At 68.8% G+C, this 112,936-nt stretch carries 103 protein-coding genes, 1 tRNA gene and 5 pseudogenes (2 of these 109 cut by a window edge); 54 read left to right on the top strand and 55 right to left on the bottom strand.

Going from position 1 to position 112,936, the window contains the following annotated elements:
- Positions 1-499 carry the 5' portion of an SdiA-regulated domain-containing protein gene (locus tag INQ48_14860; protein ID QRF60411.1) on the bottom strand. The gene continues 425 nt to the left of window position 1, outside the view, so the window shows 499 of its 924 coding nt (coding positions 1-499); it begins with the start codon at positions 497-499; its stop codon lies beyond the left edge, outside the window.
- Between the two features lie 18 nt (positions 500-517).
- The gene (locus INQ48_14865) at positions 518-1,438 is read right to left on the bottom strand and encodes a LysR family transcriptional regulator (GenBank protein ID QRF60412.1); all 921 of its coding nucleotides are present in this window, start codon (positions 1,436-1,438) and stop codon (positions 518-520) included.
- A 127-nt stretch (positions 1,439-1,565) separates the two neighbouring features.
- Here INQ48_14865 and pdxA point away from each other — a divergent pair, with 127 nt between their 5' ends.
- A complete protein-coding gene (gene pdxA / locus INQ48_14870; protein QRF60738.1) occupies positions 1,566-2,543 on the top strand; it encodes a 4-hydroxythreonine-4-phosphate dehydrogenase PdxA in 978 nt (325 codons plus the stop codon).
- Entirely contained in the window at positions 2,540-3,211 is a 672-nt protein-coding gene (locus INQ48_14875; protein QRF60413.1) for a 4-hydroxythreonine-4-phosphate dehydrogenase, read from the top strand. The genes pdxA and INQ48_14875 overlap by 4 nt, the downstream gene beginning before the upstream one ends.
- 32 nt (positions 3,212-3,243) lie before the next feature.
- Here INQ48_14875 and INQ48_14880 read toward each other — a convergent pair whose 3' ends face one another.
- From INQ48_14880 to flhD, 8 genes are all read right to left on the bottom strand, one after another.
- Positions 3,244-3,966 (bottom strand): RNA polymerase sigma factor FliA, encoded by a 723-nt coding sequence (locus tag INQ48_14880; protein QRF60739.1) that lies wholly within the window; start codon positions 3,964-3,966, stop codon positions 3,244-3,246.
- 52 nt (positions 3,967-4,018) lie between these two features.
- The gene (gene flhF / locus INQ48_14885) at positions 4,019-5,491 is read right to left on the bottom strand and encodes a flagellar biosynthesis protein FlhF (protein QRF60414.1); all 1,473 of its coding nucleotides are present in this window, start codon (positions 5,489-5,491) and stop codon (positions 4,019-4,021) included.
- Complete coding sequence (flhA, locus tag INQ48_14890) at positions 5,488-7,560, bottom strand: flagellar biosynthesis protein FlhA (GenBank protein QRF60415.1); 2,073 nt, start codon at positions 7,558-7,560, stop codon at positions 5,488-5,490. Before flhA ends, flhF begins: the two co-directional genes overlap by 4 nt.
- Complete coding sequence (locus INQ48_14895) at positions 7,557-8,735, bottom strand: EscU/YscU/HrcU family type III secretion system export apparatus switch protein (GenBank protein ID QRF60416.1); 1,179 nt, start codon at positions 8,733-8,735, stop codon at positions 7,557-7,559. The genes flhA and INQ48_14895 overlap by 4 nt, the downstream gene beginning before the upstream one ends.
- A gap of 15 nt (positions 8,736-8,750) precedes the next feature.
- Positions 8,751-9,770, bottom strand: a complete 1,020-nt coding sequence (motB, locus tag INQ48_14900) for a flagellar motor protein MotB (GenBank protein ID QRF60417.1) — start codon at positions 9,768-9,770, stop codon at positions 8,751-8,753.
- Between the two features lie 25 nt (positions 9,771-9,795).
- On the bottom strand, positions 9,796-10,653 hold the full coding sequence (motA, locus tag INQ48_14905; GenBank protein QRF60418.1) for a flagellar motor stator protein MotA: 858 nt from the start codon (positions 10,651-10,653) through the stop codon (positions 9,796-9,798).
- A 124-nt stretch (positions 10,654-10,777) separates the two neighbouring features.
- Positions 10,778-11,317: a flagellar transcriptional regulator FlhC gene (flhC, locus tag INQ48_14910; protein QRF60419.1), complete on the bottom strand. Its 540-nt coding sequence runs from the start codon at positions 11,315-11,317 to the stop codon at positions 10,778-10,780.
- Between the two features lie 30 nt (positions 11,318-11,347).
- On the bottom strand, positions 11,348-11,680 hold the full coding sequence (gene flhD, locus INQ48_14915; GenBank protein ID QRF60420.1) for a flagellar transcriptional regulator FlhD: 333 nt from the start codon (positions 11,678-11,680) through the stop codon (positions 11,348-11,350).
- Between the two features lie 623 nt (positions 11,681-12,303).
- On the opposite strand from flhD, the gene INQ48_14920 reads away from it, so the two are divergent.
- The 4 genes from INQ48_14920 (at position 12,304) to INQ48_14935 (ending at position 15,880) form a co-directional block, all read left to right on the top strand.
- A complete protein-coding gene (locus INQ48_14920) occupies positions 12,304-13,470 on the top strand; it encodes a flagellin (GenBank protein QRF60421.1) in 1,167 nt (388 codons plus the stop codon).
- Positions 13,471-13,597: 127 nt separating this feature from the next.
- Positions 13,598-15,046 carry a flagellar filament capping protein FliD gene (gene fliD / locus INQ48_14925; GenBank protein ID QRF60422.1) on the top strand — a complete coding sequence of 483 codons (1,449 nt, stop codon included), beginning with the start codon at positions 13,598-13,600 and terminating at the stop codon, positions 15,044-15,046.
- Between the two features lie 98 nt (positions 15,047-15,144).
- Positions 15,145-15,561: a flagellar export chaperone FliS gene (gene fliS, locus INQ48_14930; GenBank protein QRF60423.1), complete on the top strand. Its 417-nt coding sequence runs from the start codon at positions 15,145-15,147 to the stop codon at positions 15,559-15,561.
- 19 nt (positions 15,562-15,580) lie between these two features.
- On the top strand, positions 15,581-15,880 hold the full coding sequence (locus INQ48_14935) for a flagellar protein FliT (protein ID QRF60424.1): 300 nt from the start codon (positions 15,581-15,583) through the stop codon (positions 15,878-15,880).
- Positions 15,881-16,069: 189 nt separating this feature from the next.
- Here the strand turns inward: INQ48_14935 and fliE are convergent, their stop codons facing one another.
- The gene (gene fliE, locus INQ48_14940) at positions 16,070-16,387 is read right to left on the bottom strand and encodes a flagellar hook-basal body complex protein FliE (protein ID QRF60425.1); all 318 of its coding nucleotides are present in this window, start codon (positions 16,385-16,387) and stop codon (positions 16,070-16,072) included.
- 160 nt (positions 16,388-16,547) lie between these two features.
- On the opposite strand from fliE, the pseudogene fliF reads away from it, so the two are divergent.
- The 13 genes and pseudogenes from fliF (at position 16,548) to fliR (ending at position 27,264) form a co-directional block, all read left to right on the top strand.
- A pseudogene (fliF, locus tag INQ48_14945) lies at positions 16,548-18,300 on the top strand (flagellar M-ring protein FliF).
- Positions 18,301-18,315: 15 nt separating this feature from the next.
- Complete coding sequence (fliG, locus tag INQ48_14950; GenBank protein QRF60426.1) at positions 18,316-19,308, top strand: flagellar motor switch protein FliG; 993 nt, start codon at positions 18,316-18,318, stop codon at positions 19,306-19,308.
- Between the two features lie 43 nt (positions 19,309-19,351).
- Entirely contained in the window at positions 19,352-20,029 is a 678-nt protein-coding gene (locus tag INQ48_14955) for a flagellar assembly protein FliH (protein QRF60427.1), read from the top strand.
- Positions 20,030-20,051: 22 nt separating this feature from the next.
- A complete protein-coding gene (fliI, locus tag INQ48_14960) occupies positions 20,052-21,422 on the top strand; it encodes a flagellar protein export ATPase FliI (GenBank protein ID QRF60740.1) in 1,371 nt (456 codons plus the stop codon).
- Complete coding sequence (locus INQ48_14965) at positions 21,419-21,868, top strand: flagellar FliJ family protein (protein QRF60428.1); 450 nt, start codon at positions 21,419-21,421, stop codon at positions 21,866-21,868. The genes fliI and INQ48_14965 overlap by 4 nt, the downstream gene beginning before the upstream one ends.
- Positions 21,865-23,124, top strand: a complete 1,260-nt coding sequence (locus INQ48_14970) for a flagellar hook-length control protein FliK (GenBank protein ID QRF60429.1) — start codon at positions 21,865-21,867, stop codon at positions 23,122-23,124. Before INQ48_14965 ends, INQ48_14970 begins: the two co-directional genes overlap by 4 nt.
- A 134-nt stretch (positions 23,125-23,258) precedes the next feature.
- The gene (locus INQ48_14975) at positions 23,259-23,798 is read left to right on the top strand and encodes a flagellar basal body-associated FliL family protein (protein ID QRF60741.1); all 540 of its coding nucleotides are present in this window, start codon (positions 23,259-23,261) and stop codon (positions 23,796-23,798) included.
- A gap of 13 nt (positions 23,799-23,811) precedes the next feature.
- Positions 23,812-24,798, top strand: coding sequence for a flagellar motor switch protein FliM (fliM, locus tag INQ48_14980; protein ID QRF60430.1), 987 nt, complete (start codon positions 23,812-23,814; stop codon positions 24,796-24,798).
- Positions 24,788-25,153 carry a flagellar motor switch protein FliN gene (fliN, locus tag INQ48_14985; protein QRF60431.1) on the top strand — a complete coding sequence of 122 codons (366 nt, stop codon included), beginning with the start codon at positions 24,788-24,790 and terminating at the stop codon, positions 25,151-25,153. Before fliM ends, fliN begins: the two co-directional genes overlap by 11 nt.
- Before the next feature lie 25 nt (positions 25,154-25,178).
- On the top strand, positions 25,179-25,475 hold the full coding sequence (locus INQ48_14990; GenBank protein QRF60432.1) for a flagellar biosynthetic protein FliO: 297 nt from the start codon (positions 25,179-25,181) through the stop codon (positions 25,473-25,475).
- On the top strand, positions 25,456-26,208 hold the full coding sequence (fliP, locus tag INQ48_14995) for a flagellar type III secretion system pore protein FliP (protein ID QRF60433.1): 753 nt from the start codon (positions 25,456-25,458) through the stop codon (positions 26,206-26,208). Before INQ48_14990 ends, fliP begins: the two co-directional genes overlap by 20 nt.
- Entirely contained in the window at positions 26,205-26,474 is a 270-nt protein-coding gene (fliQ, locus tag INQ48_15000) for a flagellar biosynthesis protein FliQ (protein QRF60434.1), read from the top strand. The genes fliP and fliQ overlap by 4 nt, the downstream gene beginning before the upstream one ends.
- Positions 26,475-26,493: 19 nt before the next feature.
- The gene (fliR, locus tag INQ48_15005; GenBank protein ID QRF60435.1) at positions 26,494-27,264 is read left to right on the top strand and encodes a flagellar biosynthetic protein FliR; all 771 of its coding nucleotides are present in this window, start codon (positions 26,494-26,496) and stop codon (positions 27,262-27,264) included.
- Between the two features lies 1 nt (position 27,265).
- Here the strand turns inward: fliR and INQ48_15010 are convergent, their stop codons facing one another.
- From INQ48_15010 to INQ48_15020, 3 genes are all read right to left on the bottom strand, one after another.
- Positions 27,266-27,793, bottom strand: a complete 528-nt coding sequence (locus INQ48_15010; protein ID QRF60436.1) for a nucleoside 2-deoxyribosyltransferase — start codon at positions 27,791-27,793, stop codon at positions 27,266-27,268.
- A gap of 128 nt (positions 27,794-27,921) precedes the next feature.
- The gene (locus tag INQ48_15015) at positions 27,922-29,322 is read right to left on the bottom strand and encodes a DUF839 domain-containing protein (protein QRF60437.1); all 1,401 of its coding nucleotides are present in this window, start codon (positions 29,320-29,322) and stop codon (positions 27,922-27,924) included.
- Positions 29,323-29,610: 288 nt separating this feature from the next.
- Positions 29,611-30,414: a helix-turn-helix domain-containing protein gene (locus tag INQ48_15020; protein QRF60438.1), complete on the bottom strand. Its 804-nt coding sequence runs from the start codon at positions 30,412-30,414 to the stop codon at positions 29,611-29,613.
- Positions 30,415-30,480: 66 nt separating this feature from the next.
- On the opposite strand from INQ48_15020, the pseudogene INQ48_15025 reads away from it, so the two are divergent.
- A pseudogene (locus INQ48_15025) lies at positions 30,481-30,660 on the top strand (XRE family transcriptional regulator).
- 409 nt (positions 30,661-31,069) lie between these two features.
- Here INQ48_15025 and INQ48_15030 read toward each other — a convergent pair.
- From INQ48_15030 to INQ48_15075, 10 genes and pseudogenes are all read right to left on the bottom strand, one after another.
- A complete protein-coding gene (locus tag INQ48_15030) occupies positions 31,070-31,573 on the bottom strand; it encodes a hypothetical protein (GenBank protein QRF60439.1) in 504 nt (167 codons plus the stop codon).
- Positions 31,574-31,687: 114 nt separating this feature from the next.
- Positions 31,688-33,705, bottom strand: a pseudogene (locus INQ48_15035) (ATP-binding cassette domain-containing protein).
- 160 nt (positions 33,706-33,865) lie between these two features.
- A complete protein-coding gene (prmB, locus tag INQ48_15040; protein QRF60440.1) occupies positions 33,866-34,738 on the bottom strand; it encodes a 50S ribosomal protein L3 N(5)-glutamine methyltransferase in 873 nt (290 codons plus the stop codon).
- Complete coding sequence (gene dapE / locus INQ48_15045) at positions 34,735-35,913, bottom strand: succinyl-diaminopimelate desuccinylase (GenBank protein QRF60441.1); 1,179 nt, start codon at positions 35,911-35,913, stop codon at positions 34,735-34,737. Before dapE ends, prmB begins: the two co-directional genes overlap by 4 nt.
- 14 nt (positions 35,914-35,927) lie before the next feature.
- Positions 35,928-37,076, bottom strand: coding sequence for a PilT/PilU family type 4a pilus ATPase (locus tag INQ48_15050; protein QRF60442.1), 1,149 nt, complete (start codon positions 37,074-37,076; stop codon positions 35,928-35,930).
- A 102-nt stretch (positions 37,077-37,178) separates the two neighbouring features.
- On the bottom strand, positions 37,179-38,012 hold the full coding sequence (gene dapD, locus INQ48_15055) for a 2,3,4,5-tetrahydropyridine-2,6-dicarboxylate N-succinyltransferase (protein QRF60443.1): 834 nt from the start codon (positions 38,010-38,012) through the stop codon (positions 37,179-37,181).
- A 50-nt stretch (positions 38,013-38,062) separates the two neighbouring features.
- Complete coding sequence (locus INQ48_15060) at positions 38,063-39,289, bottom strand: succinyldiaminopimelate transaminase (GenBank protein ID QRF60444.1); 1,227 nt, start codon at positions 39,287-39,289, stop codon at positions 38,063-38,065.
- 47 nt (positions 39,290-39,336) lie between these two features.
- Positions 39,337-39,972, bottom strand: a complete 636-nt coding sequence (locus tag INQ48_15065) for a LysE family translocator (GenBank protein ID QRF60445.1) — start codon at positions 39,970-39,972, stop codon at positions 39,337-39,339.
- A 31-nt stretch (positions 39,973-40,003) separates the two neighbouring features.
- Complete coding sequence (argA, locus tag INQ48_15070) at positions 40,004-41,350, bottom strand: amino-acid N-acetyltransferase (protein ID QRF60446.1); 1,347 nt, start codon at positions 41,348-41,350, stop codon at positions 40,004-40,006.
- 43 nt (positions 41,351-41,393) lie between these two features.
- The gene (locus INQ48_15075; protein ID QRF60447.1) at positions 41,394-43,409 is read right to left on the bottom strand and encodes an AAA family ATPase; all 2,016 of its coding nucleotides are present in this window, start codon (positions 43,407-43,409) and stop codon (positions 41,394-41,396) included.
- A 413-nt stretch (positions 43,410-43,822) separates the two neighbouring features.
- On the opposite strand from INQ48_15075, the gene hrpA reads away from it, so the two are divergent.
- Positions 43,823-47,686: an ATP-dependent RNA helicase HrpA gene (gene hrpA / locus INQ48_15080; GenBank protein ID QRF60448.1), complete on the top strand. Its 3,864-nt coding sequence runs from the start codon at positions 43,823-43,825 to the stop codon at positions 47,684-47,686.
- Between the two features lie 106 nt (positions 47,687-47,792).
- Here hrpA and INQ48_15085 read toward each other — a convergent pair whose 3' ends face one another.
- From INQ48_15085 to lptF, 8 genes are all read right to left on the bottom strand, one after another.
- The gene (locus INQ48_15085; GenBank protein ID QRF60449.1) at positions 47,793-47,951 is read right to left on the bottom strand and encodes a DUF3309 domain-containing protein; all 159 of its coding nucleotides are present in this window, start codon (positions 47,949-47,951) and stop codon (positions 47,793-47,795) included.
- A gap of 95 nt (positions 47,952-48,046) precedes the next feature.
- On the bottom strand, positions 48,047-48,514 hold the full coding sequence (locus tag INQ48_15090) for a DUF3592 domain-containing protein (GenBank protein QRF60450.1): 468 nt from the start codon (positions 48,512-48,514) through the stop codon (positions 48,047-48,049).
- A 13-nt stretch (positions 48,515-48,527) separates the two neighbouring features.
- The gene (locus tag INQ48_15095) at positions 48,528-48,914 is read right to left on the bottom strand and encodes a rard protein (protein ID QRF60451.1); all 387 of its coding nucleotides are present in this window, start codon (positions 48,912-48,914) and stop codon (positions 48,528-48,530) included.
- A gap of 38 nt (positions 48,915-48,952) precedes the next feature.
- Complete coding sequence (locus INQ48_15100) at positions 48,953-50,122, bottom strand: pyridoxal phosphate-dependent aminotransferase (GenBank protein ID QRF60452.1); 1,170 nt, start codon at positions 50,120-50,122, stop codon at positions 48,953-48,955.
- Positions 50,123-50,174: 52 nt separating this feature from the next.
- Positions 50,175-51,116, bottom strand: coding sequence for a CysB family HTH-type transcriptional regulator (locus INQ48_15105; protein QRF60453.1), 942 nt, complete (start codon positions 51,114-51,116; stop codon positions 50,175-50,177).
- Positions 51,117-51,179: 63 nt separating this feature from the next.
- Entirely contained in the window at positions 51,180-51,554 is a 375-nt protein-coding gene (locus INQ48_15110; GenBank protein QRF60454.1) for a CbiX/SirB N-terminal domain-containing protein, read from the bottom strand.
- Positions 51,554-52,663: an LPS export ABC transporter permease LptG gene (lptG, locus tag INQ48_15115; GenBank protein ID QRF60455.1), complete on the bottom strand. Its 1,110-nt coding sequence runs from the start codon at positions 52,661-52,663 to the stop codon at positions 51,554-51,556. The genes INQ48_15110 and lptG overlap by 1 nt, the downstream gene beginning before the upstream one ends.
- A complete protein-coding gene (lptF, locus tag INQ48_15120) occupies positions 52,660-53,802 on the bottom strand; it encodes an LPS export ABC transporter permease LptF (GenBank protein QRF60456.1) in 1,143 nt (380 codons plus the stop codon). Before lptF ends, lptG begins: the two co-directional genes overlap by 4 nt.
- A gap of 21 nt (positions 53,803-53,823) precedes the next feature.
- Between lptF and INQ48_15125 the strand changes: the two genes are divergently transcribed.
- The 4 genes from INQ48_15125 to INQ48_15140 all read left to right on the top strand — a co-directional run bounded on the left by INQ48_15125 (position 53,824) and on the right by INQ48_15140 (position 57,576).
- Positions 53,824-55,359, top strand: a complete 1,536-nt coding sequence (locus INQ48_15125; protein ID QRF60457.1) for a leucyl aminopeptidase — start codon at positions 53,824-53,826, stop codon at positions 55,357-55,359.
- Positions 55,356-55,799, top strand: a complete 444-nt coding sequence (locus INQ48_15130; protein ID QRF60458.1) for a DNA polymerase III subunit chi — start codon at positions 55,356-55,358, stop codon at positions 55,797-55,799. The genes INQ48_15125 and INQ48_15130 overlap by 4 nt, the downstream gene beginning before the upstream one ends.
- Positions 55,799-56,218 carry a hypothetical protein gene (locus tag INQ48_15135; protein ID QRF60459.1) on the top strand — a complete coding sequence of 140 codons (420 nt, stop codon included), beginning with the start codon at positions 55,799-55,801 and terminating at the stop codon, positions 56,216-56,218. Before INQ48_15130 ends, INQ48_15135 begins: the two co-directional genes overlap by 1 nt.
- 149 nt (positions 56,219-56,367) lie before the next feature.
- Entirely contained in the window at positions 56,368-57,576 is a 1,209-nt protein-coding gene (locus INQ48_15140; GenBank protein QRF60460.1) for a branched-chain amino acid ABC transporter substrate-binding protein, read from the top strand.
- Positions 57,577-57,680: 104 nt separating this feature from the next.
- Here INQ48_15140 and INQ48_15145 read toward each other — a convergent pair whose 3' ends face one another.
- From INQ48_15145 to INQ48_15165, 5 genes are all read right to left on the bottom strand, one after another.
- Positions 57,681-58,070 carry a response regulator transcription factor gene (locus INQ48_15145; GenBank protein ID QRF60461.1) on the bottom strand — a complete coding sequence of 130 codons (390 nt, stop codon included), beginning with the start codon at positions 58,068-58,070 and terminating at the stop codon, positions 57,681-57,683.
- Between the two features lie 138 nt (positions 58,071-58,208).
- The gene (locus INQ48_15150) at positions 58,209-58,571 is read right to left on the bottom strand and encodes a hypothetical protein (GenBank protein ID QRF60462.1); all 363 of its coding nucleotides are present in this window, start codon (positions 58,569-58,571) and stop codon (positions 58,209-58,211) included.
- 139 nt (positions 58,572-58,710) lie between these two features.
- Positions 58,711-58,801: transfer RNA gene (locus tag INQ48_15155), tRNA-Ser, on the bottom strand.
- A 45-nt stretch (positions 58,802-58,846) separates the two neighbouring features.
- A complete protein-coding gene (locus INQ48_15160) occupies positions 58,847-59,779 on the bottom strand; it encodes a paraslipin (protein QRF60463.1) in 933 nt (310 codons plus the stop codon).
- Positions 59,780-59,816: 37 nt separating this feature from the next.
- A complete protein-coding gene (locus INQ48_15165; GenBank protein QRF60464.1) occupies positions 59,817-60,242 on the bottom strand; it encodes an NfeD family protein in 426 nt (141 codons plus the stop codon).
- A gap of 220 nt (positions 60,243-60,462) precedes the next feature.
- Between INQ48_15165 and INQ48_15170 the strand changes: the two genes are divergently transcribed.
- Entirely contained in the window at positions 60,463-62,760 is a 2,298-nt protein-coding gene (locus tag INQ48_15170; GenBank protein QRF60465.1) for an arginine/lysine/ornithine decarboxylase, read from the top strand.
- A gap of 56 nt (positions 62,761-62,816) precedes the next feature.
- Here the strand turns inward: INQ48_15170 and INQ48_15175 are convergent, their stop codons facing one another.
- Positions 62,817-63,656, bottom strand: a complete 840-nt coding sequence (locus INQ48_15175) for a DNA ligase (GenBank protein ID QRF60466.1) — start codon at positions 63,654-63,656, stop codon at positions 62,817-62,819.
- Positions 63,657-63,797: 141 nt separating this feature from the next.
- On the bottom strand, positions 63,798-64,580 hold the full coding sequence (fabI, locus tag INQ48_15180; GenBank protein ID QRF60467.1) for an enoyl-ACP reductase FabI: 783 nt from the start codon (positions 64,578-64,580) through the stop codon (positions 63,798-63,800).
- A gap of 38 nt (positions 64,581-64,618) precedes the next feature.
- Here fabI and INQ48_15185 point away from each other — a divergent pair, with 38 nt between their 5' ends.
- The 11 genes and pseudogenes from INQ48_15185 to typA all read left to right on the top strand — a co-directional run bounded on the left by INQ48_15185 (position 64,619) and on the right by typA (position 80,162).
- Positions 64,619-66,418 (top strand): ABC transporter substrate-binding protein, encoded by a 1,800-nt coding sequence (locus INQ48_15185; GenBank protein ID QRF60468.1) that lies wholly within the window; start codon positions 64,619-64,621, stop codon positions 66,416-66,418.
- A 40-nt stretch (positions 66,419-66,458) separates the two neighbouring features.
- A complete protein-coding gene (gene yejB / locus INQ48_15190) occupies positions 66,459-67,493 on the top strand; it encodes a microcin C ABC transporter permease YejB (protein QRF60469.1) in 1,035 nt (344 codons plus the stop codon).
- A gap of 4 nt (positions 67,494-67,497) precedes the next feature.
- Positions 67,498-68,556 carry an ABC transporter permease gene (locus INQ48_15195; GenBank protein QRF60470.1) on the top strand — a complete coding sequence of 353 codons (1,059 nt, stop codon included), beginning with the start codon at positions 67,498-67,500 and terminating at the stop codon, positions 68,554-68,556.
- A 35-nt stretch (positions 68,557-68,591) separates the two neighbouring features.
- The gene (locus INQ48_15200) at positions 68,592-70,199 is read left to right on the top strand and encodes an ABC transporter ATP-binding protein (protein ID QRF60742.1); all 1,608 of its coding nucleotides are present in this window, start codon (positions 68,592-68,594) and stop codon (positions 70,197-70,199) included.
- 40 nt (positions 70,200-70,239) lie between these two features.
- Positions 70,240-71,460, top strand: a complete 1,221-nt coding sequence (locus tag INQ48_15205) for a YbfB/YjiJ family MFS transporter (GenBank protein QRF60471.1) — start codon at positions 70,240-70,242, stop codon at positions 71,458-71,460.
- A gap of 236 nt (positions 71,461-71,696) precedes the next feature.
- Positions 71,697-72,341, top strand: coding sequence for a ribosome maturation factor RimP (gene rimP / locus INQ48_15210; protein ID QRF60472.1), 645 nt, complete (start codon positions 71,697-71,699; stop codon positions 72,339-72,341).
- Positions 72,342-72,357: 16 nt separating this feature from the next.
- Positions 72,358-73,842, top strand: a complete 1,485-nt coding sequence (gene nusA, locus INQ48_15215) for a transcription termination/antitermination protein NusA (GenBank protein QRF60473.1) — start codon at positions 72,358-72,360, stop codon at positions 73,840-73,842.
- A gap of 24 nt (positions 73,843-73,866) precedes the next feature.
- Positions 73,867-76,885, top strand: a pseudogene (gene infB, locus INQ48_15220) (translation initiation factor IF-2).
- A gap of 117 nt (positions 76,886-77,002) precedes the next feature.
- Positions 77,003-77,374, top strand: a complete 372-nt coding sequence (gene rbfA, locus INQ48_15225) for a 30S ribosome-binding factor RbfA (GenBank protein ID QRF60474.1) — start codon at positions 77,003-77,005, stop codon at positions 77,372-77,374.
- A 2-nt stretch (positions 77,375-77,376) separates the two neighbouring features.
- Positions 77,377-78,333 carry a tRNA pseudouridine(55) synthase TruB gene (gene truB / locus INQ48_15230; GenBank protein QRF60475.1) on the top strand — a complete coding sequence of 319 codons (957 nt, stop codon included), beginning with the start codon at positions 77,377-77,379 and terminating at the stop codon, positions 78,331-78,333.
- The gene (gene typA, locus INQ48_15235; GenBank protein ID QRF60476.1) at positions 78,330-80,162 is read left to right on the top strand and encodes a translational GTPase TypA; all 1,833 of its coding nucleotides are present in this window, start codon (positions 78,330-78,332) and stop codon (positions 80,160-80,162) included. Before truB ends, typA begins: the two co-directional genes overlap by 4 nt.
- Positions 80,163-80,216: 54 nt before the next feature.
- Here the strand turns inward: typA and INQ48_15240 are convergent, their stop codons facing one another.
- The 7 genes from INQ48_15240 to INQ48_15270 form a co-directional block, all read right to left on the bottom strand.
- Positions 80,217-82,148 carry a hypothetical protein gene (locus tag INQ48_15240; GenBank protein QRF60477.1) on the bottom strand — a complete coding sequence of 644 codons (1,932 nt, stop codon included), beginning with the start codon at positions 82,146-82,148 and terminating at the stop codon, positions 80,217-80,219.
- Between the two features lie 116 nt (positions 82,149-82,264).
- Positions 82,265-82,660 carry an ATP-binding protein gene (locus tag INQ48_15245; GenBank protein QRF60478.1) on the bottom strand — a complete coding sequence of 132 codons (396 nt, stop codon included), beginning with the start codon at positions 82,658-82,660 and terminating at the stop codon, positions 82,265-82,267.
- 79 nt (positions 82,661-82,739) lie between these two features.
- Positions 82,740-83,558, bottom strand: coding sequence for an anti-sigma factor (locus INQ48_15250; protein QRF60479.1), 819 nt, complete (start codon positions 83,556-83,558; stop codon positions 82,740-82,742).
- Between the two features lie 4 nt (positions 83,559-83,562).
- Entirely contained in the window at positions 83,563-84,126 is a 564-nt protein-coding gene (locus tag INQ48_15255; GenBank protein QRF60480.1) for a sigma-70 family RNA polymerase sigma factor, read from the bottom strand.
- Between the two features lie 21 nt (positions 84,127-84,147).
- Positions 84,148-84,531: a hypothetical protein gene (locus tag INQ48_15260; GenBank protein QRF60481.1), complete on the bottom strand. Its 384-nt coding sequence runs from the start codon at positions 84,529-84,531 to the stop codon at positions 84,148-84,150.
- A gap of 108 nt (positions 84,532-84,639) precedes the next feature.
- Positions 84,640-85,116 (bottom strand): SsrA-binding protein SmpB, encoded by a 477-nt coding sequence (smpB, locus tag INQ48_15265; protein QRF60482.1) that lies wholly within the window; start codon positions 85,114-85,116, stop codon positions 84,640-84,642.
- A gap of 85 nt (positions 85,117-85,201) precedes the next feature.
- On the bottom strand, positions 85,202-86,200 hold the full coding sequence (locus INQ48_15270; GenBank protein QRF60483.1) for an AraC family transcriptional regulator: 999 nt from the start codon (positions 86,198-86,200) through the stop codon (positions 85,202-85,204).
- 133 nt (positions 86,201-86,333) lie between these two features.
- Between INQ48_15270 and INQ48_15275 the strand changes: the two genes are divergently transcribed.
- From INQ48_15275 to INQ48_15300, 6 genes are all read left to right on the top strand, one after another.
- A complete protein-coding gene (locus INQ48_15275; GenBank protein QRF60484.1) occupies positions 86,334-87,122 on the top strand; it encodes an SDR family oxidoreductase in 789 nt (262 codons plus the stop codon).
- Between the two features lie 51 nt (positions 87,123-87,173).
- Entirely contained in the window at positions 87,174-88,448 is a 1,275-nt protein-coding gene (locus tag INQ48_15280) for an FAD-binding oxidoreductase (GenBank protein ID QRF60485.1), read from the top strand.
- A gap of 2 nt (positions 88,449-88,450) precedes the next feature.
- Entirely contained in the window at positions 88,451-88,993 is a 543-nt protein-coding gene (locus INQ48_15285) for a flavin reductase (protein ID QRF60486.1), read from the top strand.
- Positions 88,994-89,048: 55 nt separating this feature from the next.
- Positions 89,049-90,287, top strand: a complete 1,239-nt coding sequence (locus INQ48_15290; GenBank protein QRF60487.1) for a dienelactone hydrolase family protein — start codon at positions 89,049-89,051, stop codon at positions 90,285-90,287.
- 77 nt (positions 90,288-90,364) lie between these two features.
- Positions 90,365-90,811 (top strand): type II toxin-antitoxin system RatA family toxin, encoded by a 447-nt coding sequence (locus tag INQ48_15295; protein ID QRF60488.1) that lies wholly within the window; start codon positions 90,365-90,367, stop codon positions 90,809-90,811.
- A gap of 7 nt (positions 90,812-90,818) precedes the next feature.
- Positions 90,819-91,154, top strand: a complete 336-nt coding sequence (locus INQ48_15300; protein QRF60489.1) for an RnfH family protein — start codon at positions 90,819-90,821, stop codon at positions 91,152-91,154.
- 15 nt (positions 91,155-91,169) lie between these two features.
- Here the strand turns inward: INQ48_15300 and INQ48_15305 are convergent, their stop codons facing one another.
- Positions 91,170-91,688 carry a DUF4124 domain-containing protein gene (locus tag INQ48_15305; protein QRF60490.1) on the bottom strand — a complete coding sequence of 173 codons (519 nt, stop codon included), beginning with the start codon at positions 91,686-91,688 and terminating at the stop codon, positions 91,170-91,172.
- A gap of 202 nt (positions 91,689-91,890) precedes the next feature.
- Between INQ48_15305 and guaB the strand changes: the two genes are divergently transcribed.
- From guaB to INQ48_15330, 5 genes and pseudogenes are all read left to right on the top strand, one after another.
- Entirely contained in the window at positions 91,891-93,360 is a 1,470-nt protein-coding gene (guaB, locus tag INQ48_15310; protein ID QRF60491.1) for an IMP dehydrogenase, read from the top strand.
- Positions 93,361-93,450: 90 nt separating this feature from the next.
- Entirely contained in the window at positions 93,451-93,699 is a 249-nt protein-coding gene (locus tag INQ48_15315; protein ID QRF60492.1) for a type II toxin-antitoxin system Phd/YefM family antitoxin, read from the top strand.
- A gap of 11 nt (positions 93,700-93,710) precedes the next feature.
- Positions 93,711-94,130 (top strand): type II toxin-antitoxin system VapC family toxin, encoded by a 420-nt coding sequence (locus INQ48_15320; GenBank protein QRF60743.1) that lies wholly within the window; start codon positions 93,711-93,713, stop codon positions 94,128-94,130.
- 10 nt (positions 94,131-94,140) lie between these two features.
- Positions 94,141-95,760 (top strand): glutamine-hydrolyzing GMP synthase, encoded by a 1,620-nt coding sequence (gene guaA, locus INQ48_15325; protein QRF60493.1) that lies wholly within the window; start codon positions 94,141-94,143, stop codon positions 95,758-95,760.
- 23 nt (positions 95,761-95,783) lie between these two features.
- Positions 95,784-98,490 (top strand): annotated as a pseudogene (locus INQ48_15330) (DUF2726 domain-containing protein).
- 184 nt (positions 98,491-98,674) lie between these two features.
- Here the strand turns inward: INQ48_15330 and INQ48_15335 are convergent.
- The 7 genes from INQ48_15335 to INQ48_15365 form a co-directional block, all read right to left on the bottom strand.
- Positions 98,675-99,646, bottom strand: a complete 972-nt coding sequence (locus INQ48_15335; protein ID QRF60494.1) for a zinc-dependent alcohol dehydrogenase family protein — start codon at positions 99,644-99,646, stop codon at positions 98,675-98,677.
- Between the two features lie 66 nt (positions 99,647-99,712).
- Complete coding sequence (locus INQ48_15340; GenBank protein ID QRF60495.1) at positions 99,713-100,015, bottom strand: winged helix-turn-helix transcriptional regulator; 303 nt, start codon at positions 100,013-100,015, stop codon at positions 99,713-99,715.
- 54 nt (positions 100,016-100,069) lie between these two features.
- A complete protein-coding gene (locus INQ48_15345; GenBank protein ID QRF60496.1) occupies positions 100,070-101,107 on the bottom strand; it encodes an MBL fold metallo-hydrolase in 1,038 nt (345 codons plus the stop codon).
- 35 nt (positions 101,108-101,142) lie between these two features.
- Entirely contained in the window at positions 101,143-101,733 is a 591-nt protein-coding gene (locus INQ48_15350) for a TetR/AcrR family transcriptional regulator (GenBank protein QRF60497.1), read from the bottom strand.
- Between the two features lie 197 nt (positions 101,734-101,930).
- Positions 101,931-102,875 (bottom strand): ornithine cyclodeaminase family protein, encoded by a 945-nt coding sequence (locus INQ48_15355; protein QRF60744.1) that lies wholly within the window; start codon positions 102,873-102,875, stop codon positions 101,931-101,933.
- 31 nt (positions 102,876-102,906) lie between these two features.
- Positions 102,907-106,365: a molybdopterin-dependent oxidoreductase gene (locus INQ48_15360; protein QRF60498.1), complete on the bottom strand. Its 3,459-nt coding sequence runs from the start codon at positions 106,363-106,365 to the stop codon at positions 102,907-102,909.
- 17 nt (positions 106,366-106,382) lie between these two features.
- Positions 106,383-107,867 (bottom strand): short-chain fatty acid transporter, encoded by a 1,485-nt coding sequence (locus INQ48_15365; GenBank protein ID QRF60499.1) that lies wholly within the window; start codon positions 107,865-107,867, stop codon positions 106,383-106,385.
- Positions 107,868-107,990: 123 nt separating this feature from the next.
- Between INQ48_15365 and INQ48_15370 the strand changes: the two genes are divergently transcribed.
- The gene (locus INQ48_15370; GenBank protein ID QRF60500.1) at positions 107,991-108,929 is read left to right on the top strand and encodes a LysR family transcriptional regulator; all 939 of its coding nucleotides are present in this window, start codon (positions 107,991-107,993) and stop codon (positions 108,927-108,929) included.
- A gap of 46 nt (positions 108,930-108,975) precedes the next feature.
- Here the strand turns inward: INQ48_15370 and INQ48_15375 are convergent, their stop codons facing one another.
- Positions 108,976-109,842 (bottom strand): pirin family protein, encoded by an 867-nt coding sequence (locus tag INQ48_15375; GenBank protein ID QRF60501.1) that lies wholly within the window; start codon positions 109,840-109,842, stop codon positions 108,976-108,978.
- 131 nt (positions 109,843-109,973) lie between these two features.
- Here INQ48_15375 and INQ48_15380 point away from each other — a divergent pair, with 131 nt between their 5' ends.
- From INQ48_15380 to INQ48_15400, 5 genes are all read left to right on the top strand, one after another.
- On the top strand, positions 109,974-110,876 hold the full coding sequence (locus INQ48_15380; GenBank protein QRF60502.1) for a LysR family transcriptional regulator: 903 nt from the start codon (positions 109,974-109,976) through the stop codon (positions 110,874-110,876).
- Between the two features lie 199 nt (positions 110,877-111,075).
- On the top strand, positions 111,076-111,696 hold the full coding sequence (locus INQ48_15385) for a hypothetical protein (GenBank protein QRF60503.1): 621 nt from the start codon (positions 111,076-111,078) through the stop codon (positions 111,694-111,696).
- 13 nt (positions 111,697-111,709) lie between these two features.
- The gene (locus INQ48_15390; GenBank protein ID QRF60504.1) at positions 111,710-112,252 is read left to right on the top strand and encodes an ATP/GTP-binding protein; all 543 of its coding nucleotides are present in this window, start codon (positions 111,710-111,712) and stop codon (positions 112,250-112,252) included.
- On the top strand, positions 112,249-112,632 hold the full coding sequence (locus INQ48_15395) for a roadblock/LC7 domain-containing protein (protein ID QRF60505.1): 384 nt from the start codon (positions 112,249-112,251) through the stop codon (positions 112,630-112,632). Before INQ48_15390 ends, INQ48_15395 begins: the two co-directional genes overlap by 4 nt.
- Positions 112,633-112,725: 93 nt before the next feature.
- Positions 112,726-112,936 carry the 5' portion of a hypothetical protein gene (locus INQ48_15400; GenBank protein ID QRF60506.1) on the top strand. It continues 149 nt past the right edge of the window, so the window shows 211 of its 360 coding nt (coding positions 1-211); its start codon is at positions 112,726-112,728; its stop codon lies beyond the right edge, outside the window.

Below are 112,936 nucleotides of genomic sequence, written 5' to 3' on the forward strand. Positions count from 1 at the left end.
AGCTGCTGTTGTGCAGCCGGTCGATGCCGATGCCCAGGCTCGGCCGGCCGGCCACCGACACCCGCTGGGTGTCGCGCCCGATCCGCACCCAGTACATGCGGTGGCTGTCCTCGTCGGAGATCACGTAGCTCTCGCCCTGCACGTAGGTGATGCCCTCGGGGTCCTTCACGCCCTCGAGCCCGATCACGCGCAGCAGCCGGCCCTCGGTGTCGAGCTCGGCAATCTGCGGCGGGCGGTTGATGACCGTGAAGAGGGTGCCGGTCTCGGTGTTGAAGGTCAGGCCCGAGGCGTTGCGCGTCAGGCCCTGGATCGGCAGGCCCTCGACCGCCACCCGGTAGTCCGGCAGCCACAGCGACTTGCCGGCCCATTGCGCGGCGCCCAGCGTGGTGCCGAGCCAGTAGTAGCCGAGCGCGAGCACCTTGAAGTACCAGGCGAAGGCCACGGCGAATGCGAGCACGAGGGCCAGGAACAGGGTCTTGCGGGAGCGGGCGCGGATCATGCGGGCGCAGTCTAGCGTTCAGACCACCGAGAGCAGCCACTCGAGCAACTGGCGCTGCCGGCCCGAGGCCGGCGTCTGCGGCGACAGCAGGAAGTAGCCCGAGCCGTCCGCGACGAAACCCAGCGGCGCCGCCAGCACGCCGCTCGCGAGGTCGTCGCAGACCAGGTGCCAGGGCCCGATCGCCACCCCGAGCCCGGCGACCGCCGCCTGCAGGCTGAAATAGAAATGCTCGAAGACCTGTTCCCTGCCGCCGGTGTCGGTCGAGGCGCCCCGCAGCTGCGTCCACGACGGCCAGGCCTGCGGCCGCGTGCGCGTGTGCAGCCGCACCGCGTCGCTGCGCAGCGACGGACTCGCGCCGGCGTTGTCGAAGAAATCGCCGATCCGGTGCGGGCTGCACACGGGCCCGATCTTCTCCTCGAACAGCGGCTGCGCCTGCACGCTCGCGGGCCATTCGAAGTCGTTGCGGCGGATCGCGAGGTCGATGCCGCCGTCGAAGGAGAGTGGCCCGCCGCCCGCCACCAGGTGCACCGCGGCCTCGGGATGGCGCGCCTGGAAATCGGGCCAGCGCGGAATCAGCCAGCGCATCAGCAGGGTCGGCTCGCACGACAGCACCAGCGGTGCCTCGCGCGCCGAGCGCCGCAGCGCGCGCGTCGCGTCCTCGATCAGGCCGAAGCCCTCGTCCACCGCGCGCTGCAGCCGGCGCCCGGCCTCGGTGAGGAAGACGCCGCGGTTGCGCCGTTCGAACAGCGCCAGGCCCAGGTCGTCCTCGAGCATGCGTACGGCGCGACTGACCGCGCCATGGGTCAGGTGCAGGTTGTCGGCCGCCTGGCTGAAGTTCTGGGTCCGGGCCGCGGCCGCGAAGCAGCGCAGCGCCATCAGCGAGGGCAGGCGCGAGGGGTTCTTCTGTGAGCCAGGCTCACCGTTGGTGTCAGCAATCATCGTTTGTCCGGGGGCGGGCATCTGCATAGATTAGAGCGTCCGGCCCCGCCGTCCTCGATATTCCCTCATGCAAGAACTGTCAGCCCAACTCACCCAGTCCGTGCCGCCCGAGCGGCTCGCGCTGACGATGGGCGATCCCTCGGGCATCGGCCCCGAGATCGTTGCGCGCACCTTGCTGAATGCCGAGTGGGCCCGGCGCTGCGTGCTGATCGGCGATCCGCGCGTGATGCGCCGGGCCTTCGAGGCGCTGGGCGCGGGCGCGAGGCTGCGCGTGGCGGCGTCGATCGACGACCTGGCGCACGCGCCCGGCACGGTGAACCTGCTGGCCGCGTCGCGGCTCGAGGCGCTGCCGCCCGTGGGCGCCGTGCATGCGGCCAGCGGTCGGGCCGCCTTCGAGGCGATCTCGGCCGCGATAGCCCTCGCGCAGGCGGGTCGCGTGGCGGGCATCGTCACCGCGCCGATCCACAAGGAAGCGCTGGCCGCCGCCGGCCTGCGCTATCCGGGCCACACCGAGATCCTGGCCGAGCGCACCGGCTGCAGGGTCGCGATGATGCTGGCCAACGACGAACTGCGCACCGTGCTCGTGACGGTCCATTGCGCGCTGCGCGAGGCCATCGAGCGCGCGGACTTCGCGGCGCAGATGTCGGCGATCCGGCTCGCGCACCAGGGCGCCCGGGCCTTCGGCATCGCGGCGCCGCGCATCGCGGTGGCCGGCCTCAATCCGCACGCGGGCGAGGGCGGGCTGTTCGGCGACGAGGAGCAGCGCACCATCGCGCCCGCGATCGCCGCCGCGCGGCGCGAGGGCATCGATGCCAGCGGACCCTGGCCCGGCGACACGGTGTTCATGCAGGCGCGCCAGGGCCGCTTCGACGTGGTGGTGGCGCAGTACCACGACCAGGGGCTGATCCCGGTCAAGTACCTCGGGCTCGACCGAGGCGTGAACATCACGCTCGGCCTGCCGTTCGTGCGCACCAGCCCCGATCACGGCACCGCCTTCGACATCGCGGGGCGCGGCAGCGCCGACGCCGCCAGCCTCGACGCCGCGCTCGACATGGCCGCGCGCCTGGCGGCCGCCAACCGAACCACGAGAAAGGCCCGACCATGAGCGGCTTCGAATTCATCTTCATGCTCACGCGGCACGACCGCACCGTGGCCGACGCCGCGCGCCATGTGGCGACGGCGCTCGCGGCCGGCGTGCGCCACATCGGCTTCAAGGACATCGGGCTGCCGATGGCCGCGCTCGAGGGCCTGCACCGAAGCATCCGCGACCACGGCGCTTCGAGTTACCTCGAGGTGGTCTCGCTCGACCGCGACAGCGAGATCGCCTCGGTCGAGATGGCGTGCCGGCTCGGTGTCGACCACCTGCTCGGCGGCACGCATGTCGACGAGGTGCTGCCGCTGCTCGAGGGCACGGGCATCCGCTACTACCCGTTCGCGGGCCGGGTCTCGGGGCATCCGAGCGTGCTCGGCGGATCCATCGAGCAGATCGTGGCCAGCGCCCGCGCGATCGCGAGCCGGCCCGGTGTGGCGGGGCTGGACCTGCTCGCCTACCGCGCCGCGCTCGACGTGCCGCGGCTGATGCGCGCGGTCTGCGAGGCCGCGGGCAAGCCGGTGATCGTGGCGGGGTCGATCGACACGCCGGAGCGCATCGCGGCGATCCGCGCCAGCGGCGCCGCGGGCTTCACGGTGGGCACGGCGGCGCTCGACGGGCGCTTTCCGGCGGCCGGCCCAAGCCTCGAAAGCCAGCTCGCGGCGATCCTCGGCGCGCGATGAAGAAAGCACCGCGGCGCGGTGCTTCGTGAGCGTCAGTGCGAACGCATCTTCGCGCGCAACCGCGCGATCGACTGGCTGTGCAGTTGCGAGACGCGCGACTCGGTCACGCCGAGCACGGCCGCGATCTCCTTGAGATTCATGTCCTGCTCGTAGTACATGCCCATGATGTGGCGCTCGCGTTCGGGCAGGCTGTCGATGGCGCCCACCAGCGCCTGGCGCAGCCGCTGGTCCTTGAGCAGGCTCATCGGGTCGGCGTCGGCATCGGCCAGGTGGCGGTCGAGGAAGCCCGACTCGCCCTCGGCATCGGTGCCGCCACCCATGTCCTCCAGGTACACGAGCTGGGTGCCGCGCACGCGGCCCAGCAGGCTCTGGTAGTCGGCCAGCGGCATCTCGAGCGCGTCGGCGATCTCGGACTCGGCCGGCGCGCGGCCCAGCTTCTGCTCGAGCGCGCGCACCGCCTGCTCGATCTGCTTCTGGCTCTTGCGCGAGCCGCGCGAGAGCCAGTCGCCGTCGCGCAGCTCGTCGAGCATGGCGCCGCGGATGCGCTGGGTGGCGAAGGTCTCGAACTGCACGCCCTGGCTGGCCTCGTAGCGCGACAGCGCATCGGCCAGGCCGATCATGCCGACCTGGATCAGGTCGTCGAGCTCGACGTTGGGCGGCAGCTTGGCGATCATGTGATGCGCCAGCCGGCGCACCAGCGGCACGTGCTGGCGGATCAGCGCATCGCGGTCGAGCCGGCCCTTGGGCGTGTACATCTGGGAGAGCGGGGAAGCGGCCTGCATGTCGTGTCGGGGGCGGGTGCGCTCCTCAGAGTTCGCCCGCGCCGGGCGAGAAGAACAGCTCGAGGTCGGCCGGCTGCGGATCGAAGGGCGAGCGCTGGGCCGCGCGCATCGAGTCGCGCACCAGCTCGGCGGCCAGCGCCGGCTTCCAGTCCTGCGAGGTGCGCGGGCCATGGGCCACGCCGCGCAGCACCAGCTGGTGGCGGATCAGCGTGTCGAGCGCCGGGCCCAGCTTCACGGCCTCGTCGGTCTTGCTCAGCACGGCCTGGCGCGCGCCGCCGATCTTGAAGCTGGCGGCCATCTCGTCGAGCGTGTCGCCGTGCGCGCCGGCATTGAGCACCATCAGGCGCGAGATGCCGCGCAGGTCGAGCAGGTCCAGCAGGTCGCGCCGGCGCGGATCGCGCGGCGCCAGGCCGGCGGTGTCGATCAGCACCATGCGCTTGCCGTGGAACAGCGCGAGCAGCTCCTGCAGCGCGGCGCGGTCGTGCGCGAGATGCGCCACCACGCCCATGGCGCGGCCGTGGGCGCGCAACTGTTCGTGCGCGCCCGCGCGGTGCATGTCGAGCGTGATCAGGCCGACGCTGGCCGGGCCATGCAGCCGCGCGCACTGGGCCGCGATCTTGGCGGCGGTGGTGGTCTTGCCGACGCCGGTGGCGCCGACCAGCGCGTAGACGCCGCCTTCCTCGGCCAGCGTGGGCGCGGCGGGGTCGATGCCGAGCATGGTTTCGAGCGCGGCCATCATGCGGCGCACCGCGCCGGCCGCGTCGTTGTCGAGCGCGATCGATTCGAGCACGCTGCGCGCGAGCGCGGGCGAGTAGCCGGCGCGCAGCAGCTTGAGCATCAGGTTCGAATGCACCGGGTTCTGCCGTGCCGGGCCGAGCCAGGCGAGGGCGTTGAAGCGGCTCTCCATCAGCGTGCGCATGGCCTGCAGCTCGGCCATCAGCGCCTGCTGGGTTTCGCTCGCGGTGTCGATCGCGGGAGCGGGCGCGGCGATGGGGGCGGGGCGGGGCGTTTCGACGGCGGCGGGCGCGGCGGTGGGCACGAAGGCCGCGCGGACCGGCGCGGCCGACGACGCGGCGGGCGCGGGCGCCGGTGACGCGGCCTCCTGCTGGCGCCGCAGCATGCGTTCGCGCACGTAGTCCTGGAACGACAGCGTGCTCATGCCGAGCTCGGCCACGTCGGCCTCGACGATGGCGCGCGATTCGGCGCTCGCGAGCGGGGCCGGGGCCGGTGCCGGTACGGCGGGTTGCGGTTGCGCGACGGCGGGCGCGGGCACCGGCTTCGGCGGCGTCCACGCGGGCGCCGAGAGCGTGCCTTGCGTGCCCTGCAGGATCGCGCGGCCGGCCTCGAGCGCGCTCAGGCTGTCCTCGGCCGCGGCCACCACTTCCACGCCGTCGTCGAGCTGGCGGTTCGAGAGGATCAGCGTGCCGTCGCCGAAGACATTGCGCGCCAGCGCCATCGCTTCGCGTGCGGTCGGTGCGGTGAAACGTTGGATGTTCATGCGGAGGCTCCTCGCAGGATCGGGCCGATGCGGATGGTGTGGGTTTCAGGGATTTCGCTGTGGCCGAGCACCTGCATGCGCGGCGCGGCGCGGCGCACCATGCGCGCGATGGCGTTGCGGATCGCGTCGGGCACCAGCAGGCAGGCCGGCACGCCTTGCTCTTCCTGCTTGAGCGCGACCTCGGCGGCGGTGCGCGTGAAGATCTCGACCACGCCCGGATCGAGCGCGGGCGCCTGGGCATTGCCCAGGGCCTGCATCAGCAGGCGCTCGAAGGCGGGCTCGATGGCGATCACGTCGAGTTCCTTCACCGGGCCGTAGATCTGCTGCACGATGGCCGGCGCCAGCGCCACGCGCACGCGGCGCGCGAGCTCGCCCGGGTCGGTGGTGCTGCCGGCATGCTCGGCCAGCGTCTCGACGATGGTGCGGATGTCGCGGATGTGCACCGACTCTTCCAGCAGCAGTTGCAGCACCTTCTGGAACGTGGACAGCGGCACCAGCTTGGGCACGACTTCCTCGATCAGCTTGGGCGCCAGTTTGTTCACGTGTTCGACCAGTTGTTGGGTTTCGGTGCGGCTGAGCAGGCGCGCCGCCTGCACCTGCATCAAATGTGACAGGTGGGTGGCCATCACGGTCTCCGAATCAACGACGGTGAAACCGCTCATTTGCGCGGCTTCCCGCTGCCGCTCCTCGATCCAGTGCGCGGGCAGGCCGAAGGCCGGGTCGGTGGTGGGCGTGCCGATCAGCGGGGTGGTGATGCCGCCCGGATTGATCGCCAGGTACATGCCCGGATGGGCCTCGCCCTCGGCCACCACCACGCCGCGCAGGGTGACGCGGTAGCTGCTGGGCTTGAGCTCGAGGTTGTCGCGCACGTGCACCGCGGGCGGCAGGAAGCCCACCTCCTGCGCGAACTTGCGGCGCACGCCCTTGATGCGCGTGAGCAGGTCGCCCTGGCGGCTCTTGTCGACCAGCGCGATCAGTCGGTAGCCGAGCTCCAGGCCCAGCAGGTCCACCGGCTGCAGGTCGTCCCAGCTGGCCTCGGCATCGGGCGCGGGCGGTGCCGGCGGCGCGGGCGCGGCCGGCGGCGGACGGCGCGACAGCCGCCAGGCGCCCCAGGCCAGCAGCGAGGCGATCGAGAGGAACACCACGTGCGGCATGCCCGGGATCACGCCCAGCAAGCCCAGGATGCCGGCCGTGAGGCCGAGCACGCGCGGCGAGGTCAGCAACTGGTCGACGATCTGGCGGCCCACGTCCTCCTCGCGGCCCACGCGCGAGATCACCATCGCCGCGGCGACCGAGATCAGCAGGCCCGGCACCTGCGCCACCAGCGCGTCGCCGACCGCGAGCAGCACGTAGGTGTCGGCCGCCTTGCCGGCCGACAGGCCGTGCTGCAGCACGCCGATGGCGAAGCCGCCGACGATGCTGATCACCAGGATCAGGATGCCGGCGATGGCATCGCCGCGCACGAACTTGGAGGCGCCGTCCATCGAGCCGAAGAAGTTCGCTTCCTCGGCCACCTCGGCGCGGCGGCGGCGGGCTTCCTTCTCGTCGATCACGCCCGCGTTGAGGTCGGCATCGACCGCCATCTGCTTGCCGGGCATGGCGTCGAGCGTGAAGCGCGCCGACACCTCGGCGATGCGCTCGGCGCCCTTGGTGACCACCACGAAGTTGATCACCACCAGGATCGCGAACACGATCAGGCCGACCGCGAAGTTGCCGCCGATCAGGAAGTGGCCGAAGGACTCGATCACCGCGCCCGCGGCGCCGGGGCCGGTGTGGCCCTCGAGCAGCACCACGCGCGTGGAGGCCACGTTGAGCGACAGCCGCATCAGCGTGGTCAAGAGCAGCACCGAGGGAAAGGCCGCGAAGTCGAGCGGGCGCACCATGTAGGCCGCCACCATCATCACCATCAGCGCGACCGCGATGTTGAGCGTGAAGAAGCCATCGAGCAGCCAGGGCGGGATCGGCAGCACCATCAACGCGAGGATGGCCACCACCAGCAGCGGCGCTGCCGCGCGCTGGAACATGCCGCCACGGGCTCCGAGCCACTGGCGCAGGGCGAGCGGGTTCATGGGCGCACTCCTGCCACGGGTTCAGCGGCTGCCGTTGCAGGCAACTTGCGGTGCGGGTCGAGCTCGGGCGCCACGTAGGGATCGGGCACGCCCTGCGGCATCGGGCCCTCGCCGCGCAGCGCGGCCTTCATGCGGTAGACATAGGCCAGCACCTGGGCCACGGCGGTGAACAGGCTCGAGGGAATGGGCTGGTCGATCTCGGCATGGGCGAACAGCGCGCGCGCGAGCATGGGCGACTGCACCACCGGGATGCCGTTGGCGTTGGCGATCTCGCGGATCTTCATCGCGAGCAGGTCGGCGCCCTTGGCCACCACCTGCGGCGCGTTCATGGTCGCCTCGTCGTAGCGCAGCGCCACCGCGTAGTGGGTCGGGTTCATCAGCACGAAGTCGGCGCGCGGCACCGCGGTGATGCTGGCGCGCTGCGAGATCGCGCGCGCCGCGCTGCGCTGCCGGCCCTTGGTATGCGGGTCGCCGTCGGATTCCTTGTGCTCCTGCTTGAGCTCCTGGTGCGACATCTTGAGCTTCGACAGGTGGAAGAAGCGTTGCAGCGGCACGTCGATCACCGCGGTGGCGAACACCACCAGCAGCAGCAGGCCCACGCCGGTGGCGAGCCAGTCGCCGAGCGCGCGCAGCGCCGAGGGGGAGGGCTGCAGCACCACGCGCACCACCTCGCCGATCGAGCCGGCGACGTAGTACCAGCCGATGGTGCCGAGGATGGCCGACAGCAGCACCAGCTTGGCGACCTGCGCCACCTGCTGGCGGGTGAACAGGTTGCCCAGGCCCTTGAACGGGCTCAGGCGCGAAAGGTCGGGCGTGATCGCCTTGGTGCTCGAGACCCAGCCGCCGACCGCGAGGCTGCCCGCGACCGCCGCGCTCAGCACGATGGCTGCGAACACCACGCAGGCCACCAGGCCCAGGCCGGCGAAGGTCGACAGCCGCGACAGCATGTCGGCCGGGTCCTGCACGCTGGCCGCGTTGAAGACCAGCGCCTGCGCGAGCGTGCCGCGCATCTGCTCGAAGGCGGTGGGCGCGAGCAGCAGCAGCGCGACCGCGCCGGTGCCCATCACCGCGAGATGCGACAGGTCCTTCGAGCGCGGCACCTGGCCGTCGCGGCGCGCCTGGTCGATCTTGCGCTGCGAGGCGGGGAGCTGGCGGTCCTGGCTGTTCGATTCCATGGCGGTGGCGCTCGCTCAGGGCTGGGCGCGGCCCGGGGTGGCGGCGGGCGCCGCGCCGGCGGGAGCGGCCGGCGCATCGGCGCCCTCGGGCTTCTTCTGCTCCCTGGCGAGCTCGGTGGCGATGGCCTTCACCGCGTCGTTGCCCTCCAGGCGCGCGTTGCCGAACAGGCGCGACTCGGCGTCGCGCGTGAGCACCACGATGCTGATGCGGCGGTTCAGCGGCGCCAGCGCGTTCTTCTTGTCGAGCAGGTCGCTCGCGGCCAGGCCGACCACGCGCACCAGCTTGTCGTCGGGCATGCCGGCGGCCACCAGCTCGCGGCGCGAGGCATTGGCGCGGTCGGCCGACAGCTCCCAGTTGCCGTAGCCGCGGTCGCCGTTGCCGTAGGGCGCGGCATCGGTGTGGCCGGCCAGGCTCACGCGGTTCTCGATGCCGTTGAGCGCGCCGCCCACCGCGCGCAGGATGTCGTGCATGTAGGGCTTCACGATCGCGCTGCCGGTGTCGAACATCGGGCGGTTCTGCGCGTCGACGATCTGGATCTCGAGGCCGTCGGAGGTCACCTCGAGCTTGATCTGCGAGCGGAATTCGCGCAGCTTGGGGTTGCTCTCGATCATCTCCTCGATGCGCGCGCGCAGGGCCGCCATGCGGCGCGCGTCCTGGCGCGCCTGCTCGAGCTTGAGGCTGTTGTCCTGGCCGATCTTCTTCGGGTCCATGGTGCTCCCGTCGGTGCGGCGCACCTCGCCGGTGGTGCGCGTGAGGTCGCGCCCGCCGCCGGGCACCACGCTCGAGGCGCTGCCCGCGCCCGAGCCGCCGGCCATCTCGACCTTCATCGGCGAGTTGAAGTAGGAGGCGATGCCCTGCAGGTCGCCCTTGGCGGTCGAGCCCAGCAGCCACATCAGGAGGAAGAAGGCCATCATGGCCGTCACGAAGTCGGCGTAGGCGATCTTCCAGGCGCCGCCGTGGTGCGCATGCGTGGTCTTCTTGACCCGCTTGATGATGATCGGCTGGAGCTTGCGGGTCCCGGGCGTGGTGGCCATGGCGTTGCCTCTTGCGCTGGGCGCTCTACTTCTTCTTCACGTGGGTCTCGAGCTCGGTGAAGCTCGGCCGGTCGGTCGAGAACAGCACCTTGCGGCCGAACTCGATCGCGGTCGTGGGGTTGTAGCCCTGCATGCTCGCCAGCAGGGTGGTCTTGATGCACTGCAGTTCCTTGGTGCCTTCCTCGGCCTTCTGCTCGAGCAGGCCGCCCAGCGGCTCGACGATGGCGTAGGCCAGCAGGATGCCCAGGAAGGTGCCGACCAGCGCCGAGCCGATCATGGCGCCGAGCACCGCCGGCGGCTGGCCGACCGAGCCCATGGTGTTCACCACGCCGAGCACGGCGGCCACGATGCCGAAGGCCGGCAGGCCGCCGGCCAGCCGCGCGATGGCGGCCACGGGCGCATGCGATTCCTGGTGGTGGGTCTCGATCTCGCTGTCCATCAGCGACTCGATCTCGTGGCTGTTGAGGTTGCCCGAGGCCATCATGCGCAGGTAGTCGGTGGTGAACTCGACCACGTGGTGGTCCTTGGCCACGTTCGGGTGCTTCTGGAACAGCGGCGAATCCTGCGGCGCCTCGATGTCCTTCTCGATCGACATCAGGCCTTCCTTGCGCGCCTTCTGCAGGATGTCGTAGAGCAGCGCCATCAGCTCGAGGTAGCGCGCCTTGGTGTACTTGGAACCCTTGAGCGCCGTCGGCAGCGCCTTCAGCGTGGCCATCAGCACCTTGCGCTGGTTGTTCACCACGAAGGCGCCGAGCGCGCCGCCGCCGATCACCATCAGCTCGATCGGCAGCGCATGCAGCACCACCCCGATGTTGCCGCCATGGATGATGTAGCCGCCGAAGATGCAGCCCAGCGCGACGAGGTAACCGAGGATGACGGACATGGGGCGATACGAGTTCCTGGAACCCCTATTGGGCCTCGGAGCCGCCCCGCGCATTCCATGAAAAAAGGGCCCTGCGGGGGCCCTTATCTTCTGTTTGCCGGCTGGCTCGCGGCATTCGCCGCGCTCACTGCAGCTGGATGCCGCCCGCGCCCGAGCCCTTGCCGGCGCGCGCCGGCGGTTCGCACAGGCCGCAGACGAAGTGCTGCGCGTTCTCGTAGGGCTCGGTCACGAAGTGGCCGCCGCAGCGCGAGCAGGGCGTCATGGCGAGCATCTGGTTCTCCATGAAGCGCACCAGCCGCCAGGCGCGCGTGATCGACAGCTGCGGCTCGAGGCCGCAGGCACCGGTCTGCTCGGTGTACAGGCCGTAGGCCTTGATCAGCGCGTCGACCGGCTCGAGCTCGCTGGTCTTGTTGAGGTAGGTGTAGATGTTGTGGAACAGCGAAGCGTGGATGTTCGGCTGCCAGGTCAGGAACCAGTCGGTCGAGAAGGGCAACTGGCCCTTCGACGGCGACTTGCCCGCCACTTCCTTGTAGAGGCGCAGCAGCCGTTCGTACGACAGCTCGGTCTCGCTCTCCAGCACCTGCAGGCGGGCGCCCATCTCGATCAGATGGACCGCGCGCTCGATCTGCCGGGACTCGCCCAGCACGCTCTTCGGATTGGCCATGCCTTGTCAGCTCGCGGAATGCGCGGCGCCTCAGTACGAGGTTTCCGCGAAACGGCTCGACATGACGATGTTGGCGTGCAGCTTCAGCGTCTCGTCGTTGGCCGTGCGGGTGCGCACGTTGTGGCTGGTGAGCAGGCCCCAGACCATGTCGTCGGTGGCACGGAAGCGGCACAGCAGCATGTTGCTGGAGGCCAGCTTCATGATCTGCGCCGGCGACAGCGTGTCGATGAGGTCCGCGGATTCCTCGGAAATGCCGAGCCGGAACAGGGCCTGCGCCTTGTCTTCCCGGATGAGGCTCTGCGCCAGCATCAGGTAGGTGAGGTTGGCTTCCTTGATCTCGGCGAGCAGCTGTTCATTGGTCATGAGTGCCTCCTCCTAGGCGGGCAAAAGCGCCCTTGGCGACCGTGTACTTTCAGTTTAATCACAAATGTCAGACTCAGTAAACATTTGTTAAAAATGTACCGCAGTAGGCGGATTCCTACAAAAAAACTTTGACCCGAGATGCCTCGATGGTGAGTGCTTGCAACCATCGCGCCCCAGAACCGTGACTTGGTTATCTGAAATGAATACTAAGGCACTCCGAGTGAAAGTCTAATTTCGATAGTGATAGATAAATCTATCGAAAGTCGGACATCCATGGCTTCCGTTTCGCGGTTTACAAGCTGTTAACGAGTGTGACCTGATGTGGTGCACAGACCACGAAATCCCGTGGGGACGAAGTTGTCTTGCGTGGTGGGGAAACTACGGGTTTCCGTGGGGGTAACACGCGGAGCATGGTGGCGCCCGCGGCGCAATCGCCGGCACACCCGTCTGCATCCGGTCGGAAATCTTGAGGGTGCGATCGCAAAAATAAATCGCTAAAGAGCCGGCCGGGACCCACCGAAAACCAGTGCAACGGGCCTTGCACCAGGGTTCGTCAGGCAGCCAGCGCTTCGCTGGCGCGACTTTGGCAGCGATGCCCGACTTATCAGTTTGAAGGAGCTCTCATGGCCTCGATCATCAACACCAACATCAGTTCGCTCACCGCGCAGCGCAACCTCTCGGGCAGCCAATCCTCGCTGGCGACCTCGATGCAGCGCCTGTCCTCGGGCCTGCGCATCAACAGCGCCAAGGACGACGCCGCCGGCCTCGCGATCTCCGAGCGCATGACGGCCCAGATCCGCGGCCTGACGCAAGCCGGCCGCAACGCCAACGACGGCATCTCGCTGGCGCAGACGGCCGAAGGCGCGCTGAGCACCATCGGCAACAACCTGCAGCGCATCCGCGAACTGGCCGTGCAGTCGCGCAACGCCACCAACTCGACCGAGGACCGCGCCTCGCTGCAGAAGGAAGTCACGCAGCTCAAGAGCGAAATCGACCGCGTCGCCAAGCAGACCTCGTTCAACGGCACCAAGCTGCTCGACGGCAGCTTCAGCGCCCAGTCGTTCCAGGTCGGCGCCAACCAGGGCGAGACGATCTCGATCGCCTCGATCGCCAATGCCAGCATCAACTCGCTGGGCAGCTGGACCAGCGTCGACACCTACTCGGCCACGGTGACCGGCGCGGCGCCCGCGGGCTTCGGCGGCATCACGGCCAACGCCTTCACGATCAACGGCGTGGGCATCGGCGCGGTCAATGCCGGCACCAACGCGATCACGCAGGGCGCCAACGTGGCGGCCGCCATCAACAAGAAGTCCAGCGAGACCGGCGTGGTCGCGACGGCGGACGCCGCTACGGGCGCTGTCACCCTGACCTCGAGCGGCAGCACGGCCATCACGGTCGGCGGCACGCTGACCAACACCGGCCTGACCGCCGGCCCGACCGCCGCGACGATGACCACTGCCGGTACCGCCGAGACCGGTTTCTCCGGCCTGACGGTGGACACGGTGGACGGCGCCGACAACGCGATCCTCGCGATGGACGCCGCGCTGAAGGCCGTGAACTCCTCGCGCGCCGACCTCGGCGCGATCCAGAACCGCTTCGAATCGGTGGTCTCGAACCTCTCGACCTCGGCCGAGAACCTGACCGCTTCGCGCAGCCGCATCCAGGACGCGGACTTCGCGGCCGAAACCGCCAACCTGTCGCGCGCCCAGGTGCTGCAGCAGGCCGGCACGGCGATGGTGGCCCAGGCCAACCAGCTGCCGCAGACGGTGCTGTCGCTGCTGCGCGGCTAAGGCAGGAACAGGGGGCCGAAGGCCGGCCTCCTGCACGCTTCATCGCGGGGCGGCGAACGGACAATTCCGTTCGCCGCCCCGTGTTTTTTCCGTGGGCGCGAGGCGATTCCAGCATCGGAGAAAAGACATGGCCAGCATCACATCGACGGGCATCGGCAGCCAGCTCGACGTCGAATCCATCATCACGCAGCTGATGGCGATCGAGAAGAAGCCGCTGACCGCGCTGCAGACCACGGCGAGCACGCTCGACAACAAGATCTCGGCCTTCGGCACGCTCAAGTCGCAGCTCTCGGCGCTGTCCGACGCGGCCACCAAGCTGGCGGCCGCCGCGACCTGGAACGCCAAGACCGCCTCGAGCTCGAACGCGACCGCGCTGAGCGCCAGCGTCACCAACGCCGGCGACGCGGTGGCCAGCAGCTTCACCATGCAGGTGTCGCAGCTCGCGCGCGCCCAGGCCGTGTCCTCGAACGCGGTGGCCACGGGCACCGGCTTCGGCCTCGGCACCCTGAGCATCCAGCTCGGCGACTGGAACGACACCGACACCGGCGGCCCGAACTTCCAGGCCGGCGACAAGGCCGCCATCGACATCGGCGTGAACGAGGGCGACAGCCTCTCGACCATCGCTTCCAAGATCAACGCGGCCGGCGCGGGCGTGAGCGCCACCGTGCTCAAGGACCTCTCGGGCGAACGGCTGATGCTGCGCTCCAGCAGCACCGGCGAGGCCGCGGGCTTTCGCGTCACGGCCACGCCGCTGGGCTCGGGCGACGGCGCCGACCTCGGCCTGCTCGCCTTCGATGGCGCGGGGCAGGGCATGGGCGCCAACCCGGTGCAGTACGCGCGCAATGCCGAGGCCACCATCAACGGCGTGACGATCCGCTCGGCCACCAACGTGCTGGCCGACACCGTGCCGGGCGTGAGCCTCACGCTGTCGCAGGTGACGACCTCGCCGGTCGAGGTCGCCGTGACCACCGACACCTCGGGCCTGCGCGGCACCATCCAGGCCTTCGTGACCGCCTACAACACGATGAACCAGACGCTGAACTCGGCCACCGCCTACGACGCGGCGAGCAAGACGGCGGCGCTGCTGCAGGGCGACTCCACGGCCGTGAGCCTGCAGAACGCGCTGCGCAGCCTGGTCGGCTCGCCCTCGGGCGGCGGCGCGATCCAGCGCCTGAGCGACCTCGGCATCACGGTCGCCAAGGACGGCGCCGGCAACCTCGCGGTCGACACCGTCAAGCTCGACGCGGCGCTCAAGAACCCGGCCGCGGTGCAGCAGTTCTTCGCCGCGGCGCAGAACACCATGGATTCCAGCGCCACCGGCTTCGCCACCCGGCTGTCGGCCTTCACCCAGGCCGCGATCGCCACCGACGGCACGCTCGACACCCGCACCCAGTCGCTCAAGGACCAGCGCAAGGACAACGACAAGAGCCAGGACAACCTCAGCGACCGGCTGACCCTGACCGAGAAGCGGCTGCGCGCGCAGTACACGGCGCTGGACACGAAGATGGCCTCGCTGACCGCGCTCAACACGTACATCACCCAGCAGGTGGCGCAGTGGAACAAGTCCACCAGCTGAGGCGCCGGTTTTCGGGCCCGCGCCGGGCTCGCGGGCCTCAACTTCCGCACCGGAATGCCGATAAAGAAGGCATAGACACCGGAACAGGAAGCCGCACCATGTACACCTCGCCCGCAGCCCGCGCCGCCCAGGCCTACTCCAGAGTGGGCGCCGAATCGGGCGTGGACGCCTCGACCTCCCCGCACCGGCTCATCGAGCTGCTGTTCGACGGCCTGCTGCAGGCCATCCATGCCGCCAGCGGCGCGCTGGCGCGCGGCGACATCGCGGCCAAGGGCCAGCAGATCATGCGGGCGGTGCGATTCCTCGAAGAAGGCCTCAAGGGTGGGCTCGACGAGGCCCGGGGTGGAGAACTCGCGGTTACACTCCGCGCGTTGTACGACTATTGCATCAATCGGCTGACGGTCGCCAACCTCCGCAACGACGGGGCGGCCCTGGCGGAAGTGGCTTCGCTGATCGCACCGGTCGCACAGAGCTGGAAACAGATCGGGCCCTCCCAGCCCGCGCAGGCCGCCTGAGGCGTCCTTGGAGTCCTTCATGCAAGAGCGACTGCTCGACTACTACAAAGCGATCGAAGCCGCGAGCAAGCAGATGCTCGAGGCCGCCCGCATGGAAGACTGGGAAGGCGTGGTGCGCTGCGAAGGCGCCTGCGCCGTGCTGATCGAGCAGCTGCGCTTCAAGGCCACCTCGCTCGAGCTGCCGCGCACCGACCGCGCCGAGAAGACCCGCGTGATGCAGCGCATCCTGCGCAACGACGCCGAGATCCGGCTCCTGGCCGAGCCGTGGATCGCCGACCTCGACCATCTGTTCGATTCGCGGCTGCAGCTGATCCACTGAGGCTGGGGCGCGAAGGCGCCGGCCGGCGGACGACGGTGGAAGAACAGAAAGACCGTTCACGCTGAGCTTGTCGAAGCGCCGCGCAAGGCTTCGACAAGCTCAGCCCGAACGGTGGACGAAGACCCGGAGGCCGAGCGGTTGTCGAAGATCGGGGAGCCGAACGGTTCTCGCGGATCGAAGCGATCCGCCTCACACCTGCATGTTCATGATGTCGCTGTAGGCCTGCACCATGCGGTTGCGCACGTGCATCGTGGCCTGGAAGCCGATCTGCGCCTTCTGGATCGCGACCATGGTCTGCTCCAGGCTGACGTTCGGGTTCTCGAGCTGAACCTCGCGCTGCAGCGCGCCGGCCTGGTTCTGGGCCGCGCTCACCGACTGCAGCGCACCCGAGAGCGCCCCGGCGAAGCCGCCGCCGCTGCCCTCGGCGGCCGAGGGCGCGGTGCGCGCCGTGCGCGCGAAAGCCTGCGCCGAGGTGGGCGAAGTCAGCGGTGCGAGTCGGAGGTCCATGGGCACCGATGCTACGGGCGGTCGGCCGAGCGCGATCGCGGGGAAATGGGCAGGAAAGCAGCCCTTTATCGGGCTTATGTGGGACGGGGTCGGCCCGAATAATCGCAGCGAGCACGAAGCGCCTTCCGCGCCGTGCGAACCGACCCGCACCGCCGAGCCCATGTCCACCGCCGTCGCCGAACTTCCCGCCGCCCAGCCCGCGTCCCTTGCCGCCCCGGCCTGGCAGGGCCGCCTCGCGTCGCTCGACCGGCGCCAGCGCCTGCGGCTGGCGATCGGCGCCGCGCTGCTGGTGGCGCTGGCCGTGGCCGCCATCGTGATGGGCCGCCAGGCCGACTGGCGCGTGCTCTACGCCAACCTCGGCGACAAGGACGGCGGCGCGATCGTCGCCCAGCTCGCCCAGATGAACGTGCCCTACAAGTACACCGAGGGCGGCGGCGCCGTGATGGTGCCGGCCGACAAGGTGCACGACGTGCGCCTGCGCCTGGCCTCGCTGGGCCTGCCCAAGGGCTCGGTGGCCGGCTTCGAGCTGATGGAGAACAACCGCTTCGGCATGACGCAGTTCCAGGAGAAGCTGAGCTTCCAGCGCGGCCTCGAGGGCGAGCTCACGCGCTCGATCCAGGGCCTGGCCTCGGTGCAGAGCGCGCGCGTGCACCTGGCGCTGCCGAACCAGAACGGCTTCTTCCGCGAGCAGCAGAAGCCCTCGGCCTCGGTGCTGCTGACCTTGCACCCGGGTCGCACGCTCGAGCGCAACCAGATCGCGGGCATCGTGCACCTGGTGGCCTCCAGCGTGCCCGAGCTCGCGCCCTCGGCCGTGAGCGTGGTCGACGACAGCGGCAAGCTGCTGTCGCAGACCGGCGACGGCGCCACCGGCGGCGCGGGTGCCGGCGAGGGCCAGCAGCTGCAGTACGTGCAGCAGATCGAGCAGCAGTACATGCGCCGCATCCTCGACATCCTCGAGCCGGTGGTGGGGCGCCAGAACGTGAAGGCGCAGGTCACGGCCGACGTGGACTTCTCGCAGAGCGAGGCGACCATGGAGGAGCACCGCCCGAACCAGGCGGCCGAGGCCGGCGCCGTGCGCAGCCAGCAGACGGTGGAGACCACCGGTCCCGGCGCGGCCGGTGCCACGCCGCCCGCGGGCGTGCCGGGCGCCACCTCGAACCAGCCGCCCGGCGCCTCGTCGGCCCCGGTCAACGGTCCGGCCGCGGCGCTCGCGCCCACCGGCGCCGCGGCGGTGGTGCGCGGGCGCGGCCGCCCAGCGCCCGCCGGGCAAGCGCGAGTCCACCATCAACTACGAGGTCGACAAGACCGTGAAGACCGTGCGCAGCGCCACCGGCCAGATCCGCCGGCTCAGCGCGGCGGTGGTCGTCAACTACCAGGGCGTGGCCGATGCCGCGGGCAAGGTGGTGCCGACCGCGCTGTCGGCGCAGCAGGTCGAGCAGATGACGGCGCTGGTGCGCGAGAGCATCGGCTTCAACAAGGAGCGCGGCGACTCGGTGAACCTGATGAACACGCCGTTCCTGGTCGACGCGCCGGTGCAGGTCGAGCTGCCGCTGTGGAAGCGCCCCGAGACCCTGGAGCTGGCGCGCAGCTTCGCCTGGCCCGTGGGGCTGGTGCTGATCGGCGCGATCGTGCTGCTGGGCATGGTGCGCCCCGGCCTCAAGGCCATGGCCGCGGCCAAGCCGCTGCCCGGCAGCATCACGCCGGCGCTCGGCGGTCCCGCCGCCGGCAGCCAGCTCAACGCGATGGTGGCCGACACGCCCGAACGTCCCGCGCTCGGCGCGCCCGAGGCGGTGGCCGTGCCCTCGCCGCAGGAGCAGGTGCCCGAGCAGATGCGGCTGGAGGGCGCGCGCCAGATGGCGCGGCAGAACCCGGTGGCGGTGGCGAACATCGTCAAGACCTGGGTCCACGGCTGACCGGAACGAACGCGCATGGACGAACAGGGACTCAACGACGCGGCGATCCTCCTGATGTCGCTCGGCGAACAGGAAGCCGGCGAGGTGCTGCGGCACCTGTCGCCGCGCGAGGTGCAGAAGATCGGCGAGACCATCGCCAAGACCCGCGCCGTGTCGCGCGAGCGGCTCGGCGAGGTGGCGGACCGCTTCATCACCGCCACCGCGGGCCAGAGCCTGTTCGCAGCCGACACCGGCGACTACGTGCGCTCGGTGATGCGCCACGCGCTCGGCGAGGAGAAGGCCTCGATCCTGGTCGACCGCATCCTGCAGACCGCCGACCTCAGCGGCATCGAGAACCTCAAGTGGATGGACGCGCCCTCGGTGGCCGAGGTGCTCAAGCTCGAGCATCCGCAGATCGTGGCCGCAATCCTGGTGCACCTGGAGCCCGAGCACGCCTCGGCGATCCTGCTGCAACTGCCCGACCTGCAGCGCGCCGAGGTGCTGCTGCGCGTGGCCACGCTCGAGGGCATCCAGCCGGCCGCGCTCGAAGACCTCAACGAGGTGATGTTCCGCGTGCTCTCGGGCGGCGCCAAGGTGCGCAAGCCCTCGCTGGGCGGACCGCGCACGGCCGCCGGCATGATCAACCTGCTCGGCAGCGGCGCCGATGCGCAGGCCATCGCGGCGATCCGCAACCACGATGCCGAGCTGGCGCAGCAGATCGCCGACCTGACCTTCGTCTTCGACGACGTGATGAAGCTCGACGACAAGTCGCTGCAGCTGGTGATGAAGGAGATCGCGTCGGAGACGCTGATCGTCGCGCTCAAGGGCGCGGCGCCGCCGCTGCGCGACAAGTTCCTCTCGAACATGTCCTCGCGCGCGGCCGAGGCGCTGCGCGAGGACCTCGAGGCGCGCGGTCCGCTGCGGCTGTCGGAGGTCGAGGCGCAGCAGAAGGAAATCCTCAAGGCGCTGCGCCGGCTCGCCGACGAAGGCCAGATCATGCTGGGCGGCGGCGATGGCGGGTTTGTCTGATGGGCGCACGCATGACGCTGGCTGAAACGACGGAGGTCCGGGCGTGAGCCGCGGCGCCTTCATCCGCGGCGAGGACGTCGCGCGCTTCGCGCGCTGGCAGTTCGCCGCCGTCGGCGCCGAGGGCAACGTGCTCGGCGGCGTGGTCGATCCCGAGGCGATCGAGGAAGCGCGCCAGCAGGGCCGCGACGAAGGCTATGCGGCCGGCCGCGCGGCGGCGCAGGCCGAGGCGCGCGAACAGATGGAGGCCTACCAGGCCAACGAGGGCCTGGAGGCCGCGCAGCGCGTTGCCGCCTTGCTCGCAAGCGCCGAGGCGCAGCTGGCCGAGGTGCAGCAGGAGCTCGCGCGCGGCACGCTCGAGATCGCCTGCGCGCTTGCGCGCCAGGTGCTGCGCCAGGAGATCGCGACCCGGCCGGCCGTGCTCGAGCCGGTGGTGCGCGAGGCGCTCGCCATGCTCGCGGTCGATGGCAAGGCCAGCACCGTGCGGCTGTCGCCGACCGATTTCGAGCGGCTGGGCGTCGCGCTGCGCGCCGAGTTCGAGGGCCAGCCCGTGAGCGTGGTGGCCGACGCGGGCATCCCGCCCGGCGACTGCCTGGTCGAGTCGGCCGGCACCGTCATCGACGGCGGCGTGGCCACGCGCTGGTCGCGCGCGGTCGCGGCGCTGGGCCTGGCGATGCCGTGGCACGACGACGCGGCGCCGAAGGACCCGGATGCGGCTGGCTGACCCGCTCGACTGGCGCCAGTTCATGGCCGACGCGCAGGCGCGGCTGGCGCACGACGCCGGCCTCGAGGCGCGCGGCACGCTGACCCGGCTCACCGGCCTGGTGCTCGAGGCCTCGGGCATCCGCGCGCCCGTGGGCTCGCAGTGCCTGGTGCGCATGGGCAGCCAGCCCGCGGTGCTGGCCGAGGTGGTGGGTTTCTCGAACGACCGCGCCTTCCTGATGCCGGCCGGCGAGGTGCAGGGCCTGTCGAGCGGCGCCAGCGTGGTGCCCGCCGCGCCCTATGTGCCGGTGCCGCGGCTCGGCGAGGCCGATCCCGGCATCGCGCCGCGCGTGGGCGCGCTGCGCCTGCCGCTGGGCGACGGCCTGCTGGGCCGCGTGGTCGACCCGCAGGGCCATGTGCTCGACGACCTGGGCCCGCTGACCGAGGTCAGCGCCGAGCCGCTGGACCGCGCGCCGATCAACGCGATGGACCGCGACCCGGTGCGCGAGCCGCTCGATACCGGCGTGCGCGCGATCAATGCCTTGCTGACCGTCGGGCGCGGCCAGCGCATCGGCCTGTTCGCCGGCTCGGGCGTGGGCAAGAGCGTGCTGCTCGGGATGATGGCGCGCTACACCGCGGCCGACGTGATCGTGGTCGGCCTGATCGGCGAGCGCGGCCGCGAGGTGAAGGAATTCATCGAGGACATCCTCGGGCCCGAGGGCCGCGCGCGTTCGGTGGTGGTGGCGGCGCCGGCCGATTCGCCGCCGCTGCTGCGCATGCAGGGCGCGAGCTACGCGACCGCGGTGGCCGAGCATTTCCGCGACCAGGGGCTGCACGTGCTGCTGCTGATGGATTCGCTCACGCGCTATGCGATGGCGCAGCGCGAGATCGCGCTGGCGATCGGCGAGGCGCCGGCCACCAAGGGCTATCCGCCCTCGTGCTTCGCCAAGCTGCCGCGGCTGGTGGAGCGCAGCGGCAACGGCCTCAACGGCGTGGGCTCGATCACCGCCTTCTACACCGTGCTGTCGGAGGGCGACGACCAGCAGGACCCGATCGCCGACGCGGCGCGCGCCATCCTCGACGGCCACATCGTGCTGTCGCGCGCGCTGGCCGAGGAGGCGCATTTCCCGGCCATCGACATCGAGCAGTCGGCCTCGCGCGTGATGCACAACGTGGCCTCGGCCGGCCACCTCGAATGCGCGCGCCACTTCCGCGCCATCTATTCGCGCTACCGCAAGAGCCGCGACCTGGTGCGCGTGGGCGCCTATGCCGCGGGCAGCGACCCGGCGCTCGACCAGGCGATCCGGCTGCAGCCCGCGATGACCGCGTTCCTGCAGCAGCGCATGCACGAGAGCGCACCCTTCGATGTCAGCCTCGGCGGCATGGCCGACGTGCTCGAGGGACGCCAACCATGAGCGGTCTCGAGATCGCGGCCGACATGGCGCGCGACCGGCGCGATGCCGCGGTGCAGCTGCTCGCGCAGGCGCGGCAGAAATGGCTCGCGGGCCAGGTGCAGCTCGACCAGCTCGAGAGCTACGCGCAGGAATGCACCGCGCGCTGGGCCACGCGCTCGCTCAACTGCACGCCCGAGCTGATGCGCCACCACTACCAGTTCATGGAGCGGCTCGACCATGCGATCGCGCTGCAGACCGGCATCGTGCGCGAGCTCGGCCAGGGCGTGGAGCGCGCGGCCGTGCCCGTGCGCGAGGCCGAGGCGCGGCTCGAGAGCCTGCGCCAGCTGGTGCGCTCGCGCGAACGCGAGCTGCAGCTGCAGGCCGACCGGCGCGCGCAGAAGCAGACGGACGAACAGGCGGCCCTGCAGCACCGGCGGCACGGCGAACGGTCGGAGGAATGGCGATGAGCGTCGAAGTGGCGCGGGCGAGTGCCGATCCTTTGCTGCCTGCTCGCGCGCCCACCGCGCGCGAGCGTGGCGGCGCGGCCGATGCCTTCGATCGGGCGCTCGAGGGCGCGAATGAATCGCAGGCCTCGGAGGCGGCGGAGGCCGCGGACGAGGAGGGCGCTTGCGTGCCGGCGAAGACGCCGGCCGCGGGGGCCGTGAAAGAAGATGAAAAGGCCGATGAGGTCATCGCCGGCGCACACGCGACCGCGACCACCCAGCCGGCCGTCGAGCCCTGGATGCTGTTGGCGCAGGGCGCTTTCGTGAGCCGCGAGGGCAAGGCGGGGGATGCGCCCGTCTCCACGGGCGATGCCGCTGTTGATGCCGTGAATGGCGCTGGAGCGGGACCGAAGCCGGCCAAGGGCATGCCCGCGCCGCCGGTGGTTTCCACGCCGAGCACTTCGCGGGATGCCGCCGTCGATGTGCCCGCCGCGCCGCCCGCCAAGCCGAATGGCGCGGCGACCGCGCGCAGCACGGCGCAGCGCCTGGCCAACCTCGCGGCGGCCGATGGCGCGGCCACACCTGCACGCACAGCGCAATCGCAAGCCCTGCCGCCGAAGGAAGAACTCGCAGCTGCCTCGCTGTCCGCGCAGGCGCGAACGATCCAGGCCGCAACGACGGAAGCCGTTGTCACCGCGGCCGCACCGCGCCGCGCCGAGCGAAGCGCCGAGCGCGGCAGCGCCACGGGCATGCTCGTCGATCCCGGCAGCGCGACGGCGGGCGCGTCTTCCTCGGCTTCGGCATCGTCGGCCTGGATGGCCCCCGTCGATGCCGCGTCCGCCGCGGCCTCGGCCGGCGGCGCCGTGCTCGCCGACCGCATGACCGAGCAGGTCAGTTGGTGGCTCGCGCAGAAGTCGCAGGGCGCCGATGTCTCGCTCGAGCTCGCGCCGGGCCAGAGCGTGTCGTTCAGCGTGCAGGTGCAGGGCAACGAGGCGCAGATCGCCTTCCGCAGCGACCAGCCCGAGGTGCGCCAGATGCTGGGCCAGGCCGCGGCGCAGCTCAAGGACCTGTTCGGGCAGGAAGGGCTGCTGCTGTCGGGCGTGACCGTGGATGCGCAGTCCGCGGGCACGCAGCAGCGCGGCGAGGGCGAAGGTCGTTCCGATGCGCGCGGCGTGGTGCGCGGCGTCGCGCGGCTCGGCGCGGCCTCCGCCTCGGCTCCCGCGCCGGCGGTCGTGCGTGCGTCGCTGCCGGCGGGGCGCGCGCTCGATCTGTACGTCTGAGCGGTTTTCCCCCCTTTTATCCGCCCCTTCCCACGGCCCTCGCGATCGAATAATCGACCGCACGAGGATGGCGATGGCCGCCGTCCGTGCCCCGAAGGAAATCCACCGTGTCCGCCAAAGCCGCCGACCCCGCCATGGCCAATGCCGCGCCGCCGCCCAAGGGCAGGATGAAGCTCGTGCTCGGCATCGTCGTCGCCGTGCTGCTGGCCGGCGGCGCGGCCGCGGGCGGCACCTGGTTCTTCCTCCACAAGAACGGCGCCGCTGCGCCGGCCGCCGCCGCCGAGTCGGAGCCCGAGCCCGATGCCAAGCATGCCGACGCCACCTACCTGGCGCTCGAGAACCTGATCGTGAACCTGGCCGACCCGGGCGGCGAGCGCGTGGCCCAGATCGGCATGACGCTCGACGTGAAGGACGAGAAGACCGCCGCGCGCCTGAAGACCTTGATGCCCGTGGTGCGCAGCCGGATGCTGATGCTGGTGTCGCAGCGCACCTCCGAGGAACTGCTCAAGCGTGACGGCAAGGAGAAGCTGGCCGAGGACGTGATGATCGAGGTGACGCGCGTGCTCAACCCCGAATCGGCACGCGGCGACGACGACGAGGCGCCGCGCCGCAGGAAGCCGCGCGCCAACGGCCCGGTGCGCGGCGTGCTGTTCTCCAGCTTCATCGTGCAGTGAGCCCGAAGCGCCCATGAGCAGCAGCGAACAGGACACCGCGGCCGCGCCCGAGGCCGCCCCCGCCGACAGCGCCGAGCGCCTGGCCGACGCGGCCGCGCGCGACTACGACATCACGGCCGGCGAGGAACGGCTGGTGCGCCGCCCCATGCCCACGCTCGACGTGGTGCACGACCGCTTCGCGCGCAACCTGCGCCAGGGCCTGTTCCAGCTCGTGAGCCGCAGCGCCGACATCGCGATCGAGCCGGTGCAGCTGCTGCGCTTCTCCGATTTCCTCGGCGCCTTGCCGCTGCCGTCCAACTTCAACATCGTGGCGATGCCGCCGCTGCGCGGTCGCGCGCTGGTGGTCTGCGAGGCCACGCTGATCTCGGCGCTGGTCGATGCGCTGTACGGCGGCTCGGGCACGGTGCATGCGCCGATCGAGGGGCGCGACTTCTCGCCGACCGAGCAGCGCGTGATCCAGCGCGCGCTCGGCGTGGTCTGCAACGCCTACAACACCGCCTGGCAGGACGTGTACCCGCTCAAGCTGGTGCCCGACCGTTCCGAGACGCACGTGCAGTTCGTCGACGTGGCCGCGCCCGGCGACACGGTGCTGGTCAACCTGATCAAGGTCAGCGTGGCGGGCGTCACCGGCCACATCCACGTGTGCCTGCCCTATGCCTCGCTCGAGCCGATCCGCTCGGTGCTCTACGGCGCGCAGCAGGCGCGCGAGATGGCCGAGGACCGGCGCTGGGTGACCATGCTCACGCGCGAGATCCAGGCCGCCGAGGTCACGCTGGTGGCCGAGCTGGCGCATCCCGAGGTCACGGTGGCGCAGCTCATGAGCATGAAGCCCGGCGACTTCATCCAGTTCGACCGCCTGCCGCAACTGGTGGCCTCGGTCGAGGGCGCTCCCGTCTTCATCTGCCACTACGGCACCCACAACGCGCGCTACGCCTTGCGCATCGACGAATGCCTGCGCGGCGACGACCCGCACTGGCTTGGAGGTTCACATGTCCACTGATCAAGCCACTCCCGACAACGCCGCCGGCGGCTGGGCCGAGGCGCTCGAGGAAGTGCCCGCGGGCGCCGCCGCTTCGGGCGCGGCACCGCTGCAGGACATCCAGCGCGTGCTCGACATCCCGGTGCAGCTCTCGGTGGAGCTGGGCCGCAAGAAGGTGCCGATCAAGCAGATCCTGCAACTGGGCCAGGGCTCGATCGTCGAGCTCGACACGCTCGCGAGCGAGCCGATGGACGTGCTGGTCAACGGCTACCTCGTCGCCCAGGGCGAGGTGGTGGTGGTCAACAACAAGTTCGGCATCCGGCTGACCGACGTGGTCGCGCCGGCCGAGCGGCTGCGCCGGCTCAACCGGGTCTGAGGCGGCTTTCCCTCCGTTCTTCTCCATGACGCAGAGCCTGCTCACCATCGTCGTCTTCATCGGCCTGATCTGCGCCGTGCCTTTCGTGCTGCGCCGCCTGCAGCAGCGCCGCGGGCTCGGCCCGGCCGGCGCGGGCGGTTCCGCCTCGCGCCTGCTGTCGGCGGTGGCGGTCGGGCCGCAGCAGCGCGTGGTGACGGTCGAGGTCGGCCCCGAGGGCGCGCGGACCTGGCTGGTGCTGGGCGTGACGGGCCAGTCGATCACCTGCCTGCACACGCTGCCGGCCGCGTCTTCCGAGGTGCCGCATGCGCAGCTGCCGCGCTAAGGGACTCGCGGCCGTCGCGCTGCTGGCCGCGCCCGCGTTCGCGCTCGCGCAGGAGGCCGGCGGCCAGTTGCCGCTGCTGGTGGGCTCGGGCAGCGGCGGCACCAGCTTCTCGGTGCCGGTGCAGACCTTGCTGTTCTTCACCGCGCTGTCGTTCCTGCCGGCCATCGTGCTGATGATGACGGGCTTCACGCGCATCGTGATCGTGCTGTCGCTGTTGCGCCAGGCGCTGGGCACGCAGTCGGCGCCGCCCAACCAGGTGATCATCGGCCTGTCGCTGTTCCTCACGGTGTTCGTGATGGGCCCCACGCTGGACCGCGTCTACGACGAGGCCTACAAGCCCTACAGCACCAATGCCATCGGCTTCGAGGAGGCGCTCAAGCGCGCCGAGACGCCGATGCGCCAGTTCATGCTCAAGCAGACGCGCCAGAGCGACTTCGCGCTGTTCGCGCGGCTGGCCAAGCTGCCGGCCGATGTCAAGGCCGAGACCGCGCCGATGCGCGTGCTGATCCCGGCCTTCGCCACCAGCGAGCTCAAGTCGGCATTCCAGATCGGCTTCATGATCTTCATTCCGTTCCTGGTGATCGACATCGTGGTCTCGAGCGTGCTGATGTCGCTCGGCATGATGATGCTGTCGCCGGTGCTGGTCGCGCTGCCGTTCAAGCTCATGCTGTTCGTGCTCGCGGACGGCTGGAACCTGCTGATCGGCTCGCTCGCCGCGAGCTTCGCCACATGAACGCGCAGATGGTCCTGACGATGGGGCAGGAGGCGCTGGTCATGCTCCTGACCGTGTCGCTGCCCGTGCTGCTGGTGGTGCTGGTCGTGGGGCTGGTCGTGAGCATCTTCCAGGCCATCACGCAGATCAACGAGGCCACGCTGGCCTTCGTGCCCAAGCTGGTGGCGGCCGTGGCGGTGCTGGCGCTGGCCGGTCCGTGGATGCTCGCCACGCTGGTCGACTACATCCGCCGCGTGATCGAGTCGATTCCGCAGATGGTGCTGTAGCGCGCCTTCCCCGCTTGCCGTGCTGACCTTCACCGAAGCCCAGCTCATGGCCTGGGTCACGCCCGTGCTGTGGCCCTTCCTGCGCGTGCTGGGCGTGTTCACCACGGCACCGGTCTTCTCCTCGCGTGCCTTTCCGGTGCGCGCGCGCATCGGGCTGGCCTTCATGATCGCGCTGTGCGCGCAGGCCACGCTCGACACGCCGCCGATGATCGGCCTCAACGACGCCGCGATGCTCGGCACGCTGGTGCAGCAGGTGGGCATCGGCATGGCGATCGGCTTCTCGGTGCGCATGGTGTTCGCGGCGCTGGAGTTCGCGGGCGAGCTGGTCGGGCTGCAGATGGGGCTGAACTTCGCCTCCTTCTTCGACCCCGTGAGCAGCGGCCAGACCAGCGCCGTGTCGCGCTTCTTCGGCAACATCGCGGTGCTGTTCTTCGTCGTGATCAACGGCCACCTCACGGTGCTGATGGCGGTGATCCGCAGCTTCGAGGCCTTCCCGGTCGGCGGCAGCCTGCTGCAGGCACTGGCGCGCACGCGCATGCACGAGCTGGGCACCGAGCTGTTCGCGAGCGCGATGTGGATCGCGTTGCCGATGATCGGGCTCCTGCTGTTCGTCAACTTCACGCTGGGCATCGTCTCGCGCGTGGCGCCGCAGATGAACATCTACGCCATCGGCTTCCCGGTCACGCTGACCGCGGGCCTGGCCGGCATCGCGCTGGTGCTGCCGATGATGGAGCAGCCGCTGCTCGCGCTGATGGAGCGCATGATCACGACCGCCGCGGGCGGCCGCTGAGTCAGCCCAGGCGCTGCTGCAGCAGGTCGAGCGCTTCCTCGGCCGTGCGCGCGATGCGGATCGAGCAGGCCAGCATCAGGTTGAGCGGCAGCTCGAAGCCCTCGACCGCCATGCCGTTCGCGTCGCGCAAGGTGCCGTCGCCATCGCGCCGCGTGGGCAACGCCGTTTCGACGCGCGCCGCATAGCTGCCCTCGGGAATGCCATAGCCCACCACCGGCAGGCCCAGCGCGATCGCCACCCCGACCTCGAACACCGTGCCCGAATCGGGCTCGGTGCCGCGAAAAGGCGACAGGTCCGCGATCACGCCCGAGGCGCGGCGCAGCAGCGCCATGTTGGTGTCGTAGATCGCCTGCGCCACCTCGGCCGGCGGTGTGGCCGGCCCGCTCGCGTCCTCGGCCGGCGGCAGCGCCTCGAGGCCGCGCGCCGCGCAGGCCTTGACCAGGCGCTGCAGGCGCGCCGTGGCATCGACGCGAAAGACATCGGGGCCGGCGAGGTAGACGCGCCGCACGCGGTCGGAAGGAGCGTTCATGCGACGAGTATGCGGCGGCGGGGCATGCGCGTGCGTAGGGCGATGCGCATTGGCATGCCGACGCGGGCGAAAAAAAGCCCGGACGAACCGGGCAAAGTCTGCTCGCAGGAATGGCGTGCCGTGCCGCTCTACTTCGCGGGCGAAGGCAGCGTGATCTCGAAGGTGATGCCGCCGGTGCTCGAGCCGCTGGTGCCGCGCTGCGAGCTGAAGTACAGGCGCGTGCCGTCGGGCGAGAGGGCGGGGCCGGTGACTTCGCTGTCGTCGTGGCCCTCGAGGCGCATCAGGGGCTGGGAGGTGCCGGCCTCGATGCGCAGCACGCCGATCTCGAGGTTGCCCGCGTCCTCGGCCACGAGGATGTCGCCGAGCGCCGAGATCGTCAGGTTGTCGGGCTCGTCGATCGAGTGCGTGGCCGGGTTCTTGTCCTTGCCGTCGTAGATCACCTCGAGCGTCTGGTTCAGCGTGTCGTAGGCCCAGATGCGGGCATTGAACGAGGTCACGAAATAGACGATGCCGTTGAAGAACCAGATGCCCTCGGCCTTGGTGAAGATGGCGCCGGGCGGCGTGAGGCCGCCGGTGCGCATGGCGCTGCGCACGCCGGCCTGCGCCTTCTCGGGATTGATCACGTCGAGCCATTCCACGGGCTGGGGCGTGCCGTAGTCCTTGAGCTTGGCGTAGTCGGGCGCGGCGAGGTCCACGTCGTTCACGATGCCCTTGACCTTGAGCACCTCGAGCCGGCCGCTCTTCATCGCGGGACGGGCCGCGCCTTCGGGCCAGTCGCTGGCGTCGCAGACGAAGCGATACACACGGCCGCCCGATGCGTCCTCGGTCAGGTAGAGCGTCTTGTGGACCGGGTCAACGCAGACCGCCTCGTGCGCATAGAGACCGAGCGCGGGCAGGCTGGGCGCGCTGTTGGCGTCGACCCAGGGCTTGGCGGGATCGCACTCCCACACCATGCCGCTCGAATGCTCCTCGCACGAGAGCCAGGTGCCCCAGGGCGTGGGGCCGCCGGCGCAGTTGGTCGAGGTGTTCCTGAGCACCGCGTAGGAATCGACGACCACGCCGTTCCTGTCGAAGCGCAGCGCGCCGACGCCGCCGTTCTTGCTGCCGACCTCCGAGTTGCTCAGGTAGATCCAGCCGCCATCGGGGCCGGGGTAGACCGCGCCGCCATCGGGCGCGGCATGCCAGGCATAGCTGCCCGCGGCCGCGGTGCCCGAGCGCGCGACGATGCGCGAGCTGAAGCCCTTGGGCAGCCTCACGCCGTTGACGTCGGGCGCCTGCAACTCGGAGAACTCGGCGAACGGGCTCTTCTTCACGGGCGGCGCCGGGGGCGGCGGCGCGGGCGGCTCGCCCGCGGGTGGCGGGCTCGGCGGCAGGGCGCCGATCGGCGGGAAGGCCACGCCGTCGCCACCGCCGCCGCAGGCGGCGAGGAAGGCGGGCAGCGTGACCGCACCGGCGGTGGCGAAGCTCTGGCGCAGGAAGGCGCGGCGCTGGGGCAGGTCGAGGGGAATCGTGGGGAAGGCTTTTGTCATGTTCCGTGCATCGTGAAGTCAGGTCGCGGTCAGGGAAGACCGGGCGCGATTCTTCGGCGGTGCGATGGCAGAACGATGACGCCGGACGCGGGGCGTCGCGGAAAAAAAACAGCCCGCACGAGGCGGGCTGGAAGGTGACCTGCGGAGGAGGGAGGATCAGAGGTACAGGTCACAGGGAGAGCCCTTAATGTGCTCTGCGAACCTGCATGCAACCTGACCTCGCGCCCCGTTTCGCATTCCTGGAGGATTGCTCATCCTGGGCTCATTCTTCGGAAGCCGGCCCTCGATTCAGTCCTCGTCTTCCCACTTGCCGATGATCGTGCCCAGCACGGTGAACGCGAGCCGGATCGGTTCGTGCGCGGGATTGAGCGGCTGCAGCCAGCGCCGTCCGTCCTCCTGCTTGAAGGCCTTGAAGGTGACCTCGCCGCTGGCATCGAGCCTGGCGATGATGCGTTCGCCATCCATGGGCTGCACGCGCTGCGGGTCGACGAAGATGATCGCGTCGACGGGGTAGCTCTTCAGGTGGCCGCTGGGCGCGGTCATGCTGTCGCCGCGCACGCGCAGCGCATAGGCGAGTTCGCTGTGGCGGCTCACGCAGGGAATCCACATCTCGGCGGGCACCGGTTGCGGCGGCGGCGCGGGTGGCAGCATGCCCTTGCGCAGTTCGCGCACGTTCAGCGGCAGCGGCGGCGGGGCCGGCGGTGGCGGTTCGGGGATGGTGGGGCCGGTCCAGGTGGCGGCCTGTTCCCAGCTGATCAGCGGCACGGTACCGGGCGTGCCGGGGCGGTAGAAGGGGATCGGCGGCGGCACGCGCGTCACGCGGTACGGGCCGTCGCGCTCGCCCGTGATGTCGGCCGAGCGCGGCAGTGCGGCTTCCTCCCAGGGGGCGCGCCCCTCGCCCGTGACCAGCCAGATCGGATCGCAGCGGTAGGCGCGCGCGAGCTGCACCAGGCCCGAGGGCCGCACCGTTTCTCCGCGTTCGATCTTCGAGATGTCGGATTGCCGCACGCCCGAGTGCTCCTCGGCCTGCCGCTGCGTCAGTTTGGCGTATTTGCGAGCCGCCAGCGCCCGTGCCGCAAGGGGATCTTCCATGGGCGCGAATTTAAGCGTGAAGGAATATTCACTCTCAACTTTAGAATGGGCGAAAGGGAGTCAGCCATGAAGCCTCAAGAGCTCGTACTGGCGCTGCGCGCCATGGGACTTACGCAGAAGCAGATCCAGAAACGGACCGGCATTCCGCAACCGACCATCAGCAAGATCGGGCGCTACGGCGAGCGCGACGTGATGCTGCGCACCTACGACGCGCTGCTCGCCGCCTACGAGCAGCAGCTCAAGGAAGGGCCGGTGGCGCCGGGGCCAGGCAGGGGCCGGCCATTGTCGCGCGTCACGCCGGCCGAGCCCGCGATTTCCGAACCGGCACCGGTGACGCCGGCCCCCGCGCCCGCACCGGTGGCGGCCAGGACCGGCAGCTCGTCGCGCCGCCGGCCCGCGCCGGCCCCGGTGGTGTTGCGACCCTTTCCGCGCGGCCCGCTGCCCTGGCCCGCGATGCACCGCGATTGAGCCATGCACCGCGGCGTCGCGCCGGGCCTCGAGTTCGAGGGCGTGTTGCGGGGACTGCTGATGCTGGTGTCGGTCGCCGTGATCTGCTTGGGCTGGCAGGCCGGCGATGTGCTGGCATTCGGCCTCGGCGGCTTCGGCCTGGCGCTCGGCGTGGCCCTGGCGCTGGCCGCGCCCGACCGCGAATCGCTCAGGCGGACGCGGGCGCTTCGGCGGGCGGCAGCGCGAGCACGGTGCACACGCGCACGCAATCCTTGATGTGCTGTTCGCCCAGCGCGCGCAGCGCCGCATAGCCGAGGGCGGCCGACACCACCTGGCCGGCGATCGGCACGTACTTGGTGGCCTGCTTGGCCGTGAGCCGCATGCCCGCATGGCGCGCGAGCTTGATCAGCAGCTTGCGCGTGACCAGCCGGCCGACCAGCAGCGCGCCGACGGTGGTGGCGACCTTCTGCACGCGCTCGCGCTGGTGCGTGCCCAGGCGATCGATCTGCGTCACCGAGAGCCCGAATTCGGCGCTGATCTGCGGCACGAGCCGCGAGAGCAGGGCGGCATCGGCCATCCAGTCCACACCGGGCAACGGCACCGCGCTGGCGGCCGCGGCGATCAGCGCCTTGCGCCCGAGCAGGCGCCGGCTGCGCTGGATGGCGGCGATCAGCTTCTCGTCGCCCTGGGCCAGTTCGATGGCGGATGGCATGCGGTGCACCTCCCGGGTGGTCGTCGGATGGATGGGGATCTTCCGATAGATGGTCCGCCCGGGCGGTGGTTCAAGGCCCGAAGGCGTTACAGGCGGTTCGGGGTATCAGGCCCGTCACGCGCTCAGGGCTTCGAGCTGGTCCGACAGCGCGAGCCAGCGTTCCTCGAGCTGGCCGATCTCGTCGTTGAGCGCCTTGAGCCGCTTGCCGGCCTCGGCGATCTCGGCCGGCGGCAGCGGCTCGGCCAGCCGGGCCTCGAGCGCCGTGCGCTCGCTGCCGGCCGCGGCCATGCGCTCGTCGATCTTCGTGAGCTCGCGCTTCAGCGGCTTGGCCTGCTCGCTGCGCTGCTGGCGCTCCTGGGCGTCCTGCTTGCGCTGCTGCGGGTTGCGCGACGCGGCCGCGGCGCCGCCACGGGCGCCGGCGCGGGCGCTGCGACCGGCGCTGGCGCCGGGGCCGCGGCGGCGGCCGCGTTCGCCACCTTGGCCTCCTCGCGCAGCCGCTTGGCCTCGTCGAGCAGGTAGCGCTGGTAGTCGTCGAGGTCGCCGTCGAAGTCGCCGACCACGCCGCGGCCCACGAGCCAGAACTCGTCGCAGACCGAGCGCAACAGCGCGCGGTCGTGGCTCACGAGCATCAGCGTGCCTTCGAACTCGTTGAGCGCCACGGCCAGGGCCTCGCGCGTGGCGAGGTCCAGGTGGTTGGTGGGCTCGTCGAGCAGCAGCAGGTTGGGCCGCTGCCAGACCATCATCGCGAGCACCAGCCGCGCCTTCTCGCCACCACTCATGGTGCCCACGGGCTGCTTCACCATGTCGCCGCTGAAGTTGAAGCTGCCGAGGTAGCCGCGCAGCGCCTGTTCGCCGGTGGCCTCCTTCACGCTGCTGCCGAGCTCGCGCGCCATGCGCACCATGTGCTCGAGCGGGTTGCTCTCGGGGTGCAGCACGTCGAGTTCCTGCTGCGCGAAGTAGCCGATGTTCAGGCCCTTGCCCTCGGTGACCTGGCCGGCCAGCGCGCCCATCTCGCGCGCGATGGTCTTCACCAGCGTCGACTTGCCCTGGCCGTTGGCGCCCAGGATGCCGATGCGCTGGCCCGCGAGCACCGAGCGGTTGACGCCGCGCAGGATGGTCTTGGGTTCCTCGTTCTCTATCTCGTAGCCGAAGCTCGCGTTGCTGATCGACAGCATCGGGTTCGGGATGTTGCCCGGCTCCTTGAACTCGAAGCTGAAGTCGGCCTCGGCCAGCAGCGGCGCCACGCGCTCCATGCGCTCGAGCGCCTTCACGCGGCTCTGGGCCTGCTTGGCCTTGCTGGCCTTGGCCTTGAAGCGGTCGATGAACTTCTGCAGATGGGCGATCTTGTCCTGCTGCTTGACGAAGGCCTGCTGCTGCTGCTCCATCTGCAGCGCGCGCATGTCCTCGAACTTGCTGTAGTTGCCGCCGTAGCGCGTGAGCTGGGCATTGGCGATGTGCAGGGTCACGTCGGTCACGGCGTCGAGGAACTCGCGGTCGTGGCTGATGACGATCATGGTGCCCGCGTAGCGCTGCAGCCAGGCTTCGAGCCAGACCAGGGCGTCGAGGTCCAGGTGGTTGGTGGGTTCGTCGAGCAGCAGCAGGTCGCTCGGGCACATGAGCGCGCGCGCGAGCTGCAGCCGCATGCGCCAGCCGCCCGAGAAGCTGTTGACCGGCGCGTCGAGTTCGTGCGCCTTGAAGCCCAGGCCCAGGATCAGCGCCTGCGCGCGCGGCACGGCATCGTGCTCGCCGGCATCGGCCAGGTCGGTGTAGGCATGGGCCAGCTCCATCCCGATGTCGGCGTCGTCGGGGCTCGCGGTGTAGGCGGCCTCGATGGCGGCCAGCGCTTCGCGCAGCTCGGTCAGGCGGGTGTCGCCGCCCACCACGAAGTCGGTGGCCGACTCCTCGGTCTCGGGCATGTTCTGCGCGACCTGCGCCATGCGCCATTGCTTGGGCACGGAGAAATCGCCGCCGTCCTCGTGCAGGGTGCCGTTGAGCAATGCGAACAGGGTGGACTTGCCCGCGCCGTTGCGGCCCACCAGGCCGACCTTCTCGCCGGGGTTGAGGGTGACGGTGGCGCCGTCGAGCAGGACCTTGGCGCTGCGGCGAAGAATGACGTTCTTGAGAGTGATCATGAAATGGAGCCCAACCTCGGATTATCCGAGTTGGGCCGAAAGGGGGACGGAATACGGGTACCGGACGCAGAGGACGCGAAGATTTCGCGAAGGTCGCAAAAAAGAAATTTCCTGGTTTCTTTCGCGTCCTTCGCGAAATCTTCGCGTTCTTCGCGTCCGGTCAGCCCGCTTTCAACAGCGCCTCGCGCGTGACCAGCAGCACCTGGTCGTCGCCGGCCGAGGTTTCGAGCCACACCACCTCGAGCTGCGGAAACGCCGCCTCGAAATGCTCGCGCTCGTTGCCGATCTCGAGCACCAGCACGGCGCGCTCGCTCATGCGCGCGGGCGCGTCGGCGAACAGGCGGCGCACGAAATCCATGCCGTCGGCGCCGCCGGCCAGAGCCAGTTCGGGCTCGGCGCGGTATTCGGCGGGCAGGGCGGCCATGCTCCGGCTGTTGACGTAGGGCGGGTTGCACAGCACCAGGTCGTAGGGGCCGGGCGTGGCCGCGAGGCCGTCGGACTCGATCAGCATCACGCGCGCATCGAGCGCGTGGCGCGTGACGTTGATCGCCGCCACCTCGAGCGCGGCCACCGACAGGTCGGCCGCGTCCACCGTCACCTCGGGATAGGTCAGCGCCGCGAGCACCGCGAGGCTGCCGTTGCCGGTGCACAGGTCGAGCACGCGCTGCGTGTGCTCGCCGAGCCAGTAGTCGATGGAGCCGTCGGCGATCAGCTCGGCGATGAAGCTGCGCGGCACGATGGCGCGCTCGTCGACATAGAAGGACACGCCCTGCAGCCAAGCTTCCTTCGTGAGGTAGGCGGCGGGCTTGCGGCTCGCGATGCGCTCGGCGATCAGTGCCTCGACCTTGGCCGCGTCGGCCGGCGCCACCGGCGTGTCGGCCACGGCGTCGAGCTCGTCGAGCGGCAGCTTGAGGCGCCACAGCACCAGCCAGGCCGCTTCGTCGAAGGCGTTGGCCGTGCCATGGCCGAAGGCCACGCCGGCCTGCTCCAACTGCTCGGCGCCCGCTTCGATTAGCGCGATGACGGTCTTCATGCCGCGAGGGCAGCGTCGAGCTGCTTCAGGGTGCGCAGGTAGATGTTCTTCAGCGTCTCGATCTCGGCCACGTCGATGTGCTCGTCGATCTTGTGGATGCTGGCATTCACCGGGCCGAGCTCGACCACTTGCGGGCAGACCTTGGCGATGAAGCGCGCGTCGCTGGTGCCGCCGCTGGTCGACAGCTCGGTCTCGATGCCGGTCTCGTCGCGGATCGCGCCCTGCACGGCCGCGACCAGTTCGCCCGGCGTGGTCAGGAAGGGCAGGCCGCCGACGGTCCAGGCCAGCGTGCAGTCGACGCCATGCGCATCGAGCACGGCCTGCACGCGCTGCTGCAGCGCCTGCGGCGTGGACTCGGTCGAGAAGCGGAAATTGAAGTCGATGACCGCGCTGCCCGGGATCACGTTGCTCGCGCCGGTGCCCGCGTGGAAGTTGCTGATCTGCCAGCTCGTGGGCTGGAACCAGGCGTTGCCGGCGTCCCAGCCGCCGGCCGCGTTGATCGCGACCAGCTCGGCCAGCGCGGGCGCCACCGCATGCACCGGGTTCTTCGCGAGGTGCGGGTAGGCGATGTGGCCTTGCACGCCCTTGACCGTCAGCTTGCCGCTCATGGTGCCGCGGCGGCCGTTCTTGATCATGTCGCCGCAGCGCTGGACGGCCGTGGGCTCGCCGACGATGCAGTAGTCGAGCTTCTCGCCGCGCGCGGCCAGCGCGTTGCACACGACCACGGTGCCGTCGACGCCCGGGCCTTCCTCGTCGCTGGTCAGCAGCAGCGCCAGCGTCAGGCGCGGATCGGGCACGGCCTGCAGGAACTCCTCGATCGAGACCACGAAGGCGGCCACCGAGGTCTTCATGTCGCAGGCGCCGCGGCCGTAGAGCTTGCCGTCGCGGTGGGCGGGGGTGAACGGGTGGCTGGTCCACTGCTCGACGGGGCCGGTGGGCACCACGTCGGTGTGGCCCGCGAACACCAGCGTCTTCGTGGCGGCCGAGGCGTCGACCGGGCGGCGCACCGCCCACAGGTTGGTGACCCGGAAATCCGCCGGACCGCTCTCGATGGTCTCGAGCACGAAGCCCAGCCGCGCGAGCCGCTCGCCCAGGATCTGTTGGCAGCCCGCGTCGTCGGGGGTGACGGAAGGGCGCGAGATCAGTTGTTCGGCGAGCTGGAGCGTGCGGGACATCGGGTGGGCGGTTCTCAGAATTTCACGTCGAGCGTGATGTCGGTGAAGGTCGGTTCGTCGAGCTGGTCGGTCAGGTGCCGCTCGTCGACCTGGGACTTAGGCGCCTGGCGGTTCTGCAGGCGCCACATGAGGTTGGTGGGCGAATCGGCATGCGCCAGCCCTTCCTCGCGGGTGATGCGTTCCTCGATCACGAGGCGCGCGATGTCTTCCTCGAAGGTCTGCGAGCCTTCGGCCATGGATTGCTCCATCGCTTCCTTGACGCCCGAGAAGTCGCCCTTCTCGATCAGCTCGGCCACCAGCGCGGTGTTGAGCATGACCTCGAGCGCCGGCACGCGCGCGCCCTGGGGCGTGCGCAGCAGCCGCTGCGAGACGATGGCGCGCAGCGCCGAGCCCAGGTCGCCCAGCAGCGTGGGGCGCACCTCGACCGGGAAGAAGCTCAGCACGCGGTTGAGCGCGCGGTAGCTGTTGTTGGCATGCAGCGTGGCCACGCACAGGTGGCCCGACTGCGCATAGGCGATGGCCGCGGTCATGGTCTCGCGGTCGCGGATCTCGCCGATCTGGATCACGTCGGGCGCCTGGCGCAGCGCGTTCTTCAGCGCCGTCTGCAGCGACTGCGTGTCGCTGCCCACCTCGCGCTGGTTCACCAGCGAGCGCTTGTTGGTGTAGGTGAACTCGATCGGTTCCTCCACCGTGAGGATGTGGCCGCTGGCGTGCTCGTTGCGGTAGTCGAGCATCGACGCCAGCGTGGTGGTCTTGCCGGCGCCGGTGGCGCCCACCATCAGGATCAGCCCGCGCTTCTCCATGATGAGCGTCTTCAGGATGTCGGGCAGGTTGAGCTCGTCGAAGCCCGGGATGACCGAGGCGATGTGCCGCACCACCACCGCGTAGGTGCCGCGCTGGCGCATCGCGCTGATGCGGAAGTTGCCCGCGCCCTCGATGGCCACCGCCATGTTGAGCTCGCCGTTGGCCTCGAGCTCCTGGATGCGCGCGGGCGGCACCACCTCGGACAGCAGCGCGAGCGGCGCGGCCGGCGGCAGCACCTGCGTATTGATCGGCACGCACACGCCGTTGATGCGGATCTGCACCGGGGAGTGCGCCGACAGGTAGATGTCGGAGGCCTTGCGCTCGGCCATCAACCGAAGAATTCGCTCCATCATGTTCATCGTCGCTCTCCTTCTCCTCGGTCGTTCGGCGGTGCCGTCGTGGCGCTCTGGTGGAACGGAAAAAAAGGCGGCCCCCTCAGGCCGCCCGGATCGATCGTCGGATCAGTCGCGCAGCAGGTCGTTGAGGCTGGTCTTCGAACGCGTCTGCGCGTCGACCGTCTTCACGATGATCGCGGCGTAGGTGCTGTAGTCCTGGCCCGTCTTGGTCTTCTTGGGCAGGTTGCCGCTGATCACCACGCTGCCGCTGGGCACGCGGCCGTACGAGATCTCGCCGGTGTCGCGGTTGAAGATCGGGGTGCTCTGGCCGATGTAGACGCCCATGCCGAGCACCGAGTTCTCTTCCACGATCACGCCTTCGACCACTTCGGAGCGCGCGCCGATGAAGCAGTTGTCCTCGATGATGGTCGGGTTGGCCTGCAGGGGTTCGAGCACGCCGCCCAGGCCCACGCCGCCCGACAGGTGCACGTTGGCGCCGACCTGCGCGCACGAGCCCACGGTGGCCCAGGTGTCGACCATGGTGCCTTCGCCCACGTAGGCGCCGATGTTCACGTACGAGGGCATCAGGATCGCGCCCTTGGCGATGAAGCTGCCGCGGCGGGCCACGGCCGGCGGCACGATGCGCACGCCCGAATCCTTGAGTTCGCTGGCCGACAGGTGCGAGAACTTGGTCGGCACCTTGTCGTAGAAGCCGAGCGAGCCGGCCTGGATCTGCTCGTTGTCCTTGAGGCGGAACGACAGCAGCACGGCCTTCTTGATCCACTGGTGCACCGTCCACTGGCCCACGCCCTCGCGCGTGGCCACGCGCAGCTTGCCGTTGTTGAGTTCGACGATCACGTGCTCGACGGCATCGCGCACCTCGGCCGAGGAGGCGCTGACGGAGATGTTGGCGCGGTCTTCCCACGCGGCGTCGATGATTTGTTGCAGTTGCTGGGTCATGAGGACTCTCGGATGAAGAAGCGAAAAAATCGGAGGCGGGGAGGGAAGGATCAGCGGCCGCCCTGCACGAAGCGCACGATGCGCTCGGCCGCCTCGACGCACTCGGCGGTCTCTGCCACCAGCGCCATGCGGATGCGGCCCTTGCCCGGATTGACGGGGGCGCCGCCCTGAGGGCCGTGCGTGTCGCGTGCCAGATAGCTCCCCGGCAAAACCGTGACATTGTATTGAGCGTGGAGGGCGCGGGCGAAGCCTTCGTCGTCGCCGGCCCACACTTCGGGCACGCCGGCCCAGAGGTAGAAGCTGGCGTCGGGCAGGCGCACGTCGAGCACCGGCTCGAGCAGCGGCGTGACGGCCGCGAACTTGGCGCGGTACATCTCGCGGTTGCGCACCACGTGCTCCTCGTCGCCCCAGGCGGCGATGCTGGCCGCGGCCACGACGCCGCTCATGGCGCTGCCGTGGTAGGTGCGGTAGAGCAGGAATTTCTTGATGATGTCCGCGTCGCCCGCGACGAAGCCGCTGCGCAGGCCCGGCACGTTGCTGCGCTTGGACAGCGAGGTCAGCGCGATCAGGTTCTTGAAGTCGCCGCGGCCGAGCCTGGCCGCCGCCTCCAGCCCGCCGAGCGGCGGCTCGTCGCGGAAGTAGATCTCGCTGTAGCACTCGTCGGCGGCGATCACGAAACCATGGCGCTCCGAGAGTTCGAACAGCTTGCGCCATTCGTCGAGCGGCATCACGGCGCCCGTGGGGTTGCCGGGCGAGCAGACGAAGACCAGCTGGGTGCGCTGCCAGATCGCTTCGGGCACGCTGTCCCAGTCGACCGCGAAGTTGCGCGCGGGCACGCTGGGCGCGTAGTAGGGCTCGGCGCCCGAGAGGAAGGCCGCGCCCTCGTAGATTTGGTAGAACGGGTTGGGCGAGATCACGACCGGCGGATGAGACGTGTCGCTGGCGTCGATCACGGTCTGGGCCAGCGAAAACAGCGCCTCGCGCGAGCCGTTGACCGGCAGCACCTGGGTGGCCGGATCGAGCGTCAGGTCGTAGCGCTTTTGGAGCCAGTCGGTGAAGGAGGTGCGCAGCTTCAGGTCGCCGGCGGTGGCGGGGTAGGCGGCCAATGCGCCGAGGCCCGCGCTCAGGGCCTCTTTGATGAATTCGGGTGTCGCGTGCTTGGGTTCGCCGATGCCGAGGCTGATGGGCTTCAGGTCGGGGTTCGGCGTGACGCCGGCGAACAGCTGCTTCAGCCGTTCGAAGGGATAGGGCTGGAGCCTGGAAAGCAGGGGATTCATGGGGCGAGATTATCGGCGACACGGGCCGCCGCCGCCCCGGCGCGGGCTCAGGGCGTGGCGCGGCGGTAGAAGGCCAGCGAGCCGGCCAGCGCCAGCAGCATCGCGCCGCAGGTGCGGTCGATCCAGCGCGCGGCGCGCGCGGTCAGCAGCTGCATCGCCTTGGCGCCGACGAAGGCATAGACCAGCATCACGGCCATGTCGAGGCCCGCGAACAGCACCGCGATGATCGCGTACTGCACGCCCTGCGACGCGGCGGGATCGATGAACTGTGGCAGCAGCGCCGAGCAGAACAGGTAGCCCTTGGGATTGGTCACCGCGACCAGGAAGGACTTGAAGAAGACCTGGCGGCCGCTGCCCGGCGCGGCGGCCGCGCCCTCGGCGGGCCGCTCGAAGCTGCCGCCCTGCGAGCGCAGCATGCGGATGCCGAGCCAGGCGAGGTAGGCCGCGCCCACCCACTTGAGCATCGAGAACCAGAATTCCGAGGCCGCCAGCAGCGCGCCCAGGCCCAGCGCCACCGCGCCCACCAGCACGAAGTCCGACAGCATCGCGCCGAACATGCCCGGCAGCGCGCCGCGCACGCCGCGGCGCGAGCCGTTGCTCAGCGCCAGCAGCACGGTGGGGCCGGGCGTGGCGATGGCGGCCAGGGCCACGATGGAGAACAGCAGGGCGGTGGTGAGCGTCATGGCTTCTCGCGGGCGGAAACGATGGAACGGACTAGATCTTCTTCACCAGCACCTGGCTCTTGCGGTCCCAGTTGTACTTGCGCTTGCGCGCCTCGGGCAGCCAGTCGGGGTTGACCTGCTGGAAGCCGCGCTTGAGGAACCAGTGCATGGTGCGGGTGGTGAGCACGAACAGGCTCTCGATGCCCATGGCCTTGGCGCGGTGCTCGATGTGCTTGAGGATGCGTTCGCCGTCGCCCTGGGCCTGCGACTGCGGCGAGACGGTGAGGGCGGCCATCTCGGCGGTCTTGGCCTCGGGATAGGGATAGAGCGCGGCGCAGCCGAAGATCACGCCGTCGTGCTCGACCACCGTGTACTGGTGGATGTCGCGCTCGATCTCGGTGCGGTCGCGCTTGACCAGCGTGCCGTCGCGCTCGAAGGGCTCGATCAGTTGCAGGATGCCGCCGATGTCGTCCACGGTCGCCTCGCGCAGGCTCTCGAGCTTCTCGTCGATCACCATGGTGCCCACGCCGTCGTGCACGTAGACCTCGAGCAGCAGCGAGCCGTCGAGCGCGAACGGCAGGATGTGGTTGCGCTCCACGCCGGCCTTGCAGGCCTTCACGCAGTGCTGCAGATAGAAGGCGGTGTCGGTGGGCTTCTGCGGCGGCGGCAGCGAGGCCAGCAGCTTCTCGGCGGCGTCCAGCGGCAGCTCGGTGTCGATCGGGTTGTCCTCGCTCTCGGGCAGCTCGCTGTCGATGCGGATGCCGGGAATCTCGGTCAGGAAGATCAGCTTGTCGGCCTGCAGCGAGATCGCCACGCTGGTGGCCACGTCTTCCATCGTGAGGTTGAAGGCCTCGCCGGTGGGCGAGAAGCCGAACGGCGAGATCAGCACCATGGCGCCGAAATCGAGCGTGCGGCGGATGCTGGTGGAGTCGACCTTGCGCACCAGCCCCGAATGCTTGAAGTCCACGCCGTCGACCACGCCCACGGGCCGCGCGGTGATGAAGTTGCCCGAGATCACGCGCACCGTCGAGCCCGCCATCGGCGTGTTCGGCAGGCCCTGGCTGAACGCGGCCTCGATCTCGTAGCGCAGCTGGCCCGCGGCTTCCTGGGCCGAGTCGAGCGCCACCGCGTCGGTGATGCGGATGCCGTGCGAGTACTTCGCCTCGTGGCCCTTGGCGGCGAGCTGCTCGTTCACCTGCGGGCGGAAGCCGTGCACCAGCACGATCTTCACGCCCATGCTCTGGATCAGGGCCAGGTCCTGCGCGATGTTCTGAAGCTTGCCGGCCGCGATCGCCTCGCCCGCGAGCCCGACCACGAAGGTCTTGCCCCGGTGCGTGTGGATGTAGGGCGCCACGGAACGGAACCAGGGCACGAAAGTGAAATTGAAGACGGTCGACATGGGGCGTGATTGTGCATTCTTGGACGCGTTTTGGTGCAGCGCATCAGGCCAGGGCGCGCAGCAGCCGCGCGGCGCCCGCGGCCGGCGGCGTGCCGCGGGCCTTGAACGACGCGAGCTGCGTGGCGTAGGCGTCCAGCGGTTCGGCCTCTGGGGCGGCCGAAGGCCCTGCCGTGGCGAGCGGCAGGCCGAGCAGCCCGACGAGCTCGGCCGGCGCGATCGAGCCCTGGGCCATCAGCGCATCGACCACGGCCAGGAAGGCCGTCGCATGCGACTCGATCAGCTCGAGCGCGCGGATGTGCTCGCGCGCCAGGATCTGCTCGATCTCGCGGTTGGTGGCCGCCACGTCGGTGTTGAGGTTGTCGTTCGCCTCGCGCGTCACGTCGGTGCGGCTCCAGCGGCTGCCGAAGGCGTGGTGCCGCACGTGGCGCGCCGCGGTCTCGGTGGCCTGCGCCAGGTCCTGCTCGGCGCCGGTGGTGGCGCCCGCATCGCCGAACACCAGCCGCTCGGCCGCGCGGCCGGCCAGGCTCACGCAGATGCTGTCGAGCGTGTTCTGCTTCGACCAGGCCTTGCGTTTCACGTAGCTGTTGTAGCCGCCCTCGAACGAGGCCACGTTGATGCGGATCTCCTGCGGCGCGCGGCCGAACAGCAGCGCATAGACCAGCCCGTGGCCGGCCTCGTGCACCGCCAGCAACGCGCGGAAGTCGGCATTGGCGCGCTGCTTGAGCCGGTTGAGCTCGAGCACCACCGGGAACTCGCGCCGCGCGAGGCGAAAGCGCGCCACCATCTTCGCCTGGCCCTGCGCACCCTGCGATCCGTCGCCCGCATCCAGCATCAGCCACACCGGCTCGGCGCCGTTGGCGCCTTGCTCGAGCGCCCAGAGCGCCGCGTTGACCAGGGTCGCGCTGAGGATCGCGTGGATCGACGAGAACAGCGGCCGCGTGCCCTGGGCGGGGAACACCGCGTTGGCGTAGATCTGCTCGTAGACGCTGGCGTCGAGCACGAAGCGCACGCCCGAGCTCTCCTGGATCTCGCTCACGTAGCGGTCGCAGATCGAGAGGATCAGGCGCACGTAGGTCGCGCGGTCGAACGAGGGATAGATCACGTGGTTGTTGCCCAGCCGCGCGATCTGCTCGGGCTTGAAGCGCTCGGCCAGCGCCTTCTTCACGTCGATCAGCGACAGCTTCTTCGTCAGCGCGTGGAAGATGTCGGCGTCGGTGTCGCAGTCCTCGACCCGCTTGGCGGTCTCGGCGTACATCTCGTCGAGGTTGCCCGCGACGAACACCAGCAGCTTCGAGTAGTCGGTCTCCCAGCTCTCCTGCGAGGCGCGGAAGGCGCGCAGCCGCTCCTGGATCTCGGCCGGCTTCCAGGTCATGATCTCGAGCAGCGATTCGCGCAGCTTGAGGCAGCGCTTGAACTCCTGCGCTTCCCACGGCGACAGCTGCAGCCGGCGCTTGCGGCGCGGCTTGCCGTCCTTCTCGTCGTCTTCTTCGTCGTCCTCGTCCGCGCTCTTGCGGTCCTGGTCGTACTCGGCCCAGGCCAGCGAGGACTCGATCTCGCCGAGCACCGACAGCGAAGGCGGCAGGCGGCCATCGGACAGCAGCGCCCAGACGTCCTGGTAGCGCTCGACCTTGGCTTCCTTGCCGTGCTTGTCGACGGTGCGAAAGCGCTGGAACTCGTCGAGCACGAGGATGCCGCGCTCGCCCTCGGCGATGCCCGACTCGGCCAGCATGGCCGAGATCGAGCCGGCGCTGCGGTGGCCCGAGCCGTGGCTGAAGCCGTCCATCTGCACTTCGATGAAGCGGTCGTAGAAGCCCAGATGCTGGGCCAGGCGGCGCACCAGCTGCGTCTTGCCGGTGCCGGTGAGGCCCCAGAGGCAGATCACGACCGGGCGGCCGATGAGCTGCGGCAGCACGTACCAGGCGCGCAGGGAATCGATCACGCGATCGATGATGTCGTCGATGCCGAAGAGCTCGGTCTTCAGCGAATGGGCCACGGCCTGCAGGTGGCGCGACCGCTCGGCGAGCGTCGCCTGCAGGTCGGAATGGATGTCGTTGGACATGGCGGTCTTTTTCTTCTTCGGATGATTTTTCGGGAGACGGGAACGCGGCCGCTTCCCCGCGAACGGGGAGGGGCTGCATGCGATGCGCGGTTCGGGATCAGGGCGGCGCGCTTCGGATCGCTTCCGAAGCGTGCGGGCGGCGGCGTTCCGTGAGGGGAGGAAACGCGGCGCGCGCGGGCTTCGTCAGGCCGGGCGGGTCGACTTGACCCCGCCACGTGCAATCACGTGGCCTGCGCGCATGCGCAGCGAGGGGGGGACAAGGATGGTGGTCATGGCCGCGATCGTAGCGGCGCGGGTCCGGCGCGTAAAGATTATTTACGCCGTGGTGTGGAAGCGCTGCAACATCCACGGTGCGCGCCGATAATCGACGGTTTGCCCGAAGAGAACGGGCGCCTGCGCTTGCGACCCCTCCCTTGACGACCACGACGACTTCCCCCCTTCGCATCGACTTTCCCGAATCGCTGCCGGTCTCTGCCCGGCGCGAGGAGATCATGGCCGCCATCCAGGCGCACCAGGTGGTGATCGTCTGCGGCGAGACCGGCTCGGGCAAGACCACGCAGCTGCCGAAGATCGCGCTGGCACTGGGCCGCGGCAAGCTCAATGCCGAGCCCGGGAAGGGCCGCCTGATCGGCCACACGCAGCCGCGCCGCATCGCCGCGAGCTCGGTGGCCAAGCGCATCGCGGAGGAACTGAAGACGCCGCTGGGCGACGTGGTCGGCTTCAAGGTGCGCTTCCAGGACCGCCTGTCGCGCGATGCGTCGGTCAAGCTGATGACCGACGGCATCCTGCTGGCCGAGACGCAGACCGATCCGCTGCTCAAGGCCTACGACACCATCATCATCGACGAGGCCCACGAGCGCTCGCTGAACATCGACTTCCTGCTCGGCTACCTGCGCGAGATCCTGCCGCGCCGGCCCGACCTCAAGGTGATCGTGACGTCGGCGACCATCGACGCCGACCGCTTCGCGCAGCATTTCGCCTCGGCCAAGGGGCCGGCGCCGACGGTGTTCGTGTCGGGCCGCACCTTCCCCGTGGAGCAGCGCTACCGGCCGTTCGAGGAATCGCGCGACCACGACCTCAACGACGCGATCGCCGACGGCGTCGACGAGCTCTGGCGCGATCCGCACCATGCGGGCGACATCCTGGTCTTCCTGCCTGGCGAGCGCGAGATCCGCGAGGCCGCCGACCATCTGCGCCGGCACCTCACGCACCAGCCGCTGTACCGCAATGCCGAGGTGCTGCCGCTGTTCGCGCGGCTGTCGCAGGCCGAGCAGGACCGCATCTTCGACGGCCACACCGGCCGGCGCATCGTGCTGGCCACCAACGTGGCCGAGACCTCGCTCACGGTGCCGGGCATCCGCTACGTGATCGACACGGGCACGGCGCGCGTGAAGCGCTACAGCTTCCGCAGCAAGGTCGAGCAGCTGCTGGTCGAGCCGATCAGCCAGGCCGCTGCCAACCAGCGCGCGGGCCGCTGCGGCCGCGTGGCCAACGGCATCTGCATCCGGCTCTACGACGAGAAGGACTTCGAGGGCCGGCCGCGCTTCACCGATCCCGAGATCCTGCGTTCGTCGCTGGCGGGCGTGATCCTGCGCATGAAGTCGCTGCGCCTGGGCGACGTGTCGCGCTTTCCGTTCCTCGAGGCGCCGTCGCCGCGCGCCATCGCCGACGGCTACCAGCTGCTCAACGAGCTCGGCGCGGTCGACGACGCCAACGAGCTGACCGCCACCGGCGCCGAGCTCGCCAAGCTGCCGCTCGACCCGCGCGTGGGCCGCATGATCCTCGAGGCCCGCTCGCGCGGCGCGCTCGAGGAGGTGCTGGTGATCGCCTCGGCGCTCAGCGTGCAGGACGTGCGCGACCGCCCGATGGAAGCGCAACAGCAGGCCGACCAGGCGCATTCGAAGTTCGACGACGAGAAGAGCGAGTTCAGCGGCTACCTGCGGCTGTGGAAGTGGATCGCCGACGCGCGCGGCGGCCATGGCGACAGCCACAAGCTCAGCAACCGCCAGTACGAGCAGCTGCTGCGCCAGAACTTCGTCAACGTGCGTCGCGTGCGCGAATGGCGCGACATCCACTCGCAGCTGCTCACGGTGGTCACCGAGCACAAGTGGCGCATCAACGCCGAGCCCGCGGGCTACGAGCCGCTGCACCTGTCGATGCTGGCGGGCCTGCTCGGCAACATCGGCTGGAAGCTCGAGGACGACGAGGCCTACCTCGGCGCGCGCGGCATCAAGTTCTACAAGCATCCCGGCGCGCACCTGAAGAAGAAGCCCGGGCGCTGGATCGTGGCGGCCGAGCTGGTCGAGACCACGCGGCTGTTCGGCCGTGGCATCGCCAACATCGAGCCGCAGTGGCTCGAGCAGGTGGGCGGGCATCTGCTGAAAAAGCAGCTGCTCGATCCGCACTGGGAGAAGAAGAACGCGCAGGTGGCCGCGCTCGAGCGCGCCACGCTCTACGGCCTGGTGGTCTACAGCGGCCGGCGCGTCGACTTCACGCGCGTCGACCCGGTCGCCGCGCGCGAGATCTTCATCCGCGAGGCGCTGGTCGGCGGGCAGTGGGACAGCCGCTTCCCGTTCCTCGCGGCCAACCGCAAGCTGGTGCGCGAGGTCGAGGGCCTCGAGCACAAGTCGCGCCGGCAGGACGTGCTGGTCGACGACGAACTGATCTTCGCCTTCTACGACGCGCAACTGCCGGCCGACGTCGCCAGCGGCACCGGCTTCGAGAACTGGTATCGGCAGGCCTCGAAGGAGCAGCCGCGGCTGCTGTTCCTCACGCGCGACGAGCTGATGCGCCACCAGGCGGCCGGCATCACCACCCAATCGTTCCCGCCCACCTTGCGACTCGGCGGCGTGGACTGCGCCGCGAGCTACCTGCACGAGCCCGGCGATGCCAAGGACGGCCTCACGGTCAGCGTGCCGCTGTTCGTGCTCAACCAGGTCAGCGAGGAACGCTGCGAGTGGCTGGTGACGGGCATGCTCAAGGACAAGATCCAGGCGCTGCTCAAGAGCCTGCCGCAGCGTCCGCGCTCGCGGCTGGTGCCGCTGCCCGAGTCGGCGGCGAAGCTGGCCGAGACGCTGTCGGAGCCCGAGCTGTTCGGCACCGGCTCGCTGACCGATGTGCTGCTCAAGCGCGTGCGCGACATGACCAGCATCGACGTCAAGCGCGCCGACTTCAAGCTCGACATGCTGGCGCCGCACCTGTTCATGAACCTGCGCGTGGTCGACGAGCACGGCCGCCAGCTCGGCATGGGGCGCAACCTCGGCGCGCTCAAGGCCGAGCTCGGCGCGAAGGCGCGCGGCGCGTTCCAGGCGCTCGCCGGACTCAACGTGAAGGCCTCGGCCGAACCCGCCAAGGCGGCGGCGCCCGCCGACGCGCGTCGTGCCCAGGAGGCGGCACCGCCCGCGCCCGCCACCCCGGCGCTGCCGGCCGGCCAGCGCTACACCGCCTGGAGCTTCGGCGAACTGCCCGAGCTGATGGAGGTGCGCCGCGGCGCCCAGTCGCTGGTCGGTTTCCCGGCGCTGCGCGACGAGGGCGACGCGGTCACGATCGAGGTCTTCGACGAGCCCGCGGTCGCGGCCGCGAAACATCGCGCGGGTCTGCGCCGGCTGTTCGCGCTGCAGCTGAAGGACGCGCTCAAGTACCTCGAGAAGAACATCCCCGATCTGCAGAAGATGGCCGTGGCCTACATGCCGCTGGGCACCGCCGACGAGCTGCGCGCGCAGATCGTCGAGGTCGCGATCGACCGCGCCTTCCTGCAGGAGCCGCTGCCGGCCGACGAGTTCGCGTTCAAGCGGCGGCTCGACGAGGGGCGCGGACGGCTGACCCTGATCGCCAACGAGGTCGCGCGGCTCGCCGCGACGATCCTCTCGGAATACGCCGCGGCCGCGCGCAAGATCAAGGACACGAAGATCCAGCCCGAGTCGGTGCAGGACGCCGCGCAGCAGCTGCAGAAGCTGGTCGGCAGGCGCTTCATCGCCGATGCGCCGTGGACGCAGCTGCAGCACTTCGCGCGCTACCTCAAGGCCATCGTGCTGCGGCTCGACAAGCTGCGCGGCGACCCGGCGCGCGACACCGCCAAGCTGGCCGAGCTGCGGCCGCAGGAACAGCGCTACTGGCGGCTGGTGGCCGAGCGCAAGGGCGTGGTGGACGACCGCATGCTCGAGTTCCGCTGGCTGCTCGAGGAACTGCGCGTGAGCTTCTTCGCGCAGGAACTGCGCACGCCGCAGCCGGTGAGCGTGAAGCGGCTCGACAAGGCCTGGGCGCAGTTGCAGGCCTGAGCGTTCTCTCGAGGTTCCAAAGAAAAAGCCCGCTGTCGCGGGCTTCGTCCGAAGAGGCCTTCGCCTCGTCATGAAGGGCGAGGCAGGGTGCAGCCTCGCCCGCGCGTCATATCCTGCCCATCAGCACCAGGATGATCACGATCACGAGCACCAGGCCCAGGCCGCCGCTGGGACCGTAGCCCCAGGTACGGCTGTGGCCCCAGCTCGGCAGCGCGCCGATCAGCAGAAGGATCAGGACGATCAGCAGAATGAACGAGAGCGACATGTTTTCTCCAGGGACGTTGTTATCGAGCCTCGATGCTCGTGACCCCGGGGTGCGCGCAGCGCAAGAGAGCCGCGCCTTCGCCGGTCAGGACTGTCCTACCGTGGGCGTCGGCGCCCGCGCCGGGTGGGCTGCGCCGGCGTAGCGACGACGACGACGGCGAGCACCAGCACGACCACCAGGAAGGCCGTGCCGATCGCACCGAAGACGATGGACATGCCCCACAGCGAGAAGAAGCTGTCGATGCGCGCGTTGCGCGGATCGCCGGGCGCATGCAGCACCCGCACCGCCTCGCCGACCTCGTAGGAGGGCGGGTTGCTGCTGGTCGAGGACTCGAAATCGATCGTCTCCCCCGCGGCCGTGCGGAAGCGCACGCGCGGCTTCCAGGTGCCGTCGCCGTCGTCGTCCGATTCCACGTGCAGCAGCTCGATCACTTCGCCCTGTGCGTGCACCGCCGAGCGGATGAAGTAGACGGTGTGGGCCGCCACGAGCAGCGCCACCGCGAACAGGGATGCGGCGATGCCGCCGAAGACCTTCTGCAGGGTGCGCAGTTGGGGATTGGCCATGGTTGTTTCTCCTTCAGCCGCCGCGGTGCGATGCGCCCGCGGCGAATTCGCCGAGCAGGCCGCCCAGGCTCGCGAGCAGCAGGCAGGCGGCGAGGAAACCCACGGTGCGCAGCAGCCCGAGCAGCGCCTGCCGCCAGGGCCGCGTGCGCAGGAAGAACACCGGCACGCCCAGCAGCGGAAACACGCCCGCGAACAGCGCGATGCGCCCGCGCGGGACCTGGCCGCGCGCGAGCAGGTCGGCGCGGCACCAGGCGTAGCACAGTGCGGTGATCAGCGGCATGTGCAGCATGTCGACGGCCGAGTACTGCCGGCCCGGCAGCAGCGGCACGAAGGCGTCGGCGATGCCGGCGGCGAGGAAGGACAGCGCCAGCGCGCCGAGGAGGAGCCGGGGCGCCTGCATCGCTTGCGGTCTCGTGGCGCGGGAGGCGGTCGCCCGTCTCAGAGCTTGGCGAGCCGGTCGAGCGCGGCGACCAGCGTCTCGTCCTTCTTGGCGAAGCAGAAGCGCACCACGCGCTGGTCGAAGCCGTCGCCGTAGAAGGCCGACAGCGGGATCGCCGCCACGCCGATCTCGCGCGTGAGCCAGAGGCAGAAGTCGGCTTCCGAGAGATTGCTGACCGCCGAGATGTCGACGCATTGGAAGTAGCTGCCTTCGCTGCGCAGCAGCTTGAAGCGGGTCTTGGCGAGGCCGGCGGCGAACAGGTCGCGCTTGCGCTGGTAGAAGGCCGGCAGCTCGAGGTAGGGCGCCGGGTTGGCCATGTAGCGCGCCAGCGCTTGCTGCATCGGCGTGTTGACGGTGAACACGTTGAACTGGTGCACCTTGCGGAACTCGGCCATCAGCGGCGCGGGCGCGGCCACGAAGCCGACCTTCCAGCCGGTGACGTGGTAGGTCTTGCCGAAGCTGCTGACGATGAAGCTGCGCGCCGCCAGGCCCGGGAAGCGGGCCACGCTCTCGTGGCGCGCGCCGTCGTAGACCATGTGCTCGTAGACCTCGTCGGCGATCACGAACACCTCGGTGGGCGCGAGCAGTTCCTCGAGCCGGCGCATCTCGGCCTCGGTCCACACGGTGGCGCTGGGGTTGTGCGGCGTGTTGACGATGATCGCGCGCGTGCGCGGGCTCAGCGCGGCGGCGATGCGGTCGAAATCGGGGCGGAAGGTGCCCGGCACCAGCGGCACGCGCACCACGCTGCCGCCCGCGAGCTCGATGTTGGGCACGTAGCTGTCGTAGCAGGGCTCGAGCACGATCACCTCGTCGCCCGCGCGCACCACCGCGAGGATGGCGGTGATGATCGCCTGCGTGGCGCCCGCGGTCACCGTGATCTCGGTCGCGGCGCTGTAGACGTGGCCGTAGAGCGCCTCGATCTTGGCGGCGATGGCCTCGCGCAGCGCGGGGATGCCGGGCATCGGCGGGTACTGGTTGTGGCCCGCGGCCATGGCGGCCGTCACGTCCTCGAGCAACTGCGGATCGCAGTGGAAATCGGGGAAGCCCTGGCCCAGGTTGACCGCGTTCTTCTCGGCCGCGAGCGCGGACATCACGGTGAAGATGGTGGTGCCGACGGCGGGCAGCTTGGTCGCGATCTCGGGCGTGCGGGGGGAAAGGGCGGTGCTCATGGTGGGATGCGTGGGAGGGATGTCGGGACGAGCGCGTGATCCTCGGTGGCGCTCAGAGTTCGTAGTCCTGCTGGTGGCCGCTCAGGGCCTTGGCGATCAGGTTGCGGTCGAGCCGGTCGGACAGCAGCTCGGCGAACTTGAACACGAAGTTGCGCAGGTAGGCGCTGCGCTTGAAGGCCACGCGCGCGATGTTCTGGCCGAACACCTGGCCCATCGGGCGCACCACGAGGTCGGCGTTCGATTCGTCGCGCACCGCCATCTCGGCGACGATGCCCACGCCGAGCCCGAGGCGCACGTAGGTCTTGATCACGTCGGAGTCGATGGCTTCGAGCGCGATGCGCGGCGCGAGCTTCTTCTGCGCGAACGCATGGTCGATGCGCGTGCGGCCGGTGAACGAGGGGTGGTAGGTGATGATCGGCTCGGAGGCCAGATCCTCGAGCGAGATGCGCTCCTTGGTGGCCAGCGGATGTTCCTTGGGCAGCACCAGCACGTGCTGCCATTCGTAGCACGGCAGGGTCACGAGCTCGGCGTAGTCGGCGAGCGATTCGGTCGCGATGCCGATCTCGGCCACCTCGTCGATCACCATGCGTGCCACCTGGTCGGGCGAGCCCTGGTGCAGGCTCACGTTGACCTTGGGGTAGGCCTCGCGCAACTTCGCCACCGGCACCGGCAGCACGTAGCGCGCCTGCGTGTGGGTGGTGGCGATGGACAGCGTGCCGCTGTCCTGGGCGCTGAACTGCTCGCCGATGCGCTTGAGGTTGCCGACCTCGCGCATGATCAACTCGATGCTCGCGATCACGTGCTGGCCCGGCTCGGTCACGCGCTTGAGGCGCTTGCCGTGTCGCGCGAAGATTTCCACGCCGAGTTCTTCCTCGAGCTCGATGATCGCCTTCGACACCCCGGGCTGGGAGGTGTGCAGCGCCTTGGCGGCCTCGGTCAGGTTCAGATTGCGCCGCACGGCTTCCTGAACAAATTTGAACTGGTGCAGATTCATATCAAATTCCGTCTTATTGCGGAATTTATTATGCCTTCGGAATCTATGGAAATTGCCGAATGTTCAGATTTCCGCCGCAATTCGGGCCAGCAGATCGATCACCTGCGGCGATTCCCCCACGGTGGGGCCGAGCGTGAAGGCCAGCGCGGGCCACTCGGCACGCAGCGCATCGAACTGGCGCGGGATGTCCTCGCGCGCATGCTTGCCCATGCCGAGGAACATCGGCACCACGCGGATCGCAGTGGCGCCTTCGCCGGCCAGCGCGGCCGCCGCGGTGCGCAGGTCGGGCTCGGCCAGCTCGAGGTAGGCGCAGCGCACCAGCGCCGCGGGCGACAGCGCCCGCACCCGTGCCGCCACGGCCTCGATCGGCAGGCGCCAGCGCTCGTCGCGCGAGCCATGCGCCAGCAGCACGATGCCCTGGACGGTCGGCGTGGCCATCAGCGTCTGAGCACCAGCCAGCTGAAGGCCGCCAGCGACATCACCGAGTAGATGAGCCCTGGCGCCGCCGCCGTGATCCAGGGCGACCAGTTGCTCAGGTTGCCGAGGTAGCCGAACACGTTGTTCAGCAGGAAGAAGCTGATGCCGATCATCACGCCGCCGAACACGTAGGTCGTGATGCCGGCCTGGCGGAAGTGCAGGTAGGCGAAGGGCAGGGCGAGCACCACCATCACCAGGCAGGACAGCGGATAGAACACCTTGCGCCAGAACTCGATCTCGTAGCGCTGCGCGGTCTGGCCGTTGGCGTCGAGGTGGCGGATGTAGTCGAAGAGGTCGATGGTGCTCATGCGGTCGGGCCGCAGCAGCGCCACCGACACCATCTCGGCCGTCAGCGAGGTCGGCCAGTTGAGCTCGAGCATCCGGGTGGTGCCGACGTGCGCCTTGCCCTCGGGCGCGTGGGTGTCGTAGTCCTGCTGCTCGATCTCCGACAGCACCCAGTAGCCGCGCTCGATACGCGCCGTGTTCGCGGTCATCTGCTTGCGCAGGTAGCCCTTGTCGTCGAACTCGAAGATGCGCGCGGTCTTGAGCACGCCGTTGCGCGAGATCGACAGCACGTTGACGGCATAGGACGACTTCTCCTGCTTCTCCTTGAGCCAGGCGCCGGTGTTGCCGACGAAGGTGAAGGTGCCCTGGTAGCGCGACTTCACGAGCTGCGCGGCGCGCTCGGCGGTCGGCGCGAGGTAGTCGCCGACGGCGAAGGTCAGCACCACGAAGCCCAGGCCGAGCACCAGCAGCGTGCGCAGCGCGCGCCAGGGGCCGAGGCCGCTGGTGCGCAGGATGGTGTATTCGGAGCTCTGCGCGAGCCGCGCCATCACGAAGATGCAGCCGATCAGCACCGTGATCGGCAGCAGCTCGTAGAGATGGCTCGGCAGCAGCAAGGTCACGTAGAGCAGCGCCTGCGCCGGCCCGTAGGCCAGGCTTTCGGGGCGGCCCACGGCCTGCAGCTCGTCGACGAAGTCGAAGAAGAAGAACAGGCTCAGGAAGCCGAGGGTCACGAAGGCCACGGCCTTCAGCGCCTCGACATAGATCAGGCGGCGGATGGTTCTCATGGCGTGGGTTCCAGCCGGGCGGTGGTGGCGGGCGGCGTGGGGCCGGCGCCGGGGCCGCCGCGGCTCTTGCGACGCGCCCAGTTGTTGTTGCGCAGCGTGAGCCACGAGACGGCGATCAGCGCCACGCCGCCGTGCAGCAGCAGCATGAAGCCGCCCATGCCGTAGCGACCCGAACTGATCCAGCTCTGGCCCAGGTTCAGCAGGTTGTAGTAGATGACGAAGGCGAACAGCGCGAACAGCAGGTTGCCGCTGCGACCCACGCGCGGGTTGACGCTGGAGACGGCCAGCGCCAGCAGCACGAAGTTGATGGCCGCCAGCAGCATGCCCACGCGCCAGGCGAGTTCGCCGCGCGCCGCGTTGGCGTTGAAGTCGCCCAGCAGCGACAGCGTGGTGCGCGCGCGTGGCGGCGTGGCGTCGCTGGAGCCCGCGGCGCTGCCGCCGGCGCGCGTGCCGTAGGTCTCGAACTCGCTGATCTTCAGGCCGCTGTCGGGCAGCAGCGGGCGCTCCAGGCGCTGGCCGTTGCTCAGCATCAGGTAGCGCGAATTGCCGAGCGTCTCGATGCGGCCGCTGCGCGCCGAGGTCGTGATCTGCAGGTTGCGCTCGATCGACCAGATGAAGACGTTGGTGGCGGTGGCGCTGTCGGCGGAGTCCTTGTCGATGAAGAACACACGCAGCCGGCCGGCCGACTCACGGAATTCGCCGGGCGACACGCGCTCGAGGTCGCCGCGCTGCTCGTACTGCTGGCGCATGCCCATGGTCTGCGAGTTGGCCCAGGGCCAGCCGATCAGCGCCATGGCGGCGATCAGCAGCAGCACCGGCCAGGCGAAGCGGAACAGCGGCTGCACGAAGTCGGACAGCCCGCGGCCGCTGGAGAACCAGATCACCATCTCGCTGTCGCGGTACATGCGCGACAGGGTGCCGACGATGGCGATGAACAGGCTCAGGCTCAGGATGGTCGGCATGTAGCCGAGCACCGTGTAGGCCATGACGAGGAACACTTCGGACGGGTTCACGCTGCCCTTGGAGGCCAGTCCGAGCGTGCGGATGAGCATCATGGTCATCACGATGGTGACCAGGACCACGAGGGTCGCTCCGAAGCTGCGGGACAGCTCCTTGCGTAGGGAAGAATGGAATAACATCGTTCGAGGAAAAAAAGGATTATGGACTTTCAACTCAAGACCCTCACCGTCGCCCGCGCAGCGGCCGAAAAATCCGACGTCCTGATCGTGCTCGTGGGCAGCGCGCCGCTCGCGTCCAAGGACCCCCTCTCCGTCCAGATCGCGGCCGCCCGCAAGGCCGGTGACCTGCCCGACAAGGCCGGCAAGCTGCTGTCCCTGTACCGGCCCGAGGACGTGGCCGCCGCCCGCGTGGTGCTGGCGGCCATCGGCGACGGCAAGCCGGCCTCGGTGCGCATCGGCGTGATCGCCGCCGTCAACGCCGCCAAGGCCCAGTCGCCCAAGCGCGTGGTGCTGGCCTTCGCCCAGGAGGCCGAGCCCGCGGCCGTGGCGAGCGCAGTCCTCGCGGCCGCCGACGCCAGCTATGTCTACACCGCCACCAAGTCCAAGGCCGAGCCGCGCAGCATCCGCCAGGTGACCGTGGGCGTGGCCGACGCGGCCCCGGTCGGCGCGGCCTTCGAGCAGGCGCGCGCCACCGTCGAGGGCATCGAGTTCGCCAAGGAGTGGGGCAACCGCCCCGCCAACCACGCCACGCCGACCATGCTGGCCGAGGCCGCCAAGGGCCTGGGCAAGCTGCCCGGCATCAAGTGCGAAGTGCTCGGTCCCAAGGAGGTCGACAAGCTCGGCATGGGCGCCTTCGCCGCCGTGGCCCAGGGTTCGGCCGAGCCGCTGCGCTTCATCGTGCTGCGCTACCAGGGCGGACCCAAGGACCAGGCGCCCGTGGTGCTGGTCGGCAAGGGCATCACCTTCGACACCGGCGGCGTCTCGCTCAAGCCGGCGGCCGAAATGGACGAGATGAAGTTCGACATGTGCGGTGCCGCGAGCGTGCTCGGCACCTTCCGCGCACTGGCCGGCATCCAGCCCGCGATCAACGTGGTCGGCCTGATCCCCTCGTGCGAGAACATGAACGACGGCCGGGCCATCAAGCCCGGCGACGTGGTCACCAGCATGAGCGGCCAGACCATCGAGATCCTCAACACCGATGCCGAGGGCCGGCTGATCCTCTGCGACGCACTGACCTATGCGAAGCGCTTCGACCCCGCCGCCGTGATCGACATCGCGACGCTCACGGGCGCCTGCGTGGTGGCCCTGGGCGGCGTGCGCAGTGGCCTGTTCTCGAGCGACGACGCGCTGGCCGCGGCGCTCGAGGCCGCGGGCGAAAGCTCGCAGGACCGCTGCTGGCGCCTGCCGCTCGACGACGAGTACGCCGAGGGCCTGAAGACCAACTTCGCCGACGTCGCCAACGTGGCGGGCCGCGCGGGCGGTGCGATCACCGCGGCCAAGTTCCTGCAGCGCTTCACGGCCGACTTCGCCTGGGCGCACCTGGACATCGCGGGCACCGCCTGGAAGAGCGGCGCGGCCAAGGGCTCGACGGGCCGGCCGGTCGGCCTGCTGGTCTCGTACCTGACGGGCCGCGCGCAGGACGGCGCGGCGACTGCCGGCGCCGGCAAGGCCAAGGGCAATGCCAAGGGCAAGGGCGACAGCAAGGCGGCGGCCCGCAAGGCGCGTTCGGTGCAGTGACGGAGATCGGCTTTCACTACAACGCGCCGGACAAGCTCAGCTACGCCTGCCGGCTCGTGCGCAAGGCCGTCGCCACGCGCGGCATGCGCGTGGTGGTGGTCGGTGAGGCGCAGTGGCTCGATGCGATCGATGCCGGGCTCTGGCAGCTCGCGCCGACCGAGTTCGTCGCGCATTGCCGCGGTGACGCGCCGGTCCATGTGCTCTCGCGTTCGCCGGTGATCCTGGCCGACGAGGGGGCAGAGTCGGCCGCGCTTCCGCACCGCGAACTGCTGGTCAATCTCGGTGCGCAGGTGCCCGCGGGCTTCGAGCGCTACGAGCGCCTGATCGACATCGTGAGCAACGAGCCCGACGACCGCCAGATCGGCCGCGCGCGCTGGCGCCATTACGCCGACCGCGGCTACACGATCCAGCCGCACGACTTCGCGAGGAGCGCATCCTGATGGCCAGTCCGACCCGCACGCCGCCGCGTTTCGTTCCCACCCTGACGACGGTGCTCGACCTGCCCGCCGAGCCGGTCGCGGCGCATTCGCCATTGGTCGACAACGCGGCCGCGGATGCCACCGCGCCGGCCGTGCCCGACCCGGCCCAGGCCGTTGCATTGCCGCCCGCGGTGCAGCGTTCCGAGGCCGACATCGTGCGGCTCGAGGAGCAGTTGCTGCACCGTGTTCTGCAGCGCGTGGACTTCTCGCTCGAGGAGCGTTTGAGCGACACCGTGGCCGCCGCCGTGCAGCAGCAACTCGATGCGATGGTGCCGCGTTTGCGCGGCGAAATCGAAGCCGTTTTGCGTGCGTTGGTGATCGAGGCAATGGCCGCCGAACTCTCGGAAAACCCAGGGTCTACGCCAACTTTCGAGGGGTGAAGCTTCAGCTAAACTGCGCGCCAGGTCGGGTGGGCCAAAGCTGGAGGGTTAGGGTGGCCCGGGTCTGCGGCGCGGAACTTGCGAGGTCAGGAGCGCCCGGATCACACGACCGGTTTCTCAATCTCATCATCCATGTTCTGGAGGTTCTCATGCAATTGAAATGGACTGCGGTCGCTCTGGCTGCACTCACGCTGGTGGCTTGCGGCAAGAAAGAAGAAGCTGCGGCACCCGCTGCTGCCCCGGCGCCCACCGCGGCCGCCCCGGCACCCGCTGCACCTCCCGCCGATGCACTGGTCGTGAAGATCGGCCACGTGGCTCCGACCAGCGGTCCCATTGCCCACCTCGGCAAGGACAACGAGTTCGGCGCCAAGATGGCGATCGAGGAACTGAATGCCAAGGGTCTGAAGATCGGCGACAAGGTCGCCAAGTTCGAACTGGTCGCCGAAGACGACGCAGGCGATCCGAAGCAAGGCACGGCCGTGGCCCAGAAGCTGGTCGACAGCAAGGTCAACGGCGTGGTCGGTCACCTGAACTCGGGCACCACCATCCCCGCCTCGAAGCTCTACAGCGACGCCGGCATCCCCCAGATCTCGCCGTCGGCGACGAACCCCAAGTACACCCGCCAGGGCTTCAAGACCACCTTCCGCGTGGTGGCTGACGACACGCAACTCGGCGGCACGCTGGGCAAGTACGCGGTCGAAACGCTCAAGGGCAAGAACATCGCCGTGATCGACGACCGCACGGCCTACGGCCAGGGCGTCGCCGAAGAATTCGAGAAGTCGGCCAAGGCCGCCGGCGCCACCATCGTGGGTCACGAATTCACCACCGACAAGTCGACCGACTTCAACGCCATCCTGACCAAGCTCAAGTCGGCCAAGCCCGACGTGCTGTTCTTCGGCGGCATGGACGCCGTCGGCGGCCCGATGCTCAAGCAGGTCAAGCAGCTCGGCCTGAACGTCAAGTTCATGGGCGGCGACGGCCTGTGCACCGGCGAACTGCCGAAGCTCGCTGGCGATGCCATCGGCGAAGACATGGTGGTGTGCGCCGAAGCCGGCGGCGTGGACGGCGACTTCAAGCAACCGCTGGAAGACTTCAAGGCCAAATTCAAGACCAAGAACGGCGTCGACGTCCAGATCTACGCACCGTACGTCTACGACGCGGTCAACGTGCTGGCCGAAGCCATGGTCAAGGCTGGTTCGTCCGACCCCGAGAAGTACCTGCCCGAAGTCGGCAAGATCCAGTACAAGGGCGTGACCGGCCCGATCGCCTTCGACGAGAAGGGCGACATCAAGAACGGCGCGCTGACGCTCTACACCTACAAGGGTGGCCAGCGTACGCAGATCGCCGTGGTGCGCTGATCGGCTGCGATCCGCGTTCCAAAGAGAAAGGGCCTTCGGGCCCTTTTTCCATGGGCGCTCGAAACGTCAGGGGGCGAAGGGAAGGGCGGGGAACGCCCGCGATCTCAGAGCGGCGCGAGTCCCGAGGGGCGGTCGGTGTTGCAGTATTCGATGAAGGCATCGAGGTCGCGCGACTTGTCGAACACCGCGTCGGCGCCGAGCGTTTCGCAGCGCGCGCGGATGTCGGCCGTCACGTAGTTGCTCAGCACCACCGCGCGCTGGCCGGGACGGCGTTCCTTGCAGCCCGCGAGCACGCCCAGGCCCGAGCCTTCCTTGAGGAACAGGTCGACGATCAGCAGTTCCCACGCGGCCGGATGGTCGCGCAGCCATGCCAGCGCTTCGGATTCGGTTTCGGCAAAGCCAACGACTTGGGCATTCACGAGGTCCTCGAGTGCCGGAACCAGGTTGTCCCTGATGGTCTTGTTGTCCTCGACGAGGAACGTGATGAGGGCCATGCCACGGTTAGGGTGTGAGAACCAATAGCGTAGCGTGCCGCGCGCGCTTGCTGCGTAGGAGAAAGGAGACGGAGAAACGCGGCGTGTCCCTATTTCATACGATGTTCATGGCACTCGGGCATCGCCGGGTGCATGGCGTCAGTCGCTCGCGCGCTTGCCCGTGCCGGCGGCCTGTTCGAGCTTCTTCGCGCGGGCCACGCTCTCGTCGCGCTGGGCCGTGGCCTCGATGCGCTTCTCGATCTCCTCGCTGAGGGCTGCGTTGACCTCGGCGAGCTGCTCGGCCGACTGCGCGAGCTTCTCCTCGAGCTGGCTGGTGTGCGCGATGGCCAGTGCCACGTCGCCCACCTGCACCTCCTCGGGCAGCTCCTGCTCGAGCACGGTGTTGACCACCGCGAGATTGTCGGAGGCCTTCTGCACGTCGGCGGCGACCTGCTCGGTTTTCTCGAGCGTGCGATCGAGCGACGTGATGCCGAGCGGCTTGGTGCTGGGGTGTCCTGCCATGCGGCGCCTCCTGGGAACTGAGAACCTGCGGATCGTACGCCAGTCGCGCGCAAGCAACGGGCGCCCACAAAAAAGCCCAAGTGCCAAAGGCAACTCGGGCTATTTGCATGTTCGCGAACGGCTGCGAACAAAGACTCTCTGGCGGAGCAGGCGGGATTCGAACCCGCGGAGGGCTATTAACCCTCACACGCTTTCCAGGCGTGCGACTTAAACCGCTCATCCACCGCTCCGAAGCCCGCGATTGTAGCAGTCGCCGGGCCCGTTTCCGGAAAGCCTCAGGCCGTGGGACCCGAGGATTTGCCGGCCTGCACCATGCGCATGGCCGAGGCGATCAATGCCGCGGTCTCGGTCATGTTGCTCGGCACGATCAGCGTGGTCTTGGAATCGGCCGCGACCTTGCCGTAGGCATCGACCGCGCGTTCGGCGACCTTGAGCTGCACCGCCTGCTCGCCGCCCGGTTGCTGGATGGCAGCGGCCACGCGCTCGATGGCGTCGGCCGTCGCCGTGGCCACCGCGGTGATCGCGGCCGCCTCGCCCTGGGCGTTGTTGATCTGGGCCTGCTTCTCGCCCTCGGAGCGCGCGATGAAGGCCTCGCGTTCGCCGGTGGCGATGTTGATCTGCTCCTGGCGCCGGCCCTCGGAGGCCGCGATCAGCGCGCGCTTCTCGCGTTCGGCCGTGATCTGGCGCTGCATGGCCTGCAGGATTTCCTTCGGCGGCGTCAGGTCCTTGATCTCGTAGCGCAGCACCTTCACGCCCCAGTTGAGCGCCGCCTCGTCGATGGCCGCGACCACCTGGGCATTGATGACGTCGCGCTCCTCGAAGGTCTTGTCGAGCTCCAGCTTGCCGATCACGCTGCGCAGCGAGGTCTGGGCGAGCTGGGTCACGGCCACGATGTAGTTCGACGAGCCGTAGCTCGCGCGCATCGGGTCGGTGACCTGGAAGTAGAGGATGCCGTCGACCTGCAGCTGCGTGTTGTCGCGCGTGATGCAGATCTGGCTCGGCACGTCGAGCGGGATTTCCTTCAGGCTGTGCTTGTAGGCCACGCGGTCGATGAAGGGGATCAGGAAGTTGGGGCCGGGCGTCATGGTGCCGTGGTACTTGCCCAGGCGCTCGCGCACCCAGGCGTTCTGCTGCGGCACGAACTTCACCGACTGGCTGATGAAGATGATCGCGATGACCAGGATGATGATGGGGACCGAATATTCCATGACTCTGTACCTTTCCTCTTTCGTTCTCGGGTTCTAGCTAGACCTTGTCGACCACCAGCCGGCTGCCGACGACCTCGACCACGCGGTGTTCGCCGGTGGAGGGCGCATGGCCCGCGCGCTGCACGACGGTCCACTGCGCGCCGCGGTAGCGCACGGTGGCGGTGCCGTCGGGGTTCCAGGCCTCGACCTGCACGCTCTCGCCGATGTCGAGATTGAGGTCGCGGTTGGCTTCGGTGGGTGGGGGCGGCGGACGCTTGCGCTGGATCGAGTACCAGGTCAGCACCGCCACCACGCCGACGACGGCGGCCACCAGCAACTGCGTGACGGTACCGAAGCCCAGGTGGGCGGAGATCGCCGCGGCGGCGAACCCGCCGGCCAGCAGCAGCAGGTAGACCGTGCCGGACAGGAGTTCGACCACGATTGCCGCGCCAGCGATCAACCACCAGATCGTGGAATTCGCCATGACATCTCCTCTGTGTTTTGTTTCAGGCGACGCCATTCTGAGGCATGCGCTCGCGAGGCCCCGGACTCGCCTGCACTTTGTGGGGGCTCCCCGGCGCGGCGGCGAAAAGCATGTCGCGACGGCATTCGGCGGACATTCGGCGGGCATTCGGCGCGTGGGCGAATTCTTCATCTGAATTCCGTACACTTCGCGCCTCATTGCCTGTCCGGAGCTCCGCCCCATGAAATTCCGCTTTCCCATCGTCATCATCGACGAGGACTTCCGCTCCGAGAACACCTCGGGCCTCGGTATCCGCGCGCTCGCGCAGGCCATCGAGACGGAAGGCTTCGAGGTGCTGGGCGTCACGAGCTACGGCGACCTGAGCCAGTTCGCTCAGCAGCAAAGCCGTGCCAGCGCCTTCATCCTGTCGATCGACGACGAGGAATTCACGGTCGGTCCCGACCTGGATCCGGCGGTGCTGAACCTGCGCAATTTCATCGGCGAAGTGCGGCGCAAGAACGCCGACGTGCCGATCTACATCTACGGCGAGACCAAGACTTCGCGCCACATCCCGAACGACATCCTGCGCGAGCTGCACGGCTTCATCCACATGTTCGAGGACACCCCCGAATTCGTGGCGCGCCACATCATCCGCGAGGCCAAGAGCTACCTCGAGAGCGTGCAGCCGCCGTTCTTCAAGGCGCTGATCGATTACGCGGAGGACGGTTCCTACTCGTGGCACTGCCCGGGCCACTCGGGCGGCGTCGCCTTCCTCAAGAGCCCGGTGGGCCAGATGTTCCACCAGTTCTTCGGCGAGAACATGCTGCGTGCCGACGTCTGCAACGCGGTGGAGGAACTGGGCCAGCTGCTCGACCACACCGGCCCGGTGGCGGCCAGCGAGCGCAACGCGGCGCGCATCTTCAATGCCGACCACTGCTTCTTCGTGACCAACGGCACCAGCACCAGCAACAAGATGGTGTGGCACCACACGGTGGCGCCCGACGACGTGGTGGTGGTGGACCGCAACTGCCACAAGTCGATCCTGCACGCGATCATCATGACGGGCGCGATCCCCGTGTTCATGAAGCCCACGCGCAACCACTTCGGCATCATCGGCCCGATCCCCAAGAGCGAGTTCGAGCCCGAGGCGATCAAGGCCAAGATCAAGGCCAACCCGCTGCTGTCCGACGTCGACGCCAACAAGGTCAAGCCGCGCGTGATGACGCTCACGCAGTCGACCTACGACGGCGTGATCTACAACACCGAGACCATCAAGAACACGCTCGACGGCTACGTCGACACGCTGCACTTCGACGAAGCCTGGCTGCCGCACGCCGCCTTCCACCCGTTCTACGGCTCCTACCACGCGATGGGCAAGCGCCGCGTGCGGCCGAAGGAGTCGCTGGTGTTCGCGACCCAGTCCACGCACAAGCTGCTGGCCGGCATCAGCCAGGCCAGCCACGTGCTGGTGCAGGACTCGCAGAACCGCCAGCTCGACCGCGACCTGTTCAACGAGGCCTACCTGATGCACTCGTCGACCAGCCCGCAGTACGCGATCATCGCAAGCTGCGACGTGGCCGCCGCGATGATGGAGCCGCCCGGCGGCACCGCGCTGGTGGAGGAGAGCATCCTCGAGGCGCTCGACTTCCGCCGCGCCATGCGCAAGGTCGAGGAGGAGTTCGGCAAGGACGAGTGGTGGTTCAAGGTCTGGGGCCCCGAGAAGCTCGTGGACGAGGGCATCGGCGTCCCCGACGACTGGATCATGCACGGCGAGAAGAACGGCAAGAGCCGCTCGAAGAAGTCGCCGCGCAACTGGCACGGCTTCGGCGAACTGGTCGACGGCTTCAACATGCTCGACCCGATCAAGTCGACCATCGTGACGCCGGGCCTGGACCTCGAGGGGAACTTCGCCGAGAGCGGCATTCCCGCCAGCGTGGTGACCAAGTTCCTGGCCGAGCACGGCGTGATCGTCGAGAAGACCGGGCTCTACAGCTTCTTCATCATGTTCACCATCGGCATTACCAAGGGCCGCTGGAACACGCTGCTGACGGCGCTGCAGCAGTTCAAGGACGACTACGCGCGCAACCAGCCGATGTGGCGGATCATGCCGGAGTTCTGCCAGCAGCATTCGGGCTACGAGCGCCTCGGCCTGCGCGACCTGTGCCAGCACATCCACCAGCTCTACGCGCGCTACGACGTGGCCCGCCTGACGACCGAGATGTACCTGAGCGACCTCACGCCGGCGATGAAGCCCAGCGACGCGTTCGCGCACATCGCGCACCGCAAGACCGAGCGCGTGGAGATCGACGAGCTCGAGGGGCGCATCACCACCAGCCTGATCACGCCGTACCCGCCGGGCATTCCGCTCTTGATCCCGGGCGAGGTCTTCAACAAGAAGATCGTCGACTACCTGAAGTTCTCGCGCGAGTTCAACACGCAGTGCCCGGGCTTCGAGACCGATATCCACGGCCTGGTGGCGCGCGTCGACGAGACGGGCAAGAAGCGCTACTACGCCGACTGCGTGCGAAAGAGCGCCTGAGCGCCGCGGCGCGAAGCGGGCAGGGTGGGCAGGGTGGGCAGGGTGTGGGGGGCGGCTCAGCCGTCCTCGCGCACGCGCATGAAGCGTGCGAAGCGCGGCAGCCCGCCGGCCGTGAGCCCGTTGTAGCGGTAGGTGACCCAGCTGCCGATCGCGGGCGGCTGTTCGCGCTCGGCATCGCTCAGGCCGGTGCCCAGCTTGAAGCGCTGGCCACCGGGCATTTCGACGAGCAGCGCGCCAAGCCGATGGGCGTGTTTGCCCTTGCCCGGCACGTGGCCGACCACGCGGGCTTCGGCATCGTCATGGGTCTTGACCTTGAGCAGGTCGTTGTTGCGCTCGGCGCGGTAGAGCGAGGCGCCGCGGTGCAGCATCAGGCCTTCGCCGCCCATCTTCACGGTCTTGTCGAGCAGCGCCTGCAGCGCCTCGGCCGTGGTCGCGCGCTCCTGCGGCACCGCGACCACCCAGGGCGCGTCGGTGATCGGCAGCAGCCGGCGCAGCACGCCGAGGCGGGCCGTGAAGTCGCCGCCCTGGGCCGGCAGGTCGAACACCATGAACTTCATCTCGTGCCAGGCGACGTCGTTGGGCGTCTGGCTGCGCACCGTCGACACCGCATGCGCGAAGCGCCCGCGGCCGGCCCACAGTTCGCCGTCGAGCGGCTGCCTGGGCAGCGCGGCGGTGAACCAGGCCGGCGCCAGGATGCGTTCGCCGCCGCGCGTGAAGAGCTGGCGCCCGTCCCAGTACGCGCGCACGCCGTCGTACTTCTCGCTGACCCAGTAGTCGGCCAGCGACATGCCCGGCTTGTAGACCTCGGCCAGCATCAGCGCGGGCGCGCCGGCGTGCGCCGGCAAGGCCAGCGCGAAGCTCAGGGTGGCGAGCAGCAGGGAGCGTCGATGGAGCACGGGTGCTATGAAATGAGTAGCTGGAAACGACCGATGGATGCCCATTTGAGGCCGAAGTTCCATGGCGAGGCAAGCGCTGCGCGACCGGCGCGCATCGCCGTCCGACGGGCGCGAGAACGCGCCCGGGGGCCGTGGTGTCGCTTACTCGGCCATGCCGCCGACGACGTTGCTGAAGCCGCCGTCGACGTAGGTGATCTCGGCCGTCACGCCGCTGGCGAGGTCGCTCAGCAGGAAGGCCGCCACGTTGCCGACTTCCTCGATCGTCACGTTGCGACGGATCGGCGAGGCTTCGGCGACGGCGCCGAGCATCTTGCCGAAGCCCTTGATGCCGCTGGCCGCGAGCGTCTTGATCGGGCCGGCGCTGATGCCGTTGACGCGCACGCCCTTCGGGCCCAGCGAGGCCGCCGTGTAGCGCACCGAGGCCTCGAGCGAGGCCTTGGCCAGGCCCATGGTGTTGTAGTTGGGCAGCGCGCGCTCGGCGCCCAGGTAGGTCAGCGTGAGCAGGGCCGACTTGTCGTTGAGGTAGGGCTGGGCCGCCTTGGCCATCGCCGGGAAGCTGTAGGCGCTGATGTCGTGCGCGATGCGGAAGCCCTCGCGCGACAGGCCCTCGAGGAAGTCGCCCGCGATCGCCTCGCGCGGCGCGAAGCCGATGCTGTGCACGAAGCCGTCGAACTTCGGCCAGACCTGCGACAGGTCGGCGAACAGCTGCTCGATCTGGGCGTCGTCGCCGACGTCGCAGTCGAAGATCAGCTTCGAACCGAAGTCGGCCGCGAACTCGGTGATGCGGTCCTTGAAGCGCTCGCCGACGTAGCTGAAGGCGAGCTCGGCACCCTGTTCGTGGCAGGCCTTGGCGATGCCGTAGGCGATCGAGCGGTTGCTCAGCACGCCGGTGATCAGGAGTTTTTTGCCGGAAAGAAAGCCCATGGAGTTGCCTCGTGAAAATCTCGGGGCAGAATTCTCGCATGCGAGGTTGGCTGCTCTGGTTCGGTTTGGCGCTCTCGGCGGCCCCTTCGTGGGCCGCCCATGCGTACGCGCAATTCGGCGACATCAAGTACGCGCCGGGTTTCACGCACTTCGACTACGTGAATCCCAACGCCCCCAAGGGCGGTGAATTCAGGCTGGTGCCGCCGACCCGGCCCACCAATTTCGACAAGTTCAATCCGTTCACGCTCAAGGGCACCGGGCCCTCGGGCCTCGGCCAGCTGATGTTCGAGAGCCTGATGACCGGCAACTCCGAGGAGCCGACCACCGCCTACGGCCTGCTGGCCGAAGACATCGAGGTGGCGCCCGACCGGCTCTCGGCCACCTTCAGGCTCAACCCCAAGGCCCGCTTCAACGACGGCTCGCCGGTGCTGGCGGCCGACGTGGTCCATTCGTTCCAGACCCTGATCGGCCCGCTCGCGGCGCCGCAGTTCAAGACCATCTATGCCGAGGTCAAGAAGGCAAGCGCGCTCGGCGAGCGCACGGTGCGCTTCGACTTCGCGAGCCCGAACCGCGAGCTGCCGCTGGTGGTCGGCAGCATGGCGGTGTTCAGCCGCAAATGGGGCGGTGGCAAGCCCTTCGACCAGATCGTGACCGAGGTGCCGATCGCCTCGGGCCCCTACAAGCCCGCGAGCGACCGGCTGGGCCGCGACATCACCTACGTGCGCCGCGCCGACTACTGGGGCGCCGAGCTGCCGGTGCGCAAGGGCCTGTTCAACTTCGACCGCATCGCCTACAAGGTCTACCTCGACGAGACCGCGCGCTTCGAGGGCCTGAAGGCCGGCGAGTTCGACTTCATGCGCGAGTTCGTCTCGCGCAACTGGGCGCGCCAGTACAAGGGCAAGCAGTTCGACAGCGGCGAGATCACCAAGCGCGGTTTCGAGAACCACAACCCCGGCGACTTCCAGGGCTACATCTTCAACACGCGCCGCGACAAGTTCAAGGACGTGCGCGTGCGCCAGGCCATCGGCCTCGCGATGGACTTCGAGTGGCTCAACCGCCAGCTGTTCTACGGCATCTACACGCGCGTGCAGGGCTACTTCCCGAACAGCGACTTCCATGCCGACGGCCTGCCCGGGCCCGACGAGCTGGCGCTGATGGAACCGCTGCGCGCCAGGCTCCGGCCCGAGGTGTTCGGGCCCGCGCCGGTGCCCGCGAGCACCGATCCGCCCGGCAGCCTGCGCGAAAACCTGCGCAAGGCGAGGGCGCTCTTGGCCGAGGCCGGCTGGACCTATCGCGACGGCGCGCTGCGCAACGCGAAGAACGAGGCCTTCACCATCGAGTTCCTCAACGACCAGCCCTCGCTGATCCGCGTGGCGACGCCGCTGCAGACCGCGCTCAAGAAGCTGGGCATCGAGATGAGCTTTCGCACCGTCGACTTCTCGCTCTCGCAGCAGCGGATGCAGAACTACGACTTCGACATGACCTCGATGCGGCTGCCGGGCAACAGCGCGCCGGGCGGCGAACTGTTCGAGCTGTTCGGCTCGAAGTCGGCCGAGACGCCGGGCTCCTCCAACTACTGGGGCATCGCCGATCCAGCGGTCGACGCCATCGTCGGCAAGGTGGTGTCGGCCACCACGCGCCCCGAGCTCACCACCGCCTTGCGCGTGCTCGACCGCGTGCTGTCGGCCGGCTACTACTCGATCCCGATGTACTACGGCAGCGCCTTCCTGGTCGGCTACCGCCCGGCCGGCGTGGTGCTGCCGCCGACCGTTCCGCCCTACTACGATGTGGGCGACTGGGCCCTCGCGACGTGGTGGGCCTCGCCGGCCAACAAGTAGCGCCCGCCGCACGAGAAGAGATCCGGAGCACGACAACCGCATGGCCAGCTACATCCTCAAGCGACTGCTGCTGATGATTCCCACGCTTCTGGGCGTGCTGATCATCACCTTCGGCGTGATCCAGTTCGTGCCGGGCGGTCCGGTCGAGCAAATGGTGGCGCAATTGCAGGGACGCGATTCGGGCGGCGAGCGGGCCGCGAGCAGCGGTGCCGGCTACCGCGGCCGCCAGGGCCTCGATCCGCAGCGCATCGAGGAGATCAAGAAGCTCTACGGCTTCGACAAGCCGGCCCACGAACGCCTGTGGACCATGCTCAAGTCCTTCGCGCGCTTCGACCTCGGCACCAGCTTCTACCAGCGCAAGGACGTGTGGGAACTGGTCAAGGAGAAGATGCCGGTCTCGATCAGCCTGGGCCTGTGGACCTTCTTCATCAGCTACCTGATCGCGGTGCCGCTGGGCGTGGCCAAGGCGGTGCGCGCCGGCTCGCGCTTCGACTTCCTCACCACGCTGATCGTGCTCGTGGGCTATGCCATCCCGGGCTTCGTGCTCGGCGTGGCGCTGCTGGTGATCTTTGGCGGCCAGCTGCAGTGGTTCCCGCTGCGCGGCCTCACCTCGCCGAACTGGGAGAGCCTGAGCTGGGGCGCGCGCATCGTCGACTACCTCTGGCACATCGCGCTGCCGGTCACGGCCATGGTGATCGGCAGCTTCGCGGTGACGGCGATGCTGACCAAGAACTCCTTCCTCGAGGAGATCCGCAAGCAGTACGTGCTGACCGCGCGCGCCAAGGGCCTCGCCGAGCGGCAGGTGCTCTGGAAGCACGTGTTCCGCAACGCGCTGATCCCGATCATCACGGGCTTTCCGGCCGCCTTCATCGGCGCCTTCTTCACCGGCTCGCTGCTGATCGAGACGCTGTTCACGCTCGACGGCCTGGGCCTCTTGAGCTACGAGAGCGTGATCCGGCGCGACTACCCGGTGGTGCTGGGCACGCTCTACCTGTTCACGCTGATCGGGCTGGTGACCAAGCTGATTTCCGATCTCTGCTATGTCTGGGTCGATCCGAGGGTGAAATTTGACTGAATCGATGCCCACTCCCGCCACGCCGCGTCCGCCGGCCAGGTCGGACAGCCCCGGCCGGCGCGCCTGGCGCCGTTTCCGCCGCAATCCGCTGGGCTTCTGGAGCCTGGTCCTGTTCTCCGTGCTGGTGGTGCTGAGCCTGTTCGCCGAGCTGCTGTCCACCGACAAGCCGCTGGTGGTGCACTACGAGGGCCAGACCTACTTCCCGGTGCTGCGCGACTACTCCGAGAAGACCTTCGGCGGCGACTTCGAGACCCCGGCCGACTACCTCGATCCCTTCATCCGCGACCGCATCACGGCCGGCGCCAACTGGGCGCTCTACGCGCCCAATCCCTATGGCCCGCGCACGCTCAACTACTTCGCCAAGCAGCCCAATCCGGCCGCGCCCTCGGGCGAGAACCTGCTGGGCACCGACGACCGCGGGCGCGACCTGCTGGCGCAGCTGATCTACGGCTTTCGCGTCAGCGTGCTGTTCGCGCTGGCGCTCACAGCGGTGGGCGTGGTGCTGGGCATCGCCATCGGCGCGATCCAGGGTTTCTTCGCGGGCAAGACAGACCTGTTCCTGCAGCGGCTGCTCGAGATCTGGGGTTCGATGCCCGAGCTCTACCTGCTGATCATCTTCAGCGCCATCTTCACGCCCAGCGTGCTGCTGCTGCTGGTGCTGCTGAGCCTGTTCGGCTGGATGTCGCTGGCCGACTACGTGCGTGCCGAGTTCCTGCGCAACCGCCAGATGGACTACGTGCGCGCCGCGCGCGCGCTCGGCGTGAGCAACCTGCAGATCATGCGGCGCCACATCCTGCCCAACAGCATGGTGCCGGTCGTCACCTTCCTGCCGTTCCGCATGAGCGCGGCCATCCTCGCGCTGACCTCGCTCGACTTCCTCGGGCTCGGCGTGCCGCCGGGCACGCCCTCGCTGGGCGAACTGCTCAACCAGGGCAAGGCGAACATCGACGCCTGGTGGATCTCGATGTCCACCTTCGGCGTGCTGGTGTTCACCCTGATGCTGCTGACCTTCATGGGCGACGCGCTGCGCGACGCCCTCGATCCACGGAAGGCCGACAAGTGAAGCCGGGCGAATCCTCCCTCGCGGCCGGCGCGCCGCTGCTCGACGTGCGCGGCCTGCGCGTGGCCTTCGGCGGCAAGCCGGTGGTGCACGGCGTCGATTTCCAGATCGCGGCCGGCGAGAAGTTCGCGCTGGTGGGCGAATCGGGCTCGGGCAAGACCGTCACCGCGCTGTCGCTGCTGCGGCTGGTGCAGAACGCCGAGCTCTCGGGTTCGGCGCGCCTCTTCGATGCCGAGCACGCGCGGGACGGGCGCGACCTGCTGTCGATCCCCGAGCGCGAGCTGCGCGGCATCCGCGGCAAGGAGATCGCGATGATCTTCCAGGAGCCGATGACCGCGCTCAACGCGCTCTACAGCGTGGGCGACCAGATCGCCGAGGTGCTGGAGCTGCACGAGGGCCTGCCGGCGCGCGCCGCGCAGGAGGCCGCGGTGCAGCTGCTGGCCGACACCGGCATTCCCGAACCGGCGCGGCGCGCGCGCGCGCTGCCGCACCAGCTCTCGGGCGGCCAGCGCCAGCGCGCCATGATCGCTATGGCGCTGGCCTGCCGGCCGCGCCTGCTGCTGGCCGACGAACCGACCACCGCGCTCGACGTGACGGTGCGCGCGCAGATCCTCGCGCTGCTGGCCGAGCTGCAGCGCAAGTACGGCATGGCGGTGCTGCTGATCACCCACGACCTGAACCTGGTGCGGCACTTCGCCGACCGCGTCGCGGTGATGGAGCAGGGCCATATCGTCGAGCACGGCCCGGTCGCGGGCGTGTTCGAGGCACCACGGCATCCCTACACGCGCAAGCTGATCGACAGCCATCCCACGCGCGACGTGACGCCCGCGCCGGCACGCCCCGACGCGGCGCCGATCCTCTCGGCCACGGGCTTGCGCGTGAGCTACCCGGTGCCCAAGCCGGGTTTCGCCGGCTGGTTCGGCAAGGGCGAGTTCGTGGCGGTGCAGGGCGCCGATTTCCGCATCGCCCCCGGCGAAACCCTGGGCGTGGTCGGCGAGTCGGGCTCGGGCAAGTCGACCCTGGCGCTGGCCGCGCTGGGGCTGCTGCGCTTCCAGGGCGCGCTCAAGGTCGAGGGGCAGGGCTGGGGGCAGGGCCAGGCGTCCGATCTCGCGCTGCGGCGCGCGATGCAGGTGGTGTTCCAGGACCCGTTCTCCTCGCTCTCGCCGCGCATGACCGTCGAGCAGATCGTCGGCGAGGGCCTGCTGGTGCACGCGCCCGAGCTCAAGGCGTCCGACCGGCGCGCGCGCGCGCTGCAGGCGCTGGCCGACGTCGGGTTGACCGAGGCGCAGTTCCCGGCGCTGCTCGACCGCTATCCGCACGAGTTCTCGGGCGGTCAGCGGCAGCGGCTGGCGATCGCGCGCGCGCTGATCGTCGATCCGCGCCTGCTGGTGCTCGATGAGCCCACCAGCGCGCTCGACGTCACGATCCAGAAGCAGGTGCTCGGGCTGCTGCAGCGGCTGCAGCGCGAACGCGGGCTGAGCTATCTGCTGATCACGCACGACGTGGAGGTGATCCGCGCCATGGCGCACCAGGTCATCGTCATGAAGGACGGGGCCATCCTCGAATCGGGCCCGGTCGACCGGGTGCTCGACGCGCCCGAACACCCCTACACGCAGAAACTGGTGGCCGCCGCGCAACTGGCCTGAGGGCGGGCGCCACCCACAACAACGAGCATTGCGCGAAAAGATGTCGGAAACCGGACAAGACAGGCGCGGCGCCTGGCGGGCGGCGCTCGCCTGCATGGTGACGCTGGCGGTGGCCATGGGGCTGGGGCGCTTCGCCTTCACGCCGATGCTGCCGATCATGCTGCACGAGGGCAAGCTCGAGCTCGAGGCGGGCGGGCTGCTGGCCTCGCTCAACTACCTCGGCTACTTCGTCGGCGCGGTCAGCTGCGCCGCCATCGGCGTGCGCGCCAAGACCATGGTGCGCGGCGGGCTGCTGGCCACCGCCGCGCTGCTGATCGGCATGGGGCTCTTGCACAGCTTCGGTGCCTGGGGCGTGCTGCGCGCGGCGGCCGGCGTGATGAGCGCCTGGGTGTTCGTGTTCGCCTCGAGCTGGGGCCTGCGCCGGCTGGCCGAAACGCGTTCGCCGGCGCTCGGTGGCGTGATCTACACCGGCCCGGGCGTCGGCATCGCCATGACGGGGCTGTTGGGCGGGGCGCTCGGCCGCTGGGGCTCCGAAACCGGCTGGATCGGCCTGGGCCTGCTGGCGCTGGTGCTGATCGCGGTGATCTGGCGCGTCTTCAACGACGGCGAGCAGGCGGTGGCCGGCGCGGCGCCGAGCGCTCCCGCCGCGGCGCCGAGTGCGCGGGATTCGGCCGCGGCGCGCACCGATGCGATCTGGCTGGTCGCGCTCTACGGGCTGGCGGGCTTCGGCTACATCATCACCGCCACCTTCCTGCCGGTGATCGCGCGCCAGGCGCTGCCGGGCTCGTTCTGGCCCGACTATTTCTGGCCGCTGTTCGGCGCCGCCATCATCCCGGGCGCGCTGATCGGCGCGCGCGCGCCGGTGCATTGGGACAACCGCCTGCTGCTGGCGATCGCCTATGCGCTGCAGGCGGTTGGGGTGGTGCTGTCGGTGGCCTGGCCCAGCGTGGTCGGCTTCGCGCTCGGCAGCCTGCTGCTGGGCATGCCGTTCACCGCCATCACGCTGTTCGCGGTGCGCGACGCGCGCCGGCTGCGTGGCAACGCGGCGGCCGGGCTGATCGGCTATGCCACCGCCTCGTACGGCGTGGGGCAGATCATCGGCCCGCTGTTCGCGGCGCCGCTGGCGCAGCGCACCGGTTCGTTCCAGATTCCACTGCTGGTCGCCGCTGCCGCGCTGGCGCTGGGATCGGTGCTGTTCGCGGCCGTCTGGGCGCGCTCCCGGCGCGTGGCCGCCGCACGGGAAGGGGCTGCCACGCCCTGAGCCGCGAACGGGTGTGGCCCGTGTGCAGAAGTGCCCCTTCATTTATCACAGAAGTGGCATATAATTCGAGGCTCACGACCAAACGGGCGGGTACCAACCGCCCGTTTTTTTTGGTCCATCCGTTCTCGGATCGCCGGGCAAGACCCGGTCTCTCACGGATTTTTTGATCGATGGCGCATTACCTGGCGGCGGGTCTTGCGCATCGTTGAACTGAATAAAAAGGCATCTTCGAACACGTGGCATTGCAGCAGACAGTGGAACAAACCGTGGCCGGGCTCGGCTACGACCTGGTCGAGATCGAACGCTCGGCGGGAGGATTGCTGCGCGTGACGATTGATTTGCCGTGGACGGCCCCCACATCGGAGGCTCTCGCCGCCGGCACGCCCGAGCCCTTCGTCACGGTCGAGGACTGCGAGAAGGTCACGCGACAGCTCCAGTTCGCGCTCGAGGTCGACGGCGCCGAGTACAAGCGGCTCGAGGTGTCCTCGCCGGGCATCGACCGCCCGCTGCGCCACGAGAAGGATTTCGAGCGCTTCGAGGGCGAGGTGATCGACATCACGCTGAAGGCGCCGATCGGCGAGGCGGCGGCCGGCCAGGTGTCGGCCAATCGCAAGAAGTTTCGCGGCACGCTCGAGCGGGCCGCACAGGCGGAAGGGGCCGACGGCCCTCAGGGCTGGCAGATCGTCTGGAGCGACGCGCCGGAGCCCAAGCCGGGTCAGAAGGTCAGCAGGAAGCGCGCGCCGGCACCGTTGCAGGCGCTGGGCTTCGTGCTGGACGAGCTGCGCGAAGCGCGGCTGGCACCCATCGTGGATTTCAAGGGGCGCAAGCCCAGGGCCCCTCAGGGCTCGCAGGACATTGGCGGAACAAAGGTTCCGGACTGACTAGAGGAGTGGTGGCATGAATCGCGAAATGTTGATGTTGGTGGATGCGATCTCGCGCGAGAAGAACGTCGAGCGTGACGTCGTCTTCGGCGCGGTCGAGTCCGCGCTGGCGCAGGCCACCAAGAAGCTGTACCAGGGCGAGGTGGACATCCGCGTCGCCGTCGACCGCGACAGCGGCGACTACGAGACCTTCCGTCGCTGGCACGTGGTGCCCGACGAAGCCGGCCTGCAGCAGCCCGACCAGGAAATCCTGCTGTTCGAGGCCAAGGAAGAGATGCCCGACATCGAGGTCGACGAGTACATCGAGGAATCGGTGGACTCGGTGCCGATCGGCCGCATCGGCGCCATGGCCGCCAAGCAGGTGATCCTGCAGAAGATCCGCGACGCCGAGCGCGAGATGCTGCTCAACGACTTCATGTCGCGCGGCGACAAGATCTTCGTGGGCACCGTCAAGCGCCTGGACAAGGGCGACATCATCGTCGAGGCCGGCCGCGTCGAAGGCCGCCTGCGCCGCAGCGAGATGATCGCCAAGGAAAACCTGCGCAACGGCGACCGCGTGCGCGCCATGATCATGGAGGTCGACCTGACGCTGCGCGGCGCGCCGATCATCCTGTCGCGCTCGGCCCCCGAGTTCATGATCGAGCTGTTCCGCCAGGAAGTGCCCGAGATCGAACAGGGCCTGCTCGAGATCAAGAGCTGCGCCCGCGACCCCGGTTCGCGCGCCAAGATCGCCGTGCTCTCGCACGACAAGCGCGTCGACCCGATCGGCACCTGCGTCGGCGTGCGCGGCACGCGCGTCAACGCCGTGACCAACGAGCTCGCCGGCGAGCGCGTGGACATCGTGCTGTGGAGCGAGGATCCGGCCCAATTCGTGATCGGCGCCCTGGCGCCGGCCAACGTGTCCTCCATCGTGGTGGACGAGGAAAAGCACGCCATGGACGTGGTGGTCGACGAGGAAAACCTCGCGATCGCGATCGGCCGTGGCGGCCAGAACGTGCGTCTGGCTTCCGAGCTCACCGGCTGGAAGATCAACATCATGGACGCCAACGAGTCGGCCCAGAAGCAGGCGAACGAGACCGACGCCGCGCGCCGCCTGTTCATGGAGAAGCTCGACGTCGACGAGGAAATCGCGGACATCCTGATCTCCGAGGGCTTCACCAGCCTCGAGGAAGTGGCCTACGTGCCGATCTCCGAGATGCTCGAGATCGAAGCCTTCGACGAAGACACGGTCAACGAGCTGCGCTCGCGTGCCAAGGATGCGCTGCTGACCATGGAAATCGCCAAGGAAGAGGGCGTCGATACCGTCTCGCAGAACCTGCGCGACCTCGAAGGCCTGAACCCCGACCTGATTCCGAAGCTGGCCGAGGCGGGGGTGAACACCCGCGACGACCTGGCCGACCTCGCGGTCGATGAACTCACCGAGATCACCGGCCTGAGCGCCGATGACGCCAAAACCCTCATCTTGAAGGCCCGCGAACACTGGTTCGCTGGCCAAGAGTGATGGTCATGGAGGCACGAAACGAATATGTCCAGTACCACTGTCGCCGAGTTCGCGAATGAACTCAAGAAGACTCCCGAAACCTTGCTCGATCAGCTTCGCAGCGCCGGTGTGCCCAAAGCGGCCGCCAGCGACGCACTGACCGAGTCGGACAAGCAGCGCCTGCTCGGTTTCCTGAAGGCCAGCCACGGCACTGTCGAGCCCGAGCGCAAGAAGATCACGTTGACCAAGAAGTCGACCAGCGAGATCAAGCAGGCGGACGCCACCGGCCGCGCCCGCACGATCCAGGTCGAGGTGCGCAAGAAGCGCACCTTCATCCAGCGCGACGAAGGCCCCGCGGGTGCCGTCGAGGCACCGGCACCGGTGGCCGCCGCGCCCGTCGCCGCCCCGGCCGAGCCGGCCGCGCCGCGCATCGATGAAGCCGAACTCGCGCGTCGCGAGGAGGAAGCCCGCCGCCAGGCCGAGCTGATCCGTCGCCAGGAAGAAGAGCTGGCCGAGAAGCGCCGCCAGCGCGAGGAAGCCGAAGCCCGCGAACGCGAGAAGGTGGAACGCGCCGAGCAGGCCGAACAGGCCGAGCAGGCACGCCAGGAAGCCGCGCAGGTGGCTCGCCAGGAAGCCCAGAAGAAGGCCGAGACCGAAGCCGAAGCGGCCAAGCCGGTCGCTCGCAGCTCCGCCAACAGTGCCGCCAAGGCCGAGGCCGAAGTCGCCGCGCTGAAGGAAGCCGCGGAAGCGCAGGTCGCCGCCGCCAAGCAGGCCGCCGAGGCCAAGGCCACGGCCCAGGCCGCCGCCGCGCAAGCCAAGGAAGACGCGAAGGCCAAGGCCGCCGCCGAGTCCAAGGCCCGTGCCGACGAGGAAGCCGCGCGTGCGCGCGACCTCGACGAACGTCGCCGCAAGGCCCTGGCCGAAGCCGAGGCCATCCGCGCCATGATGAATGCGCCGGCCCGCGTGCTGGTGCCGCACAAGGCCGAGAAGCCCGCCGAGGTCAAGCCCGCCGGTGGCGTCAAGGGCACGCTGCACAAGCCGACCGCGCCCGGCCCGCGCCGGCGCGCCGGCCGCGCCGGGTGCCGCGGCCGCGCCCGCCGGCGGCGCCGCCGGCAAGGAAGTGAAATCGGCCAAGCTCTCGTCGAGCTGGGCTGGCGACACCGCCAAGAAGAAGGAAATCAAGACCCGCGGCGACGCGAGCGGCGGCGTGGGCCGTGGCAACTGGCGCGGCGGTCCGCGCGGACGCCGCGGCAACGACCGTGGCCACGACGACCAGCAGCACGCACCGGCAGCACCGGTCGAGGCCCGCATCATCGAGGTGCACGTGCCGGAAACCATCACGGTGTCCGAGCTCGCGCACAAGATGTCGGTCAAGGCGTCCGAGGTGATCAAGCAGCTGATGAAGCTGGGCCAGATGGCCACGATGAACCAGGCGCTCGACCAGGACACCGCGATGATCGTGGTGGAGGAAATGGGTCACAACGCGGTGGTTGCCGCGCTCGACGATCCCGAAGCCTTCACCGACGAGGACGTGTCGGCGCAAACCGCCGAGGCCCTGCCGCGCGCACCGGTCGTGACCGTCATGGGTCACGTCGACCACGGCAAGACCTCGCTGCTGGACTACATCCGCCGCGCCAAGGTGGCCGCGGGCGAAGCCGGCGGCATCACGCAGCACATCGGTGCCTACCACGTGGAAACCGAACGCGGCATGGTGTCGTTCCTCGACACCCCGGGTCACGAGGCGTTCACCGCCATGCGTGCCCGCGGTGCGCAGGCCACCGACATCGTGATCCTGGTGGTGGCGGCCGACGACGGCGTCATGCCCCAGACCAAGGAAGCCATCAAGCATGCGAAGGCGGCGGGTGTGCCGATCGTGGTCGCGATCAACAAGATCGACAAGCCCGATGCCAACCTGGACCGCGTGAAGCAGGAACTGGTGGCCGAGGAGGTCGTGCCCGAAGAGTACGGCGGCGACGTTCCGTTCGTCGGCGTCTCGGCCAAGACCGGCCAGGGCATCGACGACCTGCTCGAACAGGTGCTGCTGCAGGCCGAAGTGCTGGAACTCAAGGCGCCGGTGGATGCCGCCGCCAAGGGCCTGGTCATCGAAGCGCAGCTCGACAAGGGCCGCGGCCCGGTCGCGACCGTGCTGGTTCAGTCCGGCACGCTCAAGACCGGCGACGTGGTGCTGGCCGGCTCGACCTATGGCCGCGTGCGCGCCATGCTCGACGAGGACGGCAAGCCGACCAAGACGGCGGGTCCGTCGATCCCGGTCGAGATCCAGGGCCTGACCGAAGTGCCGCAGGCCGGCGACGAGTTCATGGTGATGAGCGACGAGCGCCGTGCGCGCGAAATCGCCACCTACCGTGCCGGCAAGTTCCGCAACACCAAGTTGGCGAAGCTGCAGGCCGCGAACCTGCAGAACATGTTCACCGACCTGTCGGCGGGCGAAGTGCAGACGCTGCGCATCATCATCAAGGCCGACGTGCAGGGCTCGCAGGAAGCGCTCGCGCAATCGCTGCTCAAGCTCGCGACCGAAGAGGTCAAGGTGCAGGTGGTGTATGCCGGCGTGGGCGGTATCAGCGAAAGCGACATCAACCTCGCGATCGCCTCGAAGGCGGTGGTGATCGGCTTTAACGTGCGTGCCGATGCCGGCGCGCGCAAGCTGGCCGAGGGCAATGGTGTCCAGCTGAACTACTACAGCATCATTTACGACGCGGTGGACGAGATCAAGGTCGCCATGTCGGGCATGCTGGCGCCGGAGCGCCGCGAGGAAATCATCGGCTCGGCCGAGATCCGCACGGTGTTCGTGGCCTCGAAGATCGGTACCGTGGCCGGCTCGTACGTCACCTCGGGCTATGTCACCCGCAGCTCGCACTTCCGCCTGCTGCGCGACAACGTGGTGGTCTACACCGGCGAAGTCGACTCGCTCAAGCGCATGAAGGACGACGTCCGCGAAGTGCGCGAAGGCTTCGAGTGCGGTATCAAGCTCAAGAACTACAACGACATCAAAGAGGGCGATCAGCTCGAGTTCTTCGAAATCAAGGAAATCGCGCGTACGTTGTAAAGCGCGCCACGATATCGGGCTCATTGCCGCGTTGCAGCCGCCTTGCCGTACGGATGTACTGTCTGCGGCGGCGCGCCTTGCACTGAGCCCGATCTCGTGACGCTAGTGATTGATCAAATGCCCAAAAGAAAAGCCGCCACTCCCAACCGCGCCTTCAAGGTCGCCGATCAGATCCAGCGCGATCTGACGGAGCTGATCGCGCGCGAGTTGAAGGACCCGCGCGTGGGCATGGTCACGTTGCAGGCGGTGGAAGTCACGCCCGACTATGCGCACGCGAAGATCTTCTTCAGCCTGCTCACCGGCAACGTGGACGAGACCACCGAAGCGCTCAACCAGGCCGCGGGCTTCCTGCGCAACGGCCTGTTCAAGCGCCTGCACATCCACACCGTGCCCACGCTGCACTTCGTGTTCGACCGCACCACCGAGCGTGCCGCCGACATGAACGCGCTGATCGCGCAGGCCGTCGCTTCGCGTTCGAAAGACGACTAGCCATGAATGCGCCACGCACAAGGGTGCAGCGGCGCCCTGTGCATGGGGTGTTGCTGCTCGACAAACCGCTGGGACTGTCCAGCAACCAGGCCTTGCAGAAGGCCAAGTGGTTGCTGCGCGCCGAGAAGGCGGGCCATACCGGCACGCTCGATCCGCTGGCCACCGGCGTGCTGCCGCTGTGCTTCGGCGCGGCCACCAAGTTCAGCCAGCTGCACCTGGACGCCGACAAGACCTACGTCGCCACCGTGCGGCTGGGCATCCGCACCGCCACCGGCGATGCCGAGGGCGAGGTGATCGCCGAGCGGCCGGTCCAGATCACGGCCGAGGACCTCGCGCGCGCCGAGGCGCTGTTCACCGGCCCGATCCGCCAGGTGCCGCCGATGCACAGCGCGCTCAAGAAGGACGGCAAGGCACTCTACGAATACGCGCGCGAGGGCATCGAGGTCGAGCGCGCGCCGCGCGACGTCGTCATCCACGCGCTGAAGATTGCGCAGACCGCGGCCGATGCCATCCGCATCGAGGCCTCGGTCAGCAAGGGCACCTACATCCGCACCTTGGGCGAGGACATCGGCGAGGCGCTGGGCTGCGGCGCCCACCTGAGCTCGCTGCGCCGCACCGCCACCGGCGGCTTCACGGAGGCCCAGTGCATCACGCTCGAGGCCCTCGAGGCCATGGACGAGGACGAGCGGCTGGCCCGGTTGTTGCCTGCCGAATGCCTGGTCGAGGGCCACACGATCGTCACGCTGGGCAGCGAGGATGCAGGGCGCTTTCTGTCCGGCCTGCGTCGGCGCGGGCCGTGGGCCGATGCGGCCCGGGTCGCGGTGTTCGGCGAATCGCCCCCGGCCTTCCTCGGCACGGCCCATGTGGCCGCCCATGAACTGATCCCGGGGCGCTTGCTGAACCCCATCGAAATCCAGCAAATTCTTTTGAACGCACCACAGACCGAAGCGACACCATGACCAAGCAAATCCGCAATATCGCCATCATTGCCCACGTGGACCATGGCAAGACCACGATGGTCGACCAGCTGCTGCGCCAATCGGGCACCTTCGCCGAGCACGAGAAGGTCGTCGACACGGTGATGGACAACAACGCGATCGAAAAGGAACGTGGCATCACGATCCTGGCGAAGAACTGCGCCGTGACCTGGCAGGGCACGCACATCAACATCGTCGACACCCCCGGCCACGCGGACTTCGGCGGTGAAGTGGAACGCGCGCTGTCGATGGTCGACGGCGTGGTGCTGCTGATCGACGCGCAGGAAGGCCCGATGCCGCAGACGCGCTTCGTGACCAAGAAGGCGCTGGCCCTGGGCCTGAAGCCGATCCTGGTGGTGAACAAGGTCGACAAGCCCGGCGCCAACCCCGACAAGGTGGTCAACGCCGCTTTCGACCTGTTCGACAAGCTCGGCGCGACCGACGAACAGCTCGACTTCCCCGTGGTCTACGCCTCGGGCATCAACGGCTGGTCCTCGCTCGAAGAGGGCGCGCCCGGCGAGCAGTGGGGTCCCGACATGTCGGCCCTGTTCGACACCATCCTGAAGCACGTGCCCTCGCAGAAGGGCGACCCGGCCGCGCCGCTGCAGCTGCAGATCTCGGCGCTCGACTTCTCGACCTTCGTCGGCCGCATCGGCGTGGGCCGCATCAGCCAGGGCACCCTGAAGCCGATGATGGACGTGCTGGTGATGGAAGGTCCGGACGGCCAGTCCGTCAAGGGCCGCATCAACCAGGTGCTGACCTTCCAGGGCCTGGACCGCGTGCAGGCCACCGAAGCCGGCCCGGGCGAGATCGTGCTGATCAACGGCATCGCCGACATCGGCATCGGCGTCACCGTGACCGACCCCGCGAACCCGGCCCCGCTGCCGATGCTCAAGGTCGACGAGCCCACGCTGACCATGAATTTCTGCGTCAACACCAGCCCGCTGGCCGGCCGCGAAGGCAAGTACGTCACCAGCCGCCAGATCTGGGACCGCCTGCAGAAGGAACTGCAGCACAACGTGGCGCTGCGCGTGAACGAGACCGACGAAGAAGGCGTGTTCGAAGTCATGGGCCGCGGCGAACTGCACCTGACCATCCTGCTGGAGAACATGCGCCGCGAAGGCTACGAGATGGCCGTCTCGAAGCCGCGCGTGGTGTTCCGCAACGTCAACGGCGAGAAGCACGAGCCGATCGAGCTGGTGACGGCCGACATCGAAGAGCAGCACCAGGGTGGCGTGATGCAGGCCCTGGGCGAGCGCAAGGGCGAACTCGTCAACATGGAACCGGACGGCCGTGGCCGCGTGCGCCTCGAGTACCGCATCCCGGCGCGCGGCCTGATCGGCTTCACCAACGAATTCCTGAACCTGACGCGCGGTTCGGGCCTGATCAGCAACATCTTCGACAGCTACGAGCCGCACAAGGGCGAGATCGGCAGCCGCAAGAACGGCGTGCTGATCTCGATGGACGACGGTGAAATCTTCACCTACGCCCTCGGCAAGCTCGACGACCGCGGCCGCATGTTCGTGAAGGCGAACGATCCGGTCTACGAAGGCATGATCGTCGGCATCCACAGCCGCGACAACGACCTGGTGGTGAACGCCACCCGCACCAAGCAGCTCACGAACTTCCGCGTCTCGGGCAAGGAAGACGCGATCAAGATCACGCCGCCGATCGACCTCACGCTCGAATACGGCGTCGAGTTCATCGAGGACGACGAGCTGGTCGAGATCACGCCCAAGAGCGTGCGCCTGCGCAAGCGCTTCCTGAAGGAACACGAGCGCAAGCGCGCGAGCCGCGAATCGGCCGTCTGACGACGGTTCCCGCGTCCCGGCCATCGAGGCCGGGCGCGGCGTTCAGCGCACCACTTAGCGCGCCACTTTCGGTGGCGGCAGCTTCGGCAGCACGATCGTCGGCGGGGGCGGTGGCGGCTCGGGCAGCTCGAGCGGTCCCAGCGCGGCATCGCTCACGCCCTGTTTCGTGAGCCGCGCCTCGACCACCGCCATCGCGAAGCGTCGATCGAAATCCCCGTCCACGCGCCAGACGCCGTTGTCGTCGGGCGCCAGCGTGATCTCGGCGCGCAGCGGCAGCGACGCGGCGCCGCTGGCTTGCACGCCGCCGATGGCGCCGAGCCGGCGGTCGTCGTAGACCATCACCACTGGGCAGACCTGCTGCTGCCCGTCCCCGGCCTGGCAGGCGCCCGCGGGTTCGACCTCGGTCAGCGCGAGCCTGGGGTCCGGGTCGATCGCCATGAGCGGCATTTCGCGCAGCGCGCGCAGGCGTTCCTGCAGGGTCTTGGGCGCCCGCATGCGCGCCTCCAGCTTGTCCACGCCTTCGCGCAGCGCGTCCGCGAGCGCCGGCCGGCCGACCGGCTCGGCGTTGTGCTGCGGGCGGCCTTCGGCATCGAGCGCACCGAAGCGCGCCTCGACGATCGCCGCCTCGGCGCCGCGCACCACCGTGTCGCCGCTCGAGCCGCCGCTGTCGGACCCGATGGTGAAGCCGATGGTCTCGGTCTTCCCGTCGCGCGACAGCGTGGCCAGGCAGCCGCGCACCTTGTCGGCCTTGAGGAAGCCGATCTCGTGCAGTGCGCTCACGCGGGCCTCGACGCCGGGCTCGGAACGCAGCCGCTCGTCGTTGCTGGTGCTCGATACCAGGCCGTCGAGTTCGCGCCGCGCCAGGTCGCTGTTGCAGGCCGGCAGGGCGTTGAGCTTCCACAGGTAGGCGCCCGCCGCGCCGACCATCGCGAGCACCGCGATCACGCCGAGCCAGCGCGGGGGGCGCAGCCCCGTCGAGCGCTTGCGCGTCGCGGCCTTCGAGCTCGCTGTCTCGGCCACGATGCGCTCGCGCGCCTGCGCGATGATCCGTCGCCGCTCGTCGGCGCCGACGAAGGCCGGCTCGGCCTCCACGCGCGCGGCGATGGCCTCGAAGCGTTTTTCCTCGAGCCAGCCGTCGGTCACCAGCCAGGCGAGGGCGGTGGCCGGATCGGCGCGCTTGTCGGACACCAGCGGCACCCAGAGCTGCGCCTCCTCGAGGTCTTCGGCGTCGAGCAGGCCGTCGTCGCGCAGCGCCTGCACCACCGCATGCGAGAGGCCGAGCGCGCCGGCCTCGAGCAGCTCGTCGGATTCGTCGAGCGTGTCCTCCGCGTCCTCGGCCATGGAATCGCCGTGGGCCGCGACGATGCGCTCGATCAGCGCGTCCTGGTCCTCGTTCTCGGCCGGCAGCAGCCCGCGCAGCCGCATCCAGGCATAGGCATGGGCCGGCGTGGGCGGCTTGGGCAGGCTCGCGTATTCGGGATGGGCGCGCGCGATGGCGAGCCGGGGCGCATCGACCAGGCCCTGGAGGACCAGCGCCTCGAAAGGCTCGGGGTCGAGCCAGGCATGCGCGGCCTCGGGGTCGGGCTCGGCGCCGCCGACCGGCACGCGCTCCAGTGCCTCGTCGCGCGCATCGGCGTCGATGCGGCCGTCCGCATGCAGCGCGAGCACGGCCTCGCGCACGATGCCGCGCTCGCCGAGCCGGTGCAGCGCCTCGGCCTGTTCGGCGACGTCCACGGCCTCGTCGCGCGTGCCGCGGTCGAGCTCGTTGCGCTCGACGCGCCGGTCGAGCTGGATGCGCAGCACGTGCGAGGCCACGGGATCGATCAGCCCCTGCTGCTGCATCCAGTCCAGCGCATGGGCCGGGGTCGGCAGGGAAGGCAGAGTGGCGAATCCGCGATGGGCCAGCGCGGCATCGTGCTGTTCGTCGGTGATGAGCCCGAGGGGGAGCAGGGCGGCGAAGGCGTCGAGGTTGGCGTTCAAGGGCATCGGGTCATTCTGCCGCCTGCGCGAAGCGGGTCCGGAAACGAAAAAGGCGGCCACCGCGGGCCGCCTTCCTGGCGTGTGGATCGCCCGGGCGCGAGCCCCGGGCGATGGGCGCTGTCTCAGGGACGCGCGAGCTTCCAGGCGCCGTTGCCGAAGCCGTCGCCGGTCTTGTCGCCCGGCTTGGCGTCCTTGGCCCAGTAGTACAGCGGCCAGCCCTTGTAGGCCCATTGGCGCTTGCCGTCCTCGCGGATGATGATGGTGTAGCCACCCATCGGCTTGGCGGTTTCGGCCACGCCCAGCGGCGGCCAGTTGGTTGCGCACTGGCCGTTGCAGGCCGAGGTGCCCGAACCGGCGGCATCCTTGGTGAAGGTGTAGAGCGACATGCCGTTCGGGCCGACCAGCACGCCGTCGGCGGTGCGCGTCGGGGTGTCGGGCGCGCTGGCGCTCTGGTTGGACATGCTGCCGCAGCCGGCGAGCAGGGCGGCCGCGAGGATCGAGGCGCTGAGCAATTTCATGCAGTTTCTCCTTCGTTGAGTGATCGCGAACATGGAAATGAGGGAATGCATGCGCGAACCGGCCGAGTGTATGCCGCGCTCAAGACAGATCCCGGTAGGCCAGCGTCGCGAGTTTCATCAGCGTCTCGCGCGGCAGCCGGCCGGCCACCGCGTAGCCGAAACCCTGGTCGACCCAGTAGAAGCTGGGCACGGCGCCCTCGGTGGCGAAGCGGAACGCGGTCTCGGGCGCCGGGGCCGGCGGGGCGCCCGCGGTCTTGGGATCGAGCTGGCCGACATAGAGCGTGACGCGCTCGCCGGCCGCGTCCTCGAACATGAACTGGGCCCGCGCGCCGTTCTCGCCGGGCAGCAGCCGGCCGCCGACCAGCGTGTAGCCCAGGGTCGAGAAGTCCGGCACCTTGAGCGGCCGGTCGAGCCGGCGCGACAGCCACTGCACCAGGTGCTGCTGCTCGGCCGCGGCGACCTCGACCGGATGGCGCTTCTCGGGCGTGTAGACCTGGTGCGCGAGCGAGGCCGCGTGGACGAATTCGCGCACCGCCGGCGCGCGCGCCAGCGTGGCGCCCGGGCGCTGGGTGGCGCTCCATTGGGCATTGCCGAGCCAGCCGGCGCCGAAGGCGACCAGCAGGCCGGCCGCGATGCCGCCCCAGCGCCACCAGCCGTCGCGCGGCGCGGCCTCGCGTTCGAGCACGGCCGACAGGTGGGCCGGCACGGACTCGTGGAGCAGCTCGGCATGCAGTTGCCGCAGCGTGTCGCGCTGCGCCTGCCAGAGCGAGACCCGCGCCGCGAGCGCCGGATCGTCCGCCAGCGCGGCCTCGATGGCGGCGCGGCGTTCGGGCGCGAGCCGGCCGTCGACCCAGGCGTGCAGCTCGTCGTCGGAAGGGGGCGGGGCGGGGCGGTTCATGGCGTTACTTGAGGCGGCGCAGGCCGGGGCGCGGGGCCGCACTGCCCGCCAGTGTGCCTGCCGACGTGCCCGCCAATGCACCGGATGCGGCGGCGCCGTCGAGCAGTTCCTGCAGCCGCGCGCGGGCACGCGACAGCCGCGACATCACGGTGCCCAGCGGAATGCCGAGCACCTTCGCGACCTCGGCATAAGACAGGTCTTCGAGCGTCACCAGCAGCAGCACGGCGCGCTGCTCTTCCGGCAGTTGCAGCAGGCAGCGCTGCAGGTCGAGCCGCACGCCGTGATCGCGGCCGGGGTCGACGCCGCCTTGCTGTTCGGGCGGCAACTCGTCGAGCGATACCGCCGCATGCGGCGGCGGCGCGCGGCGCACCTGGCTCGCGAAGAGGTTGTGCATGATCGCGAACAGCCAGGCGCGCAGGTCGCTGCCCGCCACCCACAGCCGCCACTTGCTGCAGGCGCGCTCGAGCGTGTCCTGCACCAGGTCGTCGGCCGCCCAGGCATTGCCGGTCAGCGCGCGCGCATAGCGGCGCAGGCCGGGAATGTGCGGGGCGAGCTGGCGGGCGTCCATGGAAGGCGGGCGAGTCGGAGCTCAGGGCTTGGCGGTCTTCCAGCTGCCGTTGACGCCGTCGCCGGTCTTGTCGCCGGGCTTGGTGTCCTTGATCCAGTAGTACAGCGGCCAGCCCTTGGCGGCCCACTGCTTCTTGCCGTCGTCGCGCGTGACGATGCTGAAGTCGCCCGCGGCCTTGTCGCCATCGGCCGCCATGTACGGCGGCCAGTTGGTGGCGCACTGGCCGTTGCAGACCGACTTGCCGTTGCCGGCCGTGTCCTTATCGAAGGTGTAGAGGGTCATGCCGTTGGGGCCGACCAGGGCGCCGTCGGCGGCCTTGGGTTGGGCTGCGGCGGGCAGCGAGAGGAAACCGGCGGCCAGCAGCGTGGCGGCGAGGACGGGAAGGCGGCGCGAGGTCAGCGGCATGGAAGAGCTCCTGGTTGTGGCGCCGGACGATCCGGCGACACCTGCATGAACGCCCGCGGCGCCGCGTTTATTCCATGGCCGCGCAAAAAAAAGCGCGAACGCCGCGGCTCAGCGGCTGCGGCTCTTCATCGCGCGCTCGACCTCGCGCTTGCCTTCGCGGTCCTTGATGGTGTCGCGCTTGTCGTGCTCGGCCTTGCCCTTGGCCAGCGCGATCTCGCACTTCACCTTGCCGGCCTTCCAGTGCAGGTTCAGCGGCACCAGGGTGTAGCCCTTCTGCTCGACCTTGCCGGTCAGGCGGCGGATCTCTTCCTTGTGCAGCAGCAGCTTCTTGGTGCGCACCGAGTCGGGCGTCACATGGGTCGAGGCGCTCTTGAGCGGGTTGATCTGGCAGCCCAGCACGAACATCTCGCCGTCGCGGATCACCACGTAGCCGTCGGTGAGCTGCACCTTGCCTTCGCGCAGCGCCTTCACTTCCCAGCCTTCCAGCACCATGCCGGCCTCGAAGCGTTCCTCGAAGAAATAGTTGTACGCCGCCTTCTTGTTGTCGGCGATGCGGGAGGAGGTGTCTTGTTTCTTGGTGGCCATCGTTGTCATTTGGGGGCGCATGGCGCCCGGACAACCGCCCGGCATGCACAGGGCGTGGATTCTATGAAAGTGGCAGCGGGTGCCTTCAGCGCTGCCGCTGCAGCGTGCGATGGGGCGATTCGCCGAAGCGCCGCGCGTAGTCCTGCGCGAAGCGCCCGAGGTGGGCGAAGCCGAACTGCAGCGCGACCGAGGTGACGGTGGTGTCGGCCCCCGGCTCGCTCAGCCGCTCGTGCACCGCGAGCAGCCGCCGCTCGCGCAGGTAGGCCATCGGCGTCTGGCCCGCATGCTGGCGGAACGCCACCTGCAGGCTGCGCACGCACAGCCCGCTGGCCGAGGCGATCTCGTCGACCGTGAGCGCATCGGGCAGGTGGGCCTCGATGTACTCGCGGGCCCGGCGCAGCGCGCGCGGCGAGACGTCGCCGCGCTCGGCGCCCAGGCGCGCGCTCTGGTTGTGCGGCAACTGGCCCAGCAGGGTGTGGATCAGGCCCGATTCGGCCTGGGCCAGGAAGGGCGTGGTCAGCGGCGTGCGGCCGCACGAGAGCTCCTGCGCGAGGAACTCGACCAGGTGCTTCACGCTCGCGCCCGCGCCTTCGTCGAGCGCGATCTCGGGCTCGAACTCCAGCGGCCGCGCGCCGGCCGCCTCGCCGCACAGCGATTCCCAGTGGCGCTGCACCACCGCCTTGCCGATCTTCACGATCAGGTGCGGCGTGTCGTCGCCCCAGCGCATGCGCAGCGGCTGGCTCGGCGAGGCCAGCGAGGCGCGGTGCGCATCCGACGTGAAGGAGCGGCCGGCCCACTCGATGCGGGCATTGCCCCTGAGCGGGATCTGCAGCAGATAGAAGTCGCCGAGGCAGCCGGGATCGATCTCGACCTCGGCGCCGTACTGCACGTAGTTCAGCGAGATGTCGCCCAGCGGCGCGACGTGGTGGCGCGCGTCGAAGCGCGAGCTGCCGTGCCCGAGGTGCAGCCGGTGCGGACAGAAGATGCGCGCCACCTCGTCGCGCGCCTCGTCGAGGTCGGGCGTGGCGATGACGGCGTAGCGCGTCAGGGGAAGCGAGGCCGATGCAGCGACAGCGTGTTCCATGCGGAGCGGCGTGGGGGGCAGCGAATAAATGCGTTTTGCGGACAGCGCCTGCGCAATCCGGATTGGGCTCTGAATCCTTCAAATCTAAAGTAACTGCAAGCAATTGACAACGGGACCAACCAGGAGAAAAGGCATGAGCGACAAGGACTTGCAGGACAGGACGGTGCTCGTCACCGGTGGCGCGACCCTCATCGGTGCGGGCGTGGCCCGTTGTTTGCGCGATGCCGGTGCACGCGTGGTGCTGGCCGACATCGACGTGGCGCGTGGCGAGGCGGTGGCGCGCGAGATCGGTGCGCAGTTCATCGCCACCGACATCACCGATGACGCGGCCGTGCAGGCCTGCGTCGAGCAGGCGGCCGATGCCGAGGGCCGCATCCATGCGCTCGTGAACCTGGCCTGCAGCTACCTCGACAACGGCCTGGCCTCGCCGCGCGGCGAGTGGCAGGCCGCGCTCGACGTCAACCTGGTCTCGGCCGTGATGATGGCGCGCGCCACGCTGCCATTCATGCAGGCCGCGGGCGGCGGCGCCATCGTCAACTTCACCTCGATCTCCTCGGGCGTGGCCCAGACCGGCCGCTGGCTCTATCCGGTGAGCAAGGCCGCGCTGGTGCAGCTCACGCGCAACATGGCGCTGGACCTGGCGCCGATGAAGGTGCGCGTCAATTCCGTCTCGCCGGGCTGGACCTGGTCGGCCGTGATGGACCAGCTCACCGGCGGCGACCGCGCCAAGACCGATGCGGTGGCCAGGCCCTTCCACATGCTCGGCCGCGTCGGCGACCCGGTCGAGGTCGGCCACGTGGTGGCCTTCCTGTGCTCGCACAATGCTTCGTTCGTCACCGGCGCCGACTGGGCCGTGGACGGCGGCTATTCGGCGCTGGGCCCGGAGCAGGGCGAGCCGGCCATTCCCAAGCTCGCGGCCTGAAGACGGCCGTCGCATCCCTTTCTTCACCCCACCCACGAACGAGGCATACCCATGAGCAACATCGCATCGCAGGGCGCCAAGCCGCGCCGTTTCATGATCGTCGGCGCGGGCCAGTCGGGCCTGCAACTGGCGCTGGGCCTCCAGCGCGAGGGCCACGAGGTGACCGTGGTCTCGAACCGCAGCGCCGAGGACATCCGCACCGGCCGCGTGATGTCGAGCCAGTGCATGTTCGACGCCAGCCTGCAGATCGAGCGCGACCTCGGCATCGACCAGTGGGCCGACAGCTGCCCGCCGGTCGAGGGCATCGGCTTCGCCGTGCCGCATCCCGAGAAGCCCGGCGAGAAGCTGCTCGGCTGGTCGCACCGCCTCGACGCGCCCGCGCGCTCGGTCGATCAGCGCGTGAAGGTGCCGGCCTGGATGAAGACCTTCGAGGAACGCGGCGGACAGATCCTGTTCCAGGACGCGGGCGTCGAGGACCTCGAGCGCTGGACCCAGTCGCACGACCTGGTGATCGTGGCCGCCGGCAAGGGCGAGATCGCGCAGATGTTCGAACGCGACGCGCAGCGCTCGCCCTACGACAAGCCGCAGCGCGCGCTGGCCCTGACCTATGTGCACGGCATGACGCCGCGCCCCGAGCATTCGGCCGTCAACTTCAACCTGATCCCCGGCGTCGGCGAATACTTCGTGTTCCCCGCGCTGACCGTGACGGGGCCGTGCGAGATCATGGTGTTCGAGGGCGTGCCCGGCGGCCCGATGGACTGCTGGGCCGACGTGAAGACGCCCGCGCAGCACCTCGAGCGCTCGCTGTCGATCCTCGACACCTTCACGCCCTGGGAGGCCGAGCGCTGCCGCGACGTGCGACTGACCGACGACAACGGCATCCTGGCCGGCCGCTTCGCGCCCACGGTCCGCAAGCCGGTGGGGCGGCTGCCCTCGGGCCGCGCCGTTCTCGGCATGGGCGACGTGGTGTGCCTCAACGACCCGATCACCGGCCAGGGCTCGAACAACGCCGCCAAGTGCGCCGATGCCTACCTGCGCGCCATCCTCGCGCAGGGCGAGGACGCCTTCGACGCGGACTTCATGCAGTCGGCCTTCGACGGCTACTGGCGCTATGCGCGCCACGTCGTCGAGTGGACCAACGCGATGCTGCAGCCGCCGCCCCCGCACGTGCTCGAGGTGCTGGGCGCGGCCCAGGGCAACGCGGCCGTGGCACGGCGCTTCGTCAACGGCTTCAACGATCCGCGCGACTACGCCGAGTTCTTCATGACGCCCGACGCGAGCAGCGCCTACCTGCGCTCGCTGGCGCCGCAACCGGAGGCGGCCTGACCATGCGCGGCGAGTTCCGGGCCATCGAGTCGCTGCGCTGCGAACCCAACGTGGGCGCGGGCGACTTCCGTCGCGCCATGCGCTGCCTGGTCGGCGCCGTGACCGTGGTCACGAGCACCGACGGGCAGACGCCCGTGGGCCTCACGGCCACGGCCGTGACCTCGTTCTCGGCCGAGCCCGCGCGCATCCTGGCCTGCGTCAACCTGCAGGGCAGCAGCTTCCGCACCATCGCGCAGAGCCGCCGCATGGCGGTCAACCTGCTCGCGCTCGACCAGTCGGCGCTGGCGCTGGCCTTCTCGCGCCAGGGCGAGGCCGGCGAGCGCTTCGATCCCGCGCATTGGGAGACGCTGGTGACCGGCGCGCCCGTGCTGCGCGGCGCGCTCGCGGTGTTCGACTGCGTGGTCGACGAGATGATGGTGGCGCACAGCCACGCGATGCTGATCGGCGAGGTCAAGGCCGCGCGCATCACCGATGCGCAGGGGCTGCCGCTGCTCTATGCCTGCGGCCAGTTCACCACCCTGCGCGACGAGTGCGTGGCGGCCTGAGCGCCGGCCGCAGCACCCCAAGACTCAGAGATTCGGAACCAGCAAGGAGAAAGACATGACAGCTCAGAACGGCCGCTGGCTGCAGGTGCCGGCCATCGACGGCAGCGGCAGCTTCCGCGCCTACCTCGCCACCCCCGCCTCGGGCAAGGGCCCCGGCATCGTGCTGGCGCAGGAGATCTTCGGCGTCAACGCCACCATGCGGCAGGTGGCCGACTACTACGCGGAAGAAGGCTACGTGGTGCTCGCGCCCGACCTGTTCTGGCGCCAGCAGCCCGAGGTCGAACTCGGCTATGCGCCCGACGACTGGCAGAAGGCCTTCGCGCTCTACAAAGGCTTCGATGAGGACAAGGGCACCGAGGACGTGGCCGCTTCGCTGGCGCTGTTGCGCTCGCTGCCCGAGCAGCAGGGCAAGGCCGGCGTGCTGGGCTTCTGCATGGGCGGCAAGCTCGCTTACCTCGCGGCCTGCCGCACCGACGCCGACGTCTGCGTGGGCTACTACGGCGTCGGCATCGAGCAGCGGCTCGAGGAGGCCGACCGCATCCAGGGCCGGCTGGTGCTGCACATCCCCGAGCTCGACGACTTCTGCCCGCCCGAGGCGCGCTCGCGCATCGTCGAGACGCTTGGAGCGCGGCCTGGGTGCGAGCTCTACGTCTACCCGGGCGTCGACCATGCCTTCGCGCGGCTGGGCGGCGACCACTATCACAAGCCGTCGGCGCTGATGGCGCACGAGCGCAGCGTGGCCGCGTTCCGCCGCGAGATGGGGCCGCACTACGACTTCTCGGCGCTGTGGGACAAGCATTGCGAGTACGAGTTCGGCACGCGCAACGTGGCCGACACCATGGCCACCATGGTGGCCGAGCCCTACGTCAACCACATCCCGACCATGACCGGCGGCGTGGGGCACGCGATGCTGAGCCGCTTCTACCAGCACCATTTCGTGAACAGCAATCCGCCCGACACGCGGCTGGTGCCGATCTCGCGCACCGTGGGCGCGACGCAGATCGTCGACGAGATTCTGTTCAGCTTCACCCATACCTGCGAGATCGACTGGCTGCTGCCCGGCGTGGCGCCCACGGGCAGGCCGGTGGAGATTCCGCTGGTGGCGATCGTCAAGTTCCGCGGCGACAAGCTCTACCACGAGCACATCTACTGGGACCAGGCCAGCGTGCTGGTGCAGGTGGGGCTGCTCGATCCGAAGGGACTGCCGGTGGCCGGCGTCGAGACGGCGCGCAAGCTGCTCGACGAGACGCAGCCCTCGAACACGTTGATGGCGGCCTGGTCGCGTTCGGGCTGAAGCGGCGGACTCTCGTCCGGCGAGAGGAGGGAGCCACGCAGGCTCCCTACAATGAATCGGTCTCTCGATCCGATTCAATGAAAACAGTCAACAAGTCCGTTCTCATCTGGTACAGCGCCGAAGAGATGTACGCGCTGGTCACCGATGTGGCGAAGTACCCCCAGTTCCTGCCCTGGTGCGACAAGGCGCGCGTCATCGAGCAGGACGAGGCCGGCATGACCGCCGAGGTCGGCCTGGCCTTCGCGGGCCTGCACCAGAGCTTCACCACGCGCAACACCCATGTGCCCGGCCGCGAGGTGCAGCTCAAGCTGGTCGACGGGCCGTTCTCCAACCTCGACGGCCACTGGAAATTCGTGCCGGTGGGCGAGGGCGGCGAGCGCGCCTGCCGCGTCGAGCTGCACCTGAGCTACGGCTTCAGCAACTTCGCGCTGCAGGCCCTCGTGGGCCCGGTGTTCGACACCATCGCCTCGAGCCTGGTCGAGGCCTTCGTCAAGCGCGCCGAGCAGGTCTACGGCGCAGCCTGAAGCACCGATGATCGAGGTGACCCTGAGCTGCTCGCCGGCACCGCGCGAGGTGTTCGAGGAGCCGCTGCGCCTGGCCGTCGGCGCCAGCGTGAGCGACGCGATCCGCGCCAGCACCCTGGCCCAGCGCTTTCCCGCGCTCGACTGGCGCCAGACGATGACGCCCGGCATCTGGGGCCGGACCGCCGATTGGGACGATGCACTCGAAGACGGCGATCGCGTCGAGCTGTGCCGCGCGCTCACGGTCGATCCGAAGGTGGCGCGGCGCGAGCGCTTCCAGCGGCAGGGCGCGCGCGGCACCGGGCTGTTCGCGAACCGGCGCCAGGGCGGCAAGGCGGGGTACTGAACCCTTCCTCGGGATTTACTTGCAGTCGCTGTCGATCACCGACTGCAGCCGGCGCTGCTCGGCCACGCGCTGGTTGTCGTCGAGGATCTCGCGCTCGCCCTTGGCGTTGACGCGCGCGATGCGCATGCCGCTGTCCATGGTGGCCTTGCTTTCGCGGGCGCGGCTGCAGTTCTCGGCCTTGGCCTTGGCGAGCTTCGCGGCTTCTGCCGCCTGCTTGGCCTTCTCGTCGGCCTCGGCCTTCTTGGTCTTTTCCTCGAGGTCCTTGTCGACCGTCGGCGCCTTCGGCGCGCCTGGTGCAGCCGGCGCCTCGGCGCCCTTGTCGGTGGTGGCCGTGCCCTCGGGCGCCGCCACGCCAGAACCGGTGCGCGCCGGCGGGCCGGCGCGACGCACGATGTTCTTCTCGGGAATGTCGGTCGGCGGCGGCTGGTCGCTGAAGACCTTCTTGCCGTTCTTGTCGATCCATTGCCATTGGGCGTCCGCGGCCAGGGGCAGCAGGCAGATCGATCCGAGCAGGAGGCTGAGCAGGAACTTCATGGGGCGCAAGTCTAGCGATGCCTTACGTTTTGCAACAGGCAGTGATTGGTTTTCGCCGCGGTCCGCAGACCGGGCAGTGGGCAAATGGCGACGTCGAAGGCGACGGCCGGGCGATAGGCCCGCACCGCGCGGGGCCGTGCCGCGCTGAACCCGGCAGCATACCCCGCCGCCTCGTTACAATCCGTCTTTTGGAGCCTCACCCATGCGCCTTCTCGGCAAAGCGCTCACCTTCGACGATGTGTTGCTGGTGCCAGCGTTCTCCCAGGTCCTGCCCAAGGACACCTCCCTCGCCACCAAATTCTCCCGAAACATCACGCTGAACATCCCGCTCGTCTCGGCGGCGATGGACACCGTGACCGAAGCCCGCCTCGCGATCGCCATCGCGCAGGAAGGCGGCATCGGGATCGTGCACAAGAACCTCACCGCGCAGCAGCAGGCCGCCGAAGTGGCCAAGGTCAAGCGCTACGAATCGGGCGTGCTGCGCGATCCGGTGGTGATCACGCCCACGCACTCGGTGCGGCAGGTGATGGCGCTGTCGGACCAGCTCGGCATCTCGGGCTTCCCGGTGGTCGACGCCGGCCGCGTCGTCGGCATCGTGACCGGGCGCGACCTGCGCTTCGAGAACCGCTACGACGTGCCCGTCAGCGAAATCATGACGCAGCGCGACCGGCTGATCACCGTGCCCGACGGCACCACCCTGGCCGAGGCCAAGGCGCTGCTCAACAAGCATAAGCTCGAACGCCTGCTCGTGATCAACAGCGACTGGGAGCTCAAGGGCCTGATCACCGTCAAGGACATCACCAAGCAGACCACCTTCCCCAATGCCGCGCGCGATGCCTCGGGCCGCCTGCGCGTGGGCGCGGCGGTCGGCGTCGGCGAGGGCACCGAGGAGCGTGTCGAGGCACTGGTCAAGGCCGGCGTCGATGCCATCGTGGTCGACACCGCGCACGGCCACAGCAAGGGCGTGATCGAGCGCGTGCGCTGGGTCAAGCAGAACTATCCGCAGATCGACGTGATCGGCGGCAACATCGCCACCGGCGACGCCGCGCGCGCGCTGGCCGAGGCCGGTGCCGACGCGGTCAAGGTCGGCATCGGCCCGGGCTCCATCTGCACCACCCGCATCGTGGCGGGCGTGGGCGTGCCGCAGATCATGGCGGTCGACAGCGTCGCCACCGCGCTGCAGGGCAGCGGCGTGCCGCTGATCTCCGACGGCGGCGTGCGCTACTCGGGCGACATCGCCAAGGCCATCGCGGCCGGCGCCAGCACCGTGATGATGGGCAGCATGTTCGCCGGCACCGAAGAGGCGCCCGGCGAGATCGTGCTGTACCAGGGCCGCAGCTACAAGAGCTACCGCGGCATGGGCTCCATCGGCGCGATGCAGCAGGGCAGTGCCGACCGGTACTTCCAGGAGTCGACCACCGGCAACCCCAACACCGACAAGCTCGTGCCCGAGGGCATCGAGGGCCGCGTGCCCTACAAGGGCTCGATCGTGTCGATCATCTACCAGATGGCCGGCGGCGTTCGCGCCAGCATGGGCTACTGCGGCTGCGGCACCATCGAAGAGATGAAGAACAAGGCCGAGTTCGTCGAGATCACCACCGCCGGCATCCGCGAGAGCCACGTCCACGACGTGCAGATCACGAAGGAAGCGCCGAACTACCGCGCCGAGTAACGCGGTGGCTGAACCTGATTCTGGCCAGACCTTGAAAGTCGGGCCAGATCAGGTTTAGAATTCGGGCCAGATTCAAATTTTCTGGCCCCAATGCAATCCATCGGCATCGCTGAAGCCAAGAACAATTTCTCGGCCCTGATCGACTCGGTCGAGAAGGGCGACGAGGTGCGCATCACCCGCCACGGCAAGGAGGTGGTGCGCATGCTGCCGGTGCGGCGCAAGCCGGTCATCACCGACGAGCAGATCGCGCGCGAACTGGGCCAGATCGACGCGCTGCATGCCGCCATTCGTCCGGGCACCCCGGCCGGCGCGCTGCTGAACCAGGGCCGCCAGCCGTGACCGCCTTCGTCATGGATGCCTCGGTCACCGCCGCCTGGCTGCTGCCCGACCACGCCAACGAGCACACGCGCAGGCTCTACGCCGCCATCCGCCGCGACGAGGTCGAGCCGCAGGCGCCCAATGCCTGGCAGTGGGAGTGCGCCAACGTCATCGCCAACGGCGTGCGCAGCGGCCGCATTCCCTCGTCGGCCGTCGAAGGCCTGTGGAGCGTGCTCGATGCCATCCGCCATCGCGTCGAGCTGCACGAACTCGCGCCGGCCCAGCACAAGGCCGTGCTCGCCGTCGCCATCGATGCCGGCGTGTCGCTCTATGCCGCGGGCTACCTCTGGCTCGCGCGCTCGCTCGGTCTTCCGCTCGCCACCTTCGACGAGCAACTCATCCAGGCCGCGCCGCAAGCGGGCGTCCGGCTGTTCGACATTTCAACGCTCTGAGTCCCAGCCCATGCAACACGACAAGATCCTCATCCTCGATTTCGGCTCGCAGGTCACCCAGCTCATCGCGCGCCGCGTGCGCGAGGCCCATGTGCTCAGCGAAGTGCATCCCTGCGACGTCAGCGACGAATGGGTGCGCGAGTACGCGGCCGACGGCCATCTCAAGGGCGTGATCCTCTCGGGCAGCCATGCCAGCGTGTACGAGGAGACCACCGACAAGTGCCCGCAGGCCGTGTTCGATCTCGGCATTCCCGTGCTCGGCATCTGCTATGGCATGCAGACCATGGCACACCAGCTCGGCGGCAAGGTCGAGGGCGGCCACAAACGCGAGTTCGGCTTCGCCGCCGTGCGCGCCCACGGCCACACCGCGCTGCTCAAGGAGATCGCCGACTTCGCCACCCCCGAGGGCCACGGCATGCTCAACGTGTGGATGAGCCACGGCGACAAGGTCACCGAGCTGCCGCCGGGCTTCAAGCTCATGGCCAGCACCGACAGCTGCCCCATCGCCGGCATGGCCGACGAGGCGCGCCGCTACTACGCCGTGCAGTTCCATCCCGAGGTCACCCACACCGTGCAGGGCAAGGCCATCCTCGAGCGCTTCGTGCTCGGTATCTGCGAGGCCAGGCCCGACTGGGTCATGCGCGACCACATCGCCGAGGCCGTGCAGAAGATCCGCGAGCAGGTGGGCGACGAGGAGGTCATCCTCGGCCTGTCGGGCGGCGTCGATTCGAGCGTGGCCGCCGCGCTGATCCACCGCGCCATCGGCGACCAGCTCACCTGCGTCTTCGTCGACCACGGCCTGCTGCGCCTGAACGAGGGCGACATGGTCATGGAGATGTTCGAGGGCAAGCTGCACGCCAAGGTCATCCGCGTCGATGCCAGCGAACTGTTCCTCGGCAAGCTCGCCGGTGTGAGCGACCCCGAAGCCAAGCGCAAGATCATCGGCGGCGAGTTCGTCACCGTGTTCAAGCAGGAAGCCGCCAAGCTCAAGGCGGGCGACGGCGGCCACAAGGGCGCCACCTTCCTCGCGCAGGGCACCATCTATCCCGACGTCATCGAGAGCGGCGGCGCCAAGAGCAAGAAGGCCGTCACCATCAAGAGCCACCACAACGTCGGCGGCCTGCCCGAGCAGTTGGGCCTGAAGCTGCTCGAGCCGCTGCGCGACCTGTTCAAGGACGAGGTGCGCGAACTCGGCGTCGCGCTCGGCCTGCCGCCCGAGATGGTCTACCGCCATCCGTTCCCCGGTCCGGGCCTGGGCGTGCGCATCCTCGGCGAAGTGAAGAAGGAATACGCCGACCTGCTGCGCCGCGCCGACGCCATCTTCATCGAGGAGCTGCGCAACTTCACCGACGCCGAGACCGGCAAGACCTGGTACGACCTCACGAGCCAGGCCTTCACCGTGTTCCTGCCCGTGAAGAGCGTCGGCGTGATGGGCGACGGCCGCACCTACGACTACGTCGTCGCCCTGCGCGCCGTGCAGACCAGCGACTTCATGACTGCCGACTGGGCCGAGCTGCCGTATGCGCTGCTCAAGAAGGTGTCGGGGCGGATCATCAACGAGGTGCGAGGGATCAACCGCGTGACCTACGACGTGTCCAGCAAGCCGCCGGCGACGATCGAGTGGGAGTGAGGGGGAGGGCGTAAGCGGTGTCCCTGGTTTCCATTCATGTCTGTGGCGAAGACAGGACCCGGCAAATCAGGGATTGGACGGTTCATTGGACAGACCGGGAGAGGGTTCTGGCGCTGACCTGCCACTTTCTCTCCAACAAGAAATTTACTCGCCCGCTCAGTGATTGCCGGATCGATCCCACCCGGGAGCTGAGCGAGCCCTTTCTCAAAGAGAAAGGAAGTTCGGTCGTCGAGCGCCTCGAGAAGGCCGTGATCTATGGCGACAAGTACGCTGTTATCCAATACCCGGAGGGCTCTAAGGCCTACATCCGAAAGCTGGATGACATCGAGCTTGTCCCAAAGGCGGGGATGAAGAGTGGTTCAATATTTCGCTATTTCGTTGCCGTGGCGGAGGCGAGGGTAGGCAGAGCGAAGTCGGAAGATCAGAAGATCGCAGGCAATGTACTGCGACAGTTGGAGAAATTGCCAGATCGTCCCGGCACCGCGTTGCACGCCTATTGCACTGGGATCAATGCAGGGCGAAAACCGACGGGGCCGTTGATCTATCCCTTCGGTGTCAATGAAAGCCAGCTTGTGGCCGTCGAGCAAGCTTTCAATGCGCAAATCAGCTTGATCGAAGGGCCACCTGGAACTGGCAAGACCCAGATGATCCTGAACATCATTGCCAACGCTCTTCTGCGCGGTGAAACGGTCGCGGTACTGTCCAACAACAATGCGGCGGTGAAGAATGTCTATGAGAAGCTGGAAAAAAGCGGTCTGGACTACCTGATCGCTCGGCTGGGGAGCAGGGACAACCGAAAAAGCTTTTTAGCTGATGTTCCTCCTTTGTCCAAGGGCGAACTTGAAACCGCGCCGACGATGGAGGAGCTTCAAGCGAATCTTGCGGCGCTGAAACAGCACCTGCGCGCCCAGAGCATGGCTGCGCAGCTTCGCACTGAGATCGATGAACTGCTAATGGAGCAGCGCCATCTGTTGCTGTGGCAACAGGACAACGGAGTGCAGCCTCCAGTGCCATTGGAAAAATATGGCTTGTCCCCGCGAAAGACGGCGGACTTGATGGCCTATCTATCCCACCTTGCCCAGCGGCGCGTTGGCCTCAAGGACAGGATCGAATTGTTTTTCAGTTTTAAAATATTTCGAACCAAGCCGATCGAGGATGAGCAAAGGCGTCGGGCCTTCTTTTATGCCCTGCAATTGCACTATTACGAGAAGTTGCTGGGCGAAAAGAGCGCGGCCTTGGCCAAATGGCAAGAGTCGTTGGAGCTCGGACAATTCACGAGCTTGCTCCAGACATTGACGATAGATTCGATGAGGTATTTGAAGCGCTATCTTCAGGAAAATATACCCGAGTCGAGTTCATCCGGGGAGATGGAATATCTCAATAATTTCGATGAGTTTCTAAGGCGTTTTCCGGTCATCGGCAGCAGCACGCATTCCATCGTCAACTCAATCAAGGTGGGGGCTCTGCTCGACTACGTCATTATTGACGAAGCATCTCAGCAAGATATCGTTCCAGGAATTTTGGCGCTTGGCTGCGCAAAAAACCTAGTCATCGTGGGAGATCGAAAGCAGCTGGCGCATATCCCTGTGAAGTTAGGTCTATTGGCGCCAGATGATGCTTACGATTGCGAAAAGTACAGCTTGCTCGATTCCTGCCTTGGTGTCTTCCAGCAATCGTTGCCAAAGACATTACTTAGAGAGCACTACAGGTGTCACCCGAAGATCATCCAGTTCTGCAACCAACAGTTCTATGAGAACGAGCTGATTCCGATGACTAAGGACCAAAACGAAAAGGCCCTGAGCTTGATCGTCACCGCCAAGGGAAATCATGCGCGGGAGAGATACTCCAACCTCAGAGAACTAGATTCGCTGCTCAAGGTGCTCGACCATGAGGGGGTGCCCGTGGAGTTGGGGGACGATGGCAGGGGGTTTATCGCCCCTTTCAAGGCGCAGGTCGTGCTTTCTGGGGAGCATCTGCCCGAAGATTTCGTGAAGGACACCGTACACAAGTTCCAAGGCAGAGAGTGCGATGAAATCGTCTTCTCCACAGTGTTGGACAAGAAGCGGGGAAGTCGGGCTCGGCTGGATTTCGTGGACGACGCGCGTATGGTCAATGTGGCGGTATCGAGAGCCAAGAATAAATTCACTCTGGTGACTGGCGACGACATTCGGAGCGAACAATGGTCCCATTGCTGCGTTATTGCGCTACCTTGAGTACTACGCGGACCAAAAGCAGGTTCGGCGTGCGCCCGTTGTTTCGGCATTCGATCTGCTGTATCGAGAGTACGATAAATCTCTGGAGAGACTCAATGCCAGATTGCGGCCTGCAGATTCAAGCTTTAGATCTGAGCAGATTGTGGCCCAACTGCTGCGTGACGCAATGTCTCAAACGGCATTGCGCTCGCTCAATTTTCATTGCCAAATCTCCTTGAACCAGGTGGCCTCACCGGCCAACGCAGCCTTGACTGAGGAAGAGCAGACGTTCATGAGGAACGGCGCCAGTTGTGATTTCGTCGTCTATTTCAAGGTAGGGAAGATGCCGTTGGGTGTGATCGAGGTCGATGGAGCCTCTCATGACAAGCCCGAACAGGCCCGACGGGATGCGTTGAAGAACGGCATCTTGGAGAAGAGCAATATTCCGTTGTTGCGCCTCAGAACAGTTGAAAGCGGAATCGAGAAGCGGATTGCCCAATTTCTCGCCAATTGGGCAGCTAGTACTTCTAGCCGATGACCTTCGAAACCATCGGCGCGCCGCACGTGCCTGCTGGTGATTCCGAAGACTTCAAGCGGCCCGGACCGACATCATGGTCTTCAAGGGCGAGATTGACGCGTGGATGCGCGACAGGCTTGGGCGAGAGCGCAAGCTCGCGTTACCGCCGCGAGAAATCGCGATGCGGGGGGCTGCCCATCAGCGTTCAAGAGACTGACGACCCGACCTCGATCGCGATCTTTCCCCGCACCCCGTTGTTGGGACTTTCCAGCCGCGCATGGGCAAGCGGAATGTCTGCCAGCGAATAGACGGCGCCCACGTGCGGCCGTAGCTGCCCGCGCTCGATCAGCGCACTCAACTCATCGAGCTTGCCGCGGTTCTGCCGAGTGAAGACGAAGTGGTAGCTCGCGTTCTTGCCCCAGGCCTGGACGAGGTTCTGCGGCCGCGCGATGTCCACGATGCTGACGACGCGGCCGAGCTGGGCCGCCGCGTCGGGGCTGCGCGACAGGGTGTCGCCGCCGATGGTGTCGAACACGACATCGACGCCGCGACCACCGGTCTCGCGCAGGACGGCGTCGACGTAGTCCTCCTTCTCGTAGTCGATGAGCACGTCGGCGCCCAGGCTGCGTGCGAACTCGAAGTTGGCTTCGCGCACGGTCGTGAACACCCGGGCTCCGATGGCTCTGGCGAGCTGGATCGCCACATGGCCGACGCCTCCCGCGCCGCCGTGCACCAGGATGCTTTCGCCCACCCTGAGCGCCGCGCGCACGACCAGCGCTTCCCATGCCGTGCCGCCCACCAGGGTCAGGCTCGCCGCTTCCAGATGGCTCAGCGAGGAGGGCTTCTTCCCGACGATGCCTTGGGCGGCCACGTGGTACTCGGCATAGCTGCCTGGCCCGTCGAAGATTTGCGGCGTGTACCAGACCTCGTCTCCGGGAGAGAAGGCCGTCACGCCCGGCCCGACTTCTTCGACCACGCCCGATACGTCGTGGCCGGTGATGGCCGGCAGCGGCACCAGGTCGGGATAGTCGCCGCGCCGGACCTGGTAATCGAGCGGATTGATCGAGGTCGCATGGACCCGGACCAGGACCTGTCCCGCCTGGGGCACAGGCCGGGGCAGGTCGCACAGTTCGAACGATTCCGGGCCACCGAACGATGTGAGTCTCAGAGCTTTCATGGCATGTCCTTCATTTCTGTAAAAAGGGATATCGAGAATTACCGATGTTTCGGGATAAAAAAAGGGTCAAAGCTCCTTGCCGATGAGCTCGGCCAGGGCGCTGATGGTTGCCTCGTTGCGCTTGTAGTAGGTCCACTGACCGATGCGACGGACTTCGACGAGACCGGCGCGCTGCAAGGTCGCCAGGTAGTCCGACACCGTCGACTGCGACAGCCCGACGCCTTCCTGGATGCTGCTGACGCAGACCCCCACCGTCAGGACGTCGCCTTCGTCCTGCGGAGGAAAGTTCTTCGCGGGATCCTTCAAGCCCTTGAGGATGTCGAGGCGCGTAGGGTTCGAGAGGGCCTTGAAGACTTCGAGCAGTTCCATGCGCCGATCGTATCGGAATTTACCGATATCCCAATGCCGATGACGTATGACCCTTCAGGTCGCGGGGGCCAGCCACCACGCATGCCCCGTGCGCGGCGCTTCCAACGCCACCCGTTCTCCCATCACCGGCGTGGCCAGCTTCACATCGCGCGCCCGTGCCAGCGCCTGGATCCGCTCGAACGGCTCGTTCCACGCGTGCATCGCCAGGTCGAAGGTGCCGTTGTGCACCGGCAGCAGCCAGTGCCCGCGCAGGTCCAGGTGGGCCTGCAGCGTCTGCTCGGGCTGCATGTGGACCTCGGCCCATTGCCTGTCGTAGGCGCCGGTCTCGAGCATGGTCACGTCGAAGGGGCCGTAGCGATCGCCGATGGTCTTGAAGTCGGCGTGGTAGCCGGTATCGCCGCTGAAGAAGAGCCGCAGGTCGCCGGACAGGATCACCCACGAGGCCCAGAGGGTGCGGTCCTCGTCGAGCAGGGTGCGGCCCGAGAAATGCTGCGCGGGCACGGTCGCGAGGCGGATGCCGCCGACGCTGGTCTCGTCCCACCAGTCGAGCTGCCGCACCCGCGCCGGGTCGACGCCCCAGCCGATCAGGCGGTCGCCCACGCCGAGCGGCGTGACGAACACCTCGACCTTGGGCGCGAGCCGCGCGATGGCGGCGCGGTCCAGGTGGTCGAAGTGGTCGTGCGAGAGGATCACGCCCTTGATCGGGGGCAGGTCGTCGATGCCGATCGGCGGCGCGTGGAAGCGCTTGGGGCCCGCCCATTGCACCGGCGACGCGCGCTCGGAGAACACGGGGTCGGTGAGCCAGAACTCGCCGTCGAGCTTGAGCAGCAGGGTCGAATGGCCGAGGCGATAGAGGCTGCGGTCCGGCGCTTCCAGCAGCGCCGCGGTCGTCAGCGGCCGCACCGGAATCGGCGTGCTCGGCACGGTGGTGTCGCTCTTGCCGGTCAGGACCCGCCAGCCGATCGCCACGGTCTTCAGAAAACCCATCGGCGCGCGCGGCACGACGTTGCGATAGACGCCGTCGCGCTGCTGCGGCGACTGGGGATGGGCCGTGGGACGCGAACCGCAGGCGCAAAGCGAGAAGGTGGACATGGCGAGGACTCCGTTCGTGAACAGGTGGAAGGGGCTCAGGCGCCGGCCGCCGGGCCGGGACGGCCGCAGACGAGGCGCACGGTGGTGCGGATGCCGGCCTGGTACTCGGCCGGGGTGCGGGCGTAGTGCTTGAGGCCGTGCGAGGCGGCATACAGGTGCTGCGCGAGCGCCTTGGCCGTGAGGCCGGCGCCGCGCCAGGGCACGGCGTCGCCGGCGGACTGGATGGCGCGTGCCAGTTCCTTGGGAACGGCCTGGTCGAACTCCTCGAGCACCGGGCCGACCAGCTCGCGCGCGGTCGCGACGATCTCGTTCATGTGCTCGAGCGACATCTGCGAACCGTCGTTCTGCGCATGCAGCGCCGCGAAGGCGCCGACCAGCCGCTCCTCGATCGGCAACTCCTCGCGCGCCAGCGCGGCGCGCATGGCCGCGAGGCCGCGTTCGGCGAACCAGGTGACGGCCTGCTTGAAGAGTTCGTCCTTCGCGCTGAAGTGCAGGTAGAGGCCCTGGCGCGAGATGCCGGCGGCGCCCGCAAGGTCGTCCATCGAGGTCTTGCGATAGCCGTAGCGCAGGAAGACGCCGATCGCGGCCTCCATGATCGCGACGCGCCGGTCGGGGGGCGGGGCCATCAGCGGGGCGCTCCGGCAAGGCCGAAGGAGATCGAGGGCAGAGAAGGCATGGGCGAGTTCGACGGTTAGGGTGGTGTTCAAGGCCCCCGCCGATCGACGCACCACGAAGCCCGGCCGCCGGTCCGCGAGGACAGGCGTCGAACTTTACAATATTGATCTATTTTGTCAATTTGGTCTGGAGATCGAGACCCCGCTCCTCACGCGGTTTCAACGCTCTCGTAGACGAGGATCGCCGCCGCGAGGTCCTCGAGCGCAGTGCCAACGGCCTTGAAGACGGTCCGTCTATCGGACTCGGTTCGTCCCTGGACCCGGCCGGCGGCGAGGTCGGCCAGCTCTCCCGCCACGTCCGCCGCCGCGAACACGCCGCGCGACATCGGCCCGAGCAGTTCGCCGCTCTTCTGCAGCGCTTCCCGCGTGTCGATGAAGAGCCTCGCGCCAACGAAAGCGTCGTCGTCGGCCTCGCGCATCTGCGGTGTGAAGCTTCCGATCAGGTCGAGGTGGCCGTGCGGCCGCAGCCAGGCGCCTTCGATCACCGGCTGCGTGGCGAGCGTGGCGCAGCTCACGATGTCGGCTTCGCTCGCGGCCTGGCCGAGGTCGGTGGCGACGAACGCATCGATATCTTGCGCGTGGAGACGCGCAGCGAGTTCCTTCGCCGCCACTTCGTTGCGATCCCAGACCGCGATGCGCTCGATCGGCCGCACGGTGCGAAAAGCCTCGGGAACCAGACCACCGACACGGCCGCAACCGACGACGAGCAGGCTGCGCGCCTCCACGGGTGCGAGGTACGACGCGGCGAGGGCCGATGCGGCGGCGGTGCGGCGCGAGGTGATTTCGTTGCCATCGATCTGCGCCAGCGGCTCGCCGGTGCGTGCGTCGTAGAGCGTGTAGGTCGAGAACAGCCCCGGCAGGCCGCGTTCGGCATTGCCCGGGAAGATGTTCACCGTCTTGATACCCAGGTAGCGGCCCTCCTGCCACGCCGGCATGATCAGCACGGTTCCGCCCGGTTGCTCGGCCTGGCCCGCAAGCGCATGCACATGCCGCAATGGCACTTCGCAGCCGGCGATGAACATGTCGCGCAGCGCGGGGATCAGGCGCTCGAAGCGCAGGGCGCGGCGGGTGGTTTCGGTATCGATGGTTCTCATGGGGTAGTGGCGGGTGAACGGAGGTCGGGGCTCATGCATCGAGCACGAGGTCTTCGAGCGGCACGGCCTGGCATGTCAGGCACACGGCCGGGTCTTCGGGTTCGCGGCCATGCAGGTGCGCGACCTTGCCGGCGATCAGGCGCACGGCGCAGCTTTCGCATTGCCCCACGCGGCAGCCGCTGGGCAGTGGCAGACCCAGCGATTCGCCGAAGCTCATCAAGCTGCCTTGCCGGGGCGTCCACGTGGCGGGCCCGCGGCCCGAGCGCGCGAAGCGGACCTCGAACTGCTGGATGCCATCGGTCGGCGGCGCCGCGGGCGAACGGAACACCTCGCTGAAGATGTCGAAGCGCGGGACGCCGCGCGCCACCAGTCCCGCGATGACGCTGTCCATCATGGCGGGCGGGCCGCACAGGTAGAAGCGTGCCCGTTGCGCGATCAGCGCATCGTCCACCACGCCGGCATCGATGTAGCGGTCCGACTGGTAGTCGATGCCGAGGCGGTCCTCGGGCAGCGGCGCGTTGTAGTGGTCGATCACCCGCAGCCGCGGCAGGCGCGCGCGGTGCTGCGCGATGCGTTCGCGGAAGGCGTGCGTCGCGCTGTTCTGGTTGGCGTAGTAGAGCTCGATCGCGGGGCCTTCGGCGCCGTCGGGCAGCGACTCGAGCAGGCTGATGAACGGCGTGATGCCGATGCCGCCCGCGAACAGCACCAGCGGCTGGGGCGAACGTCGGGGAATCACGAAGCCGCCGGACGGTGCCCGCAGCTCGACCGTGTCGCCGAGCTTCAGTTCGCGATGCAGGTGGCCCGACATGCGCCCCTGGTACGGCGTGCCGTCGGCCGCGCGGCCGCGCTGGTGCCGCACCGCGATGCTGTAGCCGCGCCGATCCTCTCGCTCGGCCGCACCGGTGAGCGAATAGGCACGCGAGACCGGCGTGCCATCGCCGGGGTCGAGCTTGAGTTCGACATGCTGGCCGGGCCGGTAGTCGGGCAGGGCGCCACCGTCGACGGGCGCGAAGTGGATGCCCAGCACGCCTTCGGCCTCGGGCCGCAGCTCGTCGATGCGAAAGCGGCGCATGCCCGTCCATGCGCGCTGTCGCAACGCCGTGGCGAGATCGCGTTCGATGTCGCAGAGAAAGGAGCGGTGCGGCGCCGAGCCGCTGACCGGGTCGCAATGGTCGGCCGAGATCAGCGCGTTGAAATTGCTGCTCAGCGCACCATCGACCGGCAGGCCCTCGCGGTCCAGCTCGCTGCAGCCCTGCCACCAGCCGAACTCGGCCACGACGACATCGTCGGCCAGGCCGGGCGTGACGCGCGCGACGAAGCGGGCCTCGCCCACGCGCGTGCGGATGCGCAGCCAGTCGCCGTCGACGATGTGCTTGGCCTGCGCGAGCGCGGGGCTCAACTCGGCCACCGGCTCGGGCGCGCGCCTGCGCAGCGAGGGCAGGCTGCGATGCTGGCTGTGGCAGTAGAGGCCGTTCTTGGCCGAGCTCAGCACGTAAGGGAAGCGGCCCTGTTCGGTCGCCCTGGCGTCGCGCGGCGTGTCCGCGGGCTCGACGAAGCTCGCCACGGGCGGCTGACCGTGGCGCAGCAGGGTTTCGGAATAGAGCTCGACGCGGCGCGTGGGCGTGTCGAAGCCTCGCACGCCGGTGGGCGTTTCGCGCGCGTACTTCCGTTCGCCCGCGTCGATGTCGCAGGCCACGCCTTCGGGCCGCTTGCGCAACTGCGCCACCGTGAGACCCAGCGGCTCGAGGATGTGGTTCCATCCGGCCTCCAGGCTGCCGCCGAAGAATGCCTGTCCCATGCCGAGGCGTTGCGCGAGATCGAACAGCACCTCGTTGTCGGAACGCGATTCCCCGCGCGGTGCCACCATGCGCTGGCGCAGTTGCACCCAGCCGGCCGCGCGGTCGTCGATCTCGAAGCCGATGCGCAGGCCCTCGCGCTCCCAGGGCGTGTCGATCGGCAGCAGGATGTCGGCATGGCGCGCGGCCGGCGTCTCGAACAGGTCGCAATGCACGTGGAACTCGAGCTGCGACAGCGCCTGCTGCGCGAGCGCGGTGTCGGCCTGCGAGACCGGCAGGTTGGTGCCGAAGGCCATCATCGCGCGCACCTTGTACGGCTCGCCCTCGACGATCGCGCGATAGGTGTCGCGCGCGGTCACCCAGCCCTGGGCGGGCGGGCCGATCGGCCGTTCCTTCAGGCCGAGCGCCTTGGCGCGCTGCGCATCGGGCAGCAGCGAGAGCGCATTGACCGCGTTGACGCGCGGGCCGGTGCGCACGCGGTTGCCGCCGATGCGATCGAAGCTGCCGCACAGCGCGTACAGGGTGGCGACCGCGCGTTCCGACTGGGTCGCGTTGGTGTGTTGCCCGATGCCGGTCCAGGCGTGATAGGCCGTGCGGTGCCCGCCGCCGAACAGCTCGGCCGCGGCGCGCAGCGGGGTTTCGGGCACGCCGGTGATGCGTTCCACCTCCCGCGGCGTCCAGGTGGCGCAGGCCTGCGCCAGCAGATCGAAGGCCGGGCGGCACGCGAGGCGCTGGCCGTGCTCCGTCGTCACCGTGACAGCACCGCGCAGGCGGAAGTGGGGCGAGCCTTGAGCTCGTGCGGCCCGAGCGGTGTCGTAGGGCACGGCCCCCTGGTCCGCATCGCTCCAGACCATGAAGCGGTCGCCCTCGGCATCGGGCCGCAGGTCGCGCTCGCGCAGCAGATGCCCGTCGTCGTCGCGCACCAGCAGCGGCGCATTGGTCCAGTCGCGCACGAAGGCTGCGTCGAAGCGCTCGTCCTCGATCAACAGGCGGATCAGCCCGAGCGCGAGCGCCGCGTCGGTGCCGGGCCGCACCGGCAGCCACACGTCGGCCTGGCGCGCCAGCGCCGTGGGACGCGGATCGACCACGATCATCCGCGCGCCTTTCGCGCGGCCCTTCGCGATGGCATTGGCCTGCGCCAGCCAGGTGTTGCTGGGGTTGTGGCCCCACAGCACGATCAGCTCGGCCTGCGCATAGTCGGCCGGCGGCATGCCGCAGCCAAAGGTGAAGGCATGGGCGAAGTCCTTGTGCCAGTTGCAGACCTCGGTCGCATAGCAGATGTTGGGGCTGCCGAAGAGGCGCACGAAGCGCTCGATCCAGTCGATGCTGTCGCTCAGGGGCGTGCCGCTCGGCGTGGTGACCGCGAACACCACCGATTCGGCGCCGCTCTCGGCCCTGATGGCGCCCAGGCGCCGGGCGGTCTCGGCCAGCGCCTCTTCCCAGCCGATGCGCACCCAGCCCGGATCCGGATCGCCCTTGGGCCGCGTGCGGCGCATGGGATGCAGCACGCGGTGCGGGCTGTGCACGAGCTCGGGCGCGGCCTTGCCCTTCATGCACATCGCATGGCCGGTCGGGTGCGTCGTGTCGGGCCGCACCGACACCAGCATGTCGCCGCGCACCTCGTTGAGCGTGCCGCAGCGCGAGCGGCAGAGCGTGCAGTAGCCGGGCTTGGTGTGTGTCGTGGCCGCGGCCATTGGAGTGCCCGGTCCGTTCAAGGCATCACCGGTGCCACGTAGCTCAGCGTGCGACCCAGGAACCACAGCATGAAGAGCACCAGCGGCGCATGGACCAGCAACTGCAGGAAGGTGAAGCCGACGATGTCGCGCGCCTTCAGCGAGAGCACGCCCAGCAGCGGCAGCATCCAGAACGGGTTGATCAGGTTGGGCAGCGCCTCGGCCGCGTTGTAGACCTGCACCGCCCAACCGAGGTGGACCTTGAGTTCGTTGGCCGCCTGCATGACGTAGGGCGCCTCGATGATCCACTTGCCGCCGCCCGAGGGAATGAAGAAGCCCAGGATGGCGGAGTACGCGCCCATCACCACCGCGAAGCTGTCGACGCTGGAGATGCTCACGAACAGGTGCGCGATGCGGTCCGACAGCGTGTGGCCGCCGTCGCCCTTGGCGGCGGTCAGCATGGCCGCGATGGCGCCGTAGAGCGGAAACTGGATGATCACGCCCGCGGTCGAGGGCACCGAGCGCGACACGGCGTCGAGAAAGCTGCGCGGGCGCCAGTGCAGCAGCATGCCGATCATCAGGAACAGCAGGTTGTAGGTGTTGAGCCCCGCGATCGCGATCAGCGGGCTTTTGGCCATGAACTCCTGGGCGAGCCAGCCGAAGCCGAGCGCGCACAAGAGCAGCGTGAGCAGCGGGCTGCGCTCGAGCCATTCGCCGGGGCGCCGCGCGGCGGTCACGTCCGTGGCCGGCTTCACTTCGGCCAGGTCGATGCCAAGCTCCTGCGCCGTGACCGCGCTCTCGGCCGTGGGCGCGGACCACAGCGCGATCGCGACCGAGACGGTGATCAGCACCAGCGCCATCACCATCGACTGCCACAGGAAGATGGTCTGGCTGAACGGGATCACGCCGGTGATGTCGAGGATGCTCTTGGGCAGGCTGGCGGCGTTCGCCTGCAGCTGCGCGGCCGAGGAACTGAGGCCGAGCGCCCAGGTCGCGCCCAGCCCGAGATAGGCGGCCGCGCCGGCAGCGCGGTAGTCCATGCGCAGCTCGGTCCGGCGTGCCAGGGCGCGCACGTACAGCGCGCTGAAGATCAGCGAGATGCCCCAGTTGAACAGCGACAGGATCATGCTGATCGCCGCCACGTAGGCGATGGCCTGGCGCCCCGACACGGGCACCGATGCCAGGCGACCGATGAAGCGCGCGGCCGGCGGCGAGGTCGCGACCACGTAGCCGCCGATCGCGACCAGCGCCATCTGCATCGTGAAGACGATCAGGCTCCAGAAGCCGTCGCCGAAGGACTTGGCCACGACCAGCGGGCTCGATCCATTGAGCATCGCCGCAACGGCGACCACCGCCGCAGCGATGGCCGCGAACACGTAGGCATCGGGGAACCAGCGCTCGGCCCAGGCGGTGAAGCGCAGGCCCAGTCGGCTCAGCAGGCCGGGATTCGCGTGGCTGGTGTTGTGCGCGGCGGAAGGGCGCAGGGCGTCTTGCCTGGGGGCTGTTCTTGAGGTCGAGGGCATGGTGTCTCCGGTGGCTGGGCCTGGGGCGTCGTTCGCGCCCGGGATGTCGTGCGGGGCGACTATGGGCGAATGCTTGCGTCAATTCAAATATTGAATATCAATAGAGTGATATAGGATCGCTCTATGTCGATCACGATCAAGCAGCTGCAGCACTTCGTCGCCACGGCCCACACCGGCCAGGTCTCGCGCGCGGCGCAGCGCTGCTACGTGAGCCAGCCCTCGTTGACGACCTCGCTGCGCAATCTCGAGACCGCGCTGAAGGTCCAACTCTTCACGCGGCATTCCGACGGGCTGCGGCTCACGGTGCATGGCGAAGGCTTCCTGCGCCATGCGCAGCACATCCTGCGCACGCTCGAGGTGGCGGTGGAGGAGACCCATGGCTCGGCGTCCTCGGTCGAAGGGCGCGTGCGCATCGCCATCACGGACACGGTGTCCGAATACATGCTGCCGAAGATCATCGGCGCCATGCGCCGGCAGTTGCCGCTGGTCGAGTTCGAACCGGTCGAGCGCAACCGCGAGGAGATCGAGGCGGGCCTGCGCAGCGGCGAGTTCGACCTCGCCGTGGTGCTGGTCTCGAACCTCTCGCAGGCGCCCGACATCCGGCGCGAGAACCTGCTGAAGTCGCAGCGCCGCCTGTGGACCTCGCTCGACCATCCGTTGGCCACCGGGCAGTCGGTGTCATTGAAGGAGATCGCGGAGCTTCCGTTCGTGCTGCTCGACATGGACGAGCACGTGGAGACCGTGGGCCGCTACTGGGGCGCGGCGAAGCTCGAGCCCAAGGTCGTGTTCCGGACCAAGTCGATCGAGGCCGTGCGCAGCCTGGTCGCGCAGAACGTCGGCGTCACGATCCTGTCGGACCTGGTGTTCCGCCCGTGGTCGCACGACGGCGGCCGCATTCGCCGCACGGCGATGGCGGGCGCGGTGCCGTCGATGGACCTGGGGCTGGCCTACCGGCGCAGCGGTGTGTTGTCCGAAGCGGTCGCCGCCTGCGCGAGCACCTTGCGGCTGCTGGCGAAGACGGTGACGCGCGAATCGGACCTGCGGGCCGGCGACGGTCCTTGAATGGAAAAGGCCCCCGCGTCTTTTTCAAACGCGGGGGCTCGATCGCTCAGGCCGGCATGCGCCCGAAGCGGCCGCTGTTGAAGTCGGCCATGGCCTGGCGGATCTCGGCCTCGCTGTTCATCACGAACGGACCGTAGCCCACCACGGGCTCGTCGATCGGTTCGCCCGACAGCCACAGCACCGTCGCGTCGCTGTTGGCCTCGATCTCCACGCCGCTGCCGGCGGTGTCCAGGTGCACCAGCTGCCCTTCACGCGCGATCGTCTCGCCATTGACCAGCACCGTGCCGCGCAGCACCACCAGCGCCAGCGTGTGGCCTTCCTTCGCCTCGAAGCGACCGGTGCGGCCCTGGGCGATGCGAAGGTCCCACACGTCCATCGGCGTGAAGGTGCGCGCCGGGCCGCGCTGGCCGTCGAATGCGCCGGCGATCACGCGCACCCGGCCCGCGCCCTCGGGCAGGTCCACCGACGCGATCTGCGCGTCGAGCAGGGTCTGGTAGCCGGGCTCGGCCATCTTGTCCTTCGCGGGCAGGTTGACCCAGAGCTGCACCATCTCCATCGTGCCGCCGCGTTCGGTGAAGGCGCGCGAGTGGAACTCCTCGTGCAGGATGCCGCCGCCGGCGGTCATCCATTGCACGTCGCCCGGACCGATCAGGCCGCCCGCGCCGGTGGAATCGCGATGCTCGACCTCGCCCTGGTAGACGATGGTCACGGTCTCGAAACCGCGGTGCGGATGCTGGCCCACGCCACGCGGGCGGACGGCCGGTTCGAAGGACGTCGGCGCCGCATGGTCGAGCAGCAGGAACGGGCTCAGGTGCTTGCCCAGGCCGTCGTAGCCGAACAGCGAGCGCACCGGAAAACCGTCGCCCACCCAGTGCGTGCGGGGGGCGCTGTAGACACCGAGAACCTTCTTCATCTTCATCTCCTTGCGTCGCCAGGACGAGGGTCCTGGCCGATGGATAGAGAATATGGGTTGAACGATGGATGCGGTAGATAGCGATATTTGCCATCAGCGTTCTATTTGGTGAACGATGAGGGGTGCAAGCGATGAAGGACCTGAACGACCTCTACTACTACGTGCAGGTGGTGGACCACGGCGGTTTCGCGCCCGCGGGCCGCGCGCTGGGCATGCCCAAGTCCAAGCTCAGCCGGCGCATCGCGCTGCTCGAGGAGCGCCTGGGCACGCGCCTGATCCAGCGCTCGACGCGGCGCTTCGCCGTCACCGAACCGGGCCAGACCTACTACGGCCACTGCAAGGCGATGCTGGTCGAGGCCGACGCGGCCGACGAGGCCATCGCGCTGACCCAGGCCGAGCCGCGCGGCGTGGTGCGCATGACCTGCCCGGTGGCGCTGCTCGACACGCATGTCGGCGACATGGTGGCCGCCTTCATGGTCGCGCACCCGCGCGTGCAGATCCATCTCGAGGAAACCAACCGCCGCGTGGACGTGGTGGGCGAGGGCGTCGACGTCGCCATTCGCGTGCGGCCGCCGCCGATCGAGGACAGCGAACTCGTGATGCGCGTGCTCGCCGAGCGCGGGCAGTGCCTGGTGGCGCATCCGCAGTTGCTGTCGGGCGGCATCCCGCGCGTGCCCGCCGACCTCGCGGGCCTGCCGAGCATGGACCTCGGCCTGCCGCAGCACGAGCATGTGTGGACCCTGCTCGGCCCCGACGGCGCGCAGGCCGCCGTCCGCCACCAGCCGCGCCTCGTCACGCGCGGCATGCTCGCACTGCGCGCCGCGGCCCTCGCGGGCGTGGGTGTGGTGCAACTGCCGTCGATGATGGTGCGCGAGCAGATCGCGCGCGGCGAGCTGATCCACGTGATCCAGGGCTGGGCGCCGCGGCGCGAGATCATCCACGCCGTGTTCGCTTCGCGGCGCGGGCTGCTGCCGGCGGTACGGGCGCTGGTGGACTTCCTGGCGGAGCGTTTTGGGGCGCTGGACGAGGACTGAATTCGCGTTCCATTCGCCGTGGGCGGTCCGTGACGTTTCTCCTAATCGCTCATTGAAGTCGCCCCTTAGGCAACAAATGTTGTGGATTTGTTCGCGGTGTTCGCCCGAATCTCAGGATTCATTTGTACACACGTACATCATTTAGTTAACGGCTACAACAATATGCAACCATTCAAAAAAAACAGTCAGGGAAGAAGGTATGCCACTCGTTCTGGGCGTGATGGGGCTCCCTCCGGTTGAGGTCGAGCTCCTGAGAATCATCGTCCGCCTCAGCTCCAATCTCCGTTCGCGCTGGACGGTCAGTGAATCGCAATCCTGTGATCTGCTGCTGATCGATGGCGACGGGCCTGCCGCCGAGCGGCAGGCGCCACCGGCACGTTTCGTGGTGCCGATGGTGGCTCGCCGCGGCGATGCCGCCGTGCCGGCCAGCCCTTCGCTCGCGCGCCCCATCTATGCCGAAGAAGTGGTGGAACTGCTCAACCGGGTCGCGCCCAACGCCTTGCCCGACGACGCGACGCAGGCCGGCGCGCGCGCCTCGCTGACCCGCTGGCCGTCGCAGGCGACGCTGCAGCGGCACCCGGCCCATGTCAGGCTGGCGGCGGCGCTCTCCAGGAGCGCGCAGTCGGCCGAGAGCCTCGGCGCATTGGGCCAGGTCGATGTCGAGGTATGTCGCGCCTTCCTGCGTCTGCTGGCGGAAGAAGGGGCCCTGGCCTGGGCCACGGAACTGCCCGGCGTGCCTGGCGCGGCCACGACCGCCGATGCGCGGCAGCAGAAGCAGGGGCTGCTTTCGCGCATCCGCCGGCGTCTGGGCCTGTCCTGAGCGACGGCGCGCCATGAGGGATTTCAAGCTCGTCTTCACGGGCCCGATGGGCGTGGGCAAGACCACGGCCATCGCCGCCATCAGCGACATCAAGCCCATCGGGACCGAGGTCGCCAATGCCGACAGCTCGGTGGCCAAGGCCACCACGACGGTGGGACTCGATTTCGGCCAGCTGACGCTGGACAACGGCGACCGGCTGCGCCTTTACGGCACGCCGGGACAGGCCCGCTTCGACTTCATGTGGAAGATCCTGGTGCGCGATGCGCTCGGCCTCGCGATCCTGATCGACAACAGCCGGCCCGATCCGCTGGCGGACCTCGCGGCCTATCTCGATGGCTTCGCGGGTGCGCTCGAGACAATGCCTTGCGCGCTCGGCATCACGCGGCTGCCCACGCATCCTTCGCCCACGCTCGACGACTACGCCGGCGCGCTCGCGGCCCGCGGGCTGGTGCTGCCGGTGCTCGCCATGGACCCGCGTCGCAAGGACGACGTCGTTGCCCTGATCGAAACGCTGCTCATGCAGATCGAGGTGATCGACGAGGAGATCGCACCATGAAGATTCCCCACGCGCTCGAGCTGCGCGCCGCGGCCGAGGCCCGCGGCGTGCTCGACGAGACGAGCGGCGTCGTCTCCGTGGTGGTCGCCACGCCCGACGGCTTCGAGATCGCTCATGCCAGCCTGCGCGACTTCGACCCCTCGCGCATCGCCGCGATGGCCAGTTCGATGGCCGCCATCGGCGCCGTGGCCTCGCAGGAGGCGCGCCTCGGTCGTTGCACCTGCATCACCGTGGCCACCGACAAGGGCTTCGCGCTTGTCAGCCCGGTGCGCAACGGCGGGACGGAACTGGTGGTGAACGTCATCGCCAATGCCGACGCGGTGCTCGCGCAGGCGATGTACCGGACCGCCGCATGCGTGCGGGCGCTCGAGGCGCCGTGACGCGCTGATCGCCATTGCCGGCGGAGACGGGGTGCATGCGACGCCTCCGCTTCATCCTTTCATTCGCATGATCATTCACAGGGAAAAGAACACATGGCCTCGATCCAGAACAGCCTCGACAACCTCCTGACCGCCGACGGCGCACTGTGCGCCGCCGTGGTCGACTCCACCAGCGGCATGATGCTGGGCGCCATCGGCTCTGGCGTCGACCTCGAGGTGGCGGCCGCCGGCAATACCGAAGTGATGCGCGCCAAGCTCAAGACGATGCGCGCCCTTGGTCTCAACGACAGCATCGAGGACATCC

The organism is Variovorax paradoxus (assembly GCA_016806145.1).
GTDB lineage: Bacteria > Pseudomonadota > Gammaproteobacteria > Burkholderiales > Burkholderiaceae_C > Variovorax.

Bases quoted from the DNA above. Each gene is read 5' to 3' on its own strand.
- INQ48_14865 (QRF60412.1), bottom strand. From the start codon at position 1,438: ATGATTGCTGACACCAACGGTGAGCCTGGCTCACAGAAGAACCCCTCG.
- pdxA (QRF60738.1), top strand. From the start codon at position 1,566: ATGGGCGATCCCTCGGGCATCGGCCCCGAGATCGTTGCGCGCACCTTG.
- INQ48_14875 (QRF60413.1), top strand. From the start codon at position 2,540: ATGAGCGGCTTCGAATTCATCTTCATGCTCACGCGGCACGACCGCACC.
- INQ48_14880 (QRF60739.1), bottom strand. From the start codon at position 3,966: ATGTACACGCCCAAGGGCCGGCTCGACCGCGATGCGCTGATCCGCCAG.
- flhF (QRF60414.1), bottom strand. From the start codon at position 5,491: ATGAACATCCAACGTTTCACCGCACCGACCGCACGCGAAGCGATGGCG.
- flhA (QRF60415.1), bottom strand. From the start codon at position 7,560: ATGAACCCGCTCGCCCTGCGCCAGTGGCTCGGAGCCCGTGGCGGCATG.
- INQ48_14895 (QRF60416.1), bottom strand. From the start codon at position 8,735: ATGGAATCGAACAGCCAGGACCGCCAGCTCCCCGCCTCGCAGCGCAAG.
- motB (QRF60417.1), bottom strand. From the start codon at position 9,770: ATGGCCACCACGCCCGGGACCCGCAAGCTCCAGCCGATCATCATCAAG.
- motA (QRF60418.1), bottom strand. From the start codon at position 10,653: ATGTCCGTCATCCTCGGTTACCTCGTCGCGCTGGGCTGCATCTTCGGC.
- flhC (QRF60419.1), bottom strand. From the start codon at position 11,317: ATGGCCAATCCGAAGAGCGTGCTGGGCGAGTCCCGGCAGATCGAGCGC.
- flhD (QRF60420.1), bottom strand. From the start codon at position 11,680: ATGACCAATGAACAGCTGCTCGCCGAGATCAAGGAAGCCAACCTCACC.
- INQ48_14920 (QRF60421.1), top strand. From the start codon at position 12,304: ATGGCCTCGATCATCAACACCAACATCAGTTCGCTCACCGCGCAGCGC.
- fliD (QRF60422.1), top strand. From the start codon at position 13,598: ATGGCCAGCATCACATCGACGGGCATCGGCAGCCAGCTCGACGTCGAA.
- fliS (QRF60423.1), top strand. From the start codon at position 15,145: ATGTACACCTCGCCCGCAGCCCGCGCCGCCCAGGCCTACTCCAGAGTG.
- INQ48_14935 (QRF60424.1), top strand. From the start codon at position 15,581: ATGCAAGAGCGACTGCTCGACTACTACAAAGCGATCGAAGCCGCGAGC.
- fliE (QRF60425.1), bottom strand. From the start codon at position 16,387: ATGGACCTCCGACTCGCACCGCTGACTTCGCCCACCTCGGCGCAGGCT.
- fliG (QRF60426.1), top strand. From the start codon at position 18,316: ATGGACGAACAGGGACTCAACGACGCGGCGATCCTCCTGATGTCGCTC.
- fliI (QRF60740.1), top strand. From the start codon at position 20,052: ATGGCCGACGCGCAGGCGCGGCTGGCGCACGACGCCGGCCTCGAGGCG.
- INQ48_14965 (QRF60428.1), top strand. From the start codon at position 21,419: ATGAGCGGTCTCGAGATCGCGGCCGACATGGCGCGCGACCGGCGCGAT.
- INQ48_14970 (QRF60429.1), top strand. From the start codon at position 21,865: ATGAGCGTCGAAGTGGCGCGGGCGAGTGCCGATCCTTTGCTGCCTGCT.
- INQ48_14975 (QRF60741.1), top strand. From the start codon at position 23,259: ATGGCCAATGCCGCGCCGCCGCCCAAGGGCAGGATGAAGCTCGTGCTC.
- fliM (QRF60430.1), top strand. From the start codon at position 23,812: ATGAGCAGCAGCGAACAGGACACCGCGGCCGCGCCCGAGGCCGCCCCC.
- fliN (QRF60431.1), top strand. From the start codon at position 24,788: ATGTCCACTGATCAAGCCACTCCCGACAACGCCGCCGGCGGCTGGGCC.
- INQ48_14990 (QRF60432.1), top strand. From the start codon at position 25,179: ATGACGCAGAGCCTGCTCACCATCGTCGTCTTCATCGGCCTGATCTGC.
- fliP (QRF60433.1), top strand. From the start codon at position 25,456: ATGCGCAGCTGCCGCGCTAAGGGACTCGCGGCCGTCGCGCTGCTGGCC.
- fliQ (QRF60434.1), top strand. From the start codon at position 26,205: ATGAACGCGCAGATGGTCCTGACGATGGGGCAGGAGGCGCTGGTCATG.
- INQ48_15010 (QRF60436.1), bottom strand. From the start codon at position 27,793: ATGAACGCTCCTTCCGACCGCGTGCGGCGCGTCTACCTCGCCGGCCCC.
- INQ48_15015 (QRF60437.1), bottom strand. From the start codon at position 29,322: ATGACAAAAGCCTTCCCCACGATTCCCCTCGACCTGCCCCAGCGCCGC.
- INQ48_15020 (QRF60438.1), bottom strand. From the start codon at position 30,414: ATGGAAGATCCCCTTGCGGCACGGGCGCTGGCGGCTCGCAAATACGCC.
- INQ48_15030 (QRF60439.1), bottom strand. From the start codon at position 31,573: ATGCCATCCGCCATCGAACTGGCCCAGGGCGACGAGAAGCTGATCGCC.
- prmB (QRF60440.1), bottom strand. From the start codon at position 34,738: ATGAAGACCGTCATCGCGCTAATCGAAGCGGGCGCCGAGCAGTTGGAG.
- dapE (QRF60441.1), bottom strand. From the start codon at position 35,913: ATGTCCCGCACGCTCCAGCTCGCCGAACAACTGATCTCGCGCCCTTCC.
- INQ48_15050 (QRF60442.1), bottom strand. From the start codon at position 37,076: ATGAACATGATGGAGCGAATTCTTCGGTTGATGGCCGAGCGCAAGGCC.
- dapD (QRF60443.1), bottom strand. From the start codon at position 38,012: ATGACCCAGCAACTGCAACAAATCATCGACGCCGCGTGGGAAGACCGC.
- INQ48_15060 (QRF60444.1), bottom strand. From the start codon at position 39,289: ATGAATCCCCTGCTTTCCAGGCTCCAGCCCTATCCCTTCGAACGGCTG.
- INQ48_15065 (QRF60445.1), bottom strand. From the start codon at position 39,972: ATGACGCTCACCACCGCCCTGCTGTTCTCCATCGTGGCCCTGGCCGCC.
- argA (QRF60446.1), bottom strand. From the start codon at position 41,350: ATGTCGACCGTCTTCAATTTCACTTTCGTGCCCTGGTTCCGTTCCGTG.
- INQ48_15075 (QRF60447.1), bottom strand. From the start codon at position 43,409: ATGTCCAACGACATCCATTCCGACCTGCAGGCGACGCTCGCCGAGCGG.
- INQ48_15085 (QRF60449.1), bottom strand. From the start codon at position 47,951: ATGTCGCTCTCGTTCATTCTGCTGATCGTCCTGATCCTTCTGCTGATC.
- INQ48_15090 (QRF60450.1), bottom strand. From the start codon at position 48,514: ATGGCCAATCCCCAACTGCGCACCCTGCAGAAGGTCTTCGGCGGCATC.
- INQ48_15095 (QRF60451.1), bottom strand. From the start codon at position 48,914: ATGCAGGCGCCCCGGCTCCTCCTCGGCGCGCTGGCGCTGTCCTTCCTC.
- INQ48_15100 (QRF60452.1), bottom strand. From the start codon at position 50,122: ATGAGCACCGCCCTTTCCCCCCGCACGCCCGAGATCGCGACCAAGCTG.
- INQ48_15105 (QRF60453.1), bottom strand. From the start codon at position 51,116: ATGAATCTGCACCAGTTCAAATTTGTTCAGGAAGCCGTGCGGCGCAAT.
- INQ48_15110 (QRF60454.1), bottom strand. From the start codon at position 51,554: ATGGCCACGCCGACCGTCCAGGGCATCGTGCTGCTGGCGCATGGCTCG.
- lptG (QRF60455.1), bottom strand. From the start codon at position 52,663: ATGAGAACCATCCGCCGCCTGATCTATGTCGAGGCGCTGAAGGCCGTG.
- lptF (QRF60456.1), bottom strand. From the start codon at position 53,802: ATGTTATTCCATTCTTCCCTACGCAAGGAGCTGTCCCGCAGCTTCGGA.
- INQ48_15125 (QRF60457.1), top strand. From the start codon at position 53,824: ATGGACTTTCAACTCAAGACCCTCACCGTCGCCCGCGCAGCGGCCGAA.
- INQ48_15135 (QRF60459.1), top strand. From the start codon at position 55,799: ATGGCCAGTCCGACCCGCACGCCGCCGCGTTTCGTTCCCACCCTGACG.
- INQ48_15140 (QRF60460.1), top strand. From the start codon at position 56,368: ATGCAATTGAAATGGACTGCGGTCGCTCTGGCTGCACTCACGCTGGTG.
- INQ48_15145 (QRF60461.1), bottom strand. From the start codon at position 58,070: ATGGCCCTCATCACGTTCCTCGTCGAGGACAACAAGACCATCAGGGAC.
- INQ48_15150 (QRF60462.1), bottom strand. From the start codon at position 58,571: ATGGCAGGACACCCCAGCACCAAGCCGCTCGGCATCACGTCGCTCGAT.
- INQ48_15160 (QRF60463.1), bottom strand. From the start codon at position 59,779: ATGGAATATTCGGTCCCCATCATCATCCTGGTCATCGCGATCATCTTC.
- INQ48_15165 (QRF60464.1), bottom strand. From the start codon at position 60,242: ATGGCGAATTCCACGATCTGGTGGTTGATCGCTGGCGCGGCAATCGTG.
- INQ48_15170 (QRF60465.1), top strand. From the start codon at position 60,463: ATGAAATTCCGCTTTCCCATCGTCATCATCGACGAGGACTTCCGCTCC.
- fabI (QRF60467.1), bottom strand. From the start codon at position 64,580: ATGGGCTTTCTTTCCGGCAAAAAACTCCTGATCACCGGCGTGCTGAGC.
- INQ48_15185 (QRF60468.1), top strand. From the start codon at position 64,619: ATGCGAGGTTGGCTGCTCTGGTTCGGTTTGGCGCTCTCGGCGGCCCCT.
- yejB (QRF60469.1), top strand. From the start codon at position 66,459: ATGGCCAGCTACATCCTCAAGCGACTGCTGCTGATGATTCCCACGCTT.
- INQ48_15195 (QRF60470.1), top strand. From the start codon at position 67,498: ATGCCCACTCCCGCCACGCCGCGTCCGCCGGCCAGGTCGGACAGCCCC.
- INQ48_15205 (QRF60471.1), top strand. From the start codon at position 70,240: ATGTCGGAAACCGGACAAGACAGGCGCGGCGCCTGGCGGGCGGCGCTC.
- nusA (QRF60473.1), top strand. From the start codon at position 72,358: ATGAATCGCGAAATGTTGATGTTGGTGGATGCGATCTCGCGCGAGAAG.
- rbfA (QRF60474.1), top strand. From the start codon at position 77,003: ATGCCCAAAAGAAAAGCCGCCACTCCCAACCGCGCCTTCAAGGTCGCC.
- truB (QRF60475.1), top strand. From the start codon at position 77,377: ATGAATGCGCCACGCACAAGGGTGCAGCGGCGCCCTGTGCATGGGGTG.
- typA (QRF60476.1), top strand. From the start codon at position 78,330: ATGACCAAGCAAATCCGCAATATCGCCATCATTGCCCACGTGGACCAT.
- INQ48_15240 (QRF60477.1), bottom strand. From the start codon at position 82,148: ATGCCCTTGAACGCCAACCTCGACGCCTTCGCCGCCCTGCTCCCCCTC.
- INQ48_15245 (QRF60478.1), bottom strand. From the start codon at position 82,660: ATGAAATTGCTCAGCGCCTCGATCCTCGCGGCCGCCCTGCTCGCCGGC.
- INQ48_15250 (QRF60479.1), bottom strand. From the start codon at position 83,558: ATGAACCGCCCCGCCCCGCCCCCTTCCGACGACGAGCTGCACGCCTGG.
- INQ48_15255 (QRF60480.1), bottom strand. From the start codon at position 84,126: ATGGACGCCCGCCAGCTCGCCCCGCACATTCCCGGCCTGCGCCGCTAT.
- INQ48_15260 (QRF60481.1), bottom strand. From the start codon at position 84,531: ATGCCGCTGACCTCGCGCCGCCTTCCCGTCCTCGCCGCCACGCTGCTG.
- smpB (QRF60482.1), bottom strand. From the start codon at position 85,116: ATGGCCACCAAGAAACAAGACACCTCCTCCCGCATCGCCGACAACAAG.
- INQ48_15270 (QRF60483.1), bottom strand. From the start codon at position 86,200: ATGGAACACGCTGTCGCTGCATCGGCCTCGCTTCCCCTGACGCGCTAC.
- INQ48_15275 (QRF60484.1), top strand. From the start codon at position 86,334: ATGAGCGACAAGGACTTGCAGGACAGGACGGTGCTCGTCACCGGTGGC.
- INQ48_15280 (QRF60485.1), top strand. From the start codon at position 87,174: ATGAGCAACATCGCATCGCAGGGCGCCAAGCCGCGCCGTTTCATGATC.
- INQ48_15285 (QRF60486.1), top strand. From the start codon at position 88,451: ATGCGCGGCGAGTTCCGGGCCATCGAGTCGCTGCGCTGCGAACCCAAC.
- INQ48_15290 (QRF60487.1), top strand. From the start codon at position 89,049: ATGACAGCTCAGAACGGCCGCTGGCTGCAGGTGCCGGCCATCGACGGC.
- INQ48_15295 (QRF60488.1), top strand. From the start codon at position 90,365: ATGAAAACAGTCAACAAGTCCGTTCTCATCTGGTACAGCGCCGAAGAG.
- INQ48_15300 (QRF60489.1), top strand. From the start codon at position 90,819: ATGATCGAGGTGACCCTGAGCTGCTCGCCGGCACCGCGCGAGGTGTTC.
- INQ48_15305 (QRF60490.1), bottom strand. From the start codon at position 91,688: ATGAAGTTCCTGCTCAGCCTCCTGCTCGGATCGATCTGCCTGCTGCCC.
- guaB (QRF60491.1), top strand. From the start codon at position 91,891: ATGCGCCTTCTCGGCAAAGCGCTCACCTTCGACGATGTGTTGCTGGTG.
- INQ48_15315 (QRF60492.1), top strand. From the start codon at position 93,451: ATGCAATCCATCGGCATCGCTGAAGCCAAGAACAATTTCTCGGCCCTG.
- INQ48_15320 (QRF60743.1), top strand. From the start codon at position 93,711: ATGGATGCCTCGGTCACCGCCGCCTGGCTGCTGCCCGACCACGCCAAC.
- guaA (QRF60493.1), top strand. From the start codon at position 94,141: ATGCAACACGACAAGATCCTCATCCTCGATTTCGGCTCGCAGGTCACC.
- INQ48_15335 (QRF60494.1), bottom strand. From the start codon at position 99,646: ATGAAAGCTCTGAGACTCACATCGTTCGGTGGCCCGGAATCGTTCGAA.
- INQ48_15340 (QRF60495.1), bottom strand. From the start codon at position 100,015: ATGGAACTGCTCGAAGTCTTCAAGGCCCTCTCGAACCCTACGCGCCTC.
- INQ48_15345 (QRF60496.1), bottom strand. From the start codon at position 101,107: ATGTCCACCTTCTCGCTTTGCGCCTGCGGTTCGCGTCCCACGGCCCAT.
- INQ48_15350 (QRF60497.1), bottom strand. From the start codon at position 101,733: ATGGCCCCGCCCCCCGACCGGCGCGTCGCGATCATGGAGGCCGCGATC.
- INQ48_15355 (QRF60744.1), bottom strand. From the start codon at position 102,875: ATGAGAACCATCGATACCGAAACCACCCGCCGCGCCCTGCGCTTCGAG.
- INQ48_15360 (QRF60498.1), bottom strand. From the start codon at position 106,365: ATGGCCGCGGCCACGACACACACCAAGCCCGGCTACTGCACGCTCTGC.
- INQ48_15365 (QRF60499.1), bottom strand. From the start codon at position 107,867: ATGCCCTCGACCTCAAGAACAGCCCCCAGGCAAGACGCCCTGCGCCCT.
- INQ48_15370 (QRF60500.1), top strand. From the start codon at position 107,991: ATGTCGATCACGATCAAGCAGCTGCAGCACTTCGTCGCCACGGCCCAC.
- INQ48_15375 (QRF60501.1), bottom strand. From the start codon at position 109,842: ATGAAGAAGGTTCTCGGTGTCTACAGCGCCCCCCGCACGCACTGGGTG.
- INQ48_15380 (QRF60502.1), top strand. From the start codon at position 109,974: ATGAAGGACCTGAACGACCTCTACTACTACGTGCAGGTGGTGGACCAC.
- INQ48_15385 (QRF60503.1), top strand. From the start codon at position 111,076: ATGCCACTCGTTCTGGGCGTGATGGGGCTCCCTCCGGTTGAGGTCGAG.
- INQ48_15390 (QRF60504.1), top strand. From the start codon at position 111,710: ATGAGGGATTTCAAGCTCGTCTTCACGGGCCCGATGGGCGTGGGCAAG.
- INQ48_15395 (QRF60505.1), top strand. From the start codon at position 112,249: ATGAAGATTCCCCACGCGCTCGAGCTGCGCGCCGCGGCCGAGGCCCGC.